At 72.8% G+C, this 115,343-nt stretch carries 86 protein-coding genes and 2 tRNA genes (1 of these 88 running past the window's edge); 35 read left to right on the forward strand and 53 right to left on the reverse strand.

Translation table 11 applies throughout. From position 1 onward, the window contains the following. Positions 1-271 precede the first annotated feature (271 nt). The 3 genes from B0I31_RS33750 to B0I31_RS33760 are packed head-to-tail and all read left to right on the forward strand — an operon-like array spanning position 272 to position 1,808. Positions 272-718: an FAS1-like dehydratase domain-containing protein gene (locus tag B0I31_RS33750; RefSeq protein ID WP_181320670.1), complete on the forward strand. Its 447-nt coding sequence runs from the start codon at positions 272-274 to the stop codon at positions 716-718. Next, positions 715-1,110 (forward strand): MaoC family dehydratase, encoded by a 396-nt coding sequence (locus tag B0I31_RS42785; protein ID WP_106619472.1) that lies wholly within the window; start codon positions 715-717, stop codon positions 1,108-1,110. The genes B0I31_RS33750 and B0I31_RS42785 overlap by 4 nt, the downstream gene beginning before the upstream one ends. Then, complete coding sequence (locus tag B0I31_RS33760; RefSeq protein WP_106619473.1) at positions 1,107-1,808, forward strand: SDR family oxidoreductase; 702 nt, start codon at positions 1,107-1,109, stop codon at positions 1,806-1,808. Before B0I31_RS42785 ends, B0I31_RS33760 begins: the two co-directional genes overlap by 4 nt. A 3-nt stretch (positions 1,809-1,811) precedes the next feature. Here B0I31_RS33760 and B0I31_RS33765 read toward each other — a convergent pair whose 3' ends face one another. Both B0I31_RS33765 and B0I31_RS33770 read right to left on the reverse strand, forming a co-directional pair. Continuing rightward, on the reverse strand, positions 1,812-2,459 hold the full coding sequence (locus B0I31_RS33765; protein ID WP_106619474.1) for a response regulator: 648 nt from the start codon (positions 2,457-2,459) through the stop codon (positions 1,812-1,814). Beyond that, on the reverse strand, positions 2,456-3,583 hold the full coding sequence (locus B0I31_RS33770; RefSeq protein ID WP_245950626.1) for a sensor histidine kinase: 1,128 nt from the start codon (positions 3,581-3,583) through the stop codon (positions 2,456-2,458). Before B0I31_RS33770 ends, B0I31_RS33765 begins: the two co-directional genes overlap by 4 nt. Between B0I31_RS33770 and B0I31_RS42225 the strand changes: the two genes are divergently transcribed. Further along, a complete protein-coding gene (locus B0I31_RS42225; protein ID WP_245950627.1) occupies positions 3,543-4,136 on the forward strand; it encodes a hypothetical protein in 594 nt (197 codons plus the stop codon). The two genes, B0I31_RS33770 and B0I31_RS42225, sit on opposite strands and share 41 nt — an antisense overlap. A gap of 30 nt (positions 4,137-4,166) precedes the next feature. Further along, complete coding sequence (locus B0I31_RS33780) at positions 4,167-4,376, forward strand: hypothetical protein (RefSeq protein ID WP_073888275.1); 210 nt, start codon at positions 4,167-4,169, stop codon at positions 4,374-4,376. A gap of 85 nt (positions 4,377-4,461) precedes the next feature. Here the strand turns inward: B0I31_RS33780 and B0I31_RS33785 are convergent, their stop codons facing one another. The 15 genes from B0I31_RS33785 to B0I31_RS33855 all read right to left on the reverse strand — a co-directional run bounded on the left by B0I31_RS33785 (position 4,462) and on the right by B0I31_RS33855 (position 43,153). Further along, the gene (locus tag B0I31_RS33785) at positions 4,462-5,262 is read right to left on the reverse strand and encodes an ABC transporter permease (RefSeq protein WP_425444452.1); all 801 of its coding nucleotides are present in this window, start codon (positions 5,260-5,262) and stop codon (positions 4,462-4,464) included. Continuing rightward, entirely contained in the window at positions 5,259-6,212 is a 954-nt protein-coding gene (locus tag B0I31_RS33790; RefSeq protein WP_106619476.1) for an ATP-binding cassette domain-containing protein, read from the reverse strand. The genes B0I31_RS33785 and B0I31_RS33790 overlap by 4 nt, the downstream gene beginning before the upstream one ends. After that, positions 6,209-6,823 (reverse strand): hypothetical protein, encoded by a 615-nt coding sequence (locus tag B0I31_RS33795; protein ID WP_106619477.1) that lies wholly within the window; start codon positions 6,821-6,823, stop codon positions 6,209-6,211. The genes B0I31_RS33790 and B0I31_RS33795 overlap by 4 nt, the downstream gene beginning before the upstream one ends. Before the next feature lie 21 nt (positions 6,824-6,844). Continuing rightward, the gene (fabI, locus tag B0I31_RS33800) at positions 6,845-7,669 is read right to left on the reverse strand and encodes an enoyl-ACP reductase FabI (protein WP_106619478.1); all 825 of its coding nucleotides are present in this window, start codon (positions 7,667-7,669) and stop codon (positions 6,845-6,847) included. Positions 7,670-7,672: 3 nt separating this feature from the next. Then, a complete protein-coding gene (locus tag B0I31_RS33805; RefSeq protein WP_245950628.1) occupies positions 7,673-8,647 on the reverse strand; it encodes a TauD/TfdA family dioxygenase in 975 nt (324 codons plus the stop codon). Between the two features lie 17 nt (positions 8,648-8,664). Beyond that, positions 8,665-9,438: a thioesterase II family protein gene (locus B0I31_RS33810; protein ID WP_106619480.1), complete on the reverse strand. Its 774-nt coding sequence runs from the start codon at positions 9,436-9,438 to the stop codon at positions 8,665-8,667. Between the two features lie 37 nt (positions 9,439-9,475). Continuing rightward, complete coding sequence (locus B0I31_RS33815; protein ID WP_073888266.1) at positions 9,476-9,688, reverse strand: MbtH family protein; 213 nt, start codon at positions 9,686-9,688, stop codon at positions 9,476-9,478. Continuing rightward, complete coding sequence (locus B0I31_RS33820) at positions 9,685-13,575, reverse strand: non-ribosomal peptide synthetase (protein ID WP_106619481.1); 3,891 nt, start codon at positions 13,573-13,575, stop codon at positions 9,685-9,687. Before B0I31_RS33820 ends, B0I31_RS33815 begins: the two co-directional genes overlap by 4 nt. Beyond that, complete coding sequence (locus B0I31_RS33825) at positions 13,572-24,479, reverse strand: non-ribosomal peptide synthetase (RefSeq protein WP_106619482.1); 10,908 nt, start codon at positions 24,477-24,479, stop codon at positions 13,572-13,574. Before B0I31_RS33825 ends, B0I31_RS33820 begins: the two co-directional genes overlap by 4 nt. Next, on the reverse strand, positions 24,476-35,425 hold the full coding sequence (locus B0I31_RS33830) for a non-ribosomal peptide synthetase (protein WP_106619483.1): 10,950 nt from the start codon (positions 35,423-35,425) through the stop codon (positions 24,476-24,478). The genes B0I31_RS33825 and B0I31_RS33830 overlap by 4 nt, the downstream gene beginning before the upstream one ends. A gap of 27 nt (positions 35,426-35,452) precedes the next feature. Then, positions 35,453-36,703: a beta-ketoacyl-ACP synthase II gene (gene fabF / locus B0I31_RS33835; RefSeq protein WP_106619484.1), complete on the reverse strand. Its 1,251-nt coding sequence runs from the start codon at positions 36,701-36,703 to the stop codon at positions 35,453-35,455. A gap of 26 nt (positions 36,704-36,729) precedes the next feature. Beyond that, the gene (locus B0I31_RS33840) at positions 36,730-38,451 is read right to left on the reverse strand and encodes a thiamine pyrophosphate-binding protein (RefSeq protein WP_181320671.1); all 1,722 of its coding nucleotides are present in this window, start codon (positions 38,449-38,451) and stop codon (positions 36,730-36,732) included. A gap of 20 nt (positions 38,452-38,471) precedes the next feature. Further along, positions 38,472-41,162, reverse strand: a complete 2,691-nt coding sequence (locus B0I31_RS33845) for an aldehyde dehydrogenase family protein (RefSeq protein WP_106619486.1) — start codon at positions 41,160-41,162, stop codon at positions 38,472-38,474. Between the two features lie 1,145 nt (positions 41,163-42,307). After that, entirely contained in the window at positions 42,308-42,694 is a 387-nt protein-coding gene (locus tag B0I31_RS33850) for a DUF4342 domain-containing protein (protein WP_106619487.1), read from the reverse strand. A 63-nt stretch (positions 42,695-42,757) separates the two neighbouring features. After that, positions 42,758-43,153, reverse strand: a complete 396-nt coding sequence (locus B0I31_RS33855; protein ID WP_106619488.1) for a hypothetical protein — start codon at positions 43,151-43,153, stop codon at positions 42,758-42,760. 42 nt (positions 43,154-43,195) lie between these two features. On the opposite strand from B0I31_RS33855, the gene B0I31_RS33860 reads away from it, so the two are divergent. The 11 genes from B0I31_RS33860 (at position 43,196) to B0I31_RS33905 (ending at position 55,455) form a co-directional block, all read left to right on the forward strand. Beyond that, positions 43,196-44,467, forward strand: coding sequence for a LacI family DNA-binding transcriptional regulator (locus B0I31_RS33860; protein ID WP_106619489.1), 1,272 nt, complete (start codon positions 43,196-43,198; stop codon positions 44,465-44,467). 210 nt (positions 44,468-44,677) lie between these two features. Beyond that, the gene (locus B0I31_RS33865; RefSeq protein WP_106619490.1) at positions 44,678-47,725 is read left to right on the forward strand and encodes a glycosyl hydrolase 115 family protein; all 3,048 of its coding nucleotides are present in this window, start codon (positions 44,678-44,680) and stop codon (positions 47,723-47,725) included. Positions 47,726-47,892: 167 nt separating this feature from the next. After that, positions 47,893-48,801, forward strand: coding sequence for an ABC transporter ATP-binding protein (locus B0I31_RS33870; RefSeq protein WP_425444453.1), 909 nt, complete (start codon positions 47,893-47,895; stop codon positions 48,799-48,801). Continuing rightward, positions 48,798-49,592, forward strand: a complete 795-nt coding sequence (locus B0I31_RS33875; RefSeq protein WP_245950629.1) for an ABC transporter permease — start codon at positions 48,798-48,800, stop codon at positions 49,590-49,592. The genes B0I31_RS33870 and B0I31_RS33875 overlap by 4 nt, the downstream gene beginning before the upstream one ends. After that, positions 49,592-49,759 carry a hypothetical protein gene (locus B0I31_RS40935; RefSeq protein ID WP_181320672.1) on the forward strand — a complete coding sequence of 56 codons (168 nt, stop codon included), beginning with the start codon at positions 49,592-49,594 and terminating at the stop codon, positions 49,757-49,759. Before B0I31_RS33875 ends, B0I31_RS40935 begins: the two co-directional genes overlap by 1 nt. Beyond that, a complete protein-coding gene (locus B0I31_RS33880) occupies positions 49,756-50,445 on the forward strand; it encodes a response regulator transcription factor (RefSeq protein WP_106619492.1) in 690 nt (229 codons plus the stop codon). The genes B0I31_RS40935 and B0I31_RS33880 overlap by 4 nt, the downstream gene beginning before the upstream one ends. Before the next feature lie 5 nt (positions 50,446-50,450). Continuing rightward, positions 50,451-51,902: a sensor histidine kinase gene (locus tag B0I31_RS33885; protein WP_245950630.1), complete on the forward strand. Its 1,452-nt coding sequence runs from the start codon at positions 50,451-50,453 to the stop codon at positions 51,900-51,902. A 101-nt stretch (positions 51,903-52,003) separates the two neighbouring features. Further along, positions 52,004-53,194: a hypothetical protein gene (locus B0I31_RS33890; RefSeq protein ID WP_106619493.1), complete on the forward strand. Its 1,191-nt coding sequence runs from the start codon at positions 52,004-52,006 to the stop codon at positions 53,192-53,194. Positions 53,195-53,238: 44 nt separating this feature from the next. Continuing rightward, positions 53,239-54,093, forward strand: coding sequence for a phosphotransferase (locus tag B0I31_RS33895; RefSeq protein ID WP_106619494.1), 855 nt, complete (start codon positions 53,239-53,241; stop codon positions 54,091-54,093). A 161-nt stretch (positions 54,094-54,254) separates the two neighbouring features. Further along, positions 54,255-55,040: an NPP1 family protein gene (locus B0I31_RS33900; RefSeq protein ID WP_106619568.1), complete on the forward strand. Its 786-nt coding sequence runs from the start codon at positions 54,255-54,257 to the stop codon at positions 55,038-55,040. A 175-nt stretch (positions 55,041-55,215) separates the two neighbouring features. Next, a complete protein-coding gene (locus B0I31_RS33905; protein ID WP_106619495.1) occupies positions 55,216-55,455 on the forward strand; it encodes a hypothetical protein in 240 nt (79 codons plus the stop codon). Positions 55,456-55,458: 3 nt separating this feature from the next. Here B0I31_RS33905 and B0I31_RS33910 read toward each other — a convergent pair whose 3' ends face one another. Beyond that, positions 55,459-56,034, reverse strand: coding sequence for a TetR/AcrR family transcriptional regulator (locus B0I31_RS33910; RefSeq protein ID WP_106619569.1), 576 nt, complete (start codon positions 56,032-56,034; stop codon positions 55,459-55,461). 103 nt (positions 56,035-56,137) lie between these two features. Here B0I31_RS33910 and B0I31_RS33915 point away from each other — a divergent pair, with 103 nt between their 5' ends. After that, complete coding sequence (locus tag B0I31_RS33915) at positions 56,138-56,515, forward strand: DUF4267 domain-containing protein (RefSeq protein WP_106619496.1); 378 nt, start codon at positions 56,138-56,140, stop codon at positions 56,513-56,515. Positions 56,516-56,523: 8 nt separating this feature from the next. On the opposite strand, the gene B0I31_RS33920 is transcribed toward B0I31_RS33915, so the two are convergent. The 8 genes from B0I31_RS33920 to B0I31_RS33955 all read right to left on the reverse strand — a co-directional run bounded on the left by B0I31_RS33920 (position 56,524) and on the right by B0I31_RS33955 (position 66,288). After that, positions 56,524-57,345, reverse strand: a complete 822-nt coding sequence (locus B0I31_RS33920) for a peptidoglycan DD-metalloendopeptidase family protein (protein ID WP_106619497.1) — start codon at positions 57,343-57,345, stop codon at positions 56,524-56,526. A gap of 94 nt (positions 57,346-57,439) precedes the next feature. Further along, positions 57,440-58,465 (reverse strand): histidine phosphatase family protein, encoded by a 1,026-nt coding sequence (locus B0I31_RS33925; RefSeq protein ID WP_181320673.1) that lies wholly within the window; start codon positions 58,463-58,465, stop codon positions 57,440-57,442. A gap of 260 nt (positions 58,466-58,725) precedes the next feature. Continuing rightward, on the reverse strand, positions 58,726-59,652 hold the full coding sequence (locus tag B0I31_RS33930) for a Gfo/Idh/MocA family protein (RefSeq protein ID WP_181320674.1): 927 nt from the start codon (positions 59,650-59,652) through the stop codon (positions 58,726-58,728). Then, positions 59,649-61,811, reverse strand: coding sequence for an alpha-galactosidase (locus B0I31_RS33935; RefSeq protein WP_106619500.1), 2,163 nt, complete (start codon positions 61,809-61,811; stop codon positions 59,649-59,651). Before B0I31_RS33935 ends, B0I31_RS33930 begins: the two co-directional genes overlap by 4 nt. A 40-nt stretch (positions 61,812-61,851) precedes the next feature. After that, positions 61,852-63,033 carry an ROK family transcriptional regulator gene (locus B0I31_RS33940; protein ID WP_181320675.1) on the reverse strand — a complete coding sequence of 394 codons (1,182 nt, stop codon included), beginning with the start codon at positions 63,031-63,033 and terminating at the stop codon, positions 61,852-61,854. A gap of 50 nt (positions 63,034-63,083) precedes the next feature. After that, on the reverse strand, positions 63,084-63,950 hold the full coding sequence (locus B0I31_RS33945; RefSeq protein ID WP_106619502.1) for a carbohydrate ABC transporter permease: 867 nt from the start codon (positions 63,948-63,950) through the stop codon (positions 63,084-63,086). Beyond that, the gene (locus B0I31_RS33950) at positions 63,947-64,885 is read right to left on the reverse strand and encodes a carbohydrate ABC transporter permease (RefSeq protein ID WP_106619503.1); all 939 of its coding nucleotides are present in this window, start codon (positions 64,883-64,885) and stop codon (positions 63,947-63,949) included. Before B0I31_RS33950 ends, B0I31_RS33945 begins: the two co-directional genes overlap by 4 nt. An 11-nt stretch (positions 64,886-64,896) precedes the next feature. Beyond that, the gene (locus B0I31_RS33955; protein WP_106619504.1) at positions 64,897-66,288 is read right to left on the reverse strand and encodes an ABC transporter substrate-binding protein; all 1,392 of its coding nucleotides are present in this window, start codon (positions 66,286-66,288) and stop codon (positions 64,897-64,899) included. A gap of 193 nt (positions 66,289-66,481) precedes the next feature. Here B0I31_RS33955 and B0I31_RS33960 point away from each other — a divergent pair, with 193 nt between their 5' ends. The 5 genes from B0I31_RS33960 (at position 66,482) to B0I31_RS33980 (ending at position 71,414) form a co-directional block, all read left to right on the forward strand. Then, the gene (locus B0I31_RS33960; protein ID WP_219910933.1) at positions 66,482-67,264 is read left to right on the forward strand and encodes a sugar phosphate isomerase/epimerase family protein; all 783 of its coding nucleotides are present in this window, start codon (positions 66,482-66,484) and stop codon (positions 67,262-67,264) included. A 4-nt stretch (positions 67,265-67,268) separates the two neighbouring features. Continuing rightward, positions 67,269-68,612, forward strand: coding sequence for an MGH1-like glycoside hydrolase domain-containing protein (locus B0I31_RS33965; protein ID WP_245950631.1), 1,344 nt, complete (start codon positions 67,269-67,271; stop codon positions 68,610-68,612). Beyond that, positions 68,600-69,670, forward strand: a complete 1,071-nt coding sequence (locus B0I31_RS33970; protein ID WP_106619505.1) for a zinc-dependent alcohol dehydrogenase — start codon at positions 68,600-68,602, stop codon at positions 69,668-69,670. The genes B0I31_RS33965 and B0I31_RS33970 overlap by 13 nt, the downstream gene beginning before the upstream one ends. Before the next feature lie 143 nt (positions 69,671-69,813). Next, positions 69,814-70,653, forward strand: a complete 840-nt coding sequence (locus B0I31_RS33975; protein WP_245950632.1) for a poly(ethylene terephthalate) hydrolase family protein — start codon at positions 69,814-69,816, stop codon at positions 70,651-70,653. Between the two features lie 110 nt (positions 70,654-70,763). Next, the gene (locus B0I31_RS33980; protein WP_106619507.1) at positions 70,764-71,414 is read left to right on the forward strand and encodes a hypothetical protein; all 651 of its coding nucleotides are present in this window, start codon (positions 70,764-70,766) and stop codon (positions 71,412-71,414) included. Positions 71,415-71,822: 408 nt separating this feature from the next. On the opposite strand, the gene mmuM is transcribed toward B0I31_RS33980, so the two are convergent. After that, positions 71,823-72,722, reverse strand: coding sequence for a homocysteine S-methyltransferase (gene mmuM, locus B0I31_RS33985; protein WP_245950633.1), 900 nt, complete (start codon positions 72,720-72,722; stop codon positions 71,823-71,825). Positions 72,723-72,750: 28 nt separating this feature from the next. Next, positions 72,751-73,350, reverse strand: a complete 600-nt coding sequence (locus B0I31_RS33990) for a phosphoribosylanthranilate isomerase (protein ID WP_106619509.1) — start codon at positions 73,348-73,350, stop codon at positions 72,751-72,753. Between the two features lie 491 nt (positions 73,351-73,841). Between B0I31_RS33990 and B0I31_RS33995 the strand changes: the two genes are divergently transcribed. After that, positions 73,842-74,144 carry an Rdx family protein gene (locus B0I31_RS33995; RefSeq protein ID WP_106619510.1) on the forward strand — a complete coding sequence of 101 codons (303 nt, stop codon included), beginning with the start codon at positions 73,842-73,844 and terminating at the stop codon, positions 74,142-74,144. Position 74,145: 1 nt separating this feature from the next. On the opposite strand, the gene B0I31_RS34000 is transcribed toward B0I31_RS33995, so the two are convergent. From B0I31_RS34000 to B0I31_RS34020, 5 genes are all read right to left on the reverse strand, one after another. After that, entirely contained in the window at positions 74,146-74,820 is a 675-nt protein-coding gene (locus B0I31_RS34000; protein ID WP_106619511.1) for a hypothetical protein, read from the reverse strand. A gap of 161 nt (positions 74,821-74,981) precedes the next feature. Continuing rightward, positions 74,982-76,391 (reverse strand): cellulase family glycosylhydrolase, encoded by a 1,410-nt coding sequence (locus B0I31_RS34005; protein WP_106619512.1) that lies wholly within the window; start codon positions 76,389-76,391, stop codon positions 74,982-74,984. 151 nt (positions 76,392-76,542) lie between these two features. Further along, entirely contained in the window at positions 76,543-77,148 is a 606-nt protein-coding gene (locus B0I31_RS34010; RefSeq protein WP_106619572.1) for a DJ-1/PfpI family protein, read from the reverse strand. Next, positions 77,145-77,807 (reverse strand): permease prefix domain 1-containing protein, encoded by a 663-nt coding sequence (locus B0I31_RS34015; protein WP_106619513.1) that lies wholly within the window; start codon positions 77,805-77,807, stop codon positions 77,145-77,147. The genes B0I31_RS34010 and B0I31_RS34015 overlap by 4 nt, the downstream gene beginning before the upstream one ends. After that, complete coding sequence (locus B0I31_RS34020; RefSeq protein ID WP_106619514.1) at positions 77,804-78,145, reverse strand: PadR family transcriptional regulator; 342 nt, start codon at positions 78,143-78,145, stop codon at positions 77,804-77,806. The genes B0I31_RS34015 and B0I31_RS34020 overlap by 4 nt, the downstream gene beginning before the upstream one ends. Positions 78,146-78,234: 89 nt before the next feature. On the opposite strand from B0I31_RS34020, the gene B0I31_RS34025 reads away from it, so the two are divergent. Beyond that, positions 78,235-78,654, forward strand: coding sequence for a hypothetical protein (locus B0I31_RS34025; RefSeq protein ID WP_106619515.1), 420 nt, complete (start codon positions 78,235-78,237; stop codon positions 78,652-78,654). A gap of 73 nt (positions 78,655-78,727) precedes the next feature. On the opposite strand, the gene B0I31_RS34030 is transcribed toward B0I31_RS34025, so the two are convergent. Together B0I31_RS34030 and B0I31_RS34035 are read right to left on the reverse strand one after the other, a co-directional pair. Continuing rightward, the gene (locus B0I31_RS34030; protein WP_106619516.1) at positions 78,728-80,125 is read right to left on the reverse strand and encodes an endo-1,4-beta-xylanase; all 1,398 of its coding nucleotides are present in this window, start codon (positions 80,123-80,125) and stop codon (positions 78,728-78,730) included. A gap of 543 nt (positions 80,126-80,668) precedes the next feature. Beyond that, positions 80,669-81,841 carry a 4-hydroxybenzoate 3-monooxygenase gene (locus tag B0I31_RS34035; protein ID WP_106619517.1) on the reverse strand — a complete coding sequence of 391 codons (1,173 nt, stop codon included), beginning with the start codon at positions 81,839-81,841 and terminating at the stop codon, positions 80,669-80,671. A 137-nt stretch (positions 81,842-81,978) separates the two neighbouring features. On the opposite strand from B0I31_RS34035, the gene B0I31_RS34040 reads away from it, so the two are divergent. Further along, the gene (locus tag B0I31_RS34040; protein ID WP_106619518.1) at positions 81,979-82,794 is read left to right on the forward strand and encodes an IclR family transcriptional regulator; all 816 of its coding nucleotides are present in this window, start codon (positions 81,979-81,981) and stop codon (positions 82,792-82,794) included. Here the strand turns inward: B0I31_RS34040 and B0I31_RS34045 are convergent. The 6 genes from B0I31_RS34045 to B0I31_RS34070 form a co-directional block, all read right to left on the reverse strand. Beyond that, a complete protein-coding gene (locus B0I31_RS34045; RefSeq protein ID WP_106619519.1) occupies positions 82,732-84,219 on the reverse strand; it encodes an acyl-CoA synthetase in 1,488 nt (495 codons plus the stop codon). The two genes, B0I31_RS34040 and B0I31_RS34045, sit on opposite strands and share 63 nt — an antisense overlap. Positions 84,220-84,232: 13 nt before the next feature. Next, complete coding sequence (locus tag B0I31_RS34050) at positions 84,233-85,555, reverse strand: MFS transporter (RefSeq protein WP_106619520.1); 1,323 nt, start codon at positions 85,553-85,555, stop codon at positions 84,233-84,235. A gap of 8 nt (positions 85,556-85,563) precedes the next feature. Further along, complete coding sequence (locus B0I31_RS34055) at positions 85,564-86,022, reverse strand: MaoC family dehydratase (protein ID WP_106619521.1); 459 nt, start codon at positions 86,020-86,022, stop codon at positions 85,564-85,566. Next, a complete protein-coding gene (locus tag B0I31_RS34060; protein WP_281262339.1) occupies positions 86,019-86,912 on the reverse strand; it encodes an amidohydrolase family protein in 894 nt (297 codons plus the stop codon). Before B0I31_RS34060 ends, B0I31_RS34055 begins: the two co-directional genes overlap by 4 nt. Before the next feature lies 1 nt (position 86,913). Further along, entirely contained in the window at positions 86,914-87,825 is a 912-nt protein-coding gene (locus B0I31_RS34065) for an SDR family oxidoreductase (protein ID WP_106619522.1), read from the reverse strand. 134 nt (positions 87,826-87,959) lie between these two features. Further along, complete coding sequence (locus B0I31_RS34070) at positions 87,960-88,817, reverse strand: helix-turn-helix domain-containing protein (RefSeq protein ID WP_106619523.1); 858 nt, start codon at positions 88,815-88,817, stop codon at positions 87,960-87,962. A gap of 93 nt (positions 88,818-88,910) precedes the next feature. Between B0I31_RS34070 and B0I31_RS34075 the strand changes: the two genes are divergently transcribed. Continuing rightward, positions 88,911-89,789, forward strand: coding sequence for an alpha/beta fold hydrolase (locus B0I31_RS34075; protein ID WP_106619524.1), 879 nt, complete (start codon positions 88,911-88,913; stop codon positions 89,787-89,789). A 69-nt stretch (positions 89,790-89,858) separates the two neighbouring features. Beyond that, entirely contained in the window at positions 89,859-92,624 is a 2,766-nt protein-coding gene (locus B0I31_RS34080; protein WP_146174052.1) for a tetratricopeptide repeat protein, read from the forward strand. A 37-nt stretch (positions 92,625-92,661) separates the two neighbouring features. Here the strand turns inward: B0I31_RS34080 and htpG are convergent, their stop codons facing one another. Next, complete coding sequence (htpG, locus tag B0I31_RS34085) at positions 92,662-94,479, reverse strand: molecular chaperone HtpG (RefSeq protein WP_245950639.1); 1,818 nt, start codon at positions 94,477-94,479, stop codon at positions 92,662-92,664. Positions 94,480-94,693: 214 nt separating this feature from the next. Here htpG and B0I31_RS42790 point away from each other — a divergent pair, with 214 nt between their 5' ends. The 5 genes from B0I31_RS42790 to B0I31_RS34105 are packed head-to-tail and all read left to right on the forward strand — an operon-like array spanning position 94,694 to position 98,311. After that, positions 94,694-94,816, forward strand: a complete 123-nt coding sequence (locus B0I31_RS42790) for a hypothetical protein (protein WP_281262340.1) — start codon at positions 94,694-94,696, stop codon at positions 94,814-94,816. Beyond that, complete coding sequence (locus B0I31_RS42230) at positions 94,816-96,978, forward strand: RNA repair domain-containing protein (RefSeq protein WP_245950634.1); 2,163 nt, start codon at positions 94,816-94,818, stop codon at positions 96,976-96,978. Before B0I31_RS42790 ends, B0I31_RS42230 begins: the two co-directional genes overlap by 1 nt. Continuing rightward, on the forward strand, positions 96,924-97,271 hold the full coding sequence (locus tag B0I31_RS41365) for a poly(A) polymerase (protein WP_219910934.1): 348 nt from the start codon (positions 96,924-96,926) through the stop codon (positions 97,269-97,271). Before B0I31_RS42230 ends, B0I31_RS41365 begins: the two co-directional genes overlap by 55 nt. Beyond that, positions 97,268-97,708, forward strand: coding sequence for a hypothetical protein (locus B0I31_RS41370; protein WP_219910935.1), 441 nt, complete (start codon positions 97,268-97,270; stop codon positions 97,706-97,708). The genes B0I31_RS41365 and B0I31_RS41370 overlap by 4 nt, the downstream gene beginning before the upstream one ends. A gap of 15 nt (positions 97,709-97,723) precedes the next feature. After that, the gene (locus tag B0I31_RS34105; RefSeq protein ID WP_106619527.1) at positions 97,724-98,311 is read left to right on the forward strand and encodes a nitroreductase family protein; all 588 of its coding nucleotides are present in this window, start codon (positions 97,724-97,726) and stop codon (positions 98,309-98,311) included. A 45-nt stretch (positions 98,312-98,356) separates the two neighbouring features. On the opposite strand, the gene B0I31_RS34110 is transcribed toward B0I31_RS34105, so the two are convergent. The 5 genes from B0I31_RS34110 to B0I31_RS34130 all read right to left on the reverse strand — a co-directional run bounded on the left by B0I31_RS34110 (position 98,357) and on the right by B0I31_RS34130 (position 102,500). Beyond that, positions 98,357-98,806 (reverse strand): PPOX class F420-dependent oxidoreductase, encoded by a 450-nt coding sequence (locus B0I31_RS34110; RefSeq protein ID WP_106619528.1) that lies wholly within the window; start codon positions 98,804-98,806, stop codon positions 98,357-98,359. 120 nt (positions 98,807-98,926) lie between these two features. After that, positions 98,927-98,999 (reverse strand) — tRNA-Leu (locus tag B0I31_RS34115). A gap of 4 nt (positions 99,000-99,003) precedes the next feature. Continuing rightward, positions 99,004-99,077, reverse strand: a tRNA-Leu gene (locus B0I31_RS34120). Between the two features lie 229 nt (positions 99,078-99,306). Continuing rightward, positions 99,307-101,031 (reverse strand): ABC transporter permease subunit, encoded by a 1,725-nt coding sequence (locus B0I31_RS34125; protein ID WP_106619529.1) that lies wholly within the window; start codon positions 101,029-101,031, stop codon positions 99,307-99,309. Continuing rightward, positions 101,028-102,500 carry an ABC transporter substrate-binding protein gene (locus B0I31_RS34130; protein ID WP_245950635.1) on the reverse strand — a complete coding sequence of 491 codons (1,473 nt, stop codon included), beginning with the start codon at positions 102,498-102,500 and terminating at the stop codon, positions 101,028-101,030. The genes B0I31_RS34125 and B0I31_RS34130 overlap by 4 nt, the downstream gene beginning before the upstream one ends. Before the next feature lie 106 nt (positions 102,501-102,606). Here B0I31_RS34130 and B0I31_RS34135 point away from each other — a divergent pair, with 106 nt between their 5' ends. Continuing rightward, a complete protein-coding gene (locus B0I31_RS34135) occupies positions 102,607-103,260 on the forward strand; it encodes a pentapeptide repeat-containing protein (RefSeq protein ID WP_106619531.1) in 654 nt (217 codons plus the stop codon). A 24-nt stretch (positions 103,261-103,284) separates the two neighbouring features. On the opposite strand, the gene B0I31_RS34140 is transcribed toward B0I31_RS34135, so the two are convergent. The 4 genes from B0I31_RS34140 to B0I31_RS34155 form a co-directional block, all read right to left on the reverse strand. Then, positions 103,285-104,643, reverse strand: coding sequence for a serine hydrolase domain-containing protein (locus B0I31_RS34140; protein WP_106619532.1), 1,359 nt, complete (start codon positions 104,641-104,643; stop codon positions 103,285-103,287). A 76-nt stretch (positions 104,644-104,719) separates the two neighbouring features. Next, on the reverse strand, positions 104,720-105,295 hold the full coding sequence (locus B0I31_RS34145) for an LOG family protein (protein WP_106619533.1): 576 nt from the start codon (positions 105,293-105,295) through the stop codon (positions 104,720-104,722). A gap of 104 nt (positions 105,296-105,399) precedes the next feature. Next, complete coding sequence (locus B0I31_RS34150) at positions 105,400-106,119, reverse strand: SDR family NAD(P)-dependent oxidoreductase (RefSeq protein ID WP_106619534.1); 720 nt, start codon at positions 106,117-106,119, stop codon at positions 105,400-105,402. A 449-nt stretch (positions 106,120-106,568) separates the two neighbouring features. Beyond that, positions 106,569-107,822: a hypothetical protein gene (locus B0I31_RS34155; RefSeq protein WP_146174053.1), complete on the reverse strand. Its 1,254-nt coding sequence runs from the start codon at positions 107,820-107,822 to the stop codon at positions 106,569-106,571. A gap of 149 nt (positions 107,823-107,971) precedes the next feature. Here B0I31_RS34155 and B0I31_RS34160 point away from each other — a divergent pair, with 149 nt between their 5' ends. Continuing rightward, complete coding sequence (locus B0I31_RS34160) at positions 107,972-110,947, forward strand: AfsR/SARP family transcriptional regulator (RefSeq protein ID WP_106619536.1); 2,976 nt, start codon at positions 107,972-107,974, stop codon at positions 110,945-110,947. Positions 110,948-111,001: 54 nt separating this feature from the next. Here B0I31_RS34160 and B0I31_RS34165 read toward each other — a convergent pair whose 3' ends face one another. After that, the gene (locus B0I31_RS34165) at positions 111,002-111,766 is read right to left on the reverse strand and encodes a Calx-beta domain-containing protein (protein WP_106619537.1); all 765 of its coding nucleotides are present in this window, start codon (positions 111,764-111,766) and stop codon (positions 111,002-111,004) included. A gap of 550 nt (positions 111,767-112,316) precedes the next feature. Here B0I31_RS34165 and B0I31_RS34170 point away from each other — a divergent pair. Continuing rightward, positions 112,317-114,407 (forward strand): cellulase family glycosylhydrolase, encoded by a 2,091-nt coding sequence (locus B0I31_RS34170; RefSeq protein WP_245950636.1) that lies wholly within the window; start codon positions 112,317-112,319, stop codon positions 114,405-114,407. Positions 114,408-114,492: 85 nt separating this feature from the next. Here the strand turns inward: B0I31_RS34170 and B0I31_RS34175 are convergent, their stop codons facing one another. Beyond that, positions 114,493-115,343, reverse strand: partial view of a PBS lyase gene (locus tag B0I31_RS34175; protein WP_106619539.1) — the end only. 1,138 nt of this gene lie beyond the right edge of the window; 851 of the gene's 1,989 nt are visible here — the last part of the coding sequence; the start codon falls outside the window, past its right edge; the stop codon is at positions 114,493-114,495.

Below are 115,343 nucleotides of genomic sequence, written 5' to 3' on the forward strand. Positions count from 1 at the left end.
GCCGCGCCGACCTCTACACCGCCTTCCTCACCCTCGCCGCCACCCTCACCTGCCACAAACGACTCACCAAACACACCACGTAAGACACGCTCTAAACCACCCGAACCCCATGTGAAATCGGGCCTCTGCGGTGGGTTGCGGGTCCGATGTGGGCGGGTTTGTCGGCTGGTGGTGCGGTGTGGTGAATCGGTGAAAATATAGATTTCGGTAAACCGACGTGGTGGTTGGGCGTGGTCTCGCGGCGTGGGGGTGGGCTGGGTACGGTTTGATGATGATTGCTCCGGAATTCGTTGGGAAACGGCTCGAGCCGGTGGTGCTGCGGGTGCCGAGGGAGCGGGTGGTGGCATTTGCGCGGGTGATCGGAGAGGTCGGCGCGGTGCACTGGGATGTCGAGGCGGCGCGGGCGGCCGGGTATCCGGATGTCGTGTTGCCGCCGACGATGTTGTTCGGGTTGGAGCTTGAGGTTCGGGGCGAGGAATTGTTGGTCGAGATGGGGCTCGATCCGTTGCGCGTGCTGCACGCCGAGCAGTCGTTCACCTATCACCGCAGTGTGCACGCCGGTGAGGAGTTGCGGTTCGAGAGTGTGGTCGCCGATGTTTACCGGCGCATGGGTGGGCGGTTGGAGTTCGTCGTGCAGGAGACGGCCGTGTACCGGGGTGGTGAACACCTGGTGGATTTGCGACAGGTGCTCGTGATCGAGGACGAGGAGACGGTGTGAGCGCGCCCGTGGTCGGTGACCGGTTGGCGGTGGTCGAGGTGGCGGCGATCAGTCGGGAGAAGCTTCGGGAGTTCGCAGTCGCCTCGGGTGACGACAATCCCGTGCACCTGGACGACGAGGCGGCGCGGCGGGGTGGGCTGGACGGGGTGGTGACGCACGGGATGCTCGTGATGGCGCACCTGGGGCGGCTGGTCACGTCGTGGCCGGCGGCCGGTGAGCTTCGGTCGTTCAAGGCGAGGTTCACGGCGCCGACGCCGGTCGGGTCGCGGGTGACGTGTGGCGGGAAGGTCGTGTCGGTGGAGGCGGGGACGGCGCGTCTGCAGGTGGCGGCGGTGCGGGAGGACGGTGTCACGGTGGCGCGCGGTGAGGCTGTGGTGGAGGTGCGGGTATGACGCGGTCGGTGTTGGTGGTCGGTGCCAACCGGGGTATCGGGGAGGCGGTGGCGCGGGAGTTCGTGCGGGCCGGTGACCGGGTGGCGGGGACGCATCGGGGGTCGGGTGTGGCTGTGGACGGTGTGTTCGGGGTGAAGTTGGACCTGGTGGATGCCGGTCGGGTGGCTGACGCGGTCGCCGAGGTGACCGCGCACCAGGGTGCGCCGGAAGTGGTCGTGCTGAACGCGGGGCTGACGCGGGACGGGTTGCTCGCGCGGATGCCCGAGGAGCACTACCGGGAGATCATCGAGGTCACGCAGCTCGGCACGTTCCGGGTGGTGCAGCGGGTGCTGCCCGCGATGGCGAAGGCGCGGACGGGGTCGATCGTGTTGGTGTCGTCGGCGTCGGCGCGCGCGGGATCTCCCGGTCAGGCGAATTACGCGGCGGCCAAGGCGGCGTTGGAGGGGTTCGCACGGTCGGTGGCGCTGGAGTACGGGCGGCGCGGGGTGCGGATCAACGTCGTCGCGCCTGGGCCCGTGGACACCGACATGGTCGCCGTGCTGACGGACGAGCAGCGGCAGGCGTTGATCGACCAGGTGCCGCTGGGGCGGCTGGCCCGGCCGGAGGAGGTCGCCGAGGTGGTGCGCTGGGTCGCCGGGTCCACCTATGTGACCGGTGCGACGATCCCGGTCACCGGTGGCGGCGCGCTCGGTTGGTAGCCGTCACACCAGGTCGTTCTCCTGGGCGTAGATGGCGGCTTGGACGCGGGAGCGCAGTTCGAGCTTGGTCAGGATGCGGGAGACGTGGGTCTTGGCCGTGGCGCCGCTGATGAACAGCTCGTTGGCGATCTGGGCGTTGGACAGGCCGCGGCCCAGGCAGCGCAGCACGTCCAGTTCCCGCTCGGTCAGCTGGTCGAGGCGGCGGTCGGCGGCCGGCTGGGTCTTCACCGGCGCCTCGGCGTAGGCCTTGATCAGCTTGCGGGTGATCTCCGGGCCGAGCACGTTCTCGCCCGCCGCGACCAGCCGCACCGCCTCCACCAGGCGTGGCGCGTCCACCGACTTGAGCAGGAAGCCCGCGGCACCCGCGCGCAGCGCGGCGAACACGTACTCGTCCAGGTCGAACGTGGTCAGCACGAGCACCTGGGCCACGCTGTCACCGTGCAGCGCCTTGGTCGCGGCGATCCCGTCCAGGCCCGGCATGCGGATGTCCATCAGCACCACGTCCGGCCGCAGCGCCCTGGCCTGGCGGATCGCGGCGGCGCCGTCACCGGCCTCGCCGACCACCTCGATGCCCTCGGCGTTGCCCAGGATCAGCACGAGTCCCGCCCGCACGGCCGCGTGGTCGTCGACCACCAGCACCCTGATGCTCACCGCTCCACCTCGGGCAGCGGCAGGACCGCGCGGACCTTCCACGAGCCGTCGGACGGCCCGGCGGTGAGCGAGCCGCCGACGGCCGCCGTGCGTTCACGCATGTTCAGCAGCCCCGTGCCCAGCCCTCCCCCGGTGCCGCCGTCGCGCAGCTCGTTGACGACCTCCAGCACCATCTCGGTGTCCGTGCGGCGCAGTTCGAGGACGACGCTCGTGCGCGGTGCGTGCTTCATGGCGTTGGTCAGCGCTTCCTGGGCGATGCGGTACGCGGTCAGGTCCACCGCGGCGGGCAACGCCTCCGTGTCGTCGTAGTCCACCCGCACGTCCAGCCGCATGCCGCCCGCCTGGGCCGACTCGATCAGCCGGGACAGCTGGGCCAGCCGGGCGGGCGCGGTCGGCTCGTCCGGGTCGGTGACGTCGGCGCGCAGGATGTTGATCATCGCACGCATCTCCTCCAACGCGCTGACGCTGTTCTCGCGCACGGACTTGAGCACCACTCGCGTCATCGGGTCCTCGTCCTTCAACGACAGCGCGGCCTCGGCCTGGATGGCGATCGCGGACAGGTGCCCGGCGATCACGTCGTGCAGGTCACGGGCCATGTGCGCGCGTTCGGCGGCGACCGCGGCCGTCCGGTCCAGCTCGGCGATCTTGGCCAGCTGGCGGGCGTTCGCGCGCTCGACCTCGGCCATCCGCTGGTGCTGCCGCACGTTCGTCGCCCACCACACCGGGATCAGCAGGAACGGCAGCACGGCGAACGCGGCCAGCACCGTGGCCCGCCAGCCGGGCACCAGCAGCACGGTCGCGGTGATCGTGCTGATCGACGTCAGCACCGCGATCGGCACCATGTCGCGGCTGAGCCGGCGCGGGCCGTAGAGGGTGGCCGCGTAGAGCAGGTCCGCGTACACCACGAGCGTGGGGGTGCCGACGCCGATGACGCAGTCCACGAGCAGGAACGCCGTGCCGACCGCGAGGGCCGTGCCCGGCGCGATCCGGCGGAACGCCTCCACCACGCAGATGCCGCCGAACAACAGCACCCGCACCCACAGCGGAATCGGGTCGTCGAGGTTGAACAACGGGTACAGGCCGGTGGCGAACAACACCGAGCCGACCAGCAACGAGCTGATCACGATGAGCGCGTCGTGCTGCCACTCCGGCAACTTCCGCAGCCCGGAGACGACCCGACTTATTCCGGCGTGCACCGCGCGATCACAGCACACGCCCACCCGGCTCGCATCGGCCGAAGTGATGACGCCTGATCGCTCCGACCGCCGATGCCGCGCACCCGCCGCGCTCGCGATGATGGTGTCACGGCAGGCGCACCGCCCGCCGACCACACCGGGAGGAGCGGATGTCACCGTGAAAAGCGTGGCGGTAGCACTGGCGGTGGTGTCGGCTTTCGCGCTGAGCGGGTGCGAACCGTCCGCGAACCAATCGTCGCCGGACAACACCGACGACGGTCGCACGACTTTGCTGTGCCACGTGGCGAACGGATGGGTGTCCGCCAGTCCGGACGGCAAGAGCGAAGCCGCGAAGACATTGGGTTCGGTAATCGACGACATCGCCGGGAACATGGACGAATCGTCGCGGGCTGCCAAGGTGTTGGCCGCGGCACGCCAGTTGTTGTCGGACAACTCCGACGACATCGCCCAGGGCGCCGCGAAAATCAAGGAACTGTGCTGAGGGTGTGCCCGCGCCCGACTAGGAGGACAAGTGGCTGACGGCAAGGCGAACGACGGTCGGTGGGCCCCGTGGTGGGTGTACGTCGTCCTGATCGTCGGGTGCAACCTGATCAAGCAGTACTTCATCGGCGGCAAGGTGTCCGACGTGGCCAACGTCGCGATCACGGTGGCGATGGTCGGCGCGCTGATCTTCGCCATCACGGCGGTGTACCGGTCGATGGTCGCCACCCGGCGGCGGTGACGTCGACCGGGACAGCGGCGGCCTCCCCTGGCCGCCGCCCGGTAGGTGGGACGGGCGCCCGTCCCACCTACCCCGGTAACCCAGGTCACCGGGCCGCGACCCGGCGGTAGGCCCTCATGCTCAACGGCACGAACACCGCCACGATCACCAGCGACGCCAGCCACGCGTAGGCCAGCGCGTGGTCGTCCGGCCAGGAGCCGGACGCGACGTCCAGCCCCGGCACGGTGTTGCCGAACAGCTCCCGCACCGCGTTGATCACCGCCGTCAGCGGGTTCCACTCGGCGATCACCCGCAGCGGACCCGGCATCGACTCCTCCGGCACGAAACCGGACGACACGAACGTCAGCGGGGTCAGCCAGATCAGCCCGGCGCTCTGCGCGGCCTCCGGGCTCGGCGAGATCAGCCCGATGAGCGCCCCGATCCACGACATGGCGAACGCGAACACCAGCAGCACCAGGAACGCCAGCACCGCGTCCAGGAAGCTGCCCCGCACCCGCCAGCCGATGAGCAGGCCGCACAGGCACGTCACGAGCATCGCCACCACGCTCACCGCCAGGTCGGACAGCGTGCGGCCGACCATCACCGACACACCGGACATGGGCAGCGACCGCAGCCGGTCGATGAAACCCTTGCGCAGGTCGGTCGACAGGCCGATGACGGTGAACGCGGAGTTGAACGCCAGCGTCTGCACCAGGATCCCGGCGAGCAGGTACTCCCGGTAGGCGGCGCCGCCGAGCAGGCCGCCGAACACGAACCCGAACAGCAGCACGAACATCACCGGCTGCACCACCGCGGCGAACGCCCAGTCGACGCTGCGCCGCACGTGCAGCAGGTTGCGCCAGGCGATCATCCAGCCGTCGACGGCGACCTTGACCACCGCGGTCACGAGTCCTCCCCCTCGTCGGCGCGGTCGGTGAGCATCAGGAACACGTCGTCCAGCTTGGGCCGGTGCAGCGACACGTCCAGCACGCGCACGTCCCGCGCGTCCAACCGGTTCAACGCCTCCACCAGCGTCTTCGGGCCGACGTGGACGAGCACGTGCGCCCGCCGCAGGTGGTCGTCCACCACGGGCTCGGCCGCGCCGACCTCGGTGAGCACGCGCACCAGCTCGGGCAGGTCGGCGCGGTCGGCGACCACGATCTCCAGCCGTTCGCTGCCGACGCGGGCCTTCAGCTCGTCGGACGTGCCCCGCTCCACCACCCGGCCCCGGTCGATCACCACGATCGAGTCGGCCAGGACGTCGGCCTCCTCCAGGTACTGGGTGGTCAGCAGCACGGACGCGCCGTCGTCCACCAGCCGCCGCACCATCTCCCAGGTGTCCAGCCGGGACCGCGGGTCCAGGCCCGTGGTGGGCTCGTCCAGCACGACGACCGGTGGCCGGGCGACGAGCGCACCGGCCAGGTCCAGCCGCCGCCGCATGCCGCCCGAATAGGTGCGCAGCAGCCGGGACGCGGCCTGCTCCAGCCGGAACAGCGCCAGCAGCTCCCGGGCGCGATCGCGGGCCGCGGCGGCCTTGAAGCCGTACAGTCTGCCGACCAGGTACAGGTTCTCGTACCCGGTCAGGCTCTCGTCCACGGCCGCGTACTGCCCGGACAGGCCGATGGACCGCCGCACGTCGGCGGACTGCGTGACGACGTCGTACCCGGCCACGCGGACGTCGCCCGCGTCGGGCCGCAGCAACGTGGTCAGCACCCGCACCATCGTGGTCTTGCCCGCGCCGTTGGGGCCCAGCAGCCCCAGCACCGTCCCGGTGGGCACGGTCAGGTCCACGCCGTCGAGCGCGCGGTGCGCCTGGTACGACTTGACGACGCCTCGCGCCTCGACGGCTGCGGTCACCGCTCCTCCTCCGTGTGGTCGTCCGCCCCGACCGGTGCCCGGGGCGGGAACAACGTCAAGCGCAGCGGCAGGCCGACGAACCAGATCGCGGTCACCGCGGCGAGCTGGATCTCGAAGTTCCACAGCTCGACCGTGCTCGGCCCGCCGATCAGGAACATCACCAGCGTCAACACCGACGAGATGGCCAGCGCCGCGAGGCAGCGCAACCACATCACCCACTCGTGCCGCTGCCGCGCCCGGCCGTACCGGGGCGGGCGGGGCGGCTTCGGGCCGCCGGCGAAGCGGTGCGCGAACCAGGCGTCCGCCCGCTCCACCAGGTACGGACCGAATGCCACGCTGATGCCCAGGTAGGCCGCGGCCAGGCTGTGCGTCATGCCGGGCGTGCCGCCCGTGCGCAGGTCGACGGCGCACGCCACCACCAGCACCAGGTCGACCACCGGCACGCCCACCAGCAGCGCCCCGCCCAGGCGTGGCCTGCGCAGCGCGTACCGGGCCAGCAGTCCCGAGGCCAGCACGACCCAGAACGCGATCTCGCACGCCACGATCAGGTACAGCACGAACGGGTCCTGCGCCGCCGCCTGCGCCTCTCGGGTCTGCACCAAGGAACCCATCCCCTTCGCGGTGGGCCACGGTCACGACCCCGCCGATGGTGGCGTCGCCGTGACGGGGACACCGGGCCGGTCGCCGATCACGTGCGCGCCGCCGTCGACGTGGACGATCTCGCCGGTCGTCGCGGGGAACCAGTCCGACAGCAGGGCGACGCACGCGCGGGCCACCGGGGTGAACTCCTGGTCGTCCCAGCCCAGCGGCGACTTGGCGTGCCACCGCTGCCCTTCCCGGCGGGCGGCCTCGTCACCGCCCGGCCCGATGGCGATGGCCGCGGTGGTGCGCAGCGGACCGGCCGCGACGAGGTTGACCCGGATGCCGTCGCGGCCCAGGTAGGAGGCCAGGTACCGGGCGCAGGACTCCAGCGCCGACTTGGCCACGCCCATCCAGTCGTACTCGGCGTAGGCCTGCGAGGCGTCGAAGTCCAGTCCCACCACGGAACCGCCCGGCGCCAGCATCGGCCGCACCGCCCGCACCAGCGCCTGCAACGAGTAGGCGGAGACGTGGAACGCGGGCGCCACGTCGTCCCAGCGGGCGGTGAGGAAGTTCCCGCCGAGCGCTTCGGGCGGTGCGTAGGCGACGGAGTGCAGCACGCCGTCGAGCCGGTCCGCGTGCGCGCCGATCCGCTCCGGCAGGGCCGCGAGGTGGTCGGCGTCGGTGACGTCCAGCTCGACCACCGGCGCGGGCGAGGGCAGGCGTTGCGCGAGCCGTTCCACCAGGCGCACGCGGCCGTAGGCGGTGAGGACGACGTTCGCGCCTTCCTCCTGCGCCAGCCGGGCCACGTGGTAGGCGATGGAGTTCGGCGTGAGCACGCCGGTGACCAGCAGGGTCTTGCCCTTGAGCAGGTCCACGGCTCAGCTCTCCAGCACGTAGCCGTCGCCGGGGCGGTGGCCCCGGGACCGGCGCAGGTCGGCGAACACGAACGTGCGCTGCAGCCAGCGGTCCGCGCCGTCGTAGCGCGGGGTGAACGCCGACCGGCCGTGCACGGTGACGCGGTTGTCCACGATCGCCAGGTCGCCCGCGGTCAGCCGCAGCGCGTTGAACGAGTTGTCGAACAGCTCGCCCAGTTCCGCCATCGCCGCGACGGCCCGCTCGGTGACGGGCTGCGTGGCCGCCTGGTCGACGCAGAGGTCAGGGTCGTCGGCGTCGCCGTGCAGCACGGCACGCGGCGGCACTGCGGCGGACGTGGCGCCGAACGAGGGCGGCGGCGCGGTGACGAACTCGGCCGACGACAGCGCCGCGCGGGCCTGCTCGCCGAGCTTCGGCAGCACCTGGCGCGAGCACACCAGCCGCAGCTCGGCCACCCGCTCGTGGTCCGGGCGCACGCACACCAGCAGCACGAAGTCGGGCCGGTGCTGGTGGAACGCGTTCTCGGTGTGGAAGGTCAGGTGCGCCGAACCGACGTTGCCCTGCACCTCCTCCTTGCCCGGCACCGGCACCACGTTCTGCACCAGCGCGCCGGACTTCTCGGCCCGGAACGCGCCGGGGTCGCCCAGCCCGTGCGCCACGAGCAGGAGGACGGCGGCGGACACCGTCGCCTCGCGCACCACGGAACCCTCGGCCTTCGGCGTCGGCGGCAGGTTCTCCTCGTCCACGGGCAGGTTGCGCAGCAGTAACGCGCCGCCGGTGCCCGAGTCGCGGCGGAACTCCTTGAGCGCGTGCCGCAGCGGCGCGGGCGCGTCCTCCCACATCCGGCGTGCGGCGGCGACCCACTCGGGGCTGTCGAGCCGCCCGCCCGCCACGTCCAGCAGGTCGCGGGCGATCCGGTCGAGCCACTCGTGCTCGTCGGCCTCCAGCGTGGCGGTGGTCAGCGTGTCTTGGTTAGCCAACAACATTTCCCTCACCCTTAGTGAGTCGTCACCGGGCGGACCCGCCCGAGGTGTGCGGAGATCGCCCCGAGCAGGGCGGTCGGGTCGTGCCGGAAGTAGAAGTGCCCGCCGTCGAACGCGCGGTGCTCGCGCAGCCCGCCCGCCGCGGTGAGGTCGCGCCACGCCTCGCCGCCGTCCGCGTCCACGTCGGGGTCGGCGTCGCCGCGGTAGACCACGATCGGCGTGCTCACGGGCGGCGGAGCGGTCGGCGCGTACCGCTCGATGAGCCGGTAGTCGGCCCGGATCATCGGCAGCAGCAGTTCGCGCAGGTCGGGGTCGGCCAGCGCGGCGGCGTCCGCACCGGACACGCGGGTGATCTCGGTGACGAGCACGTCGTCGCCCCGGGCGTGCAGGTCGCGTGGCGTGCGGCGGTGCGGTGCGGCGAACCCGGAGGCCACCAGCAGCGCGGGCGGGCGGCCGCGGTCCTCGCACCGCCGGGTCACCTCGTAGGCGATGGCCGCGCCCATGCTGTGCCCGAACAGCACCACGGGCCGGTCGAACAGCGGCGCGAGCACGTCGGTGAGCACGTCGGCCATCGCCGCCATGTCGTCCACCGGCGCGTCGACCAGGCGTTCCTCCCGGCCGGGGTACTGCACGACGCGCACCTCGACCGACGCCGGCAGCCGGGCGCCCCAGTCGCGGTAGTAGCTCGCCGAACCGCCCGCGTGCGGCAGGCACACCAGGGTCAGCGCGGCGGACGGCCGGGGCGTGCGCGTGCGCAGCCAGCGGTCGGCGGTGGTCGTGGCCGCCATGCGCACCTCCTTCTGTCGTGCTGTCGTGGACGGGTGCTCAGGCGCCCATGGCGTCGATGAGGCTCTTGGGGCGCATGTCGGTCCAGTTCGCCTCGACGTGGTCCAGGCACTCCTGGCGGCTCGCCTCGCCGAACACCACGCGCCAGCCGTCGGGCACGGCGATGAAGTGCGGCCACAGGGAGTGCTGGTTCTCGTCGTTGACCAGCACGAAGTAGGTGCCGTTCTCGTCCTCGAACGGGTTGGTGCTCATCGCGGATCTCCTTCGGGTCGCGGCTTCGCCACGGCGGCGTCGACCGCCTTGGCCACCTCGTCGAGGACGTCTCGACGGGTCATCTCTTCGTGGGGTGCGGGCACGTCGTGCACGCGGATCGCGCCGGTGACGTGCGGAGCCCACCGGCCTGGGTCGCGTTCCGGGTGGTCGGCGGCGTCGGTGGCGCGGAAGAACAGCAGGTCGCCGTCGAAGCGGCGGGGCGCGTGGGCGGACAGGGCGCGCCCGTTGGCCAGGTAGGCGGCCAGGACGGCGCGGGCGAGGTCGTCGGTGGTCTGGTCGTAGCCGCCGAGTTCGGTGCGCACCACGGCGACGGCGCGGGCGTGGCCCTCGGGCGTGGCCAGGTCGCCGGGGCTCAGGCCGGTGCCGGCGAACGCGTCGGCGAAGACCTCCTCGGTGGTCAGCGGTGCGGTGCCGGCGCGCGGGTAGGAGTCGAGCAGGGCGAGCAGCTCGACCTCCTCGCCTTCCTCCTGGAGCAGGACGGCGGCCTCGTGGGCGAGGTGCCCGCCCATCGACCAGCCGAGCAGCCGGTACGGGCCGTGCGGCGCGACGGTGCGGATGTGGCCGACGAACCGGGCGGCCTGCTGGGCGATCGTGCCGGGGTCGGCGACGGCGAGGTCGGCCTGGAGGCCGTAGAGCGGCACGTCCGGGTCGAGCGCGCCGAGCAGCCCGGTGTAGCACCAGCTCAGCCCGGACGCCGGGTGCAGGCAGAACAGCGGCGGCGCGTCACCGCCGACCCGCAGCGGCAGGACGGCTCCCAGCGCGTCCACGCCGGTCGCGGCCGGGTCGCCGTCCAGCCGGCGGGCGAGTTCGGCCGGGCTGGGCGCCTCGAACAGCGTCCGCACGGTCACGTCGGCGTCGAACCGGGCCTTCACCCGGTCGGCCAGCGTCACGGCCAGCAGCGAGTGGCCGCCCGCGGCGAAGAACCCGCGGTCCGGGTCGAACTCCGCCACCCGCAGCACCTCGGCGAACATCCGGCACAGCAGGTCCTCGGTGAGGTTGCGCGGCGCGCGTCCGGCGGTCGCGGTGGACCGGGGCGCGGGCAGGGCGCGGCGGTCGAGTTTGCCGTTGGCGTTGAGCGGCAGCGCGTCCAGCTCGGTGAACGTGCCGGGCACGAGGTGCGCGGGCAGCTCGGCGGTGACCTGGTCCCGCAGGGCGTCGGCGTCCGGCCCGGCACCGGGCTCGGGCACGTAGTACGCGGCCAGCCGCTGGTCACCGGGCACGTCTTCGCGCACGGCGACGGCCGCGTGCGCCACACCCGCGCACCGCGCCACGGCGGCCTCGACCTCGCCCAGCTCGACCCGGACGCCCCGGATCTTCACCTGGTCGTCGACGCGGCCGAGGTAGACCAGCGCGCCGTCGTCGTCCCACCGCGCCAGGTCACCGGTGCGGTACAGGCGCGATCCAGGCGAGCCGTACGGGTCGGCGACGAACCGGGTCGCGGTGACGCCGGGACGGCCGAGGTAGCCGCGGGCCAGCTGCACGCCCGCCAGGTACAGCTCACCGGGCGCGCCGGGCGGCACGGGCGCGAGGCGGGCGTCCAGCACGTACGCGCGGGTGTTCCAGACCGGCTTGCCGATGGGCACGCGCGGGTCGTCGGCGTCGCACCGCCACGCGGTGACGTCCACCGACGCCTCGGTGGGGCCGTACAGGTTGTGCAGCTCGGCGCCGTACGTGCGCCGGAACCGGTCCCGGGTGGCCGGCAGGAGCGCCTCGCCGCTGCACACCACCCGCCGCAGGGTCGGGCAGGCCAGCGGCTCCACCAGGAACGCGTCCAACATGGACGGTACGAAGTGGACGGTCGTGACGCCGTGGTCGTTGATGGTCCGCGCCAGGTAGGCCGGGTCCCGGTGGCCGTCCGGCTTGGCGACCACGATCGCCGCGCCGGTGATCAGCGGCCAGAAGAACTCCCACACCGACACGTCGAACGTGTACGGGGTCTTGAGCAGCACCCGGTCGTCGGCGCCGAGGCGGTAGCGGTCCTGCATCCACAGCAGGCGGTTCACGATGCCCCGGTGCGGCACGCCGACACCCTTGGGCGTGCCCGTCGAGCCGGAGGTGTGGATGACGTACGCCAAGTCGTCCGGTTGCGCCCGGCTCACCGTCACGTCCGGCACGTCGGAGCCGTGCACCGGCAGCGCGGGCAGGTCGGGGAACGCCGCCGCGTCGTCGGTCACCACGCACACCGGCCGTGCCCCGGCCAGCAGCACGGCACGCCGCCGGGACGGCAGGTCGGTGTCCAGCGGCAGGTAGGCCGCGCCGGACTTCAGCACCGCCAGCAGCGCCACGACCAGGTCGGCCGAGCGCGGCAGCGACACGGCCACCAGCGCGTCCGGTCCGGCGCCCGCGGCGACCAGGCGGCGGGCCAGGCGGTCGGCGCGGGCGTGCAGCTCGGCGTAATCCAGCGCGCGGTCGTGGTCGACGACCGCGGTGGCGTGCGGCGACGAGTCCGCCTGCCGGTCCAGCAGGTCGGTGAGCGTGACGTCCTCGACGGGCGTGTCGGTGGAGTTCCACTCGCGCAGCACGCGGTCGCGGTCGGCGTCGTCCAGCGGCGTGATCGCGGCCAGCGGCCGGTCCGGGTGCTCGACCAGGTCCGTGAGGACGCGCAGCAGCCAGGTGGTGAGCCGGCGGGCGGTGGCCGCGTCCACCAGGTCGGGCCGGTGGTCCAGCCGGAACGCCAGGTTCGGGCCGGGCACGCCGATCAGCGTCACCGGGTAGTGCGTGGCGTCCCGGGCTTCCACGTCGATCAGGAACGCGCCACCGGCCAGCTCGGTGTTGTCGTCGTCGCCGGACGGGTAGTTCTCGAACACCAGGGTCGTGTCGAACAGCGGGCCGCGCCCGACCCGACCCTGGATCTCGGCCAGGCCGACGTGCTGGTGCTCCATCAAGCCGGTCTGCTGCGCCTGGAGGGCGTCGAGCAGGTGCGCCGCGGTGTCGTCGGGCGACCAGCCCACCCGCACCGGCAGCGTGTTGATGAACAGGCCGATCATCCGCTCCACGCCGGGCAGCTCCGGCGGGCGGCCGGACACCGTGCCGCCGAACACCACGTCGGTGCGGCCGGTGTGCACGCCGAGCGTGAGGCCCCACGCGGCCTGCACGACGGTGTTCACCGTCCAGCCCCGGTCACGGGCCAGCTCCGCCAGCCGCCCGGTCAGCTCCTCACCCAGCTTCACCTTCAGCTGCGCCGGCGGCACCTGCTCCCCCGGCCGCCCGGGGCCACCGACCAGCGTCGGCTCGGTGACGCCGTGCAGCACCTCGTCCCACGCCTTGCGGGACACCTCGTGGTCGCGGGCGTCCAGCCACGCCAGGTAGTCGCGGTAGGGCGCAACGGGCGCCATGCCCTTCTCGTCGCCGTGCCGGTCGTACAGCTCGAACAGCTCGTCCAGCAGCACTGGCAGCGACCAGCCGTCCAGCACGATGTGGTGCACGGTGACCGCGAGCCGGAAGTCCTTGAACGGCATGCGGAACAGCACGCACCGCAGCGGCACGTCCTCGTGCAGCGCGAAGCGGCGCAGCCGTTCGGCGTCGTAGCGCTCGGCGAACCGGGCCTCCGCCTCGGCGACGGACAGCGTCGAGCAGTCCACCACCTCCCACGGCACCTCGACGTGGTCCAGCACGACCTGCACGGGCTGGTCGAGCCCTTCGTGCACGAACACCGACCGCAGCCCCGCGTGCCGCCGCACGAGCGCCTGCACGGCGTCCTGCAACGCGTCCACGCCCAGCTCGCCGTAGAGGTCGACGGCCACCTGCACGGTGTAGAAGTCGAGGCCGTCGGTGTCGTGCAGGGCGTGGAACAGCAAGCCCTGCTGCAACGGGGCCAGCGGGAGGATGTCCTCGATGCGCGGTGCGCTCATGAGCGGTGCACTCATGATCGGCCTGCCTTCCTCATCATGGCCTCCAAGCGGTCGATGTTCTTCTGCGACAGGGGGACCAGCGCCACGTCGGAGGGCGTGAGGCCACCGGCCCGCGGGTCGCGGGCGTGGGCGGCGAGCGCGGCCAGGGCGTCGCGCCACAGCCGGCCGAGCCCGGCCACGTCCGGTTCGTCGAGCAGGGCGGCGGGCCAGGACAGGGCGGCGACGAGCCGCGGCCCGTCCGCGCCGTCCTCGGTGAACGCGTTGACCTCCAGCACGTGCGCGAACGGCAGGCCGTCGTCACCCACCGCGCCACCGGCGTCGGTCGACGGGGTCCAGTCGCGGCCGGTCGCGCCGACGCCCGTGCGGCCCAGGTAGTTGAACCCGATCTGGGGCGCGGGGCAGGCGGCGAGCTTGCCCGCGGTGTCCGGGTTGAGGTGGCGCAGCAGGCCGTAGCCGAGGCCGTGGTCGGGTACCGCGCGCAGCCCTTCCTTGACCTGCTTGAGCGCCGTGCCGACCGGTTCACCGGCGGCGAGCACGTCGTCCCACCGCAACGGCGGCACGTCCACCCGCACCGGGTAGAGGTTGGTGAACCAGCCGACCGTGCGGGACAGGTCCAGGCCCGGTGCGACGGCGTCCTCGTGCCTGCCGTGGCCCTCGCGGTCGACCAGCAGCGCGTCCGGCAGCCGTTCGCCCCGGCGGGCCAGCCACTCACGCACGGCCAGGCCGAAACCGGTGAGCAGCACGTCGTCCACGCTGACCCGGAACGCGGCGGGCGCGGTGGTCAGCAACGCCGTGGTGACGTCCGGGTCGACCTCGACCACGGTGGTGCGTGCCGTGGCGAGGGTGTCCCGGCGCGGGTCGAGCGGGCGTGCGGCGAGGGCGGGCTGGGCGGTGTCGGCGGTGGCGAGCCAGTGCGGCAGCTGCTCGGCCCACCGCGGTTCGGTCGCCGCGTCGGCCAGCCGGGTGGCCCAGCGCCGCCACGACGTGCGCACCGGCGGCAGCTCGGGCGCGACACCGGCCCGGGCGGCGGAGGCGGCGGACGCCAGGTCGGGCAGCAGGATCCGCCACGACACGCCGTCCACGACGAGGTGGTGCGCCATCACGAGCAGCCGACCGGGCGCGTCCGGCCCGGCGTCGAACCACACCAGGCGCACCATCACCGCGTCGTCGGGCCGCAGCGCGCGGCGGGCGGTCTCGGTGTGCTCGTCGACCACCGCCGCCAGCGCCTCGTCGGTGAGCCCGGCGACGTCCACGCGGGCCACGTGCTCCTCGGCCCGCACCGCACCGTGCGGCAGGACTTCCAGCGCCCACCCGTCGTCGTCACGGCGCAGTCGGGTGCGCAGGGCGTCGTGGTGCTCCAGCACGGCCGCCCAGGCGTCCACCAGGTGCCCGGTGGTGAGCCCGCCGGGCGTGGCGACCACGTGCGACTGGTTGAACCCGTCCACCGGACCGCCACCGGCCCGCAGCCACTCCACGATCGGCAGGAGGGGCACTTCGCCCACACCATCGGCCACCTCGTCCTCCAGCGCGGACGGCGGCACGGCGATCCCGGCCAGGCGACGCACGGTCTTCAGCTCGAACACGTCACGCGGGGTGAACACCCACCCGGCCGTGCGGGCCCGGCTGACCAGCTGGATCGACATGATGCTGTCGCCGCCCAGGTCGAAGAACCCGTCGTCCACGCCGACCCGGTCCACGCCGAGCACGTCGGCGAACACCGCCGCCAACGCCTCCTCCACCGCCGTGCGCGGCACGGCGACCGGCGCGGACTCCCGCTGTGGCGCGGGCAGGGCGCGGCGGTCCAGCTTGCCGTTCACGGTCAGCGGCAGCTCGGGCAGCACCACGAACGCTGTCGGCACCGAGTAGTCCGGCAGCGCGGTGGCCGCCGCGGCACGCACCCGCGCGACGTCCACGTCGTCGCCGACGAGGTACGCGACGAGCCTGCGTTCGCCGGGACGGTCCTCGCGCACCACGACCGCGGCGCCCGTGACGCCCGCCCGGCCGGTCAGCGCGGCCTCGACCTCGCCCGGCTCGACGCGGTAGCCGCGCAGCTTCACCTGGTCGTCGGTGCGGCCGACGAACTCCAGCCTGCCGTCGCGCGACCAGCGGGCCAGGTCGCCCGTGCGGTACAGGCGATCACCGGGCGCGCCGTGCGGGTCGGGCGGGAACCGCTCGGCGGTGAGCCCCGGGCGGCCCAGGTAGCCGCGCGCCAGCTTGCCGCCCGCGACGTACAGCTCGCCCGTCACGCCCGGCGGCACGGGCTGGAGCCGGCCGTCCAGGACGCGCAGCGCCGTACCGGCCATCGGGACGCCGATCGGCAGCGGACCCGTGGCGGCGTCGCCGGGCAGCACCGCGTGGCGCGAGGCGAACGTCGTGGTCTCGGTGGGGCCGTACCCGTTGACCACCACCAGTTCCGGGCACGCCCGGCGCACGGCGTCCACCGCGTGCTCGGACACCACGTCACCGCCGGTCCACACCTCGCGCAGGGTCGCCAACGCCTCCGGCGCCTCCTCCGCGACGACCCGGAACAGCCCGGCGGTCAGCCACAGCGCGGTCACGCCGTGGCGGCGGATCGCGGCGGCCAGGCCCGCGAGGTCCACCTCGTCGGGCGAGTCGACGACCGAGACGCCGCCGTTGAGCAGCGGGACCCACATCTCGTAGGTGCTCGCGTCGAACGCGTAGGAGGAGTGGACGAGCACGCGGTGGTGCGCGCCGGTGGTGAAGATCGGATCGGTGGCCAGCTCCACCACGTCGGCGTGCGTGACGGCCGCGCCCTTCGGCACGCCCGTGGAGCCGGACGTGTGGATGACGTAGGCCAGCTGGTCCGGGTGGGGTGTCGGCAGCCCGGTGTCCGGCGCGGGCGGCAGCTCGGCCGCGAGGTCCACCACGTGCGCCGGGACGTCGAGGCCGGCGGGCAGGTCGGCGCGGTCGGTGAGCAGGACGGCGGCGGAGGTGTCGGCGAGGATCAGGTTGTGCCGCTCGGCCGGGTTGCCGTCGTGCAGCGGCACGTACGCGCCGCCCGCGCAGAGCACGGCGAGGGTGGCGACGGTCCGTTCGGCGGACCGTCGCGCGAGCACGGCGACCCGGGTCTCCGGCCGCACGCCGACCGCGACCAGGTGGTGTGCCAGCGCGCGGGCGCGAGCGTCCACTTCGGCGTAGGTCAGCTCGCGGTCGCCGTCGACCAGCGCCACGGCCTGCGGCGCCTGCACGACCTGCGCGCGGAAGCGGTCCACGACGGTGCCGCGTTCGCGGTGCGAGGCGGCGCGGCCCCACACGTCCAGCACGATCCCGCGTTCGCCCTCGCCGACCACGGGCAGGGCGCTCACCGGCGTGGCCGGGTCGGCGGCCACCGCGTGCAGCACGCGGGTGAGACGGGCGCCGAGGGCTTCGACGGTGGCGCGGTCGAACAGGTCGGCGGCGAACTGGATGGTGCCCTCCAGGCCCGCCCCGGTCTCACCCAGGTCGAACGACAGGTCGAACTTCGCCGGTCCTTCGCCGAGGTCCACCAGGTCCAGGCGCAGGCCGGGCAGGTCCAGGTCGGGCTCGGGCGCGTTCTGCAGCACGAGCATCACCTGGAACAACGGGTGCCGCGCCACCGACCGCTCGGGGTTGAGCGCGTCCACGAGCCGGTCGAACGGCAGGTCCTGGTGCGCGAAGGCGGCCAGGTCGGTCTGCCGGACGCGGCCGAGCAGCTCCTCGAACGCCGGGTCGCCGGAGGTGTCCGTGCGCAGCACCAGCGTGTTGACGAAGAACCCGACCAGGTCCTCCAGCGCGGCGTCCGTGCGGCCCGCGACGGCCGTGCCGAGGACCACGTCCTCGCCCGCGCCCATCCGGGTCAGCAGCGCCGAGATCGCCGCCTGGAGCACCATGAACAGGCTCGTGCCGGACCGGCGGGCCAGGGCGAGCAGGTCGGCGTGCAGGGACGCGTCCACGCGCCACGGCACGAGGCCGCCCCGGTGCGAGGCGACGGCGGGTCGTCGGCGGTCGGCGGGCAGGTCCAGCGCGTCGGGGATGCCGTCGAGCTGACGCCGCCAGAACTCCAGCTGCGCCGTGCCCGCCGAGCCGGGGTCGCCGTCCTCGCCCAGCACGTCGGCCTGCCACAGCGCGTAGTCCGCGTACTGGACGGGCAGTTCCGGCAGCTCGGGGGCGCGTCCGGCGAGGCGGGCGCGGTAGGCCTCGCCGAGGTCGCGGGTCAGCGGCGTGAACGACCAGCCGTCGCCCGCGATGTGGTGCAGCACCAGCAGCAGCACGTGCTCCGATGGCGACAGCTCGAACAGCCACGCCTTGAGCGGCAGTTCGCGGGACAGGTCGAACTTGGTGGCCGCCGCGTCGTCCAGGCGCTCGCGCAGGACGCCCGCGTCGGTGGTGCGCACGCTGAACGCCCGGCCGAGCACCTCGTCGGCCTCGGCGGCGGGCACCACGTGCTGGCGCGGCGTGCCGTCGACGTCGGGGAAGACGGTGCGCAACGACTCGTGCCGGGCCAGCACGTCGCCCAGGGCGGCGCGCAGCGCGGTCACGTCCAGGTCGCCGGACAGGCGCAGCGCGATCGGGATGTTGTACATCCCGCCCGCGTCCTCCAGCCGGTCGAGGAACCACAGGCGGCGCTGGGCGAACGACAGCGGCACGACGTCGGGCCGTTCGGCGCGGTTGACGCCCCGGCGCGCGATGCCGGCGGTGGTGGCGCGGGCGGCGAGCAGCGCGGGCGTCGGCGCCTCGAACACCGCGCGCAGCGGCAGTTCCACGCCCATCGCCGCCCGCACCTGGCTGACCAGGCGGGTGGCGAGCAGCGAGTGGCCGCCGAGGTCGAAGAACCCGTCGTCCACGCCGACCCGGTCCAGGCCGAGCACGTCGGCGAACACCGCGCACAGCACCTCTTCGGCCGGGGTGCGCGGCGCGGCGTCACCGACCACGGCGGCGTCCGGCGCGGGCAGGGCTCGGCGGTCGAGCTTGCCGTTGGCGTTCAACGGGAACGCGTCGAGCACGACGAGCGCGGCCGGGACCATGTACGCGGGCAGGACGGCGCGCACCGTGTCGAGCACGGCGGTCGGGTCGACCACCCGGCCGGTGACGTACCCGACGAGGCGCTTGTCCCCCGGCCGGTCCTCGCGCACCACGACGGCGGCGCGGTCCACGTCGGCGTGCCGGGTCAGGGCGGACTCGACCTCGCCCAGTTCGATCCGGAAACCGCGCAGCTTCACCTGGTCGTCGGAGCGGCCCAGGTACTCCAGCTGCCCGTCCGCGTTCCAGCGCACCAGGTCGCCGGTGCGGTAGAGCCGCCCGCCCCGGCCGAACGGGTCGGCGACGAACCGCTCGGCGGTCAGGGCCGCGCGGCCGACGTAGCCGCGGGCCAGGCTCTCACCCGCCAGGTACAGCTCGCCGGGCGTGCCGGGCGGGACCGGGCGCAGCGCACCGTCCAGCACGTAGGCGCGGGTGTTCCACAGTGGACGGCCGGTCGGCGCGGGCCCGTCCAGCGGCCCGGGTGCCGTGCTGCCCCACTGGAGGGTGTAGACGGTGGCCTCGGTGGGGCCGTAGATGTTGTCGATCCGGGCGGTGGGCAGGGCGGCGCGCACGCCGTTGTAGACGCTCGCGGGCAGGCCCTCGCCGGCCAGCACGACGGCACGCGCGTCCAGGTCCACCCCGGCCGCCAGCACCTGCGCGAACACCGACGGCACACCGCTGACCAACCCGCCGGACCAGCCGCCGCGTTCCACCAGCGCGGTCAGGTTCTCCACGACCTCCACCCGGCCGCCCACGACGAGCGGCGTGAACAGCTCGAACACCGACACGTCGAAGTTCAGCGAGGTGGCGAGCAGCACCGAGGACAGCTCCTCGGGCGTGAAGTGGTCGGCGGCCCAGGCGACGAGGTTCGCCATGCCGCCCCGCGTCACGGCCACGCCCTTGGGCCGGCCGGTGGAACCGGAGGTGTGGATCACGTAAGCCAACGATCCGCTGTGGACGGTCGTGGTGGGTGGCGCGGCGGGCCAGGTGAGGCGTTCGACGACGGCCGGGTCGTCCAGCAGGACCAGGCGATCGGCGGCGGCGGTGAGGCGGTCGGCCGTGTCGGCGACGGCCAGCACGCACACCGGGCGGGTGTCGTCCAGCACGAACGCCACGCGCTCGGTCGGGTGGCCGGGGTCCAGCGGCACGTACGCGCCGCCCGCCCGCAGCACCGCGAGCAGCGCCACCACCGCGTCCGCCGTGCGGGGCAGCGACACCGCGACCAAGGTCTCCGGCCGCACGCCGCGTTCCACGAGCAGCGCCGCGAGCCGGTCGGCGCGGGCGTCCAGCTCCGCGTACGTGAGCACGCGGTCGGGACCGACCACGGCGAACGCGTCGGGCGTGCGGCGGGCCTGCCGCGCCACCAGGTGTTCCACGAACACCCCGGGCACGGGCCGCGCGGTGTCGTTCCACGTGTGCAGCACCCGTTCGCGTTCCGCCGGGTCGAGCACGTCCACGTCCCCGAGGCGGATCGCCGGGTCCGCGACCACGGTCTCCAGCAGCCGCACGAGACGGCGCGCGAGGGCGCGGGCGGTCGGCGCGTCGAACAGGTCGAGGGCGTGTTCGAGGTCGCCTTCCACGCCCGCCGGGCGGCCCGCGTGGTCGTGGGTCTCGCGCAGGTCGAGCAGCAGGTCGAACTTGGCCGCGCCACCGGGCACCTCTTCGAGGTCGATGGCGAGGTCGGGCAGGTCCAGGTCGGCCTCGGGGGTGTTCTGCAGCACGAGCATCACCTGGAACAGCGGGTGGTGTGCCAGCGAACGACGCGGGTTCAGCACCTCCACCAGCCGCTCGAACGGCACGTCCTGGTGCGCCAACGCGGCCAGGTCCGTCTGCCGCACCCTTTCCAGCAGCTCCTTGAACGTGGGGTCGCCCGAGGTGTCGGTGCGCAGCACCAGCGTGTTGACGAAGAACCCGACCAGGTCGTCCAACGCCTCGTCCGACCGACCGGCCACCGCCGTGCCCAGCGGGATGTCCGTCCCCGCGCCCAACCGCGTCAACAACGCCGCCACCGCGGCCTGCAACACCATGAACACGGTCGTGCGGGTCTGCCGGGCCAGGGCCACGAGCCGGGTGTGCGTGTCGGCGTCCAGGCGCAACGGCACCCGCCCGCCAAGGTACGACGCCACCGCCGGGCGCGGCCGGTCCGCCGGCAGCTCCAGCACCTCGGGCAGGCCGGCGAGCTGCGAGCGCCAGAACTCGACCTGCGCGGCGAGCGCGCTGCCCTCCTCCTCGTCCGAGCCGAGCACGCGCCGCTGCCACAACGTGTAGTCGGCGTACTGCAGCGGCAACGGCGGGAACTCCGGCGCGGCGCCCGCGCGCCGGGCGCGGTAGGCGGCCGCGAGGTCGCGCAGCATCGGCGTGAGCGACCAGCCGTCACCCGCGATGTGGTGCACCAGGAACAGCACCACGTGCTCGTCGGGCGCGAGCTCGAACAGCCACAGCCGGCACGGCGGCTCCGCCGCCAGGTCGAACCGGTGCGCCAGCGCGTCGGCGAGGGCGGCGGGCAGGTCGTCCTCTTCCACCTCCACGTGCACCACCGGCAAGCCGGGGGCGTCGAGCACGTGCTGGCGCGGTTCGCCGTCGACCTCCGGGAACGTCGTGCGCAGCGACTCGTGCCGCGCGACGACGTCGCCGAACGCCGCCGCGAGCGCGTCCCGGTCCAGCTGCCCGGTCAGGCGCAGCGGCAGCGGCACGTTGTACATCGCCGCTTCTTCCAGCCGGTCGAGGAACCACAGCCGCCGCTGGGCGTACGACAGGGGCAGCACGTCCGGGCGGGGCAGCACCTCGACGTCGTGGCGGGTGCCGCGGGCGCGTTCGGCGAGAGCGGCCAGCGCGGCGGGCGTGGGCGCCTCGAACACCGACCGGATGGACAGCTCCACGTCCAGCACGGACCGGACGCGGCTGACCAGCCGGGTGGCCAGCAGGGAGTGGCCGCCGAGGTCGAAGAAGCTGTCCTCCACGCCCACCGAGGGCAGGTTGAGGACCGTGGCGAACACGCCGACCAGCACTTCCTCGGTGAAGTTGCGCGGCGCGCGGCCGGTCGCCGCGGTGCCGCCGACCACGTCCGGCGCGGGCAGGCCGCGGCGGTCCAGCTTGCCGTTGGTGGTCAGCGGCAACGCGTCCAGCCGCACGAACGCCGAGGGCACCATGTAGTCCGGCACGGCGGCGGTGACGTGCGCGTGCAGGGCGATCGGGTCGAAGTCGCGGCCCTCGGCGGGCACGACGTAGGCGACGAGCCGCTGGTCGCCGGGCTGGTCCTCGCGCACGACCACGCCGACCGGCCCGACCGACGGGTGCCGGGACAGCACGGACTCGATCTCGCCCAGCTCGACCCGGTAGCCGCGGATCTTCACCTGGTCGTCGGCGCGGCCCGCGAACAGCAGGTCGCCGTGCTCGCCCCACCGGGCCAGGTCGCCGGTGCGGTACATGCGTGAACTGGCCGGACCGTACGGGTTGGCCACGAACCGGCCGGAGGTCAAGCCGGGCCGGGCGACGTACCCGCGGGCCAGGTTCCCGCCCGCGATGTACAGCTCGCCGACGACACCGGGCGGTACCGGGCGCAGCGCGTCGTCCAGCACGTACGCCTGCGTGTTCCACAGTGGACGGCCCAGCGACAGCACCTCGGCGGGGATCTCGTCGCCCGGCTCGACGACCAGCGTCGTGCAGCCGACCGTGGTCTCGGTGGGGCCGTACTCGTTCACGACCCGCGCGCCGGGGTGGCGCTTGCGCCACACGTCGAGCTGCGCGCCGGGCAGCGGCTCACCGCCGAGCACGAGTTCGGCGGTCGGCGAGTAGGTGTCGGGCAGCACGTCCAGCACGGACAGGTGGCTGGGCGTGCCCTTGAGGAACGCGAAACCGGCCGCGGTGGGGCTCGCGGGGTCGATGCCGTCGTCGGCGAGGTCGCCCAGGTGCACCGCGCCACCGGAGATCAGCGGCGCGTACAGGCCGGTGACGGTGAGGTCGAACGTGACGGGCGAGTGCAGGAACGCGCCGGACCGCACGGACGGGTAGGCGTCCACCGACCACTGGAGGTAGTTCACCGCCGCGCGGTGCTCGACCAGCGTGCCCTTGGGGCGGCCGGTCGAACCGGACGTGTAGATGACGTAGGCGGCGTGTTCCAGCCGCAACGGCGAGCGCCGGTCGGCGTCGGTCAGCGGGTCGGCGGAGAACGCGTGGTCATCGAGGTCGTCCAGGACCAGCTGGGCCACGTCGAGCGAGGCGAGGCCGGGCGCGAGGACCGCGTCGGTGACCAGCCGCACGGGCCGGGTCTCGCCGAGCATGTCGGCGAGCCGCTCGGTGGGCTGGTCGGGGTCGAGCGGCAGGTAGCCGGCGCCGGTCTTGAGCACCGCGAGCAGCGTCGTGACCAGGCGGGTGCCGCGCGGGAGCGCCACCGCGACCAGGGTCTCCGGCCCGGCGCCGTGCCCGACCAGCAGACGGGCCAGGCGGTTGGCGTCGGCGTGCAGCTCGGCGTAGGTGCGCTGCACGGTCCCGTGCACGACGGCGATCGCGTCCGGGGTGGCGTCCGCCTGCCGGTCGAGCAACGCGGTCAGGTGCAGCGGCTCCACGGCGTGGTCGGTGGCGTTCCAGTCGACCAGGATGCGCTCGCGCTCGTCGGCGTCGAGCAGGTCGACGGCGTTGACGGCGCGGTCCGGGTCGGCGGCGATGGCGCGCAGCACCAGCCGCAGCCACTCCCCCATCCGCGCCACGGTGGCCGGGCCCAGCACGTCGGGCCGGTAGTCCAGCCGGAACGCCAACCGCTCGCCGGGCAGGCCGACCAGGCTGATCGTGTAGTGCGTGGCGTCACGGGCCTGGAAGTCGGTGATCCGCACGCCGCCGCCCAGCACGGGCGCGGTGTCGACGTCGACCGGGTAGTTCTCGAACACCATCGTGGTGTCGAACAGCTCGCCGTGGCCGGTGCGCCGCTGCACGTCGGCCAGCCCGACGTGCTGGTGCGCGATCAGCCCGGCCTGCCGGTCCTGCACGGCGGTCAGCAGCTCGCCCAGCGACTGCCCGGCGGCCCACGACACGCGCACCGGCAGCGTGTTGATGAACAGGCCCAGCATGGTCTCCACGCCCGGCAGCTCGGCGGGCCGACCGGACACCGTGCCGCCGAACACCACGTCGCGGCGGCCGAGGTAGCGGCCGAGCACCACGCCCCACGCGCCCTGGGCGAGGGTGTTCATCGTCCAGCCGCGGGCACGGGCGGTGCGGGTGAGCGCATCGGTCAGCTCGTCGTCCAGCTCGACCAGCACGCCCTCGGGCACCACGGAGGCGTTGTCGGCGGCCGACCCGACCAGCGTGGGCCCGTCCAGGCCCGCCAGCACCGAGTCGTAGGCGGTCAGCGCGGCGTCGGCGTCCTGCTTGGTCAGCCAGCCCAGGTAGTCGCGGTAGGGCGTGACGCGGGGCATCGCCGAGTCGTCGCCCGCGTGCTCGTAGAGGGTGAACAGCTCGTCCAGGAACACCGGCGTGGACCAGCCGTCCATCAGGATGTGGTGCATGGTCAGCAGCAGCCGGTGCACCTGGCCGGGCAGCACGACGAGCACGAACCGCAGCAGCGGCGCGCGGGCCATGTCGAAGCGGCGGGCCCGTTCCTCGTCGACCAGCCCGGCGTAGTCCGCCTCCGGGTCGGCGGCACCGGTCAGGTCGAGTTCACGCCACGGCGCGCGCACCTCGCGGCGCACCACCTGCACGGGCCGGTCGAGGCCCTTGTGCCGGAAGCCGACGCGCAGGTTGGCGTGCCTGCGCAGCAACGCGTCGGCCGCCGCGCGCAGCGCGGGCACGTCCACCGGGCCGGTCAGCTCGGTGGCCATCTGCACGGTGTAGACGTCCAGGCCGTCCCGGTCGTACAGGGCGTGGAAGAGGAACCCCTCCTGCAACGACGACAGCGGCAGGACGTCCTCGACTGCGGACTTCTTGCTCATCGGTCCAAGTCCTCGCTCTCGTCGTCTTCGTCGTCTTCCAGCAGGTCCAGCTCGTCCTGGCTGAGAGGGACCAGGTCCACGTCGGACGGGGTGAGGCCGCCCGCCGCGGTGCCCCGGACGTGCTCGACCAGCCCGTGCAGCGCCTGCCGCCACGCGGTGCCCAGGTCGGCGGCCTCGGCGTCGGCGAGCAGGTCGGCGGGCCAGGCGAGGGTGGCGGCCAGGCGCGGGCCGTCCGGTGTGTCCTCGGTGACGGCCGTGACCTCGATCGCGTGCACGAACGGCAGGTCGTCGTGCCCGACCGGGGCGGTGAAGCCCGGTGCGGGCAGCCAGAGCCGCTCGCCGCCGGGCGCGGCGGTGTCGACGCGGCCCAGGTAGTTGAACGCGATCTGCGGCGCGCCCAGGCCCGCGAGCTTGCCCGCCGTGTCGGCGTTGAGGTGGCGCAGCAGGCCGTAGCCGACGCCCTTCTCCGGCAGCTCGCGCAGCTGCTCCTTGACCCGCTTCAGCGCCGTGCCCGCGGCGGGTCCACCGGCCAGCAGCTCGGGCCAGCCGACCCGGCCGGGGTCCAGCCGCACCGGGTGCACGCTGGTGAACCAGCCGACCGTGCGGGACAGCTCCACGTCCGGTACGACGTCCTCCCGGCCGTGGCCCTCGACCTGCACCAGCACGGACGTCTCCGCGCCCCGGCCGCGACGTTCCCGCCACCGGCCCACGGCCAGCGCGAGCGCGGTCAGCAGCACGTCGTCCACGCCCGCGTGGAACGCGGCGGGCACCTCCGTGAGCAGCGGCGCGGTCTCCTCGACCGTGAGCGCGACCTCGGCGGTGCGCGCGGTGCCGACCGTGTCGCGGGCCGGGTCGAGCGGGCGTGCGCCGAGCAGCGGGTCGGGGCCGTCGAGGACGGCGGTCCAGTACGGCAGCTGGTCGGCGCGGGCCGGGTCGTGCGCGGCGTCGTGCAGCAGGTGCGACCAGCGGCGCCACGACGTCCACACCGGTTCCAGCGAGGGTTCGCGGCCGGCGGCGAGGGCGTGCCACGCCTGGGCGAGGTCGGGCAGCAGGATCCGCCACGACACGCCGTCCACGGCCAGGTGGTGCACGACCAGCAGCAGGTCGCCGGGGTGCACTGGGCCCGCGTCGAACCACACCGCCTGCACGAGCCGCCCGCGGGCCGGATCGAGGCGTCGCCACGCGGTGTCGGCCTCGGCGCGGACGGCGGCGGCACGCGCGGTGTCGTCCAGCCCGGTCACGTCCACGCGGCGGGTCACGTCTTCCGCCTGCACCGTGCCGGGGTCGGCGATCTCGTAGTACCACTCGCCTTCGTCGTCACGGGCGAGGCGGGCGCGCAGGGCGTCGTGGTGGCGCAGCACCGCGTCCAGCGCGCCCAGCAGCCGGTCCCGGCCCAGTCCGGCCGGCACCGCGACGAGCTGCGCCTGGTTGAAGCCGTCGAGCGTGCCGCCGCTGTCGAGGAACCAGCGCACGACCGGCGTGAGCACGGCCGGGCCGCTGCCCGTGGTGTCGGGCACGAGCCGGGCGTCGGCCGGTTCCACCGCCACCAGGGCGAGTTCGGCCGCGGTCTTGCGCTCGAACACGTCACGCGGGGTGAACACCAGGCCCGCCCGGCGGGCGCGGCTGACGAGCTGGATCGAGCCGATGCTGTCGCCGCCGAGGTCGAAGAAGCTGTCGTCCACGCCCACGTCGGGCAGGCCGAGCACGTCCGCGAACACCCCGCACAGCACCTCTTCGCGTGCGGTGCGCGTGCCCGCGGCGTGCGGCGTCGGCTCGGGAGCGGCGGGTGCGGGCAGCACGGCGTGGTCGAGCTTGCCGTTGCGGCTCAACGGCAACTCGTCCAGCAGCACCACCGCGGCCGGCACCAGGTAGTCGGGCAGCTCGGCGCGCAGCGCGGACCTCAGGGCCGCGGTGTCCAGCTCGGCACCGGCCGTCGCGGTGACGTAGGCGACGAGCCGGGGCGTGCCGCCGTGGTCGGGCCGCAGCAGCACGGCGCAGGTGTCCACGCCGTCGTGGCGGCGCAGCGCCGCTTCGACCTCGCCGGGCTCGACCCGGAAGCCGCGCACCTTGACCTGGCCGTCGACCCGGCCCAGGAACTCCACGTGCCCGTCCGGCCGGCGGCGCGCGAGGTCACCCGTCCGGTACATCCGGGCTCCCCCGCCGGCGAACGGGTCGGCGACGAAGCGGTGCGAGGTGAGCGCGGGCCGGTCGAGGTAGCCGCGGGCGACGTTCGGGCCGGACAGGTACAGCTCGCCGGGCACGCCCACCGGCACGGGCCGCAGCCACGCGTCCAGCACGTGCGCCCGGGTGTTGAGCACCGGCGTGCCGATGACCGGCGCCGGGTGGTCGGCCAGGTCGGCGATCATCGAGTCCACGGTGGCCTCGGTCGGGCCGTAGAGGTTGAGCGCCACCAGCCCCGGCGTGCCGCGCAACGCCCCCCACAGGTGGGCGGGCACGGCCTCGCCGCCGAGCAGCACGACGGACGGGAACCGCTCGTCACCGTCCAGCAGCCCGTGCGCCACCAAGTGGTCCGCATAGGACGGTGTGGTCTCGATGACGTCGATCCGCTCCCGGCGCAGGTGTGCCACCAGGGCCTCCGGGTCGCGGCGGACGTCGTCACCGATCACGTGCAGCTCGTGGCCCGCGAGCAGCCACAGCACCGGGTCCCAGGACGCGTCGAACGCCACCGGCGCGGTCAGCGCGGACCTGAGCCGGTCACGGCCCAGGCGGCGCGCGACCGGCGTGAAGACGTGCTCTTGATGGTGGCGCAGGAGGTTCGCGAGGGAACCGTGCTCCACCACGACGCCCTTGGGACGGCCGGTCGAGCCGGAGGTGTAGATGACGTACGCGGCGTCGCGCGCGGTCAGCGGTCGGGTGCGGTCGGCGTCGGTGGGTGCCGTGTCCGGGGCGTCCGGTGCGGTGTGGGCGTCGACCGAGCCCTCGATGACCAGGGCCGGGCGGGCGTCGGCGAGGGTGGCGCGGCGCCGTTCCGCCGGGTGGTCGGGGTCCAGCGGCAGGTAGACCGCGCCCGCCTTGAGCACCGCGAGCAGCGCCACGACCGTGTCGACCGACCGGGGCAGGACCACCGCCACCACGTCACCGACCGCCGTGCCGCGGCGCAGCAGCGAGTGCGCGAGCCGGTTGGCGCGCCGCTCCACCTCGGCCGCGGTGAGCCGGACGTCCCCGCAGACGAGGGCCTGCCGGTCGCCACCCGCGCCCCGCTCGAACGTGGACAGCACGGTCTGGTCCGGTACCGGGCCGAGCGGTCCGACCGCGCCACGGGCCAGGTGTCCGGCCTCGCCGGGGGCGAGCAGGTCCAGGTCGCCGAGGCGCCGCGTCGGCTCGGCCGTGACCTGGTCCAGCACCCGGGCGAACCAGGACGCCACGCGGTGGGCGGTGTCGGCGTCGAACAGGTCCCGGCTGTACTCCAGCTCGCCGTGCAGGCCTGCGGGCTCGCCGTGCTCGTGCCGTTCGGCGAGCGTGAACGACAGGTCGAACTTGGCCGGACCGGCGGGCAGGTCGACCACCTCGGGCGTGACGCCCGGCAGGTCCAGGTCCGGGTCGGCGTTGTTCTGCACCGTCAACAGCACCTGGAACAGCGGGTGCCTGGCCAGCGAGCGCTGGGGCGCCAGCTGCTCGACCAGCCGGTCGAACGGCACGTCCTGGTGCGCGAACGCGGCCAGGTCGACCTCGCGGACCCGGTCGAGCAGGTCGGCGAACGCGGGCTCCCCCGAGGTGTCCACCCGCAGCACGAGCGTGTTGACGAAGAACCCGACCAGGTCGTCCAGCGCCTCGTCCCGCCGACCGGCCACCGGCGTGCCGATCGGGATGTCGGTGCCCGCGCCCAACCGCGTCAGCAGCGCGGACAGCGCGGCGTGCAGCACCATGAACGGGCTGGCGCCGTGCGCGGCGGCCAGGTGTGCCACCCGGGCGTGCACGTCGGCGTCCAGGTGCAGCGGCACGGAACCGCCGTCGTTGCGCGGCCGACTCGGACGTGCCCGGTCGGTGGGCAGGTCGAGCGTCTCGGGCAGGTCGGCCAGCAGCGCCCGCCAGTGGTCGAGCTGGGCGCGCAGCGGGCTGTGCTCGTCCTCCTCGGAGCCGAGCACGTCGTGCTGCCACAGCGTGTAGTCCGCGTACTGCACGGGCAGCGGCGTGAACTCCGGTGCCACGCCCGCGTGCCGGGCGCGGTAGGCGACGCCGAGGTCGCGCAGCAGCGGTGCCAGGGACCATCCGTCCGCGGCCACGTGGTGCAGCAGCAGGAGCAGCACGTGGTGGTCGTCCGCGAGCCGGTACAGCCGGACCGCCACGGGCAGGTCGTCGGCCAGCGCGAACTTGTGCCGCACCGCGTCGGCCAGGTCGGTGGTCAGCGCGTCCTCGGTGGTGTCGATCCGCCTCGTCGCGGCGCTGAGCAGCGCGGCGGCCGCGGCCGGGTCCAGCACCGATTGCCGCGGCGAGCCGTCGACCTCGGGGAACACCGTCCGCAGCACCTCGTGCCGGGCGACCACGTCGGCCACGGCCGCGAGCAGCGCCGCGCCGTCCAACGCACCCGTGAGCCGCACGGCCAGCGGCACCGAGTACAGGCCACCGGCCTCGTCCAGCCGGTCGAGGAACCACAGGCGTTGCTGCGCGGCGGACAACGGCACCACGTCGGGCCGGGCGCGCGGGGTGACGCGGGCGCGGGCGGGCGCGGCGTCGTGCAGGACGCGGGCCAGCCCGGCGGGCGTCGGGTGCTCGAACACCGCGCGGATCGGCGCCTCCACCGCCAGCACGGCCCGGACCCGGCTGATCAGCCGCATGGCGAGCAGCGAGTGACCGCCCAGGTCGAAGAACCCGTCGTCCACCCCGACCTCGGTCACGCCGAGCACGTCGGCGAACAACCCGCACAGCGTCTCCTCCACGCCGTGCGCCGCGCGGGACGCGGACGTGACGGCCGCGGCGGGCGCGGGCAGGGCCTGCCGGTCGACCTTGCCGTTGCCGTTGAGCGGCAACGCCGCCAGCTCCACCACGACCGACGGCACCATGTACGCGGGCAACGCCCCGCCGACGTGCGCGCGCAACGCCGCCTGGTCCGCGGTCGCGCCTTCGTCGGGCACGACGTAGGCCACCAGACGACGTTCTCCGTGGTGGTCGGCGCGGACCGCGACGACGGCGTGCGCCACGTCGGGGTGCCGCGCCAGCACGGCTTCGACCTCGCCGGGCTCGATCCGGAACCCGCGCAGCTTCACCTGGTCGTCGGCGCGCCCGTGGAACGCCAGCAGCCCGTCCGGCAGGCGGCGCACCAGGTCGCCGGTGCGGTACATGCGGTCACCGGGCGGCCCGTACGGGTTGGGCACGAACCGCTCCGCGGTCAGCCCGGCCCGCCCGAGGTAGCCGCGCGCGAGACCGGTGCCCGCCACGTACAGCTCGCCGACCGCGCCGGGCGGGGTGAGCCCGAGGTCGGTGTCGAGGACGTGCACGCGCGTGTTGTCCATCGGCAGGCCGATCGGCACGGCCCGCGGGTCGGTCTCGCCGGGCCGCAGCACGAACCGCGTGGCGAACGTCGTGGTCTCGGTGGGGCCGTAGCCGTCGACCACGGTCAGGTCCGGGCAGTGCGCGCGGACCCGGGCCACCGCGGCGGCGGGCACGACGTCACCGCCGGTCCACACCTCCCGCACGCCCGCCAGGCTGGTCGGCGCTTCCTCGGCGACCAGCCGGAACAGCCCGGCGGTGAGCCACAGGGCGGTGACGCGGTGCTCGGCGACGACCCGGCCGAGGGTGGCGATGTCCAGCACGCCGGGCGGTGCGACGACGACCGTGCCGCCGGACAGCAGCGGCGCCCACAGCTCGTAGGTGGCGGCGTCGAAGGCGTGCGAGGAGTGCAGCAGCACGCGGGCGTGCGCGGGCGTGGTGAACAGCCGGTCGGTGGCCAGCTCCACGACGTTCGCGTGCGTGACGGCGACGCCCTTGGGCACGCCCGTCGAGCCGGACGTGTGCATGACGTAGGCGAGCTGGTCGGGGTGCGAACGCCGGTTCAGCGCGCCCGCGGCCGGCGGTCGTTCGCCGGTGTGCACGACGTGCACCGGCGCGGTCAGGCCTTCGGGCGGCGTCGGCCGGTCGGTGACCAGGACGGGCGCGCCGAGGTCGGCGAGCACGAAGTCCACGCGCTCCACCGGGTACGACTCGTGCAGCGGCACGTAGTAGCCGCCCGCCTTGAGCACCGCGAGGATCATCACCACCAGCGACGGCGACCGGTCCACCAGCAGCGCGACGGGCGTCTCGGCGTCCACCCCGAGGTCGGCGAGCCGGTTCGCCCACCGGTCGGCCTCGGCGTCGAGCTGCCCGTAGGTGAAGGTGCCCGCGTCGGACACCACGGCGAGCGCGCCGGGCGTGGCCGCGGCCTGTGCCTCGAACCGGGCGGCCAGGGACGTGGCGCCGACGCGGCGGGCGGTGTCGTTCCAGGTGACGAGCTCGGCGTGCCGCTCCTCGGCGGTGAGCAGGTCGAGCCGGGCCAGGGACGTCGCGGGATCGGCGGCGACGGCGGCGAGCAGCGTGCCCAGCCGGGTCACCAGGTGCCGCGCGGTCGCCTCGTCGAACAGGTCCAGCGCGTACTCCAGCGCACCGGCGACACCCGTCACCGCGCCGCTGTCGTCACGGGTCTCGTACAGGTCGAACCACAGGTCGAACTTGGCGACCGCGGTGCGCAGGTCGGCCACGGCGACGTCCAGGCCGGGCAGTTCGACGTCCGGGTCCGGGGTGTTCTGCAGCACCAGCATCACCTGGAACAGCGGGTGCCGGGCCAGCGAACGACGCGGGTTGAGCACCTCCACCAGCCGCTCGAACGGCACGTCCTGGTGCGCCAGCGCCGCCAGGTCCGTCTGCCGCACCCGCTCCAGCAGCTCCGTGAACGACGGATTGCCTGACGTGTCCGTGCGCAGCACCAGCGTATTGACGAAGAACCCGACCAGGTCGTCCAACGCCTCGTCGGAGCGCCCCGCCACCGCCGTGCCCAACGGGATGTCCGTCCCGGCGCCCAACCGCGTCAACAACGCCGCCACTGCCGCGTGCAGCACCATGAACACGCTGGTGCGCGTCTCCCGCGCGATGTCGGCCAGCCGCGCGTACAGCTCGCCGTCCACGGTCAGCGGCACCCGTGCGCCCCGGTGCGACGGCACGGCCGGGCGCGGGCGGTCGGTCGGCAGCTCCAGCACCTCGGGCAGGTCGGCGAGCCGGTCGCGCCAGAACCGGACCTGGCGGCTGGGCGCGCCGTCCGGGTCGTCCTCGTCGCCGAGCGCTTCCCGTTGCCACAGCGCGTAATCCGCGTACTGGAGCGGCAACGGCGTGAACTCCGGTGCTCCTCCCGCGTGCCGGGCGCGGTAGGCGGCGCCGAGGTCGCGCAGCAGCGGTGCCAGCGACCAGCCGTCGGCGGCGATGTGGTGCACGACCAGCAGCAGCACGTGTTCGTCGGCGCCGGTCTCGAACAGCCACAGCCGCCACGGCAGGCCGTTGGCGAGGTCGAAGCGGTGGCCGGTGGCGGCGGTCATCTCCTCCGCCGGGTCCGCGACGGCCGCCGTCTCCACGTGGTCGGGCAGCAGGCGCAGCGCGTCGGCCACGTCGAGGACCTCCTGCACGGGCTCGCCGCCGACCTCGGGGTAACGGGTGCGCAGCGGCTCGTGGCGGGTGACGACGTCACCGAGGGCGGCCAGCAGCGCCGTGCGGTCGAGCGGGCCGGTCAGGCTCAGCGGCAGCGGCACGTTGTAGGTGCCGCCGGTCTCGTCCAGGCCGTGCAGGAACCACAGCCGGCGCTGGGCGGACGACAGCGGCACGAGGTCGGGGCGCGGCCGTGCGGTGGGCCGGGACCGGGCGACGGCGGCGCCGTCCACGACCAGCGCGAGCCCGGCGGGCGTCGGGTGGTCGAACACCTCCCGCAGCGTCAGCTCCACGCCGAGCGCGGCCCGCACCTTGCTGATGAGCCGGGTGGCCATCAGCGAGTGCCCGCCGAGGTCGAAGAACCCCTCGTCCACCCCGACCCGCTCGACGCCGAGCACGTCGGCGAACACCGCGACCATCAGCTCTTCCAGCGGGGTGCGCGGCGCCCGGCCGGCGGCGCCCGAGTCGGGTGCGGGCAGCGCGTGCCGGTCGAGCTTGCCGTTGGGCGTCAACGGCAGCGCGTCCAGCGCGACGAACGCCGAGGGCACCATGTACCCGGGCAACCGGGCCTCGGCCGACGCCCGCAGCGCGGTGAGGTCGACGTCGGCCGGCGTCACGTACGCGACGAGCCGCTTGTCACCGGGCCGGTCCTCGCGCACGACGACCGCGAGCGCGCCGACACCGCCGTGCCCGCCGAGCACCGCCTCGACCTCGCCCAGCTCGATGCGGTGGCCGCGCACCTTCACCTGGTGGTCGCGTCGTTCCAGGAACACCAGCGACCCGTCGGCGCGGCGCACCACGTAGTCACCGGTGCGGTACATGCGACGGCCGGGACGCGGCGTGAACGGGTCGGCCACGAACACCACGCCCGTGCGGCCCGGGTCGCCGAGGTACCCGCGCCCCACACCTTCACCGCCCACGTACAGCTCACCGGGCGTGCCGACCGGGACCGGGCGCAGGCGGTCGTCCAGCACGTACAGGCGGGTGTTGCGCAGCGCGCTGCCGATCGGGACGCCGTCGATGACGTCGTCGGGCGTGGTGATGAACGCGTGGGTGACGTCGTCGGCGCACTCGGTGGGGCCGTAGGCGTTCATCAGCGGGATGCCGGGGAACGCGTCGAGCCAGCGGGTGCACAGGTCGGCGGGCAGCGCCTCACCCGTGGCGACGAGCAGCCGCAACGAGGCCAACCCGGGCCGCCCACCGTCCGCGTCCCACAGGTCCAGGGCCGCGCGGAGCAACGACGGCACGACCTCCAACACGGCCACTCGTTCCGCGTCGGTCCGGTCGAACAGGCCACGCGGGTCGGCGGCGAGTTCCCGTGCGACGACGCGTGCCGTGCCGCCCACCATGAGCGGCGCGAGCATCTGCCAGATGGAGATGTCGAACGTCAGCGGCGCGTTCTGCACCACCGTGTCCACTTCGGACAGTCGACAGTCCTCCACCTTGGTCAACAGGTGGTTCACCATGCCGCGGTGGGTGACCATGGCGCCCTTGGGCTTCCCGGTCGACCCGGAGGTGAACAGCACGTACGCGAGGTCGTCGCCCGCACCGACCGGCTCGGGCCACTCGTCGGAGGTCTCGTCCCCGACCAGCAGCAGGTCCGTGCCCGCGGCCAAGTCGGTGGCGAAGGTGGCGACGGCGGGCGAGGCGAGGACGAGCCGTGCCCCGCTGTCGGCCAGCAGCGCCCGGCCGCGGGCGACCGGCGAGGCGGAGTCCACCGGGACGTAGGCCGCGCCCGCGCCGAACACCGCCAGCACCGACACCACGAAGTCGCGGCCCGGTGCGGTCGGCAGGGCGACCACGTCACCGCGCTCGACACCCGCGGCCCACAACCGGCGGGTCAGCGCGGCGGCACGCCCGGCCAGTCCGGCATAGGTGGTCGGTCCCTCGTCGTCCACCAACGCCACCGCGTCCGGCGTGCGCCGGGCGTGCGACTGGACCCGTAGCACCACCCCGTCCGCGTCGTCCAACGGCGCATCGGTGCGGTTCCACCCGACCAGCGCCTGGTCCCGCTCGGCCGCGTCGAGCAAGTCGAACGACGCCAGCGGCGCCTCCGGGTCGGCCAGCAACCGTTCGAGCAGCTTCAGCAGCCGGTCCAGGTGACCGGCCACCTCGGCCTCGCCGTACAGGAACTCGTTGCCGTCCAGGTCGATCCGCACGGGCTTGCCGTCGGACCGGTCGTAGGCGGTGATCTCCACGTCGTCGATCACGCCGTTGGACAGGTTGTGCGCCGTCACCGGGTGCCCGCCGAAGGTGACGTTGTAGTCGAACGGCATGATGTTGACCACGACGTTGGCCAACTGGCCCGCACCCCGCACCAACCCCAGGTCCCGCAGCACGTCCTCCTGCCGGTACCGCTGGTGCTTGAGCGTGTTCCGGGCCTCCACGGTCGTGCGCCGCAGCACGTCGACGAACGTCGCCGCCGGGTCGAGGTCCACGAACAGCGCGAGGATGTTGCTGACCATCCCCGGCGTGTCGCGCAGCAGCTTGCTCTTGCGCGCCATCACCGGGAACCCGACCGGCGTGGTGCGCGCACCCGTCACCAGGTGCAGGTACACGGCGGTGGCGGCGGTCAGCGCCATCGGCCAGGTGGACGCGTGCGCCCGGGTCAGCTCCTTCATCCGCTCCATCAGCGCCGGGTCGACCAGCGAGGTGGCGCGGGCCGGGCGGGCGCTGGCGGGCGCGGTGCCCGACGTGAGGCCGACCGGCGCGGGCCGGTCGGCCAGGCGGGTCCGCCAGTGCTCCTGGTCGCGGCGGTAGGCGTCGGAGGCGCGGTAGGCCGCGTCGTCGTCCAGGTACTGCTGGAGGGTGGCGAACGCGCCGGCGGGCACCTCCTCACCCGCCACCAGGGCCGAGTACACGGTGGCGAGGCGGTCGGTGAAGATGCGCCCGCTCACGCCATCGGCGATGACGTGGTGGTTGCGCTGGTAGTACAGGAACCGGTCGGGCGCGACCTCGAACAGCGCGTCCACCGACAGCGGACCGTTCTCCAGGTCCATCGGCCGGTACAGGTCGTCGTCCATCCACGCCACCGCGTCACCCACCGGGTCGGCGCGGTCGCTGTGGTCGAAGAAGTGCAGGTGCGGGTCGGGAGCGAGGAACTGCCACACGCCGTCGGCGTCCTCGGTGAACCGGACCTGGACGGTCTCGGCCTCCAGCACGGTGCGGCGCAGCGCCTCCTCGAACAGCGCCACGTCCACCGCGCCGTGGATCTCCAGGTACTCCGACATGACGAACACGTTGTCGGGGTTCAACCGCTGGCCGTACCAGATCCCCAGCTGTCCCGGGGAGAGCGGCCACCGCCGCCTGTCCTCGCTCATGTCCCTGTTCTCCCTAACCCGCGAGACCTAGCCCTGCCACCGGCGCAGCACGACCACGGCGTTGTGGCCGCCGAAGCCGAACGAGTTGCTCATGACCACGTCCACGTCGTGCGCCTGCGCCTCGTGGGCGACGAAGTTGACGGCGGGGTCGATCGGCTTGTGGCAGTTGACGGTCGGCGGCACGAGCCCGCGGTTGATCACCATCGCGCCGACGATCGCCTCCACCGCACCGGCCGCGCCGATCATGTGGCCGGTCATGGACTTGGTGGAGCTGACCGGGATCCGCTCGGCGTGCGCACCGAACACCGCGCGGATCGAGTCCAGTTCGGACTGGTCGTTGAACACGGTGCTGGTGCCGTGGGCGTTGACGTAGCCGACGTCCTCGGGCGCGAGGCAGGCGTCCTCCAGCGCGCCGCGCATGGCGGCCCGCGCGCCCCGGCCCTCGGGGTGCGGCGCGGTCCAGTGGTGCGCGTCGGAGGTGGCCGCGTAGCCGGCGACCTCGGCGAGGATCGTCGCACCCCGCGCCAACGCGTGCTCCGCGGACTCCAGCACCACGATCCCGGACCCGGACGCCATCACGAACCCGTCGCGGTCCTCGTCGAACGGACGGCACGCCTCGGTCGGCGCGTCGGTCCGGGTGGACAGCGCCTTGGCGTTGCCGCTGCCCGCCATGTCCACCCGGGTCAGGATGTTCTCCGCGCCGCCCGCGACCACCGCGTCGACCACGCCGTAGCGCACCCAGCGGGCCGCCTCGCCGATCGCGTCGGTGCCGGACGCGCACGCGCTGCTCAACGCCCGCGTCGGCCCGGTGACGCCGAACGCCAGGCTGATCTCGCCCGCCGCGCTGTCGATGGCACCGGTCACGGGCGCGAACGGGCTGACCGCGCGCGGCCCCTTGGCGCCCAGCGTCACCACGTGCTCGCCGAGGGACTGCATCGGCCCGTAGCCGCTGCCGATGAGCGCGCCCACCCGGTGCGCGTTGTCCTCGGTGATCTCCAGCTTCGCCGTGCCGACCGCCTCGGACGCGGCGGCGAACGCGTACTGCGCGTACGGGTCCATGCGCCGGACCTGCTTGTGGTTCAGGTACTTCTTCGGCTCGAACCCCTTGACCTCGCCCGCCAGGTCGGTGGGCAGGTCGGAGGCGTCGATGACGGTCACGTTGCCGATCCCGCTGCGCCCCGCGACCAGCGCGTCCCACGTCTCGTCGGCGGTGAGGCCGACCGGGGACACCACGCCCCAGCCGGTGATGACGACTCGCCTGCCGTGTCGTTCAGCCATGTGCCGTTCCTCGCTTCGATCGTGGGTCAGTCGGCGACCGGGAAGCTGCCGCCGAGTTCGTGGTCGGCGAACAGCGCGTCTTCCAGGCGGGTGGGAACGTTGAGGACGACCACCTGGCCGTCCCGCGAGCGCTGCCAGGCGTCGGCGACGTCCGCGCGCAGCGACTCCTTGGTCACGGTCACCTGGTGCACGCCGCGCCACCGCGGCGCCTGGGCCGTGACGGCGTCCGGGTCCACGAACGCCGTGCCCGCCAGGTCCTTGTTGTGCGGGCCGAGCTGGGAGTGCAACCAGCCGTAGCCGCCGTTGCGCAGCACCACGTAGACCAGCCCGCCGCCGAGCGCGGCGGCCGTGGGCAGGTCGGCGTCGAACAGGCCGAACGCGCCGTCGCCGACGAACGCCACCACCGGCCGGTCGCCCGCCGCGGCCTTCACGCCGACCGCCGCCGCCGCGCCGAAACCGAGGCTGGTCTGCTCGGACGGCACCACCGAGCCCGCGCCGTGCGCGCACTCGAACCGGGGGAAGCTGTAGGACCACATGTCCTGCAACCCGTTCTCCTGCACCAGGACGCGGTCGCCCGGCAGCTCGGCGTCGAGCGCGGCCAGCACCTCCACGACGTGCAGCTCGGGCTTGGCCGCGAGGGCGGCCAGCTCGCGGCGGTGGTCGGCGCGCAACCCGTGGTGCACCTCGTCCACGCGCTTGGACCACTCCACCGGCGCGCTGTCCACGGCCTGCTCCAGCCACACCGCGCACACGTCCGCGCCGTCGCCGAGCACGACCGGTCCGGTGTACTGGGTGGCCACGCCCGCCGCGTCCACGTTGACCTGCAGCACGGGCACGGTCGTGCCGAGCGCGTCGGGCCAGCCGTAGGTGGCGGTCTCCTCCAGCCTGCTGCCGAGCACCACCACGCAGTCGGTGTCGGCCCACAACGCCTTGGCCCGCTCCGGCGCGTACAGCCCGGCGAGCCCGATGAACCGCACCGACGACTCGTCCACCGCACCGCGTCCGCTGGCCGTGCAGGACAGGGCCGCGCCGACGCGTTCGGCGAACCGCTCCACGACGCCGTCCGCGTTGCGGTGCCGCATCCCGCCGCCGACCAGCACGATCGGCCGCTGGGCGTTGCGCAGCACCTGCGACGCCGCCGAGTCGCCCGCCACCGGGACCGTCGTCGGGCGTTCGACGGGTGGCGCGGGCGGCGGCACGGGCACGTCCACCTTCAGCAGGTGGTCGGGCACCTCCACGTACACCGGACCGGTCGCGCCGGACGTGGCCACGAGGACGGCCCGGCGCACGGCGGGAGCCAGCCGGTCGGGGTGCTCGACCCGGGTCGAGGACTTCACCAGCGGCGCGAGGACGGCCTGCTGGTCCAGTTCCTGGAACGCGCCGCTGCCCCGCCGTTCCGCCGCCGTGCCGCCGGACAGCAGCAGCACGGGGGCACCGGACGACGCCGCCTCCAGCAGGCCGGTCGCGGTGTTGGTCACCGCCGGGCCCTTGCCGACCAGCGCGACGCCGAGCGCGCCGGAGCGCAGCGCGTAACCGGTGGCCATGAACACGGCGTTGCGCTGGTCGCGGCACACGACCAGCCGGACACCGGCGGCGTGCAGCGCGCCGAGCGCGTCCAGGTCGTCGTCGGGCAGGCCGAACACGACTTCCACGCCCGCCTCGGCGAGCAGCCGGGCCACGGCGTGCCAGGCACCCCGGACGTGGTGGCCCGGGGAACGCGGCACGGACAGCGGTTCCAGGTCGATCACACCCATCTCCCCCTCGCCCGTCAGGCCGTGCGGCCGGTGGCGTCGGACGCGGTCAGGCGGTCGGGCCCGAGGTGGTCCGCGACGGCCTTCGAGATCAGCAGCGGCTCGGCGCGGCGCGTGCGGCCCAGCGCGGCGTAGTTGGCGCGGATGCCCGTGCCGCCGAACGGCGCGTTGCCGTCCTCGATGTCGATCACGGTCTCGTTGATGCTGACCGTGTGCCGGTGGCGCAGCAGCTCGACGGTGTCGGGCAGGTCGCCGTAGACCGTGGCGGCCATGGCCCGTTCCTGGAAGTACTGGTGGTCCAGCATCGGGTGCAGCCAGTCGGTCGAGGTGAACGGCACCACGTTGAAGATCGGCGCGAACAGCTCGGGCGGGGTGATCTTGGTGTCGGCGGGCCGGATCAGCACGGTGGGGCTGAGGTGGTCGTCCACGAAGTTGACCTCGCCGCCCGCGGCCAGGTGCTCGCGGCCGGAGCGCAGGTAGTCCAGCGACGCGTCGAACGCGTCGAGGTAGAACATGTGGCTGTAGTCGGCGTTCGGGTCGTCGAAGCGGCCGTAGCGCAGGTTGTCCACGCGGCGGCACAGCAGGTTGCAGAACTGGGCGCTGATCGATGTGTGGACGAACACCACGTCCGGGCCGAAGCAGTCCTGCCCGGAGTTGAGCATCCGCACCCGCAGCAAGCCGTCCACGGCCTTCGGGATGTCGGCGTCCGCGCCGACCACGAACGGGTTCACGCCCTGGCCGAAGTAGAGGAACAGCTGGTCGCGGCGCAGCCCGGCGCGGATCTTCTCGGCGTTCTTGAACGTGCCGGTGAACACCAGCACGTCCGAGCGCGCGCCCTCGCCCTCCATGAACTCCCGCTGGCCGCTGTCGTCCATGACGATCGGCAGGTGGTGCACGCCGGACAGCAGCTCGTGCAGCTTGAGCAGCTGGTCGGAGATGCGCCGCGACGGCCGGAACACGACCCGTTCGCTGTAGAGGCTGGGGATCGCCAGGTACAGCACGTAGCTGTAGAGCGGGATGTTCGACGGCATCAGCACGCCGATCTGACCGATCGCGGGCGGCCGGTACCGGGCGATCTCGGCGGCGGCACCCTCCAGCGCGGCGATCGACGCGTCGATCTCGCCGTACGCGGTCTTGTAGTTCGTCACCTGCGTGAGCAGGGACATCACCTCGGCGCGGCGTTCGCGCAGCAGTTGGGCGAGGTCGGTGAGCCGGGCCAGCCGGTCCGGGAACGGGATGGCCGACGGGTCCGCGTCACCGTGCGCCCTGGGGAAAACGCCCTTGACGCCTTCGAGCGCCACGGTCGAGGCGGCGATGTCGCGCAGCGCCCGGAGGTCGACCTTGCCGTTGCCGTTGAGGGGCAGTTCCTTGAGCACGACCACGCGGTTGGGCTGCTCGTGCGCGGCGACGAACCGCGACACCGTGCGCTTCCAGTGCGCCACGGGCTGCTCGGTCGGGTCGGTGATCACGAACACGAGCTGGGTGCCGCGCTGCTCGTCCTCGACCGGGATCACGCGCACCGGCGCGCCGCACGCACCGGCCTTCTCCGCGATGGCGTCCGGGTAGAGCGTGTGGCCGAAGCGGTGCACGGCGGACTTGCGGCCGAGCACGCGCAGCTGCCCGGCGGGCGTCAGGAAACCGATGTCGCGGGTGTGGAACTCCTGCCGCTCGACCTCGCGGACCCGTCCGCCCGGTTCGAGCAGGCCCACCATGATGTCGGGGGTGCGGACCACGACCTCGCCGACCTCGCCCGGCGGCACCGGGTTGCCCACCGGGTCGCGCACCTCCACGACGACGCCGTCCAACGGCGTGCCGCAGTAGGTCGGGTCCTCGATCGAGGACAGGGCGATGTTGCCCGCCTCGCTGCTGCCGTAGCCGTCCAGGAGCGTGGCGCCGAAGCGCTTCTCGAAGCGGGTGCGCAGCTCGTCGCGCAACGGTTCGCCGCCGACGCACCACATGCGCACCGAACCCAGGTCGCGGGTGTCGCGGCGGGCGATGACGCGCAGCATCGTGTCGTAGGTGGCGGGCACGGCGTCCACGACCGTCACGCGCTGCCGGGCGATCACGTCCAACGCCTGGTCCACGCGCCTGCTGGGTGCGATGACGAGCGTGGCGCGGGCGTCCCACCAGAGCATCAGCATGGACAGGCCGTACTGGTGGGTGAACGGCAGCAGCGGCAGCAGCACGTCGGACCCGACGTAGCCCATGCGCCGCTGGGTGCGCTCGACGTTGCGCCGCACCGACGCGCCGGAGCGCACGATGCCCTTGGGCTTGCCGGAGCTGCCCGAACTCCACACCACGAGCGCGTCACGCCGCTGCGCCCACTGGGCGAAGGTCAGCTCGGGGACGTCGGCCACGGGCACGTCGTGCGCGGTCTTCACCAGGGCGTGCAGGTCGAGCAGGCCGGCCGCGACCCGGTCGAACGCGGGATCGGCCTGGTCGGCGTCGGTGACGAACCAGCGGGCGCCGGAGTCCACGACGTGCTCGGCGGCCTGCGCCGGCGGCAGCCCGGGATCGACCAGGCCGACCGAGACGCCCAGCTCCATCAGCGCGAACAGCACCACCACGAAGTCGTCGGAATTGCGCGCCGACAGCACGACGCGATCGCCGTCGTCGACCCCGCGTTCACGCAGCACGCCGATCAGCGCGTGGCAGCGTTCGGCGACGTGTGCCAGGGGTGTTTCCCCGCCGTGTTCGTTGACAAGCATGGCTCTGCCCTCGTTCCTCGTTCTTCGCCACACCCACCGGGGCGTTGACGCGGAATGGACCCGGTCCGGCGGCACGCTGGAGAAACCCCAGGTGGGTCGCGTCGACCAATACCGCCCGGACAGGCGTGGGCGGCTCACGTCCGGTTTCGTGAGCCGAGGCTTTCGGACACATTTCACCCGCGATCGCGCGGGATGCCGGAAATGGCGCGGGAGCGCTAGGTGGAGGGCCGCGCCTCACGTGGCGCACGCGTCGGACGCGGTGCGTGCCACGGGCGCGACCTCTGCCCACGACTCGGCGGAACACCCGGTGGCGCGGTTTCGACCGCGCCACCCGAGTCACCGCCGGTAGTGCCCGCCTCACGTTTGCCCGCCCCGCGCACCGCGTTCCCGAATGGTCCGGGAACGGCGGTGAACGGGCCCCTGGGACAGGAGATCGTGTTCACTGCCGTCGTCCTCGTTGGAAGTTCGCGCACGGCCGGCGGACCGCGCGTCACAGTACTGCGGACGCCGCCCCAGTACTGGCGGGCGTGCCGCCACCACCCTGATCTGCGCAGACAAGGGGGTGACTGATCGACGACCGGGCTCGTCAACTTCTAACAGGCAACGAGTGCTTCCCGTTCATCAGCACCGATCACCTTGGCCTCGAGGGCGGGCGATCACAATCAGCCGATCGGCGCAGCAGGCCGGGAAAAATGTTTCATAACACCGAACAAGAACGCTGTTCACATTGTCCGGCGCGGCAAACTAGCGACCCCTGGAAGGGGTGTCAAATCGAGTGGAACGGCGCTGACGGCCATCTTCGGAGATCCGAAACACCAGAGTACCGCCGTAACATGGCGATATAGAAGTCATATAGAGGACCCTGTCGCGGGCAGCCGGACGATCTTCACGTTAACTTGATCGACAGGTTCCCCTCAGAGTGCCGTGCGCCACCTCGCGCACCGATCGAGACGCACCGCCCCATCGGCGCGATCATCGCCTGCGCACCTCCGAAGCAACACCCCCGAAAAGGGCGGAAACCCCGCCACGCGGGCGTCCCTTGTGGACCGCAGGACGCGCGGTCGTGTTCGGTGACGGGCACGGAACCACGAAGCCACCGCCCTAATGCGGGCGGTGGCTTCGTGGTGGTGGTGCGGGCCGCGCGCTCAGCTTCCCTTGCCGTGCACGGTGTCGGCGTCGGTCGATGGATCCTCGGGTTGCGCGGTGTCGGCCGGTGGGGCGTCGGCGGCTGTGGCATCAACGTCGGCATCGGCGGGTGCGGTGTCGGCGGTGGTCTCCGCCGGTGGCGTTTCCTCCTGGCGTTCCACGCCCAGCGACCACGGGCCCGCGAGAGCGGCCAACGCCGCCACCGCCGTCACCACCGGCGCGGCGACCGCGGCCACCACCCCGGCCGTCACCGGGATGTCCAGCACCGGCTCGCCCTCGCCGTTGCGCACGACCACCCGGCGCGTGTTGCCCTCGTGCACGAGCTGCCTGATCTTCTCCGTCAACGCCTCGATCCCCGGCGCCTGACGATCACCCTGCTCCGTCATGTCCTACCCCCTTAACCTCCCATCCTGCCGCGTCCGGGCGGTTCGGAGCCAGTCGCGCGGGCGTCAGCCGACCGTGCCGGGTTGGACGGACAGCGCCACCTCGCTCCAGCCCTGCGCGTCCACGGCGTCCGAGCCACTCAGGTCCGCGCCGCTGCCGTCGAACGGGTTCGCGTCGGTGTAGCGCAGCAACCCACCCTCGGCGTTGTGCCCGAAGTAGACACCGCCACCGGCCGACAGGAGCCGCCCCGAGGACCTGCCACGTGCTCGACCGCTGGCCGTGCCGAGCAGCCAGTCCGGCCCGGTCGTGGTCAACGTCTTCAGCGCGAAACCGGTGCCGATCAGCCCATCACCGGTGATGTCACCCGCGCCCGGTTTGGTGACCGGGACGGTGTAGCGGCGCAGCGTGCCGGCGGCGATGCCGTAGAGACTGCACCGGCAGGCGACCGAACGTGGAGCCATCCCGATGAACTCGTGGAGCTATGAGTCCGCTAGGCTGGCTCCATGGGCACCCCCGGTGGACGGCGGCAGGCGCGTGGTGAGGTCGAACGACTGCCGAGCGGGTCGTTGCGGGTCAGGGTGTACGCGGGTGTCGAGCCCGGCTCCGGCAAGCGGCGGTACCTGACCGAGACGGTGCCGGCCGGGCCCGGGGCGGACCGGGAGGCCGAGGCGGTGCGCACCCGACTGCTGGCCGAGGTGGACGCGCTGCGCCACCCGCGGGCCGAGGAGCGCTCGGCCGAGATCCCGGGCACGCGGCAGCGCGGGCGGCGGCGCGGCGAGTTGACCGTCGCGGCGGTCGCGCGGCTGGCCGGTGTCTCCGCGCCCACGGTGTCGAAGGTGCTCAACGGGCGGCCGGGGGTGGCGCCGCCGACCCGGCGGCGGGTGGAGGCGGCGCTGCGCGAGCACGGCTACCGGCGGCCGGAGGCGGTCGTGCGGGCGCCCAACGTGGAGGTCGTGTTCTTCGGCATGCAGAGCTACCTGGCCGTCGAGGTCATGCACGGCGTGGAGCGGGTCGCGGGCGGGCACCGGCTGGCGGTCGGGTTCACCGACGCCGCGCGCCAGGCGTCGACCGGCCGGTCCTGGGCGCGCGACCTGCTGGCCCGCCAGCCGTACGGCGTGGTCGCCGTGCACCTGGGCTTCGCCGCCACCGAGCAGCTGGGTCTGCTGGCCACCAGCGGCATCCCGCTGGTCGCGCTGGACCCCACGGGCGAGCCGGAGCACGCGGTGCCCTCGGTCGGCGCGGCCAACTGGAGCGGCGGGATCGCCGCCGCGCGGCACGTGCTCTCCCTCGGCCACCAGCGCGTGGCCGTGATCTCGGGCCCGCCGGAGCGGATGTGCGCGCGGGCCCGGCTGGGCGGTATCCGGGCGGCGATGGACGAGCACGGCGTGCCGCTGGACGAGCGGCTGGTGCGCATCGGGCAGTGGTTCGCCTTCGAGGAGGGCTTCAACCACGCCCGCGAGCTGCTGCGGCTGCCCGACCCGCCCACCGCCGTGCTGTGCGGCAACGACCTGCAGGCGCTGGGCGTCTACGAGGCCGCGCGGCAGGCAGGCCTGCGCGTCCCGGAGGACCTCAGCGTGGTCGGCTTCGACGACATACCGGCCGTCCGCTGGTGCGGCCCGCCGATGACGACCGTGCGGCAGCCGATGGTGGAGATGGGCGCCGCCGCCGCCGAGCTGGTCCTGTCGCTGGCCGCGGGCCGCACGCCCGACCAGCCGCGCGTGGAACTGCCGACCACCCTGATCGTCCGGGACAGCACTGCGCCGCCGCCGAGGTGAGGTTCACATACCGAAATCACCGCTGGGCCGAACGAGTGAACTAGCGAAGCGTTTCCAAGCCCGATCGAAAGCTTTCGACCTGCGGAATCGGTCCCCGAGCCCGCGCCTGCGGGCTTTGCGCAACCGTTGCCCTCCCCCGCTCCGCGCTCCTAGCTTCGGTTCACCGCCACCGTCCCCCGCCCGCTCCCTCATCACCTTCGAGGTCCGCTGATGAGCACGAGATCGCCCGTCCTCTCCGTCTTCCTGGCCTTGGTGGTCCTCGCCGCCCTGGTGCCGGTGATCGTGCTGACGGCCCGCGCACCGGACGCCTCGGCCGCCGCCGACCGGGACTACGTCTCGTTCAGCCCCGTCCGTGGCGGGTTCACGCTCGCCGCGCACGGGAAGGCGGCTCCGCTGTTCGTCAGCGGCGACGACTTCCCGGGTGTGGTGCGAGTGGTGGACGACCTCCGCGACGACGTGGAACGGGTCACCGGCGTGCGCCCGACCGTCTCCACCGGCACGCCGTCGTCCGGTGAGGTCGTGCTGGTCGGCACGGTGGGCCGCAGCACGCTGGTCGACGGGCTGGTCGCGGCCGGGAAGCTGGACGTCGACCGGATCCGCGGCAAGTGGGAGACCTCGCTGCAGCAGGTGGTCGAGAATCCGGTACCCGGTGTGCGCCGGGCGCTGGTGATCGCGGGCAGCGACCAGCGGGGCACGATCTTCGGCGTCTACGACGTCTCGCGGCGGATCGGCGTGTCGCCGTGGCACTACTTCGACGACGTGCCGGCACGCAAGCACAGCGCGCTCTACGTTCGGCCGGGCAGCCACACCCAGGGCACCCCGGCGGTGAAGTACCGCGGTGTGTTCATCAACGACGAGAACCCCTCCACCGGCCAGTGGGCGCGGGCGACGTTCGGGCCGGGGTTGGCACCGGGCCAGGAGGGCGGGTTGAACCACCGGTACTACGAGAAGGTCTTCGAGGTCATGCTGCGGCTCAAGGCCAACTACCTGTGGCCCGCGGTGTGGGGTCGGGCGTTCGCCGAGGACGACCCGCTCAACCACGCCACCGCGACCCGCTACGGCGTGGTGATGGGCACCTCGCACGAGGCGCCGATGATGCGCGGCATCGAGGAGTGGAAGCGCAACCCCACCCGGTACGGCGGCACGGGCGAGTGGAGCTTCCTGCGCAACGCCACCGCCGTGCGGGACTACTGGGCAGACGGCATCAAGCGGATGGAGCGGGAGAAGGTTGAGGGCGTCGTCACGCTGGGCATGCGCGGTGAAGGCGACACCAGCCTGCCTGACGGCGACGGTGTCGAGCTGATGCGGGACATCATCGCGAGCCAGCGCCAGATCCTCGACCGCGAGAGCGGCACGCCGTTGGCCGAGATCCCGCAGGTCTTCACGCTCTACAAGGAGGTCCAGCGCTACTGGGACCGGGGCCTGCGCCCGCCGGACGACGTCACGGTGGTGTTCGCCGACGACAACTGGGGCAACATGCGCAAGGTCCCCGATCCCTCGCTGCCCGCCCGCGCGGGTGGCTACGGCCTGTACTACCACTTCGACTACGTCGGCGGCGGCCGCAACTACAAGTGGGTCGACACGATCAACCTGGCCAACACCCGCGAACAGCTCGACCTGTCCTACGAGTCCGGCATCGACCGGCTGTGGGTCGTCAACGTCGGCGACCTGAAGAACGAGGAGGCACCCACCCAGTTCTTCCTCGACTACGCCTGGAACCCCGACGCCATCCCCGCCGAGGGCATCGAGGACTGGACCCGGAAGTACGCCGCGCAGAACTTCGGCGACCGGGCCGCACCGGCGATCGCCGAGGTGCTGCACACCTACGGGCAGCTCCAGGCCCGCCGCAAGCCCGAGGCGACCAACCGGCGTTACACCCGCGGTGCGACGGGTGCGATCACCACCGACGACGCGATGACCCCGTACAGCATCGAGAACTACGGCGAGCTGGACCGCGTCACGGCCGAGTGGGAGGAGTTGGCGGCCAAGGCCGAGGCGGTGGGCCGGACGTTGCCCGCGGCCGACCGGGACGCCTACTACCAGCTCGTGCTGTACGCGACCAAGGCGACCGCGAACCTGTACGCGTTGCGCAAGGCGCAGTTCCTCAACCGCTGGTACGCCTCCCAGGGACGGGCCGCCACCAACGACCTCGCCGCCACGGCCGAGGCACGCCTGGCCGACGACGTGGCCATGTCGAACCACTACAACACCACCCTCGCCGGCGGGAAGTGGACGGGCTGGCAGACCCAGACCAAGATCGGCTACGGCGACAAGGCCCGCTACGGCAACAACGCGAGCTGGCAGGAACCACCGGCGCCCGACCGGATCTACCCCGCCCTGCACCGCATCACCGTCCCGGCTACGGCGGAGATGGGCGTCGCGATCGACGGCTCGCTCGACTGGTGGCCCCACGCCACCGAGCAGCCCGTGCTGCCGGAGTTCAGCCCCTACCAGACCTCGCCCGCCCAGTACATCGAGGTGTTCAACCGGGGCACCACCCCGTTCGACTACCGGGTCGCGCCGTCCGTGCCGTGGCTGAACGGCGCCAGTGGCACCGTGACCAAGCAGGCCCGGGTCACGCTCGAGGTCGACTGGGCCGAGGCGCCCGCAGGGAGGACCACGGTGCCGATCACCGTGACCGGCGCCGGTCGCACCGTCACCGTGCAGGCGGTGGTGGACAAGCCGACCACGCCGAAGACCGGGTTCGTGGAAGCCGGGGGTTACGTCTCCATCGAAGCCGACCACCACACCCGCGCGGTCGCCGGCAACGGCGTCTCGTGGTCGCACCTGCCGGACATCGGCCGCACCGGTTCCGGCATGCGCCCCAGCCCCGTCACGGCCGCCGACCAGACCCCGGGAGGTAACGGCGCACGCCTGGAGTACCAGGTCGATCTGCACACCACCGGCCCGGTCACGGTGTGGGCGTACCTGTCGCCGCGCAACAACGTGCGGCCGGGCGCGGGCGTCGAGTACGCGGTATCGCTGGACGACCAGGCACCGCAGACGGTGAACACCACGACGGCGACCGGCTCCGACGACACAGCCATGAACAAGGGCTGGGAGATGAACACCCTCGAAGCCGTCAACCGCACGTCGACCACGTTCACGGTCTCCTCGCCCGGCGTGCACACGCTGAAGTTCTGGGCCGTGGACCCCACCGCGGTGCTGCAGAAGCTCGTGATCGACACCGGCGGGTTGGAGTACAGCTATCTGGGCCCGCCGGAGAGCCACCGGGTCACGCCGCGCGCCGCCGGCTGAGCTGAGCCCACCCGGTCGGCGGGAACCTCCCGCCGACCGGGCACGGTTCCGGGTGTTCCCGGTGAGTGCGCGGGGCGGTGCACGACCGGGAGCGCCGGCTTCCCAGGGTTCTCCCAGGAACTCCCCGGGAACGGTCAGGACGGCTCGGCACGCTCGGTCCCATGACCATGATCGACGTCACGGGGCTGACCAAGCGGTACGGTCCCGACACCGTGGTGGACGACCTGTCGTTCACCGTCGAAGCCGGGCAGGTGACCGGGTTCCTCGGCCCGAACGGCGCGGGCAAGTCCACGACCATGAAGGTGATCCTCGGGCTGGCCGCGCCCACCCGCGGCTCGGTCACCATCGACGGGCGCCGCTACCGCGACCTGCCCGTGCCGCTGACCGAGGTGGGCGCGCTGCTCGACGCCGGCGCCGTGCACGGCGGCCGGAAGGCGTACGACCACCTGCTGGCGCTCGCCGTGGCCAACGGCCTGCCGCGGCGCCGGGTCGGCGAGGTGCTCGCCCGGACCGGGTTGGAGGGCGTGGCGGGCAAGCGGGCGGGCGGGTTCTCGCTCGGCATGCGGCAGCGGCTCGGCATCGCCGCCGCGCTGCTCGGCGACCCGCGGGTGCTGATCTTCGACGAGCCGGTGAACGGGCTCGACCCCGAGGGCATCCGCTGGATCCGCGACTTCATGCGCTCCCTGGCCCGGGAGGGCCGCGCGGTGCTGGTCTCCAGCCACCTCATGAGCGAGATGGCGCAGACCGCCGACCACCTGGTGGTGATCGGCCGCGGCCGGCTCATCGCCGACACGAGCACGAGTGAGTTCCTGCGCCGCAGCGGCGAGGGCACGGTGCTCGTCCGCACGTCCGAACCGGCCGGGTTCGCGCTCCGGCTGACCGCGTCCGGCGCCACCGTGCGGGAGGGCACCGAGTCGTCGCTGGTGGTCTCCGGCCTGACCGGTGCGGAGATCGGCGAGCTCGCCGCCTACCACGGCATCGTGCTCAGCGAGCTCACGCCGCAGCGGCCCTCGCTCGAGGACGCCTTCATGGAGCTGACCAAGGACAGCGTCGAGTACCAGGGGGTGACCGCGTGAGCCCGCACGCCTCCCGGGTGGCGTTCCGCCACACCCTGCACGCGGAGTGGGTCAAGCTCCGCAGCCTGCGTTCCACCTGGTGCACGCTCGCCTGCCTGTTCGCGGTCGGGCTCGGCATCACGTCGCTGGCGACGAGTTCCGCGGGCGCGGAGCACGAGAGCGCGTCGGCCGCCGAACGGGCGGCGTGGGACCCGACGAACCTCAGCCTGACCACGTACGTCGTCGCGCAGCTGATCATCGGGGTGCTCGGCATCCTGGTCGTCACCTCCGAGTACGCGACCGGCCTGGTGCGCACCTCGCTGGCCGCCACGCCGCGCCGGCACCGGCTGCTGGCGGCCAAGGTGGTGGTGGCCACCGCGGTCGCCCTGGTGGTGGGCCAGGCGTTGATGTTCGCCGCCTTCCTCCTCGGCCAGTCGCTCCTCGCTGCGCGCGACGTGCCGCACGCGGCACTGGGTGATCCCGGCGTGCTGTCCGCCGTGGCCGGTGGTGGGCTCTACCTCGCGGCGATCGCGCTGCTCGCGATCGGGCTCGGCACGATCATGCGCGCCACGGCGGGAGCGCTCGCGACGCTGGTGGGAATCGTGTTCCTGGTGCCCGCGCTGGCGGGCCTGTTCCCCTCGTGGCTCCGGGGCCTGCTCGACTTCTGGCCGACCCGGGGTGCCGCGGCCGTGTTCGCCACCGTCCCGGACCCCGCCTACCCGCACCCCTGGCTGAACCTGGGCGGGATGTGCCTCGGGGTCGTCGCCGTGCTGGCCGCCGCGTTCGTCGTCTTCCGCCGCCGGGACGTGTGATGGCGGCGACACGGGACGTGGGCCGGGGTGTGGCGGCGTCGGTGGCGGCCGTCGTCGCCATGGCGGGCACCGCCGTGGCCGGGTTCGCGGGTGGCCTGCTCGTCGACGGGGTCCTCAGGTTCGCGTCCGTATCGTGGCCGGCGTGGCAGGACCGGGTCGGGCGATGACGCTGCTCGTGGTGGACGACGAGGACACCGTGCGTGAACTGCTGTCCGCGACGCTGAGGTTCGCCGGTTTCCGGGTGACGTCCGCGGCGACCGGCGCCGAAGCCGTCGCAGCGGCCACCGCGGAGCCGCCGGATCTCGTGCTGCTCGACGTGATGCTGCCGGACGTGGACGGGTTCGAGGTGGTGCGGCGGCTGCGCGAGCACCGCGCGGAAGGCCACCGCGGGCCGGTGCCCGTCCTGTTCCTCACCGCCCGCGACCGCCAGGCCGACAAGGTCACCGGGCTGTCGCTCGGCGCCGACGACTACGTGACCAAGCCGTTCGACCTGGAGGAGCTGATCGCCCGGATCCGCGCGATCCTGCGCCGCACCGCGGGCCACCACGTGGGCGTGCTGACCGTGGGCGCGCTCGCGCTCGACCCGGAAGGGCACCAGGTGACGCGGGCGGGCACGGCCGTCCGCGTCTCCCCCACCGAGTTCCGGCTGCTGCACTACCTGATGGAGAACGCCGGGCGCGTGGTGTCCAAGGCGCAGATCCTCGACCGGGTGTGGCGCTACGACTTCGGCGGCGACGCGAGCATCGTCGACACCTACATCTCGTACCTGCGGCGCAAGGTCGACGTCGGGGAACCCAAGCTGATCCACACCGTGCACGGCGTCGGGTACGTGGTGCGGGAACCGTCGCGGTGAGGCGGGTGCTGAGCCGGCTCTCGCTGCGGTCCAGGTTGCTGCTGCTCACGGCGGGCCTTCTGCTGGCCGGGTTGGGCCTGGTCGGCGCGGTCGTCTCGGACCAGCTGGAGCGCTACCAGCTCGGCCGGGTCAACGCCCAGCTGCGCTCGTTCAGCGAGATCGTCTCCCGGGTGCCGATCACCGCGCCGCCCGACGCCGACGACACCGCGCGCCGCCCCGAGGTCCTCGACCCGGCGCTCGACCTGGTCGGCGCGCCGTACCTGGTGTACCTGGACGAGGACGGCGCGGTGGCGCGCGACCTGCACTCCAGCAGGGTGGCCGGCGCGTCGCTGCCCCCGGCCGACGAGCTGCGCACCGTCCCGACCGGCGGTGACGCGGTGGACCTGCGTGCCGCGGACGGCTCGGGGCGGTGGCGCGCGGTGGCGCGGCCGGTCGCCGGGTCGGCGGGCACGGTGATCGCCGCCGCACCGCTCGCCGAGGTCGACGCGACCATCGCCCGGCTCCGGACCACGAGCCTGGTCAGCGGCGCCGTGCTGCTCCTGCTGCTGACGGCGGTCGGCTGGTTCGCGCTGGGCCGCGGCCTGCGGCCACTGCGCCGGATCGAGCACACCGCCGCCGCGATCGCCGACGGCGACCTCACCCGGCGGGTACCCGGCCTGGCCGCGCCCACCACGGAGATCGGGCACCTGGCGACGTCGCTGAACACCATGCTCGGCCAGCTCGAACAGGCCTTCGCCGACCGGGCGGCGGCCGAGGCCAGGATGCGCACGTTCCTGGCGGACGTCAGCCACGAGCTGCGCACACCGCTGTTCGGCATCAAAGGCTCGACCGAGCTGTACCGCATGGGCGCGCTGCCCGGACGCGCCGACGTGGACGAGGCGATGCGCCGCATCGACGGCGAGGCCACCCGGCTCACCGCGCTCACCGAGGACCTGTTGCTGCTCGCCCGGCTGGACGAGGCGCCCGAGGGCCGGCTCGATCGTGCCCCGATGGACCTGCGCACCCTGGCCATCGACGCCCGGCACGACCTGCGCGCGCTGGACCCGTCCCGCCCGGTCGAGCTCACCGGCCCCGGCGGCGGACCACCCGGCCCGGCCCCGGTCCACGCCGACGAGGACCAACTGCGCCAGGTCGTCGCGAACCTCGTCGGCAACGCCGCCACCTACACCCCACCGGGCACGACCGTCCGCATCGGCGTGGGCACCGTGAACGGCCGGGCCGTGCTGGAGGTGGCGGACGAAGGCCCGGGCCTGACCGCCGACCAGGCCGCCCGCGTCTTCGACCGCTTCTACCGGGCCGACCGCTCCCGCAACCGCACGGGCAGCGCCAACGCGGGGCTCGGCCTGGCCATCGCCCGTTCCCTGGCCCGTGCCCACGACGGCGACGTCGAACTCGACACGGCCCTCGGCCGGGGCGCCCGCTTCCGCCTCACCCTGCCCTTGCTCGACCACACCTGACGCCAAACGCGCCCAGGGGATCCACGCAAGGTGCGGAGGCGGGAACGGCGGCCCGGTCTACCGTCCTCTGAACGGCCCGAGCACGTCATGAGGAGACCCCGATGCACCCCACCGCACCCGACGGCCACGGCTTACCGGCGGACGACGGCACGTCGGCCGCGTTGGACGACCTCTTCGCCGAACTCAGCGGCACCGCGCCGGTCGAGTCGTCGGAGGAGATCGGCAGGCGCATCGAGGCGCTGCGCCACGCCATCGACGCCGGTGCGGGAACGGACCGGGGCAGCGCACCTCAGGGGGACGCGCCGCCGCCGATCGTCGAGCACGACGTCGACGACAGCCTGTTCGACCGGTTCGGCCCGGCCCACGTGCGCGCGGTGATCGAGGACAGCCTCGACGGCGCGATCGTCCAGCACATCGTCCGCCGCGGCGGGCTCGGCCTCGACGCCGCCGGGCTGGCCGAACCCGTGCGCGCGATCAGGAAGCGCTACCTCGACGCCATCGCGGACGGGCACGTCGTCCCGGTCGGCGAACCCCTCGACTCGATCGTCCGGGACCTGCTCGTGGACCGGCCGCACCTGGTCCGCCTCCGCGAGCTGGTGGACCAACCGGACCTCGACCTGCCGTTGCCGCAAGCGGGCGCGGTCATGCGCTTCTTCGGCGCCTACCCGAAGTTCTGGGCCGCGCTCGTCCCGAGGATGACCGGGATCCGGTTCGACTCCCGCACGGCGGACGCCCGCGGCGGCGGGCTGTTCCACGACGACGGCGTGATCTACCTGTCCAAGCTGCACGCCACCCCGCCGGGCGCGTTCGTCCGCCTGCTGGTCCACGAGACGGGTCACGCCACGTTCGAGCGGATCCTGCTGGCCGGCGGGTCGATGCCCCACGCGCTGGGCGTGGCCGAGGCGCTGCCGGAGCAGAACACCGCGGAGAACGGCCGCGAGGTGAAGGTGCTGCAGACCTACTGGGACGGGATGTCCGACCCGGCCAAGACCTTCTACCACGCCTGGTTGACGTTGCGCGCGGACAACGGGCGGCACCTGCTCGGCCTCGACCTGTGGCAGGACCCGCGCGGCCACCGCCTGTCCCCCGCCCAACGCCGCGGGTACCAGGCGACGACCTTCGGCGAGTTCTGCGCCGAGATGTTCATGCTGTACGCGATGGGCGACCTGCGGCCCCACGTGGAAGCGGCCCTGGCCGACCACACCGTCGCCGGCGAGGTGCGGACCGCGTGGCGCAACGCCTGGGAGGTCATGGTCACCGTGGCGGCGACGGTCCTCGGCGACCGGGTCTAGGGTGTCCGGGGACGGGACGGCACTCGGAAGGGGACCCGGCGAGGATGCGGGCGTCGGAGTTCCAGCGCGCGGTGGCCGCCGCCGAGTCGATCGCGGCATCGGCAGGGCTGACGGTGGAGGATGCCGTCGTCCTCCAGGACTCGAACAAGCTCACCCTGCGGCTCCTGCCCGGTGACGTCCTGGCCCGGGTGGCACCCGCGGCCGAGCAGGTCGCGGCCACCGAGATCGAGCTCGCCCGGCGGCTCACCGAAGCCGGGAGCCCGGTCGCCGCCCTCGATCCCCGGGTGGAGCCCAGGGTGTACGAGCGTGACGCGTTCGTGGTCACGCTGTGGACCTACTACGAACCCGCGACACGTGACGAGATCCCACCGGCCGACTACGCCGATGCCCTGGTGCGGCTGCACGCCGGGATGCGGACGCTCGACCTCCCCGCCCCGCACTTCACCGACCGGGTCGAGCAGGCCCAGCGGCTCGTGGCCGGCCGTGACCTCACCCCGGCCCTCGCCGACTCCGACCGGGAACTGCTCAGCAGCACGTTGCGCGGGCTGCGCGAGGTGGTGGCCGGGCACGGTGGGGCCGAACAGCTGCTGCACGGCGAACCGCACCCCGGCAACGTGCTCACCACGGAGCACGGGCCGCTGTTCATCGACCTCGAGACGTACTGCCGCGGTCCGGTCGAGTTCGATCTCGCCCACGCGCCCGACGAGGTCGGCGACCACTACCCGGGCGTCGACCGAGACCTGTTGCGCGCGTGCCGGATCCTCGTGCTCGCGATGGTCACGACGTGGCGCTGGGACCGGGACGACCGGTTCCCGGACGGGCACCGGGTCGGCACCGAGTGGCTCGGCCGGGTTCGGGCCGCGCTCGATGGCGACGGCCGGCCGGGGACCATGCGCTAGCAGGCGTCCGACTCCTCGATGTTCGCCACCTGTTCGTTTCCGGGCGACCATCGGCGGGTTGACGACGTCACGCCCCGGCCGGGAACCTCTCCTCCGCGGCCGATGATCTCCGCGACACCGGCCGAATCCGCCGCCGTGCCACTCGACACCGGATGGAGGGCATGGTCGTCGTGACCGCCCGCAAGACGTTCCCGCGCACCGCAACGAGACTGCTGAGCACGCTGTTCGGCGCGACCCTGATCGCCGTGCTCCTGCCCGCCGTCGCCTGGGCCGACCCGCCGCAGGCCCTGCCCGCCGACCACGCCGCCGCCGACGCCAAGTGGCAACCGGCGTTCGACTACGACACCGACGGCTGCTACCCGACCCCCGCGATCGGGCCGACCGGCGTCCTGGCCACCGGCCTGAAGAACTCCGGCGCCCTCAACGGCCAGTGCCGCGACCAGTGGGACCTGGACAACACCAACTCGTACTCGCGCTCCAAGTGCAACAACAACTGGTGCGCCTACCTCTACGACCTGTACTTCGAGAAGGACCAGGCCGTGCCCGGCTGGGACTGCTGCGGGCACCGGCACGACATCGAGCACGTGATCGTGTGGGTCAGCGGTGATCAGGCGCACTACGTCTCCACGTCGGCGCACGGCAAGTACTCGACGTACCCGCGTTCCCAGGTCGCGTGGGAGGGCACGCACCCGAAGATCGTTTACCACAAGGACGGGGTGAGCACGCACTGCTTCCGGCTCGCTGGTGCGAGTGAGCAGCCGGAGAACCACTATGGAGCGTGGCAGTACCCGGACCTGGTCAGCTGGGACCACTTCCCGGCTGGGATCCGGGATGTTCTGGTGAGGGCTGACTTCGGGAGTGCGAGTTTGGCGATCAAGGACGGTGCGTTCAACTACAACTTGGCGCAGGCTAAGCCGAGCGGTATTCCGTTCGATCCGAACGCCTGACGGAGGTCGGGTCGGGTCGGTGGGGCTGTTGTTGGGTCCGGCTCGATTTGACAGTCCGGCTCGATTTGACATGGGCCCCTGACGAGTACTCCAGGCAGACCGAAGCCGGGCAGGCCTGGCGGGAAAAGCGTCCGCCAAGCCTGCCCGGCCGTTCCACGACCTGATCACGGCGGCCGTGCGCGCGTCGGGCCGGGTGCCGCCGGCCGGACCGCCGTTCACCACGCTCCGCCGGACGTTGGCGGACATCGCGTCGGGACCGCCGTCGTGGACGGTCGTCTACCGGGTGACGGACCTGCCGCCGGCGCCCGGCATCGTGTTCCGGCGGCTCGCCGACCCGGTCCTCACCACCTCGCTCGTCCTGCCCGCCGCGCCGACCCCGGTGCGGCGGCACCTCCTCGCCGCGTTCGCGGACTGACGCTCACGGCGTCCCGGCGATCCGGGTGACGATGAGGTCCAGCCGCTCCGCCTGACCGCCCGGGGGGATGCGGCCGCTCTTCGCCAGGGCGGCGATGCCGTGCAGCGCGCTCCAGGTGACCTCGGCCAACAGCTCGCGGCGCGGGTCGTCCGGGTCGAAGCAGCTCACGAACTCGTCGAAACCGGCGCGCAGCGAGGCCGGTGTCTCGGCGTGCGCGAACTTCACGTCGGTCGGCAGCTCGAACATGGCCTGGTAGAGGGCGGGCTGCTCGGCCGCGAAGTCGAGGTACGCGCGGCCGACAGCGTGCAGGGCGCGCGACGGCTCGGTGCTCGCCAGCCGGACACGGCGCAGGCGGTCGGCGAGTTCGGCGAAGCCTTCGAGGGCGACGGCACGCATGATGGCGTCCTTGCCGTCGAAGTGGCTGTAGAGCACGGGCTGGCTGTACTCGACGCGCTCGGCCAGCCTGCGCGTCGTCACGGCCTCCCAGCCCTCGGCCTCGGCCAGCTCACGGGCCGCCGTGATGATCAGCTGGTGACGTTGGGCGCGTTCGCGTTCGCGGCGTTCGGAGATGGCGGACATGACCACATCGTAGCAACGCTAGACATCCTGCCGGAGATAGACATATCATCGCTACAACAACTAGCGCCGCTAGATCCGGCGCGCACCGAGGGGGAACAGGACCATGCTCGTCACCGTCACCACCGTGCTCGCCGGACTGATCGGCCTGGGCGTCGTCATCATGGGCGCCCGCGCCTTCTGGGCGCCGCACGCCGCGGTCGGCTTCGGCATCCCCGACACGCCGACCGGGGACCCCTCCTTCCAGGCCTGGCTGAACGTCAAGTCCGTGCGCGACATCGCGGCGGGGCTCTTCATCATCATCGTGCTGATCGCCGGGACCACCCAGCTGCTGGGCTGGTTGATGCTGGCCGCCACGGCGATCCCCACCGGTGACGCGCTGATCGTGCGGCGCAGCGGCGGCCCCAAGTCGGCCGTGTACGGCGTGCACGGCGGCACCGCGGCGGTGATGCTGGTGATCAGCGTGCTCCTGCTGGTCGGGTGACCGAGCCGCTAGTCGTACTTGTCCTGGTTGAGGAAACGGGCGAAGCCGCGCCACGAGTTCGGGCCCATCACGCCGTCGATGGGCCCGGTGTAGCCCCAGCGCGCGGCCAGCCGCTGCACGGCCGCCCACGTGTTCGCGCCGGGCACGCCGTCGATCGGGCCCGTGTACCCGTAGGCACGCATGGCCCGCTGCAACGCCGCGTACGTGTTCGCGCCCGGCGCGCCGTCGATCGGACCCGTGTACCCGTGCTCGATGCGCAGCCAGTTCTGCGCCCGCTTCCACATGATCGGCCCGGGGACGCCGTCCTGCTCGGTCGACGTCTTCGGCAGGCCGGTGGAGCCGCCCAGGTAGGTCAACGGGTTGATCCGCGTGCCGCTCGGGTTGATCATGTGCCAGTGCAGGTGCGGGCCGGTGGACGAGCCCGAGCCCGGTGCGCCGACCGCGCCGCCGGACAGGCCCACCACGGCGCCCATCCCGACGCGCGTGCCGTTGGCCACCAGGAACTGGGACAGGTGCAGGTACTGCGTCCGGTACCCGTTGTCGTGCTGGATGGTCACGGTGTGGCCGCCGGTGCCGTTGTACGGGATGTTGGTGACGACACCGCCGCCCGCCGCGGGCAGTCGCGTGCCGACGCCCATGCCGTAGTCGATGCCGCCGAGCGAACCGTTGGCCAGGTGGTCCTGCCACGTGCCGGTGATCCGGTAGCCGCTGAACGGGTTGTAGAACCCCGGGACGGCGGCGTGCGCCGCACCCGCGCCGACCGCCGTGACGACACCGGCCACCACCGTGCCGTGCAACAACGTCCGCCTGCTGATCCCGCCGTTGGTCATCACCCGAACGTAGGGACGGCACGGCACGCGGACATGGTGCGTTCGACCGACTGCCATTCGGGTGAACCGACCCGGGCCGTCGCGGCCGCAGGGGTCAGCCCGCGCCGAGCTGCCGCCCGCGGACCACCGATCCGGGTGCGAGGTTCATCGACTCCAGTCGCGTCCACCCGGCCGACAGGGTGAACCGGCTGAAACACCCGGTGTCCCAGCGAAGCCGGGGCACCGCCGCCGGTTCCGCGCCGACCGCCCGTGCCACCAGCCACGAGTGCGGTGCTCCGTGCCCCACCACCAGCACCCGCTTGCCGCCGTGCCGCGCGGGCAGCGCGTCGAAGAACGCCTCGACCTCACCCGCCGCACCATCCCGGAGCGCCGCCGAACGCTCGACCTCCACGTCGAGTCCCGCCGTGGCGATCCGGGCGGTTTCCCACGCACAAGCGAAATCCGAGCTGCACACGACCTCCGGCGCGAACCTGCGTACCGCCTCCCGTGCCGCCAGCGCCTCCGCCCGCCCCTGCGCGGAAAGCCCCGTCTCCGGCGAATACCCCTCGTGATCGGGCGTGCCGTGGCGGAGGAAGAGCAGGTCGACCTCGCCGTCCTCCACCTCCGCCGGCGGCGCTTCCTCGCGTTCGGTCCCGATGATGTCGAGCACGTCGTCGCAGACTTCCTCGGGCAGCTTCCCGCTGATTCCCAGGGACACGCCGACCGGCCGGAACGCCGAGTGCAGCCGGTGCAGCCGGACCTCGTCCATCCGCTGGAGCGGGTCGCGGGCCAGGTTGCGGTGCAGCAGTTCGGGCACGTCGGCGACCAGCGAGACCGTGACGAGCCGGCGACCCCGCCGGGCGAAGCGCAGCGCCTGGCTCGCCAGGAAGTCGACGTCCTCGAACACGCCGTCCACGATCGGCACGAATCCGCTGTCGCAGTAGGACAGCGCGAGGTCCATGCACGCGAGTTCGGACGCTTCGAGGGTGAACGCGGTGAAATCGCGGGGGTGCGCCAGGTACCTGACGGCGTCGTTCGACACCCGGACCGACGGCTCCAACGCGTCCCTCAGCAACGCGGCGGTCGTGGTCTTCCCGGTGCTCGGGAGGCCTCGGATCAGCACCGCGAACGGCCGGGCCACACACCTCACCTGTCTTCACGTCGACTCGGGAATACCGAGCGACCGTAACGCAGGGCCGGCCGACCGGGCGACGGAATTGATCACCGACCGGTGCGCCGGTCACCGTCCGCGAGGGAGGTCGGTGGGATGACACGAAGCCCGGGACCACGCCGGGTCAGGAGCTTCCAGGCGTAGTCGGGGTCATCCTGCTGATCTGCCCGTCCGGCGAGGACGCTCTTCATCATTCCAAGCTTCTCAAGCACCTCGCCCGGCCAACTCCCTCACCCGGCCAGGTCCCGCACCCGGCAGCAGAGTTCCTGCGTGCGCAACGCGTCCGCGTAGTCGCACACCACCTGGCCCGGGTCGCCGTCACGCACCGCCGCCAGGAACCGTTCATCGGCGACGACGAGCGGATCGCGGCCGATCGGGATCTCGTGGCTGCCCTCGGCGTCTTCCCGCCGCAGGACCTTGGTCGTCAGCGTCAGCTTCCGGCCCTCGCAGTGGAACTCGATCCCGGCGTCCACCGTCGCGTGCAGGACGCAGGTCGCGGTGAACACGCCCAGCGGTCCCGAGCCGAACGCCAGGGTGGCGGCGCTGACCGCGGCCACGTCCAGGTCGGGGTGGGAAGCCAGCGACGGCCGCCGCGTCACGGCGTGGACGACCTCGGCCTCACCGAGCAGGAACCGCGCCAGGTCGAACAGGTGCGTGGCCTGCTCCACCACCTGTCCCCCGCTCTCGGCCTCCAGCCGCCACCACGGCACGGGCGGCACGAGGCCGTGCCAGGCGGCACGCACCAGGTGCGGCGGTGTCTCGGCGAGCATCCGGCGCAGCTCGGGGATGACCTCCATGCCCCGCCAGTAGTAGCCGACGCACGCCAACGGACCACCGTCGCGGAGCACGGCCTCCACCCGGCGCGGCACGTCGAGACCGGTGCCGATCGGTTTCTCCACGTAGAACGGGACACCGTGCTCGATGAGCGCGAGCTCGACCTCGCCGTGGGCGCCGGGCGGCACGCAGATCCAGGCCGCGTCCACGTCCTCCTCGGCCAGCAGGGCGGCCGTGTCCCGGTACGCCCGGCCACCCCACCGGGCAGCGGCCTGCTCGACCCCGGACCGACCGACGTGCCCGACCACCTCCGCCCCCAGCCCGGTCAACGCCGCCGCGTGCCGTCCGGCGATGTACCCGGTACCTATCAACGCCACCTTCACGACATCGCCTCCTCGTCCACGGCTTCCCACAGCTCGACCCGGCTCCGCCAGTCCTCGGTGTGCCGCGGCGCGGGCGGCTGCGGGAACGCCGACGACAGACCCGCGGCCATCAACGCGGCCCCGGTCGTGACGAGACCGTCGTCCGCCCGCCGGTAGTGCCGCTCCGCGTCCAGGCCGCGCAACCTGATCCGCCGCGGCCCCTCCCCCGCCACCCCACGCACCTGGTAGACGAACACCACCACCTCCCGCCGGTCGCGGGACACGTACTGCACCGCGCACGGCCCGCTCTCCGCCGGCGGCACGAGCCAGTACTGGTCGCCGTCCTGGACCACGGCCCGCAGCCGCTTGTACCCGGCGATCAGCCCGGCCGCCCGCGTCCGCTCCTCCCCGCTCCACCCGAGGATGTCACCGGAGATCCCCAGCACGCCCTGCATGGCCACGTGGAAGCGGAACTCCAGCGGGCTGGTGCGGCCGGTGGTCGGTTCCGGCACGTCCGCCACCCACCCCACCATCGCCCTCGGCGCGTAGGCGCGGCTGAACCCGTACTGGGCCCGCAGCCGGTCCGACGGGTCGGTGTTGTCGCTGACCTGCGCGAAATCCGCCAGCCCCAACACACCCAAGTCCACCCGCCCACCACCGCCGGCGCACGTCTCGATCATCAGGTCGGGGAACTCCGCGCGCAGCCGCCCCATCACCTCGTACACGCCCCGCACGTGCCGCACCCACACCTCACGCCGCCGTTCGACCGGCGCCTGCGGCCACCCGACCTCGGTGTAGGGGCGGTTGTGGTCCCACTTGACGAAGTCGATCGGGTGGTCGGCCAGCAGCGCGCGCACCCGCGCCAGCACGGCTTCCCGCACGTCGTGGCGCGCGAAGTTGAGCACGAGCTGGTGGCGGGACAGGGTGGTCTCGCGGTCCGGCAGGTGCAGCACCCAGTCCGGGTGTGCCCGGTAGAGGTCGCTGTCCGGGTTGACCATCTCGGGTTCCAGCCAGATCCCGAACCGCATCCCCAACCGGTGGACCTCGTCGACGAGCTCACCCAGCCCGTTCGGGAACTTCACCGGGTCGACCACCCAGTCGCCGAGCCCGGCGTGGTCGCTGGTCCGCGCGCCGAACCAGCCGTCGTCCACGACGAACAGCTCGACGCCGAGCTCGGCGGCCCGGGTGGCCAGCTCGACCTGGTGGCCGACTTCCACGTCGAACGACGTCGCCAGCCAGGTGTTGTAGTGCACGGGCGGAGGCGTGTCGCGGTGCCGGGCGGGCAGCACGTGGTCGCGCTGGTAGCGGTGCAGCAGCCGCGCCGCGCCGTCCACGCCGTCCTCGGCGTAGCCGCAGACCAGCGACGGCGTGCGGAAGGTCCCGCCCGGCTCCAGGTGCCACGCCGAGTCGAACGGGTTGACGCCCGCCACCACGTGCAGGGCGTCGTTGCGCTCGGTCTCGAACACGATCGACCAGTTGCCGCTCCACGCCAACGCGCCGAACCAGACGGGCCCGGCCTCACCCACCCGGCTCAGGGCGAACCACGGGTTGGCCTCGTGGCTGGTGAACCCGCGCCTGCTCTCGACCACCACCTTGCCCGCCGCCAGGTCACGCCGGGTCAGCTGGTACTCGTCGCCCCACCGGCCGTGCAGCGTCCACGACTCGTAACGCGCCGGCGGCAACCCGAGCACGGCGCTGGCGATCCGTTCCACCCGCAACGCCTCCGCGCCCCGGTTCTCCACCAGCACGTCGCGCTCCACGACGCCGTGCTCGGCGAACACCGCGAACCGGTGCTCCACCACGAGACCCGACCCGACGTCCTCGAACACGAGCCGCAGCACGTCGTCCTCGACGTGGTCCTCACGCCAGGCCGGCCGTGACACCGCCGAGCCGTCCGCGCGTGCCACGACCAGGCCCGGTTCCTTGAACGCGCGGTCACCGTACACGGAGTACCCGAGCGGCACGCCGTCCAGGAACTGGGCCTGGGACGGCCGGTTCCACGGCGTGTGCGGCAGGTAGGAGTCACCGCCGAGCCCACCGCCGTCGCCGCCCCAGTGGTCGAGCATCAACACCCCGCCGTCCCCCAGGGACAGCAGCATCGCGTTCCACCGGGTCCGCAGCAGCCACGCGGGCCGTCCGGCGCACGTGGTCCGCGTGATGGCAGAGGTCACCTCGGGCATCGCTCTCCTTCCGGGATCCGCCCGGAGTCCGCCGGACCGGTCAGACTTCGGGTGCGAGCCGGGCGTCGACCGCCTCGGCCGAGAAGACCTGGTCGATCACCAGGTGCCGGGCGCCGTGCACACCGGCCCGGTCGCCGAGCTGGCTCTCCACCACGGCCAGGCTGCTGGTCAACGCCGACACGGTCCGCTCGTAGAGCCGCTCGCGCACACCGACGAGGAGGTGTTCGCGGGTGAGCGCGAGGTCGCCGCCGATCACCACCACGGTCGGGTTGAGCAACGCCACCGCGGTCGCCAGCACCTCGCCCAGCAGCCGACCGGCGTCCCGCACCAGCGTGATCGCGGCCGAGTCGCCCTCGGCGACCAGTCGCACCACGTCACGGCTGGTCCGCGCCTCGATACCGCGTTCGGTGAGCTGCCGGGCCAGCGCCGCGCCGCTCGCGTGCGCGGCCAGGCACCCGGTCGCGCCGCACCGGCACCGCGCGCCGTCCACCGGCCGGGCGATCCGGATGTGCCCGATGTCCCCGCCCTGGCCGGTGGTGCCCCGTTCCGGCCTGCCGCCGAGGATGACCCCGGCCCCGATACCGGTTCCCACCTTCACGAACAGCAGGTTGTCCACACCGGGGTACCGCTCGCGCACCTCGCCGAGCCCGAGCAGGTTCGCGTCGTTGTCCACGAACGCCGGGCACCCCAGCGCGTCGGACAGCGTCCGCGCCACCTCGACCCCGTGCCAGCCGGGCATGATCGGCGGCTGCACGGGCCGCCCGGTCCGGAAGTCGACGGGCGCGGGCAGCCCCACGCCCACCCCCGCGAGCCGGGCCCGGTCGCGTCCGGCGCTCTTGAGCAGGTCCCGCAACCGCCGGATCACGATCTTCAGCACCACGTCGGGGTCCTGCCCGATCAGCAGGTCCTCGGTGCGCTCGCCGAGCATCCGCCCGCCCGCGTCGGTCAGCGCGAACCGCGCGTGCGTCGCGCCGAGGTCGGCCGCCAGCACCAGCTTGTCGCTCTCCTCGAACGACAGCACCTCGGCCGGGCGGCCCGCGGTACCCCGCCGCTGCTCGACCGCGCGGATGTAGCCCGCCGAGATCAGCTGGCTCAGCCGCAGCGCCACCGTGGACCGGGACAGCCCGGTGAGTTCCTGCAGATCACGCCGGGTCTTCACGCGCCCGGACCGGACCAGCGCGAGGATCTCGCCCGGCGACGCCGGGAAACCGCTGCGCGCCACCGGGGATCCCCTCCTCGCCAAGGGCGTCGTGCCCGCCGCCACCGCCGCGTTCACCCCTTCTCCGCGCCGCTGGTCAGGCCCTGTGAGAGTAGCCGTTCGGTCAGGAAGAACAGCACCACCACCGGCACCGTGATGACGACGGACCCGGCCATGAGCACGGTCGTGGGCACTTCGATGCTGCCGGACAGCTGCGCCAGCCCGAGCGACACGGTCCAGCTGTCCCGCCGCTCGACCAGGAACAGCAGGGCGAACAGGAACTCGTTCCAGGCGATCATGAACACGAAGATGCCGGTCGCCACCACCGAGGGCATCGCCAGCGGCAGGCTGATCCGCCGGATCACGCCGACCCGGCTCAGGCCGTCGACCAGCCCGGCTTCCTCGACGCTCACCGGGATCGTCTCGAAGTAGTTCTTGAGCATGTAGATCGCCACGGGCACGGTCTGCGCGAGGTAGACCAGCACCAGGCCGACCAGCGAGCCGCGCAGCTGCATCTTGGTGAGCAGGACGAACAGCGGGATCGCCAGCACGATGCCCGGGAACAGGTACACCGCCAGGAACAGCGCGCTGACGTGCCGCCTGCCGAAGAACTCCAGCCTGCTCACCGCATACGCGCCCGGAACGGCGATCACCAGCGCCACCAGCACCGACGCGGTCGCCACCAGGGCGCTGTTGCCCAGCAGGCCGAGGAAACCCTGGCCGCCGTCCGCCACCGGCCGCAGCACGTCGGCGTACGTGGTCAACGTCAACCGGCTTAGATCGACCAGCAACGAGTCCGGCCGCCGCAGCAGGTCCTCGATCGGCCGCAGCGACAGCATCAGCATCGCGTAGAACGGCAGCAGCGTCGCGATCAGGAAGCACCCGACCACCACCGGCCGCAGCACGGCGAACACGGCCCGCTCGACCCGGTCCCGGCTCATGACCCCGCACCCTCCCGCCGCCGCAGCAACCACAGGTAGGCGCCCAGCAGCACGACCAGCACCACGGCGAGCAGCACGGACTGCGCGGCGGCGGCACCCACGTTGCGCTGCACGGTCAGCAGCTCGTACACCCGCACGCTCACCACCTCCGTGCCCGCCGCGCCCCCGGTGAGCAGGAAGACGTCGTCGAACTCGTTGAACGTCCAAATGGTCCGCAGCACCACGAGCACCGCGATCACCGGCATCAGCTGCGGCAGCACGATGTGCCGGAACCGCTGCGTCGGCGTCGCGCCGTCCACGGTCGCCGCCTCCTCCTGGTCACCCGGCAACGCCGACAGCCGGGCCAGCAGGAACAGGAACGCGAACGGGAAGTACCGCCACCCCTCGAACGCGATCACCGTCAACAACGCCGTGGGCACCGGCACGTCGAGCCCGAACAGCGTGATCTCGCCCCGTGCCTGGGACAGGAACGCGATCGGGTCGTCCCACCCGAACAGCCGCCTGCCCCAGCTGTTGACGAGACCGAACTCCGGGTTGAGCAGCACGCGCCACACGAACGTGACGGCTACGACCGGCGCCACGTACGGGATGAGCATCGCCGCGCGCACGAACGCCCGGCCGGGGAACGGCCGCCGCAGGGCGAGCGCGGCGACCAGCCCCAACGCGATGGCCAGGAACGTCGACCCGGCCGTGTAGAGCACGGTCGTGCGCAGGCTGTTCCACAACGCGTCCGACGCGAACACGCGGACGAAGTTGTCCAGGGTCAGCTTGTCGAACAGCCCCGTGCGGCCGACGTCGATCAGCCGCACCCGCTGGAACGCGATGAGCACCGACCACGCCAACGGCACCAGCACGACCGCGAGCACGATCACCAGCGTCGGGGTGAGCAGCAGCAACCCGGTGCGGGCGTCGTGCTGCCTCAGCGTCCGCGCCATCGCGGGGCCCGCTACTCGCCGAGTTCCTGGGCGATGACCGAGGCCTGCTCGCTCGCCTTGCGCGCCGCACCGGCCGCGTCACCACCGCCGTTCAGCACCTCGGCCAGCGCCTTGGGCACGACCAGCTGCCCGGCCACCGCGCCCGCGAGTTCCGCCTTGCCCTGCGTGAAGCCCCACCGGCTGAAGCTGCGCGGGCTCTCCTGCACGACCCGCAACGTCTCCGCGTCGTAGAACTTCGACAGCGGCGCCTTGGTGTCCACGCCGACGTCGAGCCCGCGCCACATCTCCACGTACTGCTCGGGGTTGTCCTTGGTGCCCGCGCGGACCGGGACCTTGCCCTCCGGCGCGATGGCGAGCCAGTCGCGGTACCCGTCGGTCATCAGGTGCTCGACCAGCTTCTTCGCGTCCTCCGTGGCCGCGTCCTTGAGCACCGCGAACGACGCCGTCTCGCCGAACGTGGTCGGCTCGCCGCCGGCGGGCCCGCTCAACGCGGCCACCACGCCCGTGTTCTTCGCCAGGAAAGACGGGTCGGCCTGGCATTCCGGGCACGTCGGCAGCGCGTCGGCGCGCAGCCCCGCCAGCTCGTCCAGCAGGTAGGACGACCAGATGACCATCGCCGACCGGCCCGCGAAGTACGTGGCCCGCGTGGTGTCGACGTCCTGGTTGCCCGCCGTGGAGTGCTTGCCGACGAGGTCGGTGTAGAACTGGAACGCGCCGACGCACTCGGGGCTGTGCAAGGCCGCCTGGCCGTCGTCACCCACCAGCGCGCACCCGTTGGCCAGCGCCAGGTGCTCGAACGTCTGGTGGGTGAACACGTCGGCGGGCGTGGTGCTCGCGGCGATCCCGGCGACGTCGCCCTGGTCGAGCCGTTCGGCGGCCTGTCGGATCGCGTCGTACGTGGTCGGCGGCTGCAACCCGGCCTGCGCGAACAAGTCCTTGCGGTAGAACAGGAGCTGGGCCCACCCGTCGCTGGGCACCACGAGCTGCGTGTCGCCCTCGCGGGTCAGCTCCAGCGACTGCGCCGCGAAGGTCTCCGTGCCGAGCGCGGCCACGACCTGCCCGGCCGCGTCGGTGTCCAGCAGGTCGTCGGTGCGCAACTGGCTCATGATCGGCAGCGAGATCGACCCGATCACGTCGGGCAGCTCGCCGGACGCCGCGGCCGAGGTGAGCACCGTGGTCAGCTGGTTCTCGGCTACCGCGACCACTTTGGTCTCGATGCCGGTCTTCTCGGTGAACGCGGCCAGCAGGCGTTCCTGGGCGCGCACCCGGTCCGCGGTGTCCTCGATGGTCCAGAAGACGAGCGGGCCGTCCGCGCCACCACCGGAATCACCGCCACCGCAGGCCGACAGCACCAGGGCGACAGGCACCGCGGCGGCGAGCACGCGCAGTCCTCGTCCGGTCATGGGTCGCTCCCTTCCGGTGGTCCGCGACCTCTCGCGGACCAGGGCCGGGTGTTCGGTGGCGCCACTGAACACCCCGGTTTGTCCCGTGACAACCGCCAATCCGGACGTGACTTCGGGCCCGTACCGGGCCGTGGCAAGCCGTTCACCGATCGGCGCGCACCGGGATCGGGATACCGCATTGCCGTTTTGACTGATGACGGGATTAATGTCGGCCATGCCGCAGTGGAAGATCGCCTGCCAGGAGCAGCTGCTGCCGGGCGCCTCGATCGAGCAGAAGTGGGAGTTCGCGCAGTCGGCCGGTTTCGACGGCATCGAACTGCTGCTGCGCAACGGCGAGGCGTTCGAGGCCAGGCTCGGCGTGCTCGAACGCGCGGCCGGCCGGGGTGTCGTCCTGCCCGCCGTGCGCCTGGACGCGCTGCCCCTCGTCGGCGACCCCGGACGCGGGCTCCGCCAGGTGTCCTCGGTGGCGGCGCTGGGCGCGCCGGCCGTGGTCGTGCCGGTGTCCGGCACCCGCCGGGTGCCGCTGCCCAGATCGTCCACAGCGGACCACGACACGCTGTCGGACGCCCTGCGCCGCCTCGCCGAACGTGCCGCGCGGGAAGGCGTGACGCTGTGCGTGCAACCGGTCAACCGCTACGAGGGCCACGCCGTCAACACGCTCGACCAGGCGGCGCAGCTGTGCCGCGCGGTGGGGCTGCCGTCCGCGCGGGTGGCCGCGGCCACGTTCCACATGAACATCGAGGAAGCCGACCCCGCCGGCGCGCTGCTCGCGGCCGGGCCGTGGCTCGGGCACGTCGAGCTGGCCGACTCCACCGGGCTGGAACCCGGCGCCGGGCACGTCGACTGGTCGTCGGTCTTCGCGGCCCTCGACGCCGCCGGGTACCAGGGGTGGGTGAGCCTCGCGTGCCGCCTGTCCGGCCCCGCCCGCACCTGCTTACCCGCCGCGGTGAGCGTGCTGCGGCAGGCGGGCGGGTAAGGCCGTGAGCATCGGGACGACACCCGAGCCGCACGCCCCGGACATCGCCGACCTGCGCCGGCGGGCCGCCGCGACGCTGCTGCGCAACTGGCGCGGTTCGGCCACCGTGCCGACGACCGCGCTCTACCCGCACCAGTGGAGCTGGGACTCCGCGTTCATCGCCATCGGCCAGGCCCACCTCGGCCCGCGGCGGGCGTTCGCGGAGCTGACCGCGCTGCACGGCGCGCAGTGGGGCGACGGCCGGGTGCCGCAGATCGTGTTCAACCCGGCCGTGCCCGAGGACGCCTACTTCCCGGGTCCGGCGTTCTGGCGACCGCTGCCGCGGCACGGGCCACCGGCGGGCGTGTCGACCACCGGCCTGGTCCAGCCGCCGGTGCACGCCGCCGCCGTGCTGGCCATCGCCGAACGCCACCCCGGTGCCGCCACCGACGCGGCCGTCCGGCGCCTGTACCCGAGGCTCGTGCGCTCCCACGACTACCTGTTCGAACGGCGGAGCGTCGCGTCCGGGCTGGTCGGGATCGTGCACCCGTGGGAGTCGGGGCTGGACAACAGCCCGTCGTGGGACGAACCGCTCGCCGCGGTCGACCCCGGCCTGGCCGACGACATCACGGTGCTGCGGCGCGATCTGCGGCACGCCGACGCCGGGCACCGGCCCACGGACTCCGACTACGCGCGGTACATGGGCATCGTGGCGGCCTACCGCGACCGGCGTTACGCCGACGACGACCTGCTCGGCCTGCCGTTCTGCACCGTGGACCCGTTGTTCTGCGCCGTGCTCGCCTGGTCGGAGGACGCGCTGGCCTCGCTCGCCCGCCGGATCGGCGCGGACCCGGGCAGGCACGCCGAGCGGGCGCGGGAGCTGACCCACCAGGTCCACACCCGCCTGTTCGACCCGGCGCTGGGCTGTTACGTGGCGCTCGACGCGCGCACCGGCCGTGCCCTGCGCAAGCGCACGGTGTCCGGGCTCGTCCCGCTCCTGCTGCCGGGCGGGCACCGCGCGGCGGTGCTGGAGACCCTCACCGGACCGTCGTTCGCGGCACCGGGCGTGCTCGGCGTGCCGAGCTACGACCTCACCGCGCCCGACGCCGACCCGCACCGGTACTGGCGCGGTCCGACGTGGGTGAACACGACCTGGCTGCTGTGGCGGGCACTGCTCGCGCACGGCGAGACCGGGCACGCCGAACGGCTGGCGGCGGACCTGGTCCACCTGGTCTCCACCGCCGGTTTCCGGGAGTACTTCCACCCCGTGACCGGCGAAGGTCTCGGCTCCGACCACTTCAGCTGGACGGCGGCGCTCCTGCTGGACGTCCTGGCACGGGAACCGGAAGGGCAGCGATGGCAACGGTAGTACGGCTGGACGCACCGGGCTGCGTCACGATCGCCGAGGAGCCCGATCCGCCGCTGCACGCGACCGGCGTGCGGCTGCGCACCCTGTACTCGGGGATCTCCGCGGGCACCGAGCTGACCCAGTACCGCGGCACCAACGCCCACGTGGTCAAGACGTGGGACGCCGACACGCGCCTGTTCGTGCCGGCCAGGCCCGCGGCCGCGTACCCGGCGGTGGTCGGGTACGAGGAGGTCGGCGAGGTGGTCGAGGTCGGCGGCGAGGTCGACGCGGTCCGGCCCGGCCAGGTCGTCTGGGGCGCGTGGGGCCACCGGTCGACGACCGTGGTCGAGCAGGAGTACGCGGCGGCACGGGTGCTCGCCCCGGGCGCGGACCCGGTGCTGGGCATCTTCAGCCACATCGGCGCCGTCGCGCTCAACGTCGTGCTGGACGCCGACCTGCACGTGGGCGAGACCGTCGTGGTGTTCGGCCTGGGCGTGGTGGGGCAGATCGTGGCCCAACTCGCGCGGCGCAACGGCGCCAGGGTCGTCGCCGTGGACGCCCTCCCGGACCGCCTGGAGCTGGCCCGGCGGCTCGGCGCAGAGGTAACGCTGGACGCCCGCGAGGGGCGGGTCGCCGAGCAGGTCCGCGAGCTGACGGCGGGACGCGGGGCGGACGTCGCCGTGGAGGTCAGCGGCAACCCCAAGGCGCTGCACGAGGCCGTGCGCACGGTCGCCTACAACGCGCGCGTCGTCACGGGTGGCTTCTACCAGGGCGAGGCACGCGGCCTGTTCCTCGGCGAGGAGTTCCACCACAACCGGGTCGACCTGGTCTGCTCGCAGATCTCCGGCGTCGCGCCGCGCCACGCGCACCGGTGGGACCGCGCGCGGCTCAACGCCACCGTCATCGACCTGGCCGTGGCCGAACACCTGCGGCTGCGGCCACTGGTCTCGCACGTCGTGCCGTTCACCGACGCGGCCTGGGCCTACGACCTGATCGACCGCCGCCCGGAGCAGGTGGTGCAGGTCGTGCTGGGGTTCGCCGCACCGGATGGGTGCGACCACCGGCACGGCGACGCGTAGCCGTTCCGCGTCCTCGCGGGTGCCGGCGGTGGGAGATCGGTGGTTTCGCCGGTCCGCCGCGCCGTCCCTGGCCGCGGTCGGGTTCCGTGCGCCAGATTCCGGACCACGGCGCGGAAATCCCCTTCGGACCGATGGAGAACACCATGCGACTGCGCAGTGCGATTCTCAGCGTCCTCACCCTGGCCGGCGTGCTGACCGCGACGGCCACCGGCACGGCCGGCGCGGCACCACCCTCGGTCCTGGGCGGCTCGGGACCGTACTCCGCCGGCTACGAGACGACCCTGCGGTTGTACAACCACACGATCTACCGGCCCAACACCCTGCCGGCGGGCGTCAAGCTGCCCATCGTGGCCTGGGGCAACGGCGCGTGCCGCGCGGACGGCACGTGGTTCCAGAACATCCTCACCGAGTGGGCCTCGCACGGTTTCCTGGTCATCGCGAACGGCCGACCGGGTGGTTCCGGGTCGACCGACTCCGACATGCTCGTCGACGCCATCGACTGGGCGGTCGCGGAGAACTCCCGGCGCACCAGCAAGTACTACGGCAGGATCGACACCACCAAGATCGCCGTGATGGGCCAGTCGTGCGGCGGCATCGAGACCTACGAGGTCGCCGCCGACCCGCGCCTGACCACGACGGTGCTGTGGAACAGCGGCATGCTCAACGACTCGCAGAACCACCTGCTGCAACGCCTGCGCGTGCCGATCGCCTACTTCATCGGCGGGCCGACCGACATCGCCTACGAGAACGCGATGGACGACTGGCGGCGGCTGCCCGCCGGACTGCCCGCGTTCATGGGCAACCTCGACGTCGGCCACTTCGGCACGTTCGACCAGCCGAACGGCGGCGAGTTCGGCCGGGTCGGCGGGCACTGGCTCAAGTGGCACCTCAAGGGCGACCCGGCGAGCAAGGCGCAGTTCGTCGGCCCGGACTGCGGCCTGTGCGCCACCGACTGGGACGTGATGCAGAAGAACCTGGGCTGACTCCGGTGACGCCTGCGCTGCCCACCACGACCACTGTGACGGGCAGCGCAGGCGGCTGTGGTGCGAACGGACCACAGTGCGCTGCGCCGGGTGCGGCTACGGTGCGGCCCATGCAGTCGTTCAGGCACGTCAATCGCACGTTGGTCGCTTCCGTGGGCGCCCTCGCCCTCCTGCTGTCGGCCTGCGGGGAAGCCACCACGGGCAGCGCCGGGCCCGCCACCACGCCCGCGGTCGACGCGACCACCGAGACCACGAAGTCCGACGCGGCGCCGACGAGCACGAAGTCCAGCGCCGCCAAGGCACCCGAGGGTGACGTGACCGCGCCCGGCACCAAGCTGAAGGTCGGCGAGCGCGCTGTGGTGCCGTTCAAGTTCGGCAACGACAAGTCCGGCACGATCGCCCTCACCGTGACCGCGATCGACGCGGGGACCAACGCCGACCTGGCGTCGTTCGGCGAGAAGGCCAAGGGCATCACGCCGTACTACATCAGGGTGACCGTGGAGAACGTCGGCGGCACCGACCTGTCGTACAGCTCGGTGAGCCTGCGCGCGGTCGGCGCGGACGGCAAGGGCACCGGCGTGATCATCAGCGGGGACACCGCGCAGTGCGAGTCGGAGTCGGCCAAGAAGGACTTCACCACCGCCGGCGCGAAGTACGAGACGTGCGTGCTGCAGGGTGCGCGCGAGGGTTCCGCCGTGGCGGGCGCGACGTTCGACCGGAGCGAGGGCTACGAGAAGGCGCCGGTCACCTGGACGAAGTGACACCCGGTCGCGGTCCCGGGCCGGGCCAGGGGGCCGACCCGGGCGTCCCTCCTCGGCCAGGACCCGGCCGAGGAGGCGTTGCCGCAGTCGGCGGGCCTGCTTGGGCATGTTCCAGCCCAGGACGCCCACCGGCTCGCCCGCACGCCGGTGGACCGCGACGAAGCGTGTCGTCGCGCACCCGGAACAGCCGCACGCGAACCCGACCTCCACACAGCCGCCTCGCCGATCCCCAGGACCACTCAGCCCCACAACCAGCCCACCCGTCACCCCGCCGGTCCGACCGAGAACCCAGCGGCCGGCCCGCCGATTCTCCACCGATCAGACCCACAGCCGGCGGCCGGCCTGCCGATTCCTCGCCGAGCGGACCATTGCCAGCGGCAGGATCGTCGATCATCCACACCGGGCCGGTCAGGCAGGCAGCGCGGCGGCCAGTTCGGCGATCATCCCTGGGCCGACCTGGCAGCAGCCGCCGACCAGCCGCGCGCCGCCCGACACCCAAGCCGCCACGCGCGCGGGCTCGAAGGTCGGGGTGCCGGTCCAGTTCCTGGTGGCGGCGTCCCAGGTCTCACCGCTGTTCGGGTACACCACGACCGGTTTTCCGGTGACCCACCGGGCGATCGCCACGGCCTCGTCCACGTCGGCCGGGTCGCAGCAGTTGACGCCGACTGCGACCACCTCGTCCACGCCCCGCACCGCCTCGAACGCCTCGACCAACGGCTGGCCGGCGCACGTCCGCGTACCCCGGGCGCTGTAGGACAGCCACAGCGGCACGCCCGACCCGGCGACCACCCGCAGCACCGCCTCCGCCTCCTCGACGTCCGGGATCGTCTCGACCGCGAGCACATCGGCACCCGCCTCCGCGAGCACCTCGATCCTGGGCCGGTGGAACGATTCCAGCGCACCCGGCGGCAGGCCGTACCGCCCGCGGTACTCCGAGCCGTCCGCCCGCATCGCGCCGTACGGGCCGACCGACGCCGCCACCCACCGCGGCCCGTCCACTTCGGACGCGGCACGGCGGGCGAGGGTCACGCTGGCGCGCAGCAGGTCGGCCGTCTCCGCCGCACCGAGCCCGCGCCGGGCGAAACCCTCGAACGTGGCCTGGTAGCTGGACGTGATCGCGACCTCGGCACCGGCCCGGTAGTAGGCGAGGTGGGCGGCCCGGAGGGCGTCCGGGTCGGTGAGCAGCAGCCGGGCCGACCACAGCGAGTCGGACAGGTCGTGCCCGGCGGCCGTGAGCGCGGTCGACAGCCCGCCGTCCAGCACCACCACGCGACGGGCCAGCACCTCGGACAGCCGTTCCTCGGCCACCCCCACCACGCTACCGCGACGGCGGACGTCAGGCGGCCCGCGCGGCGGCGACGAACTCCCGCATGAGCCCGTGGTCCTTGACCCCGCGGCTCGCCTCGATGCCGCTCGACACGTCCACACCCCACGGTCGGGCCTGCGCCACGGCCTCGGCGACGTTGGCCACACCGAGGCCGCCCGCCAGCAACCACCGTCCCTCCGGCCGGGCGCCGTCGAGCGCGGCGAGGTCCCACCGGTGCCCCGACCCGGCCTGCGGCGAGTCGAGCAGCAGCATCTCCTCGCCGAACGCGCCGACCCGCACGTCGGTGTCCGCCGTCAACGCGACCGCCCGGACCAGGGGCACCCCGCTCGCGCCCACCTCGTCGAACGCCGCCCGCGGGTAGTCGCCGTGCAACTGGACCGCGCCGACACCGGACTCCTCGGCGAGCCGCCGCACGTCCGCCGCCACCACCCCGCTGAACACGCCGATCGCGAGCACGTGCGACGGCACCTCCCGGACCAACCGCCGCGCCGTGTCGACGTCCACCTGGCGCACGCTCGCACTCAGCACGAACCCAACCGCATCCGCACCCGCGTCCACCGCGGCGGCGACATCGGCCGGAGTGCGCAGCCCGCACAACTTCACGTACATGCCGCAGACAGTAGCGGCGAGCCACCCACACCGACCCACATTCACCACACCAGCTCACACCTGCCCACCAGCCGCCGCCCCATCGCCTCGCGCCCGCTCCACCGACCAGCGCTCACCTCACCGGCCCAGCGCCCACCCCACCAACCCGCACCCCACCCGCCCATGCCCATCCCGCGCCCACTACACCCGCTCACACCTGCCCACCGGCCCGCGCTCACCTCGAGCCCGCTCCGTCCCCCCACCGCCGGCTCACGGCGCCCGGACCAGGCCCTCGTGCCGCACCGTCCAGCCGGCGGCGGGCAGCGCGGACGCGGTGGGCCGCCGTCCCAGCCCGCCGTTGCCCGGCAAGTACACCGGTAGGCGGTCGGCGACTTCGCCTTCGCGGTGTGCACACCACGCGGACCCTTCGCCACCCCCTTGGTCACCTCTTTCCGCCGTGACGACCGCCACCGAGGTCGCCGCGACACCGTCCCGCTCGCGATACTGGGTGCGTGACCGCGCGAGAACCCCGCCTGGAGATCGAGTACTGCACGCAGTGCCGGTGGCTGCTGCGCGCCGGTTGGACCGCGCAGGAACTGCTGACCACCTTCACCACCGAACTGGGCGAGGTCGCGCTCGTCCCCGGCACGGGTGGCGTGTTCGACGTCCGGCTCGGCGGCGAGACGCTCTGGTCGCGCAAGGAGCGAGGAGGGTTCCCCGACCTGGCCGTGCTGAAGCAGCTCGTCCGCGACCGGATCGCCCCCGACCGCGACCTCGGGCACTCCGACCGGCACCGCAAGGCCCAGCCGGAGTAGGTCACGGGCGCGGTAAGTAGGCGGCCACCTCGGCGAGGGCGTCCAACGTCTCCCGGTCGACGTGGCCGGCGGCGGGTTCGGCCTCGGCGACCGTGATGGTGGTGCCGTCGACGTCGGTGCCGTAGTTGTCGCCGGTGAACGTGATGTCCGCCAGGCCGAGCAACGACGCGCCCAGCGGGTAGATGTCGCCGCTGCCGTGCCGGTCCTCGATCCGCTTGAACGCACGCAGGTCCCGGGTGTTGCGGAAGCCGACCCACGCCACCGACACGACCGCGTTGTTGCCGGCACCGTCCCCCACCGCGATCACCACCCGGTCCAACGACGTGCACGGCGTGTGCGCGAAGAACTCCCGGACCTCGCCGTGCGACGCCGACAGGCACTCGACCTGCCGCTGCCACCGGTCGTCCAGCCTCCGCATCCCCAGCCGCTGCCACGCGCCGTCGCGGTCGCCCCGCTTCGCCGCCTTCTGCCCGTCCAGCTTGCGCGCGGCCACCCCCGACGACCCGGCCGAACCGCTCGCGCTCGGCCCGAACACCCCTCCCCCGCCGGCCGCGCCCGCGGAACCGACCAGGCCCAGCACCAGCACCCCGGCCGCCACCACGGTCCCCGCACCTCCCTTCTTGCCGCGAGACGACCTGATCCGGCCCTGACCGTCGGTGTAGATGATGTCCGCCATGACTGCTCCCCCTGATCGGTTCGTACCCCTGATCGGCAAGCTAGCGACGGGCACCGACAATTCCGGCCCCTTCCGCGGACCGGTCACCCGATCGAGCGACCAAAGAAAAAACGGGACCCCGCGCGTCGCCGCGTGGGGCCCCGTCCTCTGTGGAGCGTGGGTCAGCTGGTCGGGAAGTTGTCCGTGGTGCTGATCCGGCTCTTGAGCAGCGCACCCGACTCGGTGAGCACACCGCTGCTGGAGTAGTCACCGCCGTTGCACGTGCCCGGCCGCAACGCCGCACTGCTCTCGTTCGCGTCCGAGTACGTCCAGTTCGCGTAACCGATCTTGAGCGAGTCCAGCAGGTCCAGCCAGGCCACCGTGCTCGCCCGGTCGAACGTGCCGCCACCGGTGGCCAGGACCGTCCCGAACTCCGTCACGAACAGCGGCAGGCGCTGAGCCGCCCGGCTGACCGCGGCGCGGTAGTTGTCCTTGTGCGACGCGGCGTAGAAGTGGAACGCGTACATGATGTTGGTGGCGTTGACCGGGTTGTTGATGACCTCGGACTCGTTGGAGCCCTCCGACACGCCCAGCGAGGACCACGCACGCGTGCCGACGATGACCACGGCGTCCGGGTCGGCCGCGCGGATCACCGGGATGACCTGCTCGGCGTAGCTCTTGATCGACGCCCAGCTCACGCCGTTCGGCTCGTTCGCGATCTCGTAGATCACGTTCTTCTTGGCCGCGTTGCGCTGCGCCACGGCCGCGAAGAAGGTCTTCGCCCGGTCGATGTTGTAGTTCGGGTCACCCGGCGTGAGGATGTGGAAGTCGATCATCGCGTACATGCCGCGCGCCTCGGCCATGTCCACCAGGCTGTTCACCCGGTTGGTGAACCCGGACGGGTTCGTCTCGTAGCCCTGCTCCTGCACGTACATCGCGATGCGGAACAGGTCGGACTTCCAGTCGTTCGCCAGCGCGTTCAACGAGTTGGTGTTGTAGCACTTGTCGAACCACTGGATGCCGTGCGTGCTCATGCCGCGCAGCTGGATCGGGCGGTTGTACTGGTTGCACAGGTTCACGCCGCAGACCCGCAGCTGCCCGTTGATCTCGACCGGCGTGCGGCCCACGGGCGGGTTCGTGGTCGTCGTGGTGGTGGTAGTCGTCGTCGTGCTGGTCGACGTCGTGGACCCCGTGCAGACCACGCCGTTGAGCGCGAACGACGTGGGCGTCGGGTTGCTGCCCGAGTACGAACCGACGAACCCGAGGTCGGTGGACCCGCCGGTGCCCAGCGTCCGGTTCCAGTCGACGTTGGTCGCGGTGGCCGTGGAGCCCGACTGGGTCCACGTCGCGTTCCAACCCTGGGACACCCGCTGCGAGGTGTTCGGGAAGGCGATGGTGAGCGACCAGCCGGAGATCGTGTCACCGAGGTTGGTGACCTTCACGCCCGCCTGGAACCCGCCCGACCACTGACTGGTGACGGTGTAGTCAACCTTGCAGCCTTGGGCGGCGGCCACGGCGTTCGGCAACGTGATCGTCGCCGCGGAACCGAGGGCCACCGCGCAAGCCGCAAGAACTGCGGTGGAGCGCTTCACTGAGCCCCTCCTCATCTCGACAAATGTCTGGGAGCGCTCCCAGACCCGCCGCGAAACGTACACCGATCGATGCGTTCACGTATAGACCGCGTCTCGCAGAGTGACACGGCGCGTGACGGTGCGTGTCCGTTGAGCGAGGTCACGCCAGGCGTCAACCGAGCTGCGGCACCCACTGGTAGTCCATCTGGCGTGCCGTGGCAACGGCCAGCTCAACGGTGGTCAATCGGCCGACCAGGTGCAGCGACAGGTCGAGACCGGCGCTGATCCCGGCACTGGTGGCCAGGTCGCCGTGGTCGAGGAACCGGACGTCGTCGCGCACGTCCAGGTCCGGCCACCGGCGGCGCAGGTCGGCGACGTCCTCCCAGTGCGTGGTGACCGGGCGTTCGTCCAGCAGACCGGCGGCGGCCAGCACGAACACCCCCGTGCACACCGAGGCGACGACCTCGGCGCGCGAACGGGTCCGGCGCAGCCAGGCCGACACCTCGGGCATCGCCTCGACCTCGTCCACCACACCGCCGGGCACCAGGACCACGTCGCACCCCGGCGCGTCACCGAGACCGACGTCGGGCACCATCCGCAGCCCGCCCCTGGCGCGCACCGGCCGCGCACCGGCGGCACCGATCGTCACGACCTCGAACGGCGCGGCCGAACCCCGGCGCACGGCGACGCGGCCGGCCACGGAGAACACCTCGAACGGCCCTCCCGCGTCCAACACCTCGACCTCGTCGAACAGCAGCAACCCGACACGCCTGGTCATCGACACCCCGCCCCGGCACGCACGCACCGGCGGCACTCGCGGGCCGATGCGGCGACCACCCCGTGCGCCGCGATGGCGAGCACACCGGCGAACGCGGTCAACGGCCAGTCGGTCGACAGGGCCGAGGTGACGCCCAGCGCGACGGCGGCGAGCGCCATGCCGACCGCGGCGGCGGACGCCGTCCACGCCACCGCCGACGGCAGCCGGTGCGGCGTGGGCAGCAGGCGGGTGAGCGGGCCGGTGGCCACCAGCGCTGTCACCGCGAGCAGGCCGGACGCGGTCGCCACCGCGGCCAGGTGCACGGCGAGCGCGCCCAGTCGCCAGTCCGGATCACGGGCGACGACGTGCACCATGAACCGGCACACCACCAGGACCGGCACGGTGACCGCGGCGACCCGGGCGGTGCGGCGGGTCTGGGCGATGGTCAGCTCCCGCTGGAACGACGGCGCGAGCTCGTCCGCCGTCCCGAAGTCCAGCACCGCGCGGTGTGCCGCCTGGGCGCGGGGGACGCCGAAGCGGGTCTGCGCCTCCACCGCGTCGACCAGGCCGTCGCGCACCTCGCGCATCATTGCGGCCTTGGCCCGCGCCGGGCCGTGCAGGGACGTGGTCAGCGTCGCCAGGTAGTCCTCGACCGGGTCGGCGCGCGGCGCGGTGCTCACGTCGCCCGCCTCGCCGACGCGGTCGGGTCCAGCACGGCGTCGATCGCGGCGGTGAACTCCCGCCACGTCGACCGGGCGCCCGCCAGGTCGCGCCGACCCGCCTCGGTGAGCTCGTGGCACCGCCGGGGCCGGTCGGACACCGGTTGCCGGCGGCTGCGCAGCAAACCCAGCCGCTCCAACCGGTTCAGCGCCGGGTAGACGGTGCCGGTGCGCAGTTCGAGCGCGCCGGCGCTGCGCCGCTGGACCGCGGTGATGACCGCGTAGCCGTGCAGCGGCCCCGGTTCGAGCACCGCCGGCAACATCGCGTCCAGGTGCCCGCGCACCGCGTCCGCCTTCATGGGTTGGCAGCCTACACAACGACTACGTAGGTGTGATACCTATTGGCAGTCGACATATGTTGGCTGTCTACGCAACGAGGAGTCACCCGGTGACCAAGCTGCTGCTCTCGGTCCACGTCATCGCCGCGATCCTCGCCGTCGGGCCGATCGCCGTGGCCGCCTCGCTGTTCCCCCGCTTCGCGCGCGAGTCGCCGACCGGGACGGCGGTGTTCCTGCACCGCACGTGCCGCACCTACACCGTCGTGGGCGTCGCCGTGCCGGTCTTCGGCGTCGCCACCGGGGCGAGCCTGGGCGTGCTCGGTGACGCGTGGCTGCTGGTGTCGGTGCTGTTGACGGCCGTCGCGGCGGGCCTGCTGGCGTTGACGATCCTGCCCGCCCAGCGGCGGATGCTCGACGGCACGACGGCGTCGGCGAAGCGGCTGGCCATGACGACCGGCGTGTTCAACCTGCTGTGGGCGGTCGTGGTCGTGCTGATGATCGTGCGCCCCGGCTCGACGACGGGGGCTTGACGGGGACGGACGAAGCCGACCGCCTGGTGCGGGGGACGCGGTGTCCCCGCACCAGGCGGTGGTCACTGCTCGATCAACTGGCGGCGCAGGTGGGCGTCAGACCCGACGCCGAACCCGTGCCCTGGAAGCCGAACTCGGTCGACATCCCGGCCGCGACGCGACCGTTGTAGCTCACGTTGCGCCACTGCACGGCACCGGAGTTGCCGCTGCGGTCGGCGCTCCACGCGTTGGTGACCGACACGCCGGACGGCAGGTTGGTCGTGACCGTCCACCCGTTGATCGCCGACGAGCCGGCGGTCACCTTCACCGTCGCCACGAACCCGCCGTTCCAGGAGTTCAGCGACACCGAAGCGGTGCAGCCACCCGGACCGTTCGTGGTGGTCGTGGTCGTCGTGGTGGACGTCGTGGTCGAGGTCGTGGTGGACGTCGTGGTCGACGTCGGCACGGTCGAGCCGCCACCGTTGAGGGCGTTCAGGGTCGAGGTGTAGGCGGCCTTCTTGTTGCCCGAGCCGTCGAACAGCAGCGGGGTGCCCGAGGCGCGCCACGAGTCGGTGTCGCGGATGCCCCACACGGTGATGCCGGTGCAGCGCGTCACCGCGAGGCAGGCCTTGACGACCCGCTCGTAGTTCTGCGCCTGCGCGGTGCCCGAGCCCTCGATGTCGAGCTCGGTGATCTGCACGTCCACGCCGAGGGCCGCGAAGCTCGACAGCGTGGTCTGGTAGTTGCTCGGCACCGGGCTCTGGCTGTTGAAGTGCGACTGCAGGCCGACGCAGTCGATCGGCACGCCGCGCTGCTTGAAGTCCTGCACCATCCGGTAGACGGCCTGGGTCTTGGCGTGCGTCCAGTCGTCGGTGTTGTAGTCGTTGTAGCAGAGCTTGGCACCCGGGTCGGCCGCCCGCGCCGCGCGGAACGCCGCCTCGATCCAGTCGTTGCCCGTGCGCTGCAGGTTCGAGTCACGACGCGCGCCGGTGGAGCCGTCGGCGAACGCCTCGTTCACCACGTCCCAGGCGTAGATCTTGCCCCGGTAGTAGGTGGCGACCTGCGTCACGTGGTTCAGCATCGCGCTGCGCAGCGCGGTGCCGGACATGTTCTGCATCCAGCCGGGCTGCTGCGAGTGCCACGCCAGGGCGTGCCCGCGGACCCGCATGCCCTGGGCACGGGCGTGGTTGACGATCCGGTCCGCGTTGCCGTAGCTGAACTGGTTCTGCTGCGGCTCCGTCGCGTCCATCTTCATCTCGTTCTCGGCCGTGACCATGTTGAACTCACGGTTGAGAATCCCGACGTAGGTCGAGTCGCTGAGCTTGTTCGCGGCGACGGCCGTGCCGAAGTAGCGGCCCGACTCGGCCGCCGAGGCGGCGAGCGTGGTGCCGGCGTTGGCCGACGTCGCCAGGAGCACCGCGGCACCCGTGGTGGCGGTCACCAACGTCGACACGAGTGCCGCTCGCAACACTGACCTCGATGTCAGCTTCATGTTTGCACCTTCTGGGAGCACCTGCGGGTTCGGCAGGTGGTGGGTGGTTGCTCGGGCGACCCGAACCCGCCGGGCGGGGTGGTCCGGATCCGCACACTCGGCCGAGCAGGACCCGGTGCCACGGGATTCCTGCCGGCCGACGACAAGTCGGTGTTGAGTCGATCCTCCACAGCGTGCGCAGCGCAGGCGGAAGCAGTCGGGGGCGGCACCCGACCGCATCCGGCCTGAAACTTTTAGAAGTATTAACCGAAACAGATAGGTCTGGCAAGCACCGAAATGACCGGGCCGTGCGGACTCGCGCAGGCCACCCCGCGACTGTCCCGCACGCCGACAGGGACGTACCCGCGACCGTCCACAACTCGGTCGCGGGTATCAAAGACCCAGTTAGAGCACCATAGCAAGGCGACCTGGAACGATACCGACCTCCACCACCGGGCTATCGACACCAAACTCGGCAGGCTACGAAAGTGTTCGAAACAAGGTTCGCAACTTTATCGCGCACTATGGTCCGATTACCGGTAGGCGGGGTAGGCCGATCGCCATTCAGCCCATCGGCCAGCCCGTGTACGCCTCCGCCAAGTGGGTGGCGGCGGCCGTGCTGGAGGTGACCAGTTCCAGCTCGCCGAGCTGCCGCTTGAGGTCGAACGGCGACCCCGCCGGGTCGGTGTGCAGCATGGACGTCATCCACCACGAGAAGTGCTGCGCCCGCCACACCCGGCGGGCCGCGGTCGGGCCGTAGGCGTCCAGCGGCTCGGTGGACCCGGTGGCGAAGTGCTCCTCCAGCGCGCGGGCCAGCACGACCACGTCCGCCACCGCGAGGTTGAGCCCCTTCGCGCCGGTGGGCGGCACGACGTGCGCGGCGTCGCCGGCCAGGAACAGCCTGCCGTGCCGCATCGGCTCGCACACGTAGCTGCGCATCGGGATCACGCCGCGGTCGAAGATCCGGCCCTCCGCCAGGCTGAAGCCGTCGCCGGCGACCCGGGCGTTCAGCTCGGCCCAGATCCGGTCGTCGCTCCAGTCGTCGGCGCGCTCGCCGGGATCGCACTGGAAGTACATCCGCTGCACCTGGGGCGTCCGCGTGCTGATGAGCGCGAACCCCCGTTCGGAGTGCGCGTAGATCAGCTCCTTCGAGGACGGTGGCGCCTCGGCCAGGATGCCGAACCACCCGAACGGGTAGGCGCGGAAGTAGTCGGTGCGCACGTCGTCGGGGATAGCACGCCTGCTGATGCCCGAGGAGCCGTCGCAGCCGGCGATCACGTCGCAGCGCAGTTCCACCGGCGTGCCGTCCGCGTCGGTGAACGAGATGACCGGCTCGTCGGACGTGACACCGCGCAGCGCCACGTCGCTCGCGCCGAACCGGAGGTCCGCGCCGCCCGCGAGTCGTGCCGCGATCAGGTCCTTGAGCACCTCGTGCTGCGGGTAGAGCCAGACCGCCCGGCCGGTGAGCCCGGTGAAGTCGATCCGGTGGCCGCGTCCGCCGAACCGCAGCTCGATCCCCTCGTGCCGCGCGCCCTCGGCCGACGCCCGCGCGCCGACGCCCATCGCGGTCAGCAGCTCCACCGTGCCCTGCTCCAGCACGCCGGCGCGGATCGTCTGCTCGATCGCCGCACGACTTCGCGTCTCGACGACCACGGAGTCGACACCGCGTTCGGCCAGCAGGTGGGACAGCACCAGTCCGGCGGGACCGGCGCCGACGATTCCGACTCTCGTTCGCATGGGCCAAGCCAAGGGCGGCGTGCGACCGTTCGCCAGGCCGGGCTTCCACTGGGTGGAAGCAACGGCGATTTCGACCCGGCACCGCGGTTACGTTCGGCACCCGGCCTCCGGCGCCGGGCGTTCGGAGGAGAACCGGCATGGCGGTCAACGGTGACGCACCCCGGCGGTCGATGGCTGGGCGGGCGCTGGCGCTGCTCGGCGTGTTCGACCCGGCCCATCCCCGGCTCAGGCTCACCGAGCTCGCGCGGCGGGCGGACCTGCCCCTGGCGACCGTCCACCGGCTGACCGGCGAGCTGGTGTCGTGGGGTGCGCTGGAACGTGACGCGGACGGGTACTACAGCATCGGCCTGCGGCTGTGGGAGGCGGCGACGCTGGCCCCGGTGGCCGGTCGGCTGCGGGAGGTCGCGCTGCCGTTCATGCAGGACCTGTACGAGGCGACCCGCGAGAACATCCACCTGGCCGTGCACGACGGCTTCGACGCGCTGTACGTGGAGAAGCTGTCCGGCCACCGCTCGGTGCCCGTCATCTCGCGGATCGGCGCACGGCTGCCGCTGCACTCGACGGGGGTCGGCAAGGCCCTGCTCGCCCGTGCCGGCGCGGAGTTCCTGCGCTCCTACCTGGAACGCCCGCTGCCGCGCTTCACCCGTTACACGATCACCGAGCGGGCACGGCTGGTGCGCGAGGTGCGTGCGACGGCTCGGCGCGGGTACGCGTTGACCAACGAGGAGATGACGCTCGGCTCGTGCTCGGTCGCCGTGCCGATCCCGGTCGAGGGGCACGGGCCGGCCGGTGCGCTGGGCATCGTGGTCCGGTCCGTGCGCACGGACCTGCACCGGCTCGTCCCCGACCTGCGTGCCGCCGCGGACGCGATCGCACGGCGGCTGGACGAATCACGCGTCCCCGGAGTGGCGGAGGGCGGGTTTGTGCACCTTGCCCGAGGCGGTTCGCGGTAGGTGGTCGACGAGGTCGATGTGGACCGGGACCTTGTACTTCGCCAGCCGGGTGAGCAGGAACGCCCGCAGTTGCGCCGGGGACGGGCCGCCGGCGGCACAGCGGACGAAAGCCCGGCCGACTTCGCCCCACCTCGGGTCCGGCACGCCGATCACCGCCGCCTCCACCACGTCCGGGTGCTCGACCAGCGCGTTCTCCACCTCGGCCGGGTAGACGTTCTCGCCGCCGGAGATGAACATGTCCTTCAGCCGGTCCACCACGAACAGGTGACCGTCGAGGTCGAACCGCCCGACGTCACCCGTGCGGAACCACCCGTCCGGGTGGAAGGCGGCGGCCGTCGCACCGGGGTCCCGCCAGTAGCCGGGCGTGACGTTCGGGCCGCGCACCAGCACCTCGCCCGGCTCGTCCACCGCAGCGTCCACGCCTTCGTCGCGCACCACCCGCACGTCGCCGAAGAACACCGGCACGCCCGCCGAGCCGACCTTGCGGACGCTCTCCCCCGCCTCCAGGAACGTCGCACCGGGCGCGGCCTCGGTGAGGCCGTACCCCTGGCAGAACGTCAACCCGCGTGCCTGGTAGGCGCGGATGAGCGAGTCGGGCACGGCCGCGCCGCCGCACAGCAGGTGCCGCAACGACGACAGGTCCGCGGTGGCCCAGCGCGGTGACGCGGCCAGGTCGGCGTACATCGTGGCCACGCCGAACGCGTACGTGATCCGCTCGCGCTCGATCACGTCGTACACCCGGTCGACGTCCCACGACGAGGTGATCACCACCCTGCCGCCCTTGATGAACGTGGGCAGCAACGTCTGCGCCAGCGCGGCGACGTGGAACAGCGGCGCGGACACCAGTGTGCGCTCCGAACTGGTGATGTCCATGCCGACCAGCAGGTTGTAGGTGTTCCAGATCAGGTTGGCGTGGGTGAGCACCGCGCCTTTCGGCCGACCCGTCGTGCCGGACGTGTAGAGGATGAGAGCGGCGTCGTCGACGTCCACCACCTCGTCGATCGGGTCGGCGGAACCCTCCGCCAGCCACTGCTCGTAGCCCTCGTCCACCGCGACGACCGCACCGGGAAACCCCGAGCCGCGCACCACCTCCGCGCACTGCGGCGCGTGCACCAGCAATGACGGCCCCGAGTCCGCCAGCACGTGCCCGACCTCGGGCGCGGTGAGCCGGAAGTTCACCGGCACGAAGATCGCACCGAGCACGTGTGCGGCGAACATCGCCTCCACGAACGACGGGTGGTTCGGCCCCAGGTAGGCGACCCGGTCACCCGGACCGACGCCCGCCGCGCGCAACCGGTGCGCCAGGCGCGTGACGCGCACGGCGAACCGGGCGTAGGTGACGGATCCGGAGTGGACGATCGCGACCCGGCCCGGCGACATCCGCGCCCGCCGGTAGGGCCAGCTCCCGAGCCCCGCGTTCCGCACTTCGGTCCTCCTGTCAGGGAAGGGCGACGGGCTGGAGGTCACGGGTGCTGGTCTCCTTCAACGCCAGCACGCACACGACCGTGAGCGCGCAGAACCCGGCGATCGTGGCCGAGATGAGCGTCAGCCCCTGTCCACCGGTGGCCTGCTGGATCCCGGCGAACAGCAACGGCGCGACGCCCGCGCCCAGGCCGGCGACCTGATAGCCCAGGGACGCGCCCGTGTAACGGTTCTCCGTGCTGAACAGCTCGCTGTACAGGGCCGCCAGCGGCCCGTACATCATCGGGTGGATGACACCCTGGCCGAGCACCAACGCGAGCGTCAGCAACACCGTGTCACCGCTGTCCACCAACGGGAACAACACGAACGCGTACCCCGCCATCGCGACCGCGCCCGCCACCACGACCGGCCGCCGGCCGAACCGGTCCGACGCCGCCGACCACGCGAGGATGCCCACGACCGCGCACGCGGAGGAGAGAGTGAGCGCGTTGAGCACGGTCTGACGGGCGTGACCGGCCGCCACGCCGTGCGCCACCACGAACGTCGTCAACGTCGACTGCGCGACGAACGCGGCCAGCCCCACGCCGATGCCCAGCAGCAGCACGCGCGGGTGGTCGCGCAGCACGTCCAGGAGCGGCACCCGCCGCTTGCCGCCCACCCGCCGCTCGCCGCCCTCCTGCCGCACGGCCCGGAACGCCGGTGTCTCCTCGACCCGGTGCCGCACGAACAACCCGACCCCGAGCAGCACGACGCTGATCAGGAACGGGATCCGCCAGCCCCAGTCCAGGAACGCCCGCTCGCCCACCGCGGCGGCGGTCGCCGTGAGCGCCAGCGACGACAGCACCAACCCGCACGGCGCGCCCGCGTTGGTGAACCCCGCCCACAGCCCGCGCCTGCGGGTGGCGTGCTCGGCGGACATCAGCACCGCACCGCCCCACTCGCCGCCGACCGCGATGCCCTGCACCACGCGCAGGACGACCAGGCCGACCGGCGCCAGCCCGCCCACCTGCGCGTAGGTCGGCAGCAACCCGATGAGGAAGCTGGCCACCCCCATCAGCGCCATGGACAGCACGAGCATCCGCTTGCGGCCGAGCAGGTCACCGAAGTGCCCGAACAGGATCCCGCCCAGCGGCCGGGCCAGGTAGCCGGTGGCGAACGTGCCGAAGCTCGCGATGGTGGCCACGAGCGGGTCGAGGGAGGAGAAGAAGACCTTGTTGAACACCACGGCGGACGCGGTGGCGTAGAGCAGGAAGTCGTAGTACTCGATCACGCTGCCGAGGAAGCTCGACGCGACGGCGCGACGCAGTTGGACGTTCGGCGTGTTCGGCGTGTTCGACATGGTGGCCCTCAGGTGTAGTGCCGGTACACGGCGCGCGCGACGCACGCCGGTTTGTCCGAGCCGTCGACCTCGACGGTGAAGTCCAGCACCAGCGCGACACCGCCGTCCGCGACCTCGTCCGCCGAGACGACGCGGCCCGCGAGCCTGATCTTGTCGCCGACGCGCACCGGGCTGGGGAAGCGCACCTTCTCCAAGCCGTAGTTGACGCTCATCCGGACGCCCTCGACGGCCAGCAGCTCGGAGAACATCGGGATGATCAGCGCCAACGTGAGGTAGCCGTGCGCGATGGTGGTGCCGAACGGCCCGGCGGCGGCCCGCTCGGGGTCGACGTGGATCCACTGGTGGTCGTCGGCGGCGTCGGCGAAGGTGTCGACCCGGTCCTGGGTGATCCCGCGCCACCCGGTGTGCCCGAGGTCCTGCCCGGCCAGCGCGAGGAGTTCGGCACGTCCGGTCACGGTGGTGGTCATGTGCGCTCCGCGTCGTCGGTGGCGAGGCCGAGCAGCCTGGCCGCGTTGTGCTTGAGGATCTTGGGGCGGACGGCGGGCTTGAGGTCGAGCTCGGCGAAGTCGGCCAGCCAGCGGTCCGGGGTGATCACCGGGTAGTCCGAGCCGAACAGCACCTTGTCCTGCAACAGGGAGTCGGCGTAGCGGACCAGCTGCGGCGGGAAGTACTTCGGTGACCACCCGGACAGGTCGATGTGGACGTGCGGCTTGTGCGTGGCCACCGCCAACGCCTCGTCCTGCCACGGGAACGACGGGTGCGCCAGCACGATCCGCAGCTCCGGGAAGTCCACCGCCACGTCGTCCACCAGCATCGGGTCGGAGTACTTCAGGCGGACGCCACCGCCACCGGGCACGCCCGCGCCGATCCCGGTCTGCCCGGTGTGGAACAGCGCGGGCACGCCGAGCTCCTCGATGACCTCGTACAGCGGGTAGGCCATCGGGTCGTCGGGCGCGAAGCCCTGCAGGCTGGGGTGGAACTTGAAGCCGCGCACGCCGTGCCGCTCGACCAGCCGGCGCACCTCCCGTGCGCCCGCACGCCCCTTCCACGGGTCGACGCTGCCGAACGGGATCAGCACGTCCGCGTGCTCGGCGCAGTTCGCCGCGACCTCTTCGTTCGGGATGCGCGGGTGGCCGGTGGCGTGCTCCGCGTCGACGGTGAAGACGACGGCCGCCATCCGCCGTTCCCGGTAGTGAGTCGCGATCTCGTCGACGGTCGGCCTGCGGTGGCCGTGCGCGCCGAAGTACTTCTCGGAGGCCGCCATCAGCACCGGGCTCAACGACGGGTGCCCGTCCCTCGACACCTCGGCGTGGGTGTGGAAGTCGATGGCCACCAGCTCGTCCAGGGCGATCACCACGTCACACCGCCGGTGGTGTCGGCGCGGGGATGCCGTAGGTCTCCGGTTCCGCGCCGACACCGGTGGCCCACGACTCGGCGATGGCCGCCGCGGTCCACCCGCCCTCGGCGAGCGCCACCGCCTTCTCGCCGGGGTGCGACCAGAGCGACAGCCGGTCGCCGCCGATGCCGATGGCCTGGCCGGTGACGTGCCGGGCCGCGTCGGAGGCCAGGAAGACGATCAGCGACGCGACGTCCTCGACGGTGCCGAGTCCTTCGTCCTTGCGCAGCCAGTCCGGGAACGGCGCACCGGTGCGCTCGGCCTCCTCGATGACGGGCGCGAACGCGGGGATCGTCCTGGTCATGTCGGTCGCCGCGACCGGCACGACGGCGTTGACCGCGATGTCCGCGCGGGCCAGTTCCAGCGCCCACGTGCGGGCCATGGCGACGATGCCCGCCTTCGCCGCCGCGTAGTTGGTCTGCCCGAAGTTGCCCCGCTGACCCGCGGGCGACGAGATCAGCACCAGGCTGCCGCCCCGGCCCTGCTCCCGCATCCGCACCGCCGCCGCGCGGCCGCACGTGAACGTGCCGCGCAGGTGCACGTCGACCACGGCGTCGAAGTCCTCGTCGGACATCTTCCACAGCACCTTGTCGCGCAGGATGCCGGCGTTGGCCACCAGCACGTCGAGCCCGCCGAACTCCTCGACGGCGGTCGCCACCAACCGGTCGGCGACCTCGGCCCGGCCGACCGGCGCGATCACGGCGACCGCCCGCCCGCCGTCCGCCGCGATCGCCTTCACGACCGCGTCCGCCGCCTCCGCGTCCACGTCGTTGACCACGACCGCCGCACCGGCCCGCGCCAGGGCTTCGGCGTACGCCCGGCCGAGCCCCCGGCCACTGCCGGTGACCACCGCGACCTTCCCCAGCAAGTCCATGACAGCGAAGCTACGGCACTTTTGTGACGGCCGTCCAGAGTCTGCCCGATATCAACCCGCTCCCCCACCGTTGACGTCTCCGGACCGGCGAGCCGACAGGCCGGCGCGGCAGGCCCGTGCCGCGCGCGTCCGGCTCAACGCCCGACCCGGGTGGCCCTGCCCGCGAGGAACTCGGTGGGCGTGCAGCCGGTGAGCGCGCGGAAGTCCCGGTTGAGGTGGGACTGGTCGGCGTAACCGCACGCCTGCGCGACGTCCGCCCACGCGGGCGGCGAGGCCCCGGTCAGCAGGGACACGGCGTGGTGCAGCCTGGCGACGCGGGCGACGGCTTTGGGTGGGAGGCCGATCTGCTCGCGGAACCGGGCCGCGAGGTGGTGGCGGGTCCAGCCGACCTCGTCGGCGAGCGCGTCGACGCGCACGCGACCCGCCGACGCGGTGAGCCGCTGCCACGCGCCGTGCACCTGCCTGGTCAGGACGAGGCCGTGGCGCACGCGCGCGGCCAGGTGGTCGTCCAGCAGCCGGAACCGGGCAGGCCAGTCGGGAGCCTCGGCGATCCGCTCGGTCAGCAGCCGCGCCTGCGCGCCGAGCAGGTCGTCGAGCCCGATGGCGGCGTTGGCCAACTCCCGCAGGGGCAGGCCGAACAACGCGTAGGCGCCCACGGGCGTCATCGCGATGGTGATTCCCCGGGACGGTCCCGCCTGCTCCACCGTCCACGGCCGGTCCCGCAGCCCCAGGACCGGCGACGTCGGCACGTCACGCCCCGCGGCGGGATCCGGCGCGGTCGACCGGCGGACCGGCGGCGCTTCGAGTTCGACGGACACCACGACCACGCCGAGCGGGGCCATCCGCCAGGACGTCGGGTCCATCCACCGGTAGTCGTGCGCGGTGTAGGTCAGCACGTGGTCGGCCAGCCTCGGGTCGGGCAGGCCGAAGACGCGTTCGGCCGGCGTCCGCGCGACGTCGCGGCCCGGCACCACCAGCGACCAACCGGCCATCGGCCCTCCCCCACGGCCACCTTACTTTCGTCCAAGACGACCGGCGGAGCGGTCCTTAGGGTCGATTTCCCCCACGCGGAAGGGGATCCGCTCATGACGAAGACCGGTGAGTTCAGGAGTCGGACGGCTCGGGCGCGGTACTTCGCCGCGTACGAACGGGCGATGGCCGAGTGCCCGACGCCCGACGACGTGGTCGACGTCGAGACCCGGCACGGCACCACCCGGGTCTACCGGTTCGGCGGTGGCGACGCGCCGCCGATCGTGCTGCTGCCGGGCCTCATGGCCACGTCCGCCTGTTACGCGCACCTGATCCCGGCGTTCGCGGCGCACCACCCGGTGTACACCGTCGACACGCTGGGCGAAGCGGGCCGCAGCGTGCAGACCGCGCCGTTCCGGGGCATCCCGGACCGCGCGCGGTGCCTCGACGACGTGCTCGACCACCTGCGGCTCACCGACGTCCACCTGGTCGGCGCCTCCACCGGCGGGTGGCACGCGCTCAACCAGGCCATCCACGCGCCGGACCGGATCGCGTCGATCGGCCTGCTCGACCCGACCACGGTGACCGCACCGTTCCGCCCCTGGGTGGCCCTGTTCGGCCTGGTCGCGGGCGTGCTCGACCAGGAGTGGCCGTGGCGGCTCTTCCTGCGCCGGGCCGCGGGCGCGGACGTCGCGAGCCGACCGGACGCGCGGCTGGTGCTCACCGCGTTGCGCACCTACCGGCCGCGGGTGCCGTTCCAGACGCGTCCCACCGACGACGAGATCCGGTCCGTGCGGCTGCCCGTGCTGGCCGTCTTCGGCGCGCGCAGCGTCGTGCAGGACTCGGTCGCCGCCGCCGACCGCCTCCGGGCGCTGCTCCCCCACGCCGAGGTCGACACCCTGCCGGACGCGGGCCACGACGTGACCCTGCGGCCGCGGGACCGCGACCACGTCGTCGAACGGGTGCTGGACTTCGTCCCGCGCACGTCCGCGTGACCCGGAACGAGGTCCGACTGCGGTTACCATGGCCATTCGGTCACGACGCCACGACCAGGTGGGTGGGAGTTGGCCCGCAGGACACGAGTGCTGCTCGCGCTGGGTGTGATCTCGCCGGTCGGGTACTGGCTGATCGCCCGGTACGGCGTGCCCGGGATCGGGTGGTCGGCGCTCGCGGTCGGCGCGGCCGTCGCCGCGGCGCTCCGGTTACCCGGGCGGACGACCAACCAGGTGTCCGGCCAGGTGCACGGTTCCGTCGTCCAGGCCGGTCGGATCGGCACGGTGGTGCTGACCGGGCCGCCGGCCGTACCCACCGGGCCGCACCAGGTCGTCGTCGGCGAGATACCGAAGGAACCACCGGACTTCCAGGCACGCCCGTCCGCCGGTCGCCACCTGTCCGCGCTGGCCGGGCGCAGCGGCGTCGTCGTGGTGTGCGCCATGACCGGTCAGCGGGGCGTCGGCAAGTCGCAGTTGGCCGCCGCGTACGCGCGCGACCGCATCCGCGCGGGTTTCCCGCTGGTGGCGTGGATCGCCGCGGAGACACCGGCCCTGGTCCTGGCGGGCATGGACGAGGTCGGTGTCCGGCTCGGCCTGCGCGGCCCGCAGGACGACGTGCGCAGCACCGCCGCGAGAGTGCGCTCCTGGCTGGAGAACCGGAACGAGCCCGCGTTGCTGGTGTTCGACAACGCCACGGACGCCGACGCGCTCATCCCGTTCATCCCCGCGTCCGGCGGCACGCAGGTCGTGATCACCAGCACCCACCAGTCGATGGGCAACCTCGGCGCGTTGTTCGTGCTGGACGTGTTCACCGAGGAGGAAGCGCTCGCGTTCCTCGCCGCGGCGACCCGCCGCCACGACCACCGCGGCGCCGACGAACTCGCCCACGAGCTCGGACGGCTGCCGCTGGCACTGGCGCAGGCCGCGGCGGTCGTGCGGTCGCAGCGGCTGGACTACCCCACCTACCTGGCCCGGTTGCGGTCCACGCCCGTCGAGCAGTACCTGGTGCGCCGTCCCGGCGAGTCCTACCCGCACGGCGCCGCCGAGGCGATCCTGCTGTCGTTGGACGAAGTCGGGTTCACCGATGGTGGCTTGGCCGCGCGCATGCTGCAACTGCTGGCGGTGCTGTCGCCGGACGGCGTGCCGCACGCGGTGCTGCGACTCGGCGCCACGGCGGCCGAGGCGGACGCCGAGCTGGAACGCCTCGCCGCGGGCTCGGTGGTGACGTTCAGCGTGGACGGCGAGAACGTCATCATGCACCGCCTGGTGCAACGCGTGATCCGCGACCGGTGCGCGTTCGACGGCACGCTGGAGGCCGTGGTCGACACCGCGATCACCCGGTTGCGGATCCTGCTGCACGACGAGTCCGAGGCGTTGCAGCGGCGCCGCGAGTCCGACGCCCTGATCCGGCAGGTCTCCGCGCTGTGGGAGCACTGCCCGGTCGACCGGGTCCGCTCCACGGCGTTGTTCGGCGCGTTGATCGAGCTGCGCACCTGGGCGGTGCGCCAGCTCATCCAGACGACCGACCTGGGTCGGGCCGAACTCGTGGCCAACGAGGTCGCCGCCGACGCCGAACGGCTGTTGCCGCCGGACGACCTGCGCGTGCACGAGGCCCGCCACGACCTGGCCACCGTCTACCTCTACTCCGGACGCGTCGCGGTCGCGATCGACCTGCGCGAGCGCACGGCGGCTGGGGTCGAGCGCCTGCTCGGCCGCGACCACGCCACCACGCTGCGGTTCCGCCGCGACCTGGCGGCGGCCTACGTGCTCACCGGCAGGCTCGGCCAGGCCATCGCGCTCTACGAGAGCGTCACCGCCGACGTGCAGCGGCTGCCCGTCGACCGGGCGACGCTCGTCGCCTACCTGCACGAGCTGGCCTCGGCCTACGACCGGGCGGGCAGGCCCACCGAGGCCAGGACCGCGTTCGACCGCGCCCTGCACGAGGCGGAGGCCGCCTTCGGTGCCGACCACCCGTCCGCGGCGCTGATCCGGGAGAACCGGCGCTGGGTGGTGGAGGCCGAACCACCGGCCCCCGCGGCGCCCGCGCGCGGTGTCGCGGTCCGGCCGCGGCTGCTGGGCGCGACGGTGGGCGTCGTCCAGGAGGGCTGGGTCAGCGGTCGGGCCCACGCCGAGATCTCCGCGCTGCGCGACCGGCTCGACCGGCTGCAGGCCCGGGTACCCGATGACGACCTGGTCGTGCGTGCGTGCGGCGAGCTGGTCCGGGCCTACGTCCGCGTGGGCCGCACCGAGGAGGCGGTCGCCCTGGCCGAGCACAACCTCCGGGTCGCCGGGCGCCGGGCGAACCCGGGCGGCATCGACCTCGGCGAGGTCCGCGACGAGCTGGCCCTGACCCGCGAAGCCTCGGGCGACTTCGCGGAGGCCGCCCGCCTGTACGCCGTGACGCGGGACGAGCGAGCCGCCCGGCACGGACCCGGCAGCGCCGCCACGCTGGTGAGCGAGGACCACCTGGCCCGCGTCACGCTGGCGTCCGGGCACGTGGAGGAGGCGGTCGAGCGGTTCCGCCGCACCCTCGCGGCGGCCCAGCGGATCTTCGGCGCCGAGGGGCGGGCGACCGCGCCGTACCACAACAACCTGGGTCGGGCGCACGAGGCGGCAGGCCGACCGGAGCAGGCGTTCGACTGCTACGCCGAGGCCGCCGCGATCGCGCGCGAGCGGCTGGGCCTCGACCACGCGGAAACCGGGTTCTACCAGTCGAACGCCGCCCGGGTCCGACCGATCAAGTCCCTCGGGCAGGCACCGCGCTCAAGAGCTCCCGCACCCGGTGACAGCCCGTTCACCACGCCGCGCCTGGCCGCCCCACCGGTCATCGGGGAGTAGGTGGCGGCCACCGCGTGACCGCCACCCGCTCACCACCTCACAACGTCCGCTCCAGGTGCTCGGCCAGCAGCCGGACGAAGCGGGACGGGTCGGGCAGGTCGCCGCCCTCGGCGAGCAGCGCCAAGCCGTGCACCAGCTCGGCCGACTCGACCAGCGACGCGTCCTCACCACCGCGGTCGGCGAAGGCCTTGTGCAGGCCGGTGATCAGGGCGTGGTCGGGGTTGAGCTCGAGGATCCGCTTGACCGGCGGCAGTTCCTGGCCCATCGCCCGGTACATCTTCTCCAGGGTCGGGGTCAGGTCGTGGGCGTCGCCGACGACGCAGGCGGGCGAGGTGGTGAGCCGCGAGGACAGCCGCACCTCCTTCACCCGGTCGGTCAAGGTCGTGCTCATCCACTCCAGGAAGTCGGCGAAGTCCTTCTGCCGCTCCTGCGCCCGTGCCTTCTCCTCCTCGGTCTCCAGGTCGACCTGGCCCTTGGCGATCGACTGGAACGTCTTGCCCCGGTACCCGGGCACGGCGTCGACCCACATCTCGTCGATCGGGTCGGTGAGGATCAGCACCTCGAAGCCCTTGGCCCGCAGCGCCTCCAGGTGCGGCGAGTTCTCCACGGTGGCCCGCGAGTCACCCGTCATGTAGTAGACGTGCTGCTGGTCGTCCTTCATCCGCTCGACGTACGCCGCGAGCGTGGTCGGCTTCCCGGCGTCGGCGGTGGAGGCGAACGAGGCGATGTCGAGGATGGCGTCCCGGTTGTCGGGGTCGCTGAGCAGGCCTTCCTTGACCGCGCCGCCGAACTCGCGCCAGAACGTCTCGTACGACTCCGGCTTGTCCGCCATCAGGCCCTTGACCGTCGACAGCACCTTCTTCACCAGCCGGCGGCGCACCAGCTGGATCTGGCGGTCCTGCTGCAGCAGCTCGCGCGACACGTTGAGCGACAGGTCCTGGGCGTCCACCACGCCCTTGACGAACCGGAGGTACTCCGGCATCAGCTCTTCGCAGTCGTCCATGATGAACACGCGCTTGACGTAGAGCTGCACACCGCGCTTGCGCTCGCGCATGAACAGGTCCAGCGGCGCCTGGGACGGGATGAACAGCAGCGCCTGGTACTCGAACACGCCCTCGCCGTGCATGCGGATCGTCTCGAGCGGCTTGTTCCAGTCGTGGCTGACGTGCCGGTAGAACTCGGCGTACTCGTCCTCGGTGACCTCGGACGCGGGCCGCGCCCACAGGGCCTTGCGCGAGTTGATCGTGGTCGGCTCGGCGCCGTCCTCCTTGGCGAGCCTGATCGGCCAGGTGATGAAATCGGCGTACCGCTTGACGATCTCGGTGATCTTCGCGGTCGAGGTGTAGTCGGCCAGGTGGTCCTCGGGGTCGGCCGGCTTGAGGTGGAGGGTGACGGAGGTGCCCTGCGGCGCGTCCGCGACGTCCTCGATCGTGTAGGTGCCCTCGCCGGTGGACTCCCACCGGACGCCCTCCGCGCGCGGGTGCCTGGTCACCAGCGTGACCTTGTCGGCGACCATGAACGACGAGTAGAAGCCGATGCCGAACTGGCCGATGAGGTCCTGCGAGGCGGCGTCCTTCGACTCCTTCAGCTTCTGCAGGAACTCGGCGGTACCGGATTTCGCGATCGTGCCGATGAGCCCGATCACCTCGTCGCGCGTCATGCCGATGCCGTTGTCGCGGACCGTGAGCGTGCGCGCCTCCCGGTCGACCTCGACGGCGACGTGGAGGTCCGACGTGTCCGCGACCAGGTCCTTGTCGCGGAACGTCTCCAGCCGGAGCTTGTCCAGCGCGTCCGAGGCGTTGGACACGAGCTCGCGCAGGAACGTGTCCTTGTTCGAGTAGACCGAGTGGATCATCAGCCGCAGGAGCTGACGCGCCTCCGACTGGAACTCGAGCGTTTCCACGTTCGTCCTTTCTCTTCCGACCTTCGTCGACCCGTCATCGTATCCAGTCGCGCGGCGGGGCCGCCGCGTCACCGAAAACCGGTCGATCGACCCGGCCCCGATCTTTATCGTTCACCCGGATCCGGGGGGTGGGAGGGGTGATGCGCACGCCGTACCCGCGCACGCCGTGCCGGCCGCGGTGCTCGACGCGCAGGCACGCCGGTTCAGCCCGCCGCACCCGTGGCAGGCCCACCGCACCTGGTACGTCGGCGCGGACGGCGCCGTGGACGACGACGCCGGGGAGCCGTGATGCGCACGAGCGAGGAGGTCTACCACCAGATCCGCTGGGACCCGCGGCTCGACCCGGCCCGGTTCGTGGTCGGCGTGCAGCAGCGCGGGGCGCGGCCGAAGCGGGTGGCGCTGCCCGCGTTCACGCCGGGCGGTGAGGTGCCGTGGCACCGGGTGCTGTTCGTCGAGGCGGACGGCGAGGTGGTGTGGGATCGGGCCACCGGGCTCGACCGGGTGGGCGAGTCGGGCGCGGGACGGGTGCGCGCACCGCGCCGCCTGCGTGCGCCGCTGTTCACCGCGAGCACCCCGCACTCTTGGGTGCACGGCTGGGTCCCCACCCGCGAGGCCGCGCCGGCGGTGCCACTCGACACCGTGACCGTGTTGACCTGGAACGTCTTGTGGGACCGCTACGACAGCGACCGCATCGACACGGCCCGCCGCCGTCCGCTGCTGTTCGGCGAGCTGGCGGCGGCCGACGCGGACGTCATCGCGTTGCAGGAGGTCGAACCGGACCTGCTCGCCGCGCTCCTCGCCCAGCCGTGGGTGCGGGCGGGCTACACGGTCGACGTCGACCCGACCGGACCGGACGTCGACCGCACCGGTCTGGTGGTGCTGAGCCGGTTGCCCGTGGTCGAGGCCGCGCGGTTGCCGCTCGGCTCGCACAAGGCCGTGAGCGCGGTCGTGGTCGAGACCGGCCACGGGCCGCTCGTCATCGCGGCCACCCACCTGACCAGCGACCACACCGCGAACGGACCGGCCAAGCGGCGCGCCCAGCTGGTGCGCGTCGCGGAGGCGCTCGCCGGGGTGGAGGGCGATGTGGCGCTGGTCGGCGACTTCAACGACGGCGGACGGCGACCGGCCGCCGCGCTCGGCATGCGTGACGCGTGGCTGGAGGCGCGGGACGATGAGCCGCCGACGTTCGACCCGGCGGTGAACCCGCTGGCCGCCGTGTCCTCGCTGACCGGGCGGCGGTCGCGGCTGGACCGGGTGTTCGTGCGCGGGCAGGTGCGGTGCGCCGGTGCGGAGCTGGTGGGCGACCGGCCCGTGAACGGCCTGTTCGCGTCCGACCACTACGGCGTGCCGGCCCGGTTGGCGCCCGCCGTACCGGCCGCGACGCCCAGTCCACTCGACCACCGAGGGCCGCTGGATTCACCCGGTCCAGCGATCAGGTCCGGCAACTTTTCCGCCGACCATTTCGTTGCCGGGAAAGAAGGAGGCGGCGGCGCGGCACCCGAGCTCGGTTCCCCGCCGACCCCGCCGACCCCGCGGACCGCCGTGGTGTGGCTGCCGGGGCCGTGGGAGGAGGTCGAGCGGGTCCGCCGGGAGCACGACCACCGGGCCGACCGCTGGCCCCCGCACGTGACCCTGCTGTTCGGATTCGTCCCCGAGTCGGACTTCGACCGGGCCGTGCCGCTGCTGGCCGAGGCGGTCACCGAGGTGCCGCCGTTCCTGGTGCGGGTGGCGGGCGTGCGCGAGTTCGGGCCCGACGTGGTGTGGCTGGACCCGGCGGCGGCCGGTAGCGCGCCGTGGACGGCGTTGCACGACGCTGTGCGTCGCCCGTTCCCTGCCTGCCGGACCAGGCGCGACTTCACCCCGCACCTCACGGTCGGGAGCTCACGGCAAGCGGCGGAGCGCATCGGCGCGCGCTCGGACCGGGTGGACGAGGTGGTGGTGCTGTCGCGGCGTGGTGCTGTCGCGGCGTGGTGCTGTCGCGGCGTGGTGCTGTCGCGGCGCGGTGCTGTCGCGGCGCGGTGCTGTCGCGGCGCGGTGCTGTCGCGGCGCGGTGCTGTCGCGGCGCGGTGCTGTCGCGGCGCGGTGCCGGCCCGATGCTCCCCCGCGCGGCGATCGCGCTCGGCACCGGCGAGGTCCGGTGGATCGAGGAACCCGCGACACCTGCCGGACCGTCGTTGGACGCGGTGGCCGGCCGCGTCACCCGAGCGTTGTCGGACGCGCTGGACGTGGTGCACGTCGTCGGGTCGCGGCGGGTGGGCTGCGCGTTGCCCGACGCGGACCTGGACCTGGTCGTGGAGGGCGATCCGGCCGCGGTCGCTGAACGGGTGGCCGCCGCGTTGCCCGGGGTGGCCGGCCGGCCGGTGGTCGGTGCCCGGTCGCCGGGGTTCCGGCTGGCCGTGGCCGGGCTCGGGGTCGACCTCGCGGTGGCCGGTGACGACGGGGTGGCGTTGAGCGCGGTCGGTGACGCGGAGGCGGTGACGGCGGCGGTCGGCGGGCGGGCCGGGGACTTCGCGCGGCTCGCCCGTGCGGTGAAGGCGTGGGCACGGGCTCGTGGTCTGGACTCGGCGCCGTTCGGTGGCGTGCCGGGGTTGGGGTGGTCGGTGCTCGCGGCGCGGACCACGCGCGAGTGGGACGGGCCGGACCTGCTCGCCGGGTTCTTCGCGACCTGGGCGGCGTGGGACTGGCGTGACCCGATCGGGTTGACCAGTTCACCCGAGCGCACCGGCGCACCGGCGCACCGGTGACGATCATGACACCGGCCGCGCCCGTGCGGTCGTGCACCGAGCAGGTCGGACCGGGGTTCCGCGACCTGCTCACGGCCGAGCTGTACCGGGCTTGGGAGATCGTGGACGCCGGCGGTGACACGCTCCTCGCGCCACCCGACGCCCACCGCGCCCACGCCGCGTGGGCGCTGGTCACCGTTCCGCACGCCCTGATCGGCCCGGTGCGCGGCCGGGTGCGGGCGCTGCTGACGGCGCTGGAACTGGCCGGTGCGCCGGACGTCCTCGCGTGGCCGCGGCCGGTCGAACGGGGACCGGACGCCGTCACGTTCGCGATCGGGCTGGGCCACCACCCGGTGTCTGCCACCGTGCTCGCCGATGTGGTTACCTCGTGGAGGAGTGGACTGCGCGGTGTCGACGTCGTCCGGGTGGGCAACGGGGACGTGCCGACGTTGCGCTGAGCAGGAGGGGATTCAGTGGAGTTCCAGGACGTGGTGCGCCGCAGGCGGATGGTGCGCGAGTTCACCGACGAGCCGGTGCCGGACGAGACCGTGCGGCGGATCATGCGCAACGCGCTGCGCGGCCCGTCTGCCGGGTACTCGCAGGGCCAGGCGTTCCTCGTGCTGCGGGGCGAGGAGCAGGAGCGGTTCTACGAGTCGATCAGCCACCTGTGGGCCGTCGACACGGTGAAGACCGCGCCGGTGCTCGTGATCGCGTTCGCGGTGAAGGACGCCTACCTCGACCGGTACGCCGAGCCGGACAAGGGGTGGACCGACCGCAGCGAGGACCACTGGCCCGTGCCGTACTGGTACATCGACACCGGGATGGCCGTGCTGCTGGTGCTGCAGACCGCGGTCGACGAAGGGCTCGGCGCGGTGTACTTCGGCATCGGCGCGGACGACTTCGACCCGGTCCGCGCGGAGTTCGGCGTGCCGGCGAGCCACGTGCCGGTCGGAGCCGTCGCGATCGGGCACAGCGCCGAGGAGGACGTCACGGAGGGCGCGTCACCGCGGACCCGCAAGCGCCGACCGTTCGAGGAGGCCGTGCACTTCGGGCAGTGGTAGTGCGCCGGTGGTTCCCGGGGCGCGCCGCCCCGGGAACCCCGTGGCTCAGTTGACCTTCTGGCCGTACACCTTGTCGATCTTGATGGTGAGGAGCACGTGCCGCTCCTCGACCACGGCCGTCCGGTACTCGTCCCAGTCGGGGTGCTCGCCGGCGGCCCGGCGGTAGTAGTCCACGAGCGCGTCGACCTCGGGGCCGTTCGGGTCGGTGGGCGGTCCGGTGATCGTCGCCGTGCCCTCGGCGGTGGCCCACTCCCAGCCGTCCTCGCTGGTCACCTCCAGCGCGACTCGCGGGTCACGGCGCAGGTTCGCGACCTTGGCGGTCCCGGCACCGGTCGCGATGCGGACGACACCGGCCTCCGGGTCGTACGACGGCATGATCGGGGAGAGCTGCGGCCGGCCATCGGCCTTGATCGTGGCGAGCACGGCGAGCCGGCTCTTCGCGAGCAACGCGCGCGGGTCGAATGCCTTCTCGGTCGTCTCGGTCGTGTCGGTCATGCCCGCACCAACCCGTGGTCCACTGTCGGATATTCCCGTTTTCGCCGTCCTATCGGGTGAATCAGGCGTACTGCGACCGTCTCAACGCGAAGCGCGAACTGTTCGCTGTGATCGGGACCGTGCCCCCACCAGGATTCGAACCTGGACTGGACGCGTTCTGAGCGCGTTGCCTCTTCCGTTGGGCTACAGGGGCGTGATGCGGTTCCGGGGATTCGAACCCCGACTGGACCGGCCCTCAACCGGACGCCTCTACCACTTGGGCTAGAACCGCGAAAAATCGCCGGTGAAACGACGAAGCCGCCCGGATCGGTTCTCCCGATGGGCGGCTCCGCAATCCCTGACGAGGTCACGTCACGGCGGGGAGTCCGCGCAGCTCAGCAGCAGGAGCAGGAGCAGGAGCTCTTGCGTCCGCGACTGCGTCATGACCCGGTCCTTCCTCCGTGATGTTGTCGACAGCCTGCACCGGAACCATCAGTGCGCGCAACGGCTTTTCCCGGCGGTCAGCGCCGTTTCGGTCGGGCGGCGGACGACAGAGTGGACAGCGAAACCGCGAGGGTGGCCAGGAGCAGCAGCATCGCCGCCGGCGCGAGGGCCGCCCACGGCGCCCGTTCCAGGTACGGCAGGGATTCGGCCAGCATCAGGCCCCACTCCGGCGCGGGCGGCGGGGCGCCCAGGCCGAGGAAACCCAGCGACGCCAACGCCAGCGCGATACCGGGCAGCCGCAAGACGGCGTGCCGGGCGACCGGACCGGCCACGGCGGGCAGGACGTGCCGGGTCAGCACCCAGGTCGGGCCGGCACCCAGGGCGCGCAACGCGGCGACGTGCGTGGCCGCGCGGTTCTCGCGGACCAGGGCCGCCGCGTGGGCGGCGAGCGGTGGCCACGAGACCAGGCCGACCGCGATGGACGCGCCGACCTGGCCGGGACCGGCGGTCGCGGCGACCAGGATGCCCGCGATCACGGGAGGCACGGCGTTGGCGGTCTCGGCGGCGCCTTCCGCCAGGGCGGGCAGGAAACCGACGACCAACGCCACCGCCACCGAGCACAGGCACACCAGCACCGTGACGGTGAGCGTGGCCGCCGCACCGTGACCCACCCTGGCCAGCACGTCACGGCCCAGCGCGTCGGTTCCCAGCGGGTGCGCCCAGCCCGGTGGCGCGAGCCGGGCGGTCGGGTGCACCCGCAGCGGCTCGCGCAGCAGTCCCCAGCAGACCACCACCGCGGGCACGACCGCGCTGACCGCGACGACCACCCGGTGCCACCGACCGGCGGCGACCGGCACGGGCGGCGGCGCGGGCAGTGCCGCGGCGCGCAATGCCGGTCCGAGCATCCGCCGCCGGGCACCGGCCACGAGCACACCGCCCACCAGCCCGAGCAGCACCAGGACGAGCACGGAACCCTGCAGCAGCGGGAGGTCCTGCGCCTCGGCGGCACCCAGCGCGGTACGGCCGAGCCCCGGCACCGCGAACACCACCTCCACCGCGACCGCTCCCCCGGTCAGCCCGACCGCGACCAGCCCGAACTGCGGCAGCACGGCCGGCAGCGCACGACGTGCCGCGGCCCGTCCGATCACGCCCGGCGAACAGCCCCACGACCGCCACAGCACGACCCATTGCTCCTCGAACACGGCGGGCACCGCGTCGTCCACCAACCGCCCCAGGATGCCGCCCGCCGGCAGGCCCAACGCCAACGCGGGCAGCACCAGGTGTTGCGGCCCCTGCCACCCGTACGGCGGGAACCAGCCCCACCACACCGACAGCACCACCAACAACACCGTGGCCACCAGGAACTCCGGCAGCGCGGCGAGCACGGCCGCCGAGGCGCCGGTGCGCGCACGTGCCGTCCCCCGCGCGCCGCGCACGAACGTCGACGCCGACAGCGCGGCGGCCGACACCAGCGCCACGGCCAGCGCCACGCCCATCAACGCCACCGACACGCCCGTCGCCGCCAACACGGACGGCAGCACCTCGGCGCCGCCGACCCACGACCGGCCCAGGTCGCCGCGCAGCGCACCGCCCAACCAGTCGCCGAACAACGCCACCGGCCCGGCGTCCAGCCCGAGCTCGCGGCGCACCGCGTCCAGCGCCTCCGCGGTCGGTTCCCGCTCGGCGGAACGGGCGCGCAGCACCGACAGCGCCGGGTCGCGCCCGGACAGCCACGGCAGCAGCCCGATCACGGCGACGACCGCGGCGAGCCCGCCGACGCGGGTGATCGCCGACGCGGTCACCGCAGCCGGGTCGCGGAGGTGATCAGCGTCCGCTCGCGCGGGTCCTTGGCCGAGCCGACCACCGACGTGGCGTCACCCTGGATCACGCGTTCGTGCAGCATCGGGATCGCCGCGTCGGTCCGCAGCACCGCCGCCTCGGCCGCCAGGATCGCGGCACGGCGCCCGTCGCCCGCCTCGGTGCCGGCGGCGGTCCGCACGGCCGCGTCCACGCCACCGTCGCACAGTTGCGCGATGTTGAACGAACCGGCGCAGGTGAAGTCCGACTGCAGGTAGGCCGCGGGGTCGCCCGAGTCGAGCACGGTCGCTCGGGACAGGATGAACGCGTCGAACCTCCCGGCCAGCGCGTCCTCCTCGATGTGCGCGTACTCGCGCACGACCTGGGTCACGGTGAACCCGGCGTCTTCGAGTTGCTGTTGCAGCACCGAGGCGACCTCGGGCAGTTCGGCGCGGTCGGAGAACGTGGCCAGGGTGATCGCGGTGCCGTTCGGGTCGGCGGGCTCGGTGCGTCCGGTGAGCGGGGTGCGCCCGGCGGCGGCCCACGGCAGCGCGGGTCCGAGCAGCCCTTCGGCGACGTCGGCCCGGCCCTCGTAGACGCTGCGCACGATCTCGTCCGCGTCGATCGCCTCCCGTGCGGCGGCACGCAGAGCCTGGTCCCGGAACGGTCCCGCCTCCGTGTTCAGGTACAGGGTGTTGGTGCGCGGCATCGGCACCTCGCTGATCGTCGCCGGGTCGAGCAGCGCCGCCTGCGAGACCGGCACGGCCTCCGCGATGTGCGCCTCACCGCCGCGGATCGCGGCGGCACGGGCGGTGCCGTCCGGGACGAACGAGACGTCGATGCCCTCGGCGGCGGCCTTCTCACCCCAGTAGCCGTCGTAGCGGTCGAGCGTGGCGGTCGTCGTGCCGTTGACCGCGACCAGCTCGAACGGCCCGGTGCCCGTGCCGACCGGGTCGACCTTGCCGTCCGCGCGGTAGGCGCTCGCCGCGAGGATCGCCAGCTGGGGTGACGAAAGCCGTTGCGGCACCAGGGGATCCGGGGTGGCGGTGGTGACGATGACGGTGTCCCCCGCCGTTTCGGCGGTCAGCTCGACCCCGTCGAGGATGCGCGGCTTGGGCGTGGCGGCGGTGGCCCGGGTGAGGGTGTTGGTGACGGCCGCGGCGGTCAGCGCGGTGCCGTCGTGGAAGGTGACGCCCGGGCGGACGGTGAACTCCCAGGCGTGGTCGGAGATCCGCCGCCAGCCGGTGGCCAGCCCCGGCCGCGCGTTGCCGTCCGCGTCGAGGGTGACCAGGGTTTCCGCGGTGGACCAGCGGGAGAGCTTGAACGCGTCGTCGCTGAACGGCGTGAGGCCGGAGCGCGGCGGTTGCAGCATGGCGAGCTTGATCCGACCGCCGGACGGTTCCTCCGCGCTCTGGGCGAAGCACCCGGTCAGCAGCAGGGCACAGGCGGCGATCAGGGTGATGCGGTGGCGCACGGGGTGTCGTCCAAGCGTTGTGGGGCAGGCCTCCGGGAACCTAGCAAAATGGTTATCGTTCTCAACAGTGGATGTGCGCACCGCCACGTGGCGATACGATCCGGGCATGCGTGAACCCCGGGCACTCGCGGACCTGCCGTTCGCCGCCTACCTGGAAGACCACGACGGCGAGCGGCTGGAGTCGGGCGGGGACTACAACGTCGTCCACGTCGCCGACCAGGAGTTCGCGGAGCTCTCGGCGGGCAACGCGCGGTTCAGCGAGTCGGCGCTGTCCGCGGTCAGGTTCACCGACGGGTCGCTGCGGCGGGCGCGGTTCAACGACGTGTGGCTGCACGGCGTCCAGGTCATCGGCACCGACCTGGCCGAGACCGGATGGCTCGACGCGGAGGTCGTGAACAGCGCGTTCGCCGGGGTGGCCCTGTTCGAGGCCGGGTTGAGCCGCGTCACGTTCTTCGGCTGCAAGCTCGTCTCGCTCAACCTGCGCGGCGCCACCTTGCGCGAAGTGGCGTTCGTCAACAGCGTCCTGCGCGACGTGGACTTCACCGAGGCCAAGCTGACCGGCGTGACGTTCACCGGCTCGACCCTCGAAGACCTCCGGTTCGAGGGCGCCGAGCTGGCGAAGGTGGACTTCCGCGAGGCCGCCGAACTGGGCGTCCGCAACGGTTTCGCCTCGCTGCGCGGCGCGACGATCACCTTGGGCCAGGCGCTCGACCTCGCTCCGGCGTTCGCCCAGACGCTCGGCATCACGATCAAGGACTGAAGTCGCGGGCGAGGAAGGTGGCCGTCAGTCCTTGGGGGTCTTCGGTGCGGCACGCATGCTGAAGTGCAGGTACGGCGAGCCGTCCGGCAGCGTGTAGAACACCGCCGGCACCCACGGCTCGTGCGCGTTGCGCCGGGCGGCGAACAGGCCTTCCTCCACCGGCACGAGCACCGCGTTGGTCACCGCGTTGACGGCGGCCAGCTCGCCGGTGCTCTCGCCGCGCAGGTTCAGCACGCCGTCCCGCTCGGTCACCTCCACGTCGTAGCCCTCGCGCAGGTAGGAGCCGACGTACCGGCCGAGGTCCACCGCGGGAGGCTCGGCGGGAGGCTCGAAGTCCGGCACCGCGACACCGGCGTGCTCGGTCAGCAGTTCGGTGAACAGCCGCTGGTAGACCTCGGCGGGCACGCCGCCGTTGGTGAGCAGCGCGACCGCCACCCCCGCCTCGGGCACGACCCGCAGGAACGCCTTCTGGCCGATCGTCGCGCCGTCGTGCCCGATCACGCGGCCACCGGGCCAGTCGTAGACGATCCACCCGAGTCCCCAGCACATCCGGTGCGCGTGGCTCGCGGGCAGCTGCACGAACGGTTGGGACATCGCGGCCACGTGCTCGGCGGGCAGGACCACCGTGCCGTCCGGGGTCCGACCGCCGTCCAGGTAGAGGCGGGCGAAGCGGACGACGTCGGCGGCGGTGGCGTTGATCGTCCCGGCCGGACCGGCGGAGCGGGACAGCCCCCACACCGGTGCGGGCACGGGATCGTCGCCCGGTTCACCGAGGTGGCCGAAGGCGGAGCGGAACTTCAGCACGTCCTCGGCCAGGGTCACGGTGCTGTGCGCGCCCAGCGGGTCGAGCAGGCGCTCGCGCAGCACGTCGTCCCAGACCTGGCCGGTCAGCACCTCGACGATCCGGCCGAGCACGGTGAACCCGGTGTTGCAGTAGGACATCGTGGCGCCCGGCGGGTGGTTCTGGCCCAGCCCGGCGCACGACGCGACGTACGCGGCCAGGCAGTCGTCACCGCGCCCGGTGTCGTGGAAGTAGTCCCCGTCGATGCCGCTGGTGTGCGACAGCAGTTGCCGGGGCGTCACGGTTCTGGTCGCCACCGGGTCCGCCACGGCGAACCCCGGCAGCACGGAGGCCACCGGCGCGTCCAAGTCGAGCTTGCCTTCGGCGACCAGCTGCATGACCAACGTGGCCGTGTAGAGCTTGGTGATCGAGCCGATCTGGAACAGCGAGTCCGCGGTGGCCTCGACGCCGGTGCCGAGGTGCAGCACGCCGGTCGCGCACTCGTGGACCTCTCCGTCGACCAGGACCGCCAGTGACGCACCGGGCACCTGGTGCGCCTCGCACAGCTCCGCCAGCCGTTGCTGCCAGTGGTTGATGTCCATCGCCCGCTCCCCCCGGATGGCGCGAAACTGTCGCGAAAACCCTTCGCGATTTCCCCACCGTACCGACTTCCTTGATCTATGGCAGGGGATTGTCGTCGGTCCAGGTGTAGTCGGGGGTCCGGAAATCCCGGCAGCGGGTGAGGAGGCGGTCCAGATCATGGTCCACCAGCAGCATGTCCCGGTACGGCGGCTTGAGGAACCCCTCCTCCACCATGTGGTCGACCATCTTGATCAGGTGCGTGAAGTAGCCGTCCACGTCCAGCAGCGCGACCGGCTTGGCGTGCAGGCCGAGCTGGGCCCACGTCCACACCTCGAACAGCTCTTCCAACGTGCCCGCGCCGCCCGGCAGGGTCACGAAGACGTCCGCCAGCTCCGCCATCAACGCCTTGCGCTCGTGCATGGACTCCACGACGTGCAGTTGTGTGAGATTTTCGTGTGCGACTTCCCACTCGACCAGGCTGCGCGGGATCACCCCGACCACCGACCCGCCCGCGGCCAGCGCGCTGTCGGCCAGGGCACCCATCAGGCCGACCCGGCCGCCGCCGTAGACGATCTCGATCCCTTGTTCGGCCAACGTGCGGCCGACTTGGCGTGCCACCTCGACGTGCCGCACCCGTCCGCTGGAGGAGCCGCAGAACACGCACACCCGCATGGGGACACGGTAGGTCAGGGGGCGGGTCGGTGGTGGGTTCCGGTTCGGCGGTAGGTCGGGTCGTGGGGTGGGGTGGCTGTGGTGGGGTCAGGCTCGGGGGTGGGTCAGCGGCCGAGGCCTGCGCCGCCGTTGACGCCGATGACCTGGCCCGTGATGTGACCGGCCTCCGGGGAGGTCAGGAACGTCACCGCCGACGCCACGTCGGCGGGGGTGCCGGTGCGGCCGTTGGCGGGGTTGCCGACCAGCTTCTTGCGCCGTTCCTCGGACAGCGTGCCGCCGAAGAACTCGGTCTCCTCGGTGACGCCGGGTGAGACGACGTTGACCGTGATGCCCCGCCCGCCCAGCGCGAAGGCCAGGTCGGCGGTCCAGGCTTCGATCGCGGCCTTGGCGGCGCCGTAGCTGCCGGAGCCTCGGCGCGCGGCGATGGAGCCGATGGTGACCACCCTGGCGTCGTCGGCCAGGCGCGGTTCCAGGGCGGTGGTCACCAGGACGGCGCTGAGGACGTTGGACTCGAAGTTGGCCAGCCACAGGTCGCGCACGTCGGCCAGGCCCTCGGGCGCGGGGCGGCGGCGGGCTTGGTTGCCGCCCGCGTTGTTCACGAGGACGTCGACGCGGGAGGGCAGGGTGGCCAGGGCGGCCTGGACTTGCGCGGGGTCGGCGGCGTCGAAGGCGACTGCGCGGGCGCCGATCTCGGCTGCCGTGGCGGTGAGGAGGTCGGTCCGCCGTCCGGTGATCACGACGTCCGCACCCTGCTTGACCAATTCGGCGGCGACCGCCTTGCCGATACCCGTCCCGCCGCCGGTCACGACCGCTGTTCTCGTCATGCCTGGTTCCTATCAGCGGAATTTTGCCGGGTCGATCCGCTCGTCGGCCCAACAATCGCCGTGCTGGTTCACAGTTGTGATCAGGACACGGTCGGGTGATGTGATGTCACACGGTCGTTGCTCAATTTTCAGCCCGACGAGAAGTTGACCCGCTGCGCACGCCGCAGCGGAACTATCCTCCGGCGGAAAGGGGTTCCGCCGCGCTACCCGGAGTCGGCGCCTCGCAGAAACCGCGCGGTCGCGATCGGCGCCGCCCGCACCGTTGCCTTCCGATCCTCCACAGCCGCCCCTCCGGGCTCTCCACCGCTCCTCATCACCGAGAGGCCGCGTCCACGAGACGGTCCGTCGCCGGTGAGATCGATCCGGACGGCAGCACCCCTGGACGGCGGTCGACGAGCCGAGCCACGAGCGACTTCCGCTCGCGGCTCGGCTCCCGGGCACCGGATCGGTCAGGTGAGCACCTCGAGGTTGGCGTACACGTAGTAGAGGCCGCCGTGGCCGTCGAAAGTACCGGCCATGGTCGGTGTGCGGTGGTTGTCCCAGCCCAGGTAGATCGGGTTGGTGTACATGAACTCGGCGTTCGACGGCAGCAGGACGTGCGCGTTCTGCGGCTTGAACGTCTCGTCCTTGAAGAGCTTGATCAGCCACCCGATGAAGACGTTGACCAGCCACGCGACCGCCTTGCCGATCGCACCGGCGATGGCGGCACCGAGGTAGGGCGAGAGCACCCCTTCGACCAGCTTCTCGATCGCGGTCTTGACGTAGCCCTTGACCTGGTCCCAGGCGGTCGTCAGGGCGTCGGCGAAACTGCCGTTGTCCTTCTCGTTGAGGATGACGCTGAACCAGTAGTGCCGCGGCCAGACGCCGTCCTGCGACATGTCCAGCGTGGCGAACCGCTTGCCGCCGTCGCCGTAGTTCACCGTCTCACCCGAGTCGAAGTTGCCGGACACGTCGAACGGCGCGACCTTCTTGGTCACCCCGTCGGAACCGACGGTCAGCCCGCCGATCTGGATCTCGTCCTCGAACCACCAGTCGTTGGTCTCCTCGACGCACTTCACCGACGTGATGTCGAGGGCGAGCGCCTTGACCCGCTTGATGGTGGACGGGTCGACGCCCAGCTTGCGGGCCTCGTCGTGGACCTGCTGCTCGGCCGCTCGTCCCGCGATCGCCAACTGGTCGGCCTGGGCGGTCAGCCGGGCGGTCAGCGCGGCCCGGTCCACCGTCAGCGTCTCGGCTTGGAAGACGCGCGCGAACCCCAGCCGGGAGTGCGTGGTCCAGTCGTTGCGACCGTACTGGCCGAACTCGGCCACCCTGGCCTCGACGTCCGCGTTCACCATCCTCAGCGCGGCCTCGGTCGCCTCCCGCTGCGCCGCCGGCGGCAGGGTCAGCAGTCCGGCGCGCAGGGTCGACTCCACCGAGCCCTCCGGGTACTCCCTGCTCGGGTCGGCGGCCACGACCGCGATGGAGTACTCGAGGGCGTCCGACGCGGCGCTGGTGACGGCCAGCACCTCCGGGTCGGTGCGCGTCGGGTCCGGCGTGGTCATCTGCAGGACGGCCTCGGCCTGCTCGACCCTCGTGGCCGCGTTCACCCCGGCGACGGCCTGCGCCGGGACGAGCGTCGCGGCCACGGCGGTGGTCACCAGGACGGCGGGCAGGGCGTAGCGCCAAGTGCGTTTCGGACGACTACGGAAGTGTGTACTCATCGCGACTTTCCCCTCGGTTTCCGGGCGATCCCTGTCCGCCCGACACCGACAGGTCTACGGAGGGTTCGTTGTCCTGCGGTTGTGGCGCTGTTGTGACCGGCGCCCGGCACCCGGGAGACCCTGCTGACCTGGGTAGATCCGATATCCGCGTGCTGGGTCCGGTCTGCGCGCACGGCTCGGGCGGCGCCGCGGCGCTGGCAGGCACCCGACAAAGGGCGGTGCTGGGTGTGCTCGCCCTGCACACCGGTGAGGTGCTGTCGGCGTCACGGCTGGTCGACGTGCTGTGGGGCGAGGACCCGCCGCGCACCGCCTTGCGCACCCTGCACAGCCACGTCGCACGCATCCGCCAGGCGTTGACCGCCTGCGGCGTGCCCGAGGCGTTGGCCACGCGGGCCCCGGGCTACGTCCTGGACGTGCCGCGGGAGGAGGTCGACGCGCACCGGTTCGAGCGGCTGGCGTCGGCCGGGCGGTCGGCGCTGACCGGGGGAGCGGTCGAGCGGGCGGTGGCGGCGCTGCGCGAGGCGGTCGGCCTGTGGCGGGGTGACGCGTTCGCGGGCACCGACCTGAGTTCCTGGGGCGAACACGAGGTGGAGCGCCTGCACGCGCTGCGGCTCTCCGCTGTGGAAGACCTGTGGGAGGCCGAGATCCGCGCGGGCCACCATGAGGTCGCCGTGCTGGAACTGCCCCGGCTGCTGGCCGAGCATCCCACCACCGAACGCCTGGTCCGGCTGCACATGCTCGCGCTGCACCGCTGCGGCAGGCACACCGACGCCCTGGACGCCTTTGCCCGCCTCCGCCACACGCTCGCCGACGAGTTCGGCGTCGACCCGGGCCCGGAGCTGGTGGCGCTGCACACCGCCATCCTGCGCCGCGACCCCGTGCTCGACCCGCTGCCGGTGGCGGTCGCCGTGCCGCCGCGGCAGCTCCCGGCCGGGGTCGGCCACTTCACCGGCCGCACCGCGGAGTTGGCCGACCTGGACCGGGTGCTCGCACCGCACGACGCCCGCGACGGGTTCCCGATCGTGGTGGTCGCCGGCGCCGCCGGCATGGGCAAGACCTCGCTGGCCGTGGAGTGGGCACACCGCGTCGCCGACCGGTTCCCCGACGGGCAGCTGTACCTGGACCTGCGCGGGCACGACCCGAAGCTCGCCCTGCCCGCCCGCGACGCGTTCGCCCACCTGCTGCGCGCCCTGGACGTGCCGGACGACCGCATCCCCGGCGAACCCGACGCGCAGGCCGCGCTGTACCGGTCGCTGCTGCACGGAAAGCGGTACCTGGTGGTGCTGGACGACGCGGCCGGCGTGGAGGACGTGTTGCGCTTCGTGCCGCCCGGCCCCGGGAGCCTTCTGCTGCTCACCAGCAGGCAGAACATGGCCGCGCTGGCGGCCCGGCACGCCACCCGGGTCGTCGGTGTCGAGGCCCTGCGCGACGACGAGGCGGTCAGCCTGCTCGGCAGCGTCATCGGGGACGATCGGGTGGCCCGCGAGTCCGGCCCGGCGGCCCACCTGGCTCGGCTCTGCGGCGGGATGCCGCTGGCCCTGCGGATCGCCGCGGCCCGGCTGGTCGGCAGGCCGGTCGGTGCGGTCGCCGAGTTCGCCGCCGAGCTGACCGACTCCGAGCGGCTGGACGGCCTGGCCGTCGTGGGCGACTCCCGCACCGTGCGGACCGTCCTGAACAGCGCCTACCGGCCGTTGACCGCCGAGGTGGCCCGGGTGTTCCGCGGGCTCGGCCTGCACCCCGGCCCCACGTTCGGCGGCGACCTCGGTGCGGCCGTGTGCGGCCTGCCCACCGCGGCGGGTCGACGTGCCGTGGCGGAGCTGGCCGCGGCACACCTGGTCACGCCGGTGGAGCAGGGTCGCTACCGGTTCCACGACCTGATCCGCGAGTACGCCCGCTGCCGCGTGCGCGCCGACGAACCCGACCACGACGGCACCGCGCGGCTGGTCGACTGGTACCTCGCGGCGGCGTTCCGGGCGAGCAGGCTCATCGACCCCGACCGCAGCCCGGTCACGCCCACCCTCCGGCACACCCCGGCCGAGCCGCCGTTCGCCCCGGACAAGCGGGCCGCGCTGGCGTTCCTCGACGCCGAGCGGGCCAACCTCGTCCCGGTCGTGGCGCACGCCCGGGAGAACGGCCACCTCACCGCGGCCTGGCAGCTGACCTCGCTGCTCACCAGCTTCTACGACGCCGCGGGCCACTGGCACGACCGAGTCGAGCTGTGCCGGCACGGCGCGGCGGCCGCGGGCGACCTCGGCGACACCGCGGCCGAAGCGGAGATGCTGCGGGCGCTCGGGGTGGCCTACTTCATGACGCGCAGGCTGCCCGAAGCGCTGACGGCCAGCGACCGCGCCCTGACCGTCGCGCGTGCCATCGGCGACCTGGCGGCCCAGGGCCACATCCACAACAACATGGCCAACATGCACGCCGAACTGCGCCACTTCGACCGCGCCGTCACCGCCCACCACCTCGCCGTCGAGCAGAGCACCGCTGCCGGGCACGACCTGGGCCGGGCGCTGGCCCAGCGCAACCTCGGCCACACGTACGTGCGGATGGGCCGGGCGGACCTGGCGTTCGCCCCGCTGCACGAGGCGCTGCGCCGGTTGCGCGAGCTGGGCCACGCCCGGCTGGAAGCGGGCACCCTCGACACCCTCGGCGAGGCCTACCTCCAGGTCGGCGAGCGGCACCGGGCGCTGGAGCACTTCGAACGCGCGCTGGCCATCAGCCGCGACATCGGCGACCGCTGGCTGGAGTGGGAAGCGCTGCTCGACACCGGCATCGCGCGCCTCGACGGCGGGCACCACACGTCCGCGCTGGAGCGGTTCGAGGAGGCCCTGGCCATCAGCCGCGAGGTGGGCGACCGGCACGGCGAGTCCTCGACGCTGGGCCACATCGGTCGCACGCTGCTGCTCGTGGGTGACCTCGAAGCCGCCCGTGAGCACCTGCACGCCGCCCTCGTCGTGCGGGAACGCGTGCCGGACCCGTACGAGGAGGCCCACCTCCACCGCGACCTCGCCGACCTCGCCGACCGCCTGGGCGACCCGGTCGCGGCCCACCACCGCCGGACCGCGATGCGGCTGCACGAGCAGGCCGACACCCTCCCGGACGCCCGATCCCTCAGCGCGTGACGGTGGGGGGCGATGAGCACCGCCCCCCACCGTTCGAGCACCGACGCGGTGCGATCAGGCCGGGCGTCGCAACGTCACCGTCGCCCGGCTGGTGCCGACCGTCCCCGCGGACGGGTCGGAGATCTCCACCACGAAGTACTTGTCCGGCTCCAGCTCGGCACGCGGCAGCAACCGGACCACGGCGATGCCGGTCGTCGAGCCGGCGGGGATCGTCACCGTCCCCTCGCGGACCGGCTCGTAGTGCACGCCCGCCAACGCCGTACCGCCGGACACGTGGAACTTGACGGTCACCGGCACCTGGGCCGCGGACGTGAGGTGCAGCTCCACCCCGGTCCACTCCGGCTCCCAGCAGATCTTGCCGCCGTCGAGCGACACCGCCAGCGAGTCGTCGTCGAACACCGTGCCCAGGCCGGACGCGTCGTCGACGATGACGACTCCCTGCGGGTCGTACAGCTCGACCTCGATCGCCTCGTCCTTCTCGGTCTCCTGGTCCGCGCTCAGCGGCACCTTCACGACCAGCGGCTCCTGCCCGACTTGGAGCACCCCGTTCACCGGCGTGTAGTCGGCGTGCGCGGTCGCCCACCCGTCGCCGCCGTTGCCGTCCTTGGTCCGGTACGCCACCTGGCCCTGCCCGGCGCACCCCGGCGCCACGTCCACGGTGAACACCAGCGTGTTGACCGTGTTCAAGCTGCCCTCGTACTCCCCGGCGTCCTGGATGGCCACCTCGGGCGTGCACGTGGCGTGCGCGGTCGTGGTGTGCACCGTCATCGGCGCCAGCGCCGCCGCGGCGGTGAGCACTGCCGGTATGAGTCTGCGCATCTTCCTGTCCCCCTCTGACTGTCTTGCCTGGTGACAGGAATACGCGAGCCCTGTTGCGGCCCGGTTGTGAACGTCGTGCGACGTGACCTGCTCCAGCGGCACGCCGAGCGGCGCCAGGCGTCCGGTCGTCGCGAGGACGACTCCGATCTCCGGGCATGGCACGGCGGCAACCTGGCGACGGCACCCGTGCCACGATCGGCGATCCCCCGCCCGCGTTTCGACGACCCGATGTCGAATTCATTCGACGGATTTGTCGAACGACGCACCCGGCGCGGTCGAATGAGGTCGACTTCCGACGATGATTCCGAATTGACCGACCGGGTCGCCGAGTCGATTACCGTCGAAACCCTTGCGTCACCCATCCGTTACCGTCAACATCATGGCGAGGCAGCGCTGGAACACGCCGCCGCGCCCGGTCAGACGGTCGTGGCGGGCAGATGCGCAGGGCGGCGACCGGCGCATCCGGATTTCCCACCGCGGACGGTCCGATCGCCCGCGCGCGTTCGGTTCCCACCCCCTCCCGCTGCCGCACGCGATTACGAGGAGCGTCATGGCCGATATGCGCGACAAGCTGAGGAAAATACGTTGGCGGGTTGGCCTGCTGGCCACCGGAATGGCCTCGTTGCTCGCGGGCATGGGTGTTGTCGCGGTGACCGACGCCCAGGCGGCGGCGGGATGCCGGGTGGTGTACTCGGTGCCCAGCCAGTGGCAGGGCGGCTTCACCGGCAACGTCAACGTCACCAACCTGGGTGACCCGATCACCGGCGGGTGGCGGCTCACGTGGGCGTTCCCGTCGGGTCAGACGGTCAGCCAGGCCTGGAACGCCACCGTGACCGCGTCGGGCGGCCAGGTCACCGCGACCAACGTCGGCTACAACGCCAACATCCCCACCAGCGGCTCGGTGTCGTTCGGCTTCAACGGCTCGTGGACGGGTTCGAACACGGCGCCGTCGTCGTTCGCGCTCAACGGCGTCACCTGCACCGGTGACACCACGACCACGACGACCACCACGACGACGACCACCACCACGACCACCAACCCGCCCGCGGGCGACGCCATGGCGCGGGTCGCGGAGATGCAGCCGGGCTGGAACCTGGGCAACTCGCTCGACGCGGTCGGCAGCGACGAGACCGCGTGGGGCAACCCGCGCATCACCGAGGCGCTGCTGGACAACGTCCGGGCCCAGGGGTTCAAGAGCATCCGGATCCCGGTCACGTGGAGCGCGCACCAGGGTGCCGCACCGGGCTACACGATCGACGCGGCGTACATGGCGCGCGTCAAGGAGGTCGTGAACTGGGCGTTGGCGGACGGCTTCTACGTCATGATCAACATCCACCACGACTCGTGGCAGTGGATCAACGCCATGCCGACCGACCGCACGAACGTGCTGGCCCGCTACAACGCGGCGTGGACGCAGATCGCCGGCGCGTTCCGGGACGCCTCGCCGAAGCTGATGCTGGAGAGCGTCAACGAGCCGCAGTTCGCCAACAGCTCCGGTGACGCGCAGAACGCGCAGCTGCTGGACGAGCTCAACAAGTCGTTCCACCGGATCGTGCGCGCCTCGGGCGGCAACAACGCCACCCGGCTGCTCGTGCTGCCGACCCTGCACACGTCGTCGGAGCAGGCGCGGGTGGACGAGCTGGTGGCCACGTTCAACGCGCTCAACGACCCGAACCTCATCGCGACGTTCCACTTCTACGGCTACTGGCCGTTCAGCGTGAACGTGGCGGGCGGGACGAAGTTCGACGCGACCGTGCAGAAGGACCTGACCGACTCGTTCGACCGGGTGGCCAACGCGTTCGTGGCGCGCGGCATCCCGGTCATCCTCGGCGAGTACGGGCTGCTGGGCTTCGACCGGCACACCGGCACCGTCCAGCAGGGCGAGAAGCTGAAGTTCTTCGAGTTCCTCGGCCACTACGCCCGCGCGAAGAAGATCACCACGATGCTCTGGGACAACGGCCAGCACTTCGGCCGCACGTCGTTCCAGTGGAGCGACCCGGAGCTGATCGCGCAGATCAAGTCGAGCTGGACGACCCGGTCCGGCACGGCGTCGTCGGACCAGGTGTTCAGCGCCAAGTCCTCGGCGGTCACGGACAAGGCGCTGACGCTCAACCTCAACGGCACGTCGTTCGTCGGGCTGCGCCACGGCACCACCGACCTGGTGCGGGGCACCGATTACACCGTGAGCGGTGACCAGCTGACCATCAAGGCGGCGACGATCACCCGGTTGAGCGGGTCGCGGGCGTACGGCGTGAACGCGACGCTGTCGGCCCGGTTCTCGGCGGGCGTGCCGTGGCGGATCGACCTGGTCACCCACGACACGCCGGTGCTGTCGAACGCGACCGGCACGACCAGCGCGTTCACCGTGCCGACCCAGTTCCGCGGCGACCAGCTGGCCACGATGGAGGCCAAGTACGCGGACGGCAGCAACGCGGGGCCGCACAACTGGACGTCGTACAAGGAGTTCGACGTCACGTTCGCGCCCGACTACGCGGCGAGCGCCACGAAGTTGAAGCCGGAGTTCTTCGCCGAGGTCACGGACGGCTCGCGGGTGACGCTGACGTTCCACTACTGGAGCGGCGCCAAGGTGACCTACTACGTCACCAAGTCCGGCACGTCGGTCACCGGCACCACCGCCTGACCTGCCCTGCGGAACGGCGGCCGGAGCACCCCGCTCCGGCCGCCGTTCCGCGTTCAGGGCTGGTCGCCTGGTCGCAGCTGAGATCCTAGAAGGCAGCGAGAACGTCCCGGCACAGCCGCAGCAGCTCTTCGTCGGCCACGACCTGGTCGCTGCTCCACCCGCTGCCCGTCGACGTGTGCCGCCTGCGCCGCGCCAGTTCCTCGCGCAGCAACGGCGCGGCCGGTGCCGCCGCGCGGCCCATCTCGGCCAGGCAGCGGGCGACCGTGACGCGGACGTGGACGTTCTTGTGCCACGCGGCGGTCAGCAGCGGCAACGCGGCCTCGGCGTCACCCTCCACCCGCCACAACGCCTCCGCGACGTGCACCGCGTGCCACCCGTTCGGGTCCGGCCGGTCCAGCAACGCCCGCAGCACGGGCAGGTGCGGGCCGGCGGCCGGGCCCAGTTCGGCGATCAGTTCCAGCGCCGCGGGCTGGTCGAGACGGCTCAGCAGGGTCGGCAGCACGCGGTCGGCGTCCCCTTCCACCCGCCACAACGCGGCCGCGGCGGCGATGGCGACCCAGTGGTGGTCGTGGTCGAGCAGGCGGCGCAGCGGGCGTGCGGCCCGGGCGGCGTGCGCGCCGAGTGCGCGGAGCGCGTGCAGGGCACCGGACTCGGGCAGGTACCGCACGATGTCCGACACAGGTGCCGCCTCCCCCAGCTCACCCAACGCCAGGAGCAGGCCGCCGCGGCAGGAGTCGCGACCCAGCCGGGCCCGCACCAGCGGCAGCAACCCGATCGCGAGCGGGCCGAGTGAGCGCACGACGTGACCGATGTCCTCGGGTGGTTCCCGGCGTTCGAGCGCCCACCGCACCGGCACCAACGCCCGCGGATCGCCCAACGCGGCCAACGCGCGCACGGTCGGCCCCGTGCTGGACGAGCCGGTCGCCCACGTCGTGA

The sequence above is a fragment of the Saccharothrix carnea genome, assembly GCF_003014735.1.
Classification (GTDB): Bacteria; Actinomycetota; Actinomycetes; order Mycobacteriales; family Pseudonocardiaceae; genus Actinosynnema; species Actinosynnema carneum.

Excerpts from the sequence above, each read along its gene's own strand:
- B0I31_RS33750 (WP_181320670.1), top strand. The coding sequence starts at position 272 with ATGATTGCTCCGGAATTCGTTGGGAAACGGCTCGAGCCGGTGGTGCTG.
- B0I31_RS33760 (WP_106619473.1), top strand. The coding sequence starts at position 1,107 with ATGACGCGGTCGGTGTTGGTGGTCGGTGCCAACCGGGGTATCGGGGAG.
- B0I31_RS33795 (WP_106619477.1), bottom strand. The coding sequence starts at position 6,823 with ATGGGTTCCTTGGTGCAGACCCGAGAGGCGCAGGCGGCGGCGCAGGAC.
- B0I31_RS33810 (WP_106619480.1), bottom strand. The coding sequence starts at position 9,438 with ATGGCGGCCACGACCACCGCCGACCGCTGGCTGCGCACGCGCACGCCC.
- B0I31_RS33815 (WP_073888266.1), bottom strand. The coding sequence starts at position 9,688 with ATGAGCACCAACCCGTTCGAGGACGAGAACGGCACCTACTTCGTGCTG.
- B0I31_RS33820 (WP_106619481.1), bottom strand. The coding sequence starts at position 13,575 with ATGAGTGCACCGCTCATGAGCGCACCGCGCATCGAGGACATCCTCCCG.
- B0I31_RS33825 (WP_106619482.1), bottom strand. The coding sequence starts at position 24,479 with ATGAGCAAGAAGTCCGCAGTCGAGGACGTCCTGCCGCTGTCGTCGTTG.
- B0I31_RS33830 (WP_106619483.1), bottom strand. The coding sequence starts at position 35,425 with ATGAGCGAGGACAGGCGGCGGTGGCCGCTCTCCCCGGGACAGCTGGGG.
- fabF (WP_106619484.1), bottom strand. The coding sequence starts at position 36,703 with ATGGCTGAACGACACGGCAGGCGAGTCGTCATCACCGGCTGGGGCGTG.
- B0I31_RS33845 (WP_106619486.1), bottom strand. The coding sequence starts at position 41,162 with ATGCTTGTCAACGAACACGGCGGGGAAACACCCCTGGCACACGTCGCC.
- B0I31_RS33850 (WP_106619487.1), bottom strand. The coding sequence starts at position 42,694 with ATGACGGAGCAGGGTGATCGTCAGGCGCCGGGGATCGAGGCGTTGACG.
- B0I31_RS33855 (WP_106619488.1), bottom strand. The coding sequence starts at position 43,153 with ATGGCTCCACGTTCGGTCGCCTGCCGGTGCAGTCTCTACGGCATCGCC.
- B0I31_RS33860 (WP_106619489.1), top strand. The coding sequence starts at position 43,196 with ATGGGCACCCCCGGTGGACGGCGGCAGGCGCGTGGTGAGGTCGAACGA.
- B0I31_RS33865 (WP_106619490.1), top strand. The coding sequence starts at position 44,678 with ATGAGCACGAGATCGCCCGTCCTCTCCGTCTTCCTGGCCTTGGTGGTC.
- B0I31_RS33870 (WP_425444453.1), top strand. The coding sequence starts at position 47,893 with ATGATCGACGTCACGGGGCTGACCAAGCGGTACGGTCCCGACACCGTG.
- B0I31_RS40935 (WP_181320672.1), top strand. The coding sequence starts at position 49,592 with ATGGCGGCGACACGGGACGTGGGCCGGGGTGTGGCGGCGTCGGTGGCG.
- B0I31_RS33880 (WP_106619492.1), top strand. The coding sequence starts at position 49,756 with ATGACGCTGCTCGTGGTGGACGACGAGGACACCGTGCGTGAACTGCTG.
- B0I31_RS33890 (WP_106619493.1), top strand. The coding sequence starts at position 52,004 with ATGCACCCCACCGCACCCGACGGCCACGGCTTACCGGCGGACGACGGC.
- B0I31_RS33895 (WP_106619494.1), top strand. The coding sequence starts at position 53,239 with ATGCGGGCGTCGGAGTTCCAGCGCGCGGTGGCCGCCGCCGAGTCGATC.
- B0I31_RS33900 (WP_106619568.1), top strand. The coding sequence starts at position 54,255 with ATGGTCGTCGTGACCGCCCGCAAGACGTTCCCGCGCACCGCAACGAGA.
- B0I31_RS33910 (WP_106619569.1), bottom strand. The coding sequence starts at position 56,034 with ATGTCCGCCATCTCCGAACGCCGCGAACGCGAACGCGCCCAACGTCAC.
- B0I31_RS33915 (WP_106619496.1), top strand. The coding sequence starts at position 56,138 with ATGCTCGTCACCGTCACCACCGTGCTCGCCGGACTGATCGGCCTGGGC.
- B0I31_RS33920 (WP_106619497.1), bottom strand. The coding sequence starts at position 57,345 with ATGACCAACGGCGGGATCAGCAGGCGGACGTTGTTGCACGGCACGGTG.
- B0I31_RS33935 (WP_106619500.1), bottom strand. The coding sequence starts at position 61,811 with ATGCCCGAGGTGACCTCTGCCATCACGCGGACCACGTGCGCCGGACGG.
- B0I31_RS33945 (WP_106619502.1), bottom strand. The coding sequence starts at position 63,950 with ATGAGCCGGGACCGGGTCGAGCGGGCCGTGTTCGCCGTGCTGCGGCCG.
- B0I31_RS33950 (WP_106619503.1), bottom strand. The coding sequence starts at position 64,885 with ATGGCGCGGACGCTGAGGCAGCACGACGCCCGCACCGGGTTGCTGCTG.
- B0I31_RS33955 (WP_106619504.1), bottom strand. The coding sequence starts at position 66,288 with ATGACCGGACGAGGACTGCGCGTGCTCGCCGCCGCGGTGCCTGTCGCC.
- B0I31_RS33960 (WP_219910933.1), top strand. The coding sequence starts at position 66,482 with ATGACGGGATTAATGTCGGCCATGCCGCAGTGGAAGATCGCCTGCCAG.
- B0I31_RS33970 (WP_106619505.1), top strand. The coding sequence starts at position 68,600 with ATGGCAACGGTAGTACGGCTGGACGCACCGGGCTGCGTCACGATCGCC.
- B0I31_RS33975 (WP_245950632.1), top strand. The coding sequence starts at position 69,814 with ATGCGACTGCGCAGTGCGATTCTCAGCGTCCTCACCCTGGCCGGCGTG.
- B0I31_RS33980 (WP_106619507.1), top strand. The coding sequence starts at position 70,764 with ATGCAGTCGTTCAGGCACGTCAATCGCACGTTGGTCGCTTCCGTGGGC.
- B0I31_RS33990 (WP_106619509.1), bottom strand. The coding sequence starts at position 73,350 with ATGTACGTGAAGTTGTGCGGGCTGCGCACTCCGGCCGATGTCGCCGCC.
- B0I31_RS34000 (WP_106619511.1), bottom strand. The coding sequence starts at position 74,820 with ATGGCGGACATCATCTACACCGACGGTCAGGGCCGGATCAGGTCGTCT.
- B0I31_RS34010 (WP_106619572.1), bottom strand. The coding sequence starts at position 77,148 with ATGACCAGGCGTGTCGGGTTGCTGCTGTTCGACGAGGTCGAGGTGTTG.
- B0I31_RS34020 (WP_106619514.1), bottom strand. The coding sequence starts at position 78,145 with ATGAAGGCGGACGCGGTGCGCGGGCACCTGGACGCGATGTTGCCGGCG.
- B0I31_RS34030 (WP_106619516.1), bottom strand. The coding sequence starts at position 80,125 with ATGAAGCTGACATCGAGGTCAGTGTTGCGAGCGGCACTCGTGTCGACG.
- B0I31_RS34035 (WP_106619517.1), bottom strand. The coding sequence starts at position 81,841 with ATGCGAACGAGAGTCGGAATCGTCGGCGCCGGTCCCGCCGGACTGGTG.
- B0I31_RS34040 (WP_106619518.1), top strand. The coding sequence starts at position 81,979 with ATGGCGGTCAACGGTGACGCACCCCGGCGGTCGATGGCTGGGCGGGCG.
- B0I31_RS34050 (WP_106619520.1), bottom strand. The coding sequence starts at position 85,555 with ATGTCGAACACGCCGAACACGCCGAACGTCCAACTGCGTCGCGCCGTC.
- B0I31_RS34055 (WP_106619521.1), bottom strand. The coding sequence starts at position 86,022 with ATGACCACCACCGTGACCGGACGTGCCGAACTCCTCGCGCTGGCCGGG.
- B0I31_RS34065 (WP_106619522.1), bottom strand. The coding sequence starts at position 87,825 with ATGGACTTGCTGGGGAAGGTCGCGGTGGTCACCGGCAGTGGCCGGGGG.
- B0I31_RS34070 (WP_106619523.1), bottom strand. The coding sequence starts at position 88,817 with ATGGCCGGTTGGTCGCTGGTGGTGCCGGGCCGCGACGTCGCGCGGACG.
- B0I31_RS34075 (WP_106619524.1), top strand. The coding sequence starts at position 88,911 with ATGACGAAGACCGGTGAGTTCAGGAGTCGGACGGCTCGGGCGCGGTAC.
- htpG (WP_245950639.1), bottom strand. The coding sequence starts at position 94,479 with ATGATCCACTCGGTCTACTCGAACAAGGACACGTTCCTGCGCGAGCTC.
- B0I31_RS42230 (WP_245950634.1), top strand. The coding sequence starts at position 94,816 with ATGCGCACGAGCGAGGAGGTCTACCACCAGATCCGCTGGGACCCGCGG.
- B0I31_RS34110 (WP_106619528.1), bottom strand. The coding sequence starts at position 98,806 with ATGACCGACACGACCGAGACGACCGAGAAGGCATTCGACCCGCGCGCG.
- B0I31_RS34135 (WP_106619531.1), top strand. The coding sequence starts at position 102,607 with ATGCGTGAACCCCGGGCACTCGCGGACCTGCCGTTCGCCGCCTACCTG.
- B0I31_RS34140 (WP_106619532.1), bottom strand. The coding sequence starts at position 104,643 with ATGGACATCAACCACTGGCAGCAACGGCTGGCGGAGCTGTGCGAGGCG.
- B0I31_RS34145 (WP_106619533.1), bottom strand. The coding sequence starts at position 105,295 with ATGCGGGTGTGCGTGTTCTGCGGCTCCTCCAGCGGACGGGTGCGGCAC.
- B0I31_RS34150 (WP_106619534.1), bottom strand. The coding sequence starts at position 106,119 with ATGACGAGAACAGCGGTCGTGACCGGCGGCGGGACGGGTATCGGCAAG.
- B0I31_RS34155 (WP_146174053.1), bottom strand. The coding sequence starts at position 107,822 with ATGAGTACACACTTCCGTAGTCGTCCGAAACGCACTTGGCGCTACGCC.
- B0I31_RS34165 (WP_106619537.1), bottom strand. The coding sequence starts at position 111,766 with ATGCGCAGACTCATACCGGCAGTGCTCACCGCCGCGGCGGCGCTGGCG.
- B0I31_RS34170 (WP_245950636.1), top strand. The coding sequence starts at position 112,317 with ATGGCCGATATGCGCGACAAGCTGAGGAAAATACGTTGGCGGGTTGGC.